This window comes from Leptolyngbya sp. FACHB-261, from assembly GCF_014696065.1.
In the GTDB taxonomy this organism is placed as follows: domain Bacteria; phylum Cyanobacteriota; class Cyanobacteriia; order FACHB-261; family FACHB-261; genus FACHB-261.
Window position 1 is genome coordinate 403,701 of the sequence record NZ_JACJPL010000026.1, and the last position, 115,343, is coordinate 519,043.

94 protein-coding genes, 1 tRNA gene and 1 pseudogene (1 of these 96 only partly in view) are annotated in these 115,343 nt (G+C 51.8%); 45 read left to right on the top strand and 51 right to left on the bottom strand.

Annotated features, from left to right (window positions below; all coding sequences use genetic code 11):
• Positions 1–638, top strand: the end of a protein-coding gene (locus H6F94_RS17875; RefSeq protein WP_190803590.1) for a ferredoxin:protochlorophyllide reductase (ATP-dependent) subunit N. The gene continues 769 nt to the left of window position 1, outside the view; the window shows 638 of its 1,407 coding nt (coding positions 770–1,407); its start codon lies off the left edge, out of view; the stop codon is at positions 636–638.
• 158 nt (positions 639–796) lie between these two features.
• Here the strand turns inward: H6F94_RS17875 and H6F94_RS33605 are convergent, their stop codons facing one another.
• From H6F94_RS33605 to H6F94_RS17895, 4 genes are all read right to left on the bottom strand, one after another.
• Positions 797–1,069 (bottom strand): sensor histidine kinase, encoded by a 273-nt coding sequence (locus H6F94_RS33605; protein WP_190803942.1) that lies wholly within the window; start codon positions 1,067–1,069, stop codon positions 797–799.
• On the bottom strand, positions 982–2,202 hold the full coding sequence (locus tag H6F94_RS17885) for a GAF domain-containing sensor histidine kinase (protein WP_190803591.1): 1,221 nt from the start codon (positions 2,200–2,202) through the stop codon (positions 982–984). The genes H6F94_RS33605 and H6F94_RS17885 overlap by 88 nt, the downstream gene beginning before the upstream one ends.
• A gap of 245 nt (positions 2,203–2,447) precedes the next feature.
• Positions 2,448–3,884: a hypothetical protein gene (locus H6F94_RS17890; protein WP_190803592.1), complete on the bottom strand. Its 1,437-nt coding sequence runs from the start codon at positions 3,882–3,884 to the stop codon at positions 2,448–2,450.
• A gap of 80 nt (positions 3,885–3,964) precedes the next feature.
• Positions 3,965–5,431 carry a folate/biopterin family MFS transporter gene (locus H6F94_RS17895; protein WP_190803593.1) on the bottom strand — a complete coding sequence of 489 codons (1,467 nt, stop codon included), beginning with the start codon at positions 5,429–5,431 and terminating at the stop codon, positions 3,965–3,967.
• 249 nt (positions 5,432–5,680) lie between these two features.
• Between H6F94_RS17895 and H6F94_RS17900 the strand changes: the two genes are divergently transcribed.
• The 5 genes and pseudogenes from H6F94_RS17900 to H6F94_RS17920 all read left to right on the top strand — a co-directional run bounded on the left by H6F94_RS17900 (position 5,681) and on the right by H6F94_RS17920 (position 9,600).
• Positions 5,681–5,935, top strand: a complete 255-nt coding sequence (locus H6F94_RS17900) for a hypothetical protein (protein WP_190803594.1) — start codon at positions 5,681–5,683, stop codon at positions 5,933–5,935.
• A gap of 236 nt (positions 5,936–6,171) precedes the next feature.
• Positions 6,172–6,468, top strand: coding sequence for a DUF421 domain-containing protein (locus tag H6F94_RS17905; protein WP_190803595.1), 297 nt, complete (start codon positions 6,172–6,174; stop codon positions 6,466–6,468).
• 12 nt (positions 6,469–6,480) lie between these two features.
• Positions 6,481–6,753, top strand: a pseudogene (locus tag H6F94_RS17910) (YetF domain-containing protein); the annotation flags it as partial.
• Positions 6,754–6,849: 96 nt separating this feature from the next.
• A complete protein-coding gene (gene typA / locus H6F94_RS17915; protein ID WP_190803596.1) occupies positions 6,850–8,640 on the top strand; it encodes a translational GTPase TypA in 1,791 nt (596 codons plus the stop codon).
• A 225-nt stretch (positions 8,641–8,865) separates the two neighbouring features.
• On the top strand, positions 8,866–9,600 hold the full coding sequence (locus H6F94_RS17920) for a DUF8692 domain-containing protein (protein ID WP_190803597.1): 735 nt from the start codon (positions 8,866–8,868) through the stop codon (positions 9,598–9,600).
• 7 nt (positions 9,601–9,607) lie between these two features.
• On the opposite strand, the gene H6F94_RS17925 is transcribed toward H6F94_RS17920, so the two are convergent.
• On the bottom strand, positions 9,608–10,231 hold the full coding sequence (locus H6F94_RS17925) for a glutathione S-transferase N-terminal domain-containing protein (RefSeq protein WP_313949323.1): 624 nt from the start codon (positions 10,229–10,231) through the stop codon (positions 9,608–9,610).
• A 157-nt stretch (positions 10,232–10,388) separates the two neighbouring features.
• Here H6F94_RS17925 and H6F94_RS17930 point away from each other — a divergent pair, with 157 nt between their 5' ends.
• Positions 10,389–11,444: a tetratricopeptide repeat protein gene (locus tag H6F94_RS17930; RefSeq protein WP_190803598.1), complete on the top strand. Its 1,056-nt coding sequence runs from the start codon at positions 10,389–10,391 to the stop codon at positions 11,442–11,444.
• Positions 11,445–11,491: 47 nt separating this feature from the next.
• On the opposite strand, the gene panB is transcribed toward H6F94_RS17930, so the two are convergent.
• Both panB and H6F94_RS17940 read right to left on the bottom strand, forming a co-directional pair.
• The gene (gene panB / locus H6F94_RS17935) at positions 11,492–12,271 is read right to left on the bottom strand and encodes a 3-methyl-2-oxobutanoate hydroxymethyltransferase (RefSeq protein WP_190803599.1); all 780 of its coding nucleotides are present in this window, start codon (positions 12,269–12,271) and stop codon (positions 11,492–11,494) included.
• A 114-nt stretch (positions 12,272–12,385) separates the two neighbouring features.
• Positions 12,386–12,694 (bottom strand): hypothetical protein, encoded by a 309-nt coding sequence (locus H6F94_RS17940; protein ID WP_190803600.1) that lies wholly within the window; start codon positions 12,692–12,694, stop codon positions 12,386–12,388.
• Positions 12,695–12,789: 95 nt separating this feature from the next.
• On the opposite strand from H6F94_RS17940, the gene H6F94_RS33020 reads away from it, so the two are divergent.
• A complete protein-coding gene (locus H6F94_RS33020; protein ID WP_277878117.1) occupies positions 12,790–12,912 on the top strand; it encodes a hypothetical protein in 123 nt (40 codons plus the stop codon).
• Positions 12,913–13,716: 804 nt separating this feature from the next.
• On the opposite strand, the gene H6F94_RS17945 is transcribed toward H6F94_RS33020, so the two are convergent.
• Positions 13,717–14,076, bottom strand: coding sequence for a hypothetical protein (locus H6F94_RS17945; protein WP_190803601.1), 360 nt, complete (start codon positions 14,074–14,076; stop codon positions 13,717–13,719).
• 99 nt (positions 14,077–14,175) lie between these two features.
• Between H6F94_RS17945 and H6F94_RS17950 the strand changes: the two genes are divergently transcribed.
• Both H6F94_RS17950 and H6F94_RS17955 read left to right on the top strand, forming a co-directional pair.
• Positions 14,176–14,496, top strand: a complete 321-nt coding sequence (locus tag H6F94_RS17950; protein WP_190803602.1) for an HU family DNA-binding protein — start codon at positions 14,176–14,178, stop codon at positions 14,494–14,496.
• Positions 14,493–15,590, top strand: coding sequence for a Get3/ArsA fold putative tail anchor-mediating ATPase NosAFP (locus tag H6F94_RS17955; protein ID WP_190803603.1), 1,098 nt, complete (start codon positions 14,493–14,495; stop codon positions 15,588–15,590). The genes H6F94_RS17950 and H6F94_RS17955 overlap by 4 nt, the downstream gene beginning before the upstream one ends.
• Positions 15,591–15,615: 25 nt before the next feature.
• Here the strand turns inward: H6F94_RS17955 and H6F94_RS17960 are convergent.
• From H6F94_RS17960 to H6F94_RS17970, 3 genes are all read right to left on the bottom strand, one after another.
• Positions 15,616–15,687, bottom strand: a tRNA-Lys gene (locus H6F94_RS17960).
• Between the two features lie 63 nt (positions 15,688–15,750).
• Positions 15,751–16,605 (bottom strand): ChaN family lipoprotein, encoded by an 855-nt coding sequence (locus H6F94_RS17965; protein ID WP_190803604.1) that lies wholly within the window; start codon positions 16,603–16,605, stop codon positions 15,751–15,753.
• The gene (locus H6F94_RS17970) at positions 16,605–17,645 is read right to left on the bottom strand and encodes an ADP-ribosylglycohydrolase family protein (protein WP_190803605.1); all 1,041 of its coding nucleotides are present in this window, start codon (positions 17,643–17,645) and stop codon (positions 16,605–16,607) included. Before H6F94_RS17970 ends, H6F94_RS17965 begins: the two co-directional genes overlap by 1 nt.
• A 237-nt stretch (positions 17,646–17,882) precedes the next feature.
• On the opposite strand from H6F94_RS17970, the gene H6F94_RS17975 reads away from it, so the two are divergent.
• Positions 17,883–18,074: a hypothetical protein gene (locus H6F94_RS17975; protein WP_190803606.1), complete on the top strand. Its 192-nt coding sequence runs from the start codon at positions 17,883–17,885 to the stop codon at positions 18,072–18,074.
• A 119-nt stretch (positions 18,075–18,193) separates the two neighbouring features.
• On the opposite strand, the gene H6F94_RS17980 is transcribed toward H6F94_RS17975, so the two are convergent.
• Positions 18,194–19,369: a homocysteine biosynthesis protein gene (locus H6F94_RS17980; protein WP_190803607.1), complete on the bottom strand. Its 1,176-nt coding sequence runs from the start codon at positions 19,367–19,369 to the stop codon at positions 18,194–18,196.
• Positions 19,370–19,556: 187 nt separating this feature from the next.
• Between H6F94_RS17980 and H6F94_RS17985 the strand changes: the two genes are divergently transcribed.
• Positions 19,557–19,955, top strand: a complete 399-nt coding sequence (locus H6F94_RS17985) for a hypothetical protein (RefSeq protein WP_190803608.1) — start codon at positions 19,557–19,559, stop codon at positions 19,953–19,955.
• Between the two features lie 107 nt (positions 19,956–20,062).
• Here H6F94_RS17985 and H6F94_RS17990 read toward each other — a convergent pair whose 3' ends face one another.
• From H6F94_RS17990 to H6F94_RS18005, 4 genes are all read right to left on the bottom strand, one after another.
• The gene (locus H6F94_RS17990; RefSeq protein ID WP_190803609.1) at positions 20,063–21,268 is read right to left on the bottom strand and encodes a site-2 protease family protein; all 1,206 of its coding nucleotides are present in this window, start codon (positions 21,266–21,268) and stop codon (positions 20,063–20,065) included.
• Between the two features lie 16 nt (positions 21,269–21,284).
• Entirely contained in the window at positions 21,285–21,467 is a 183-nt protein-coding gene (locus H6F94_RS17995) for a hypothetical protein (RefSeq protein ID WP_190803610.1), read from the bottom strand.
• A gap of 151 nt (positions 21,468–21,618) precedes the next feature.
• Positions 21,619–23,430 carry an ABC transporter ATP-binding protein gene (locus tag H6F94_RS18000; protein ID WP_190803611.1) on the bottom strand — a complete coding sequence of 604 codons (1,812 nt, stop codon included), beginning with the start codon at positions 23,428–23,430 and terminating at the stop codon, positions 21,619–21,621.
• An 11-nt stretch (positions 23,431–23,441) separates the two neighbouring features.
• Positions 23,442–25,184 carry an ABC transporter ATP-binding protein gene (locus tag H6F94_RS18005; protein WP_190803612.1) on the bottom strand — a complete coding sequence of 581 codons (1,743 nt, stop codon included), beginning with the start codon at positions 25,182–25,184 and terminating at the stop codon, positions 23,442–23,444.
• 633 nt (positions 25,185–25,817) lie between these two features.
• On the opposite strand from H6F94_RS18005, the gene H6F94_RS18010 reads away from it, so the two are divergent.
• From H6F94_RS18010 to H6F94_RS18040, 6 genes are all read left to right on the top strand, one after another.
• A complete protein-coding gene (locus H6F94_RS18010) occupies positions 25,818–27,752 on the top strand; it encodes a sensor histidine kinase (RefSeq protein ID WP_242041287.1) in 1,935 nt (644 codons plus the stop codon).
• 12 nt (positions 27,753–27,764) lie between these two features.
• Positions 27,765–28,397: a response regulator transcription factor gene (locus H6F94_RS18015; RefSeq protein WP_190803614.1), complete on the top strand. Its 633-nt coding sequence runs from the start codon at positions 27,765–27,767 to the stop codon at positions 28,395–28,397.
• 375 nt (positions 28,398–28,772) lie between these two features.
• Positions 28,773–29,288 (top strand): CDP-diacylglycerol--glycerol-3-phosphate 3-phosphatidyltransferase, encoded by a 516-nt coding sequence (gene pgsA / locus H6F94_RS18020; protein WP_190803615.1) that lies wholly within the window; start codon positions 28,773–28,775, stop codon positions 29,286–29,288.
• A 329-nt stretch (positions 29,289–29,617) separates the two neighbouring features.
• The gene (locus H6F94_RS18025) at positions 29,618–29,872 is read left to right on the top strand and encodes a hypothetical protein (protein WP_190803616.1); all 255 of its coding nucleotides are present in this window, start codon (positions 29,618–29,620) and stop codon (positions 29,870–29,872) included.
• Positions 29,873–30,348: 476 nt separating this feature from the next.
• The gene (locus tag H6F94_RS18035; protein ID WP_242041253.1) at positions 30,349–31,566 is read left to right on the top strand and encodes an alpha/beta fold hydrolase; all 1,218 of its coding nucleotides are present in this window, start codon (positions 30,349–30,351) and stop codon (positions 31,564–31,566) included.
• 81 nt (positions 31,567–31,647) lie between these two features.
• Positions 31,648–32,331, top strand: a complete 684-nt coding sequence (locus tag H6F94_RS18040; RefSeq protein WP_190803617.1) for an HAD family hydrolase — start codon at positions 31,648–31,650, stop codon at positions 32,329–32,331.
• On the opposite strand, the gene H6F94_RS33300 is transcribed toward H6F94_RS18040, so the two are convergent.
• Complete coding sequence (locus H6F94_RS33300; RefSeq protein ID WP_190803618.1) at positions 32,306–33,145, bottom strand: GNAT family N-acetyltransferase; 840 nt, start codon at positions 33,143–33,145, stop codon at positions 32,306–32,308. The genes H6F94_RS18040 and H6F94_RS33300 overlap by 26 nt on opposite strands.
• 130 nt (positions 33,146–33,275) lie before the next feature.
• Between H6F94_RS33300 and H6F94_RS18050 the strand changes: the two genes are divergently transcribed.
• Positions 33,276–34,508 carry an acyltransferase family protein gene (locus H6F94_RS18050; protein ID WP_190803619.1) on the top strand — a complete coding sequence of 411 codons (1,233 nt, stop codon included), beginning with the start codon at positions 33,276–33,278 and terminating at the stop codon, positions 34,506–34,508.
• Here the strand turns inward: H6F94_RS18050 and H6F94_RS18055 are convergent.
• Entirely contained in the window at positions 34,489–34,854 is a 366-nt protein-coding gene (locus H6F94_RS18055; protein WP_190803620.1) for an STAS domain-containing protein, read from the bottom strand. The genes H6F94_RS18050 and H6F94_RS18055 overlap by 20 nt on opposite strands.
• A gap of 408 nt (positions 34,855–35,262) precedes the next feature.
• On the opposite strand from H6F94_RS18055, the gene H6F94_RS18060 reads away from it, so the two are divergent.
• The 11 genes from H6F94_RS18060 (at position 35,263) to H6F94_RS18110 (ending at position 52,173) form a co-directional block, all read left to right on the top strand.
• Positions 35,263–37,350 (top strand): recombinase family protein, encoded by a 2,088-nt coding sequence (locus H6F94_RS18060; RefSeq protein WP_190803621.1) that lies wholly within the window; start codon positions 35,263–35,265, stop codon positions 37,348–37,350.
• 524 nt (positions 37,351–37,874) lie between these two features.
• Complete coding sequence (locus H6F94_RS18065; RefSeq protein WP_242041254.1) at positions 37,875–39,671, top strand: fatty acyl-AMP ligase; 1,797 nt, start codon at positions 37,875–37,877, stop codon at positions 39,669–39,671.
• A gap of 84 nt (positions 39,672–39,755) precedes the next feature.
• A complete protein-coding gene (locus tag H6F94_RS18070; protein WP_190803622.1) occupies positions 39,756–41,561 on the top strand; it encodes an acyl-CoA dehydrogenase family protein in 1,806 nt (601 codons plus the stop codon).
• Complete coding sequence (locus H6F94_RS18075; protein WP_190803623.1) at positions 41,530–41,943, top strand: acyl carrier protein; 414 nt, start codon at positions 41,530–41,532, stop codon at positions 41,941–41,943. Before H6F94_RS18070 ends, H6F94_RS18075 begins: the two co-directional genes overlap by 32 nt.
• A 151-nt stretch (positions 41,944–42,094) precedes the next feature.
• A complete protein-coding gene (locus tag H6F94_RS18080) occupies positions 42,095–43,558 on the top strand; it encodes an MBOAT family O-acyltransferase (protein ID WP_190803624.1) in 1,464 nt (487 codons plus the stop codon).
• Complete coding sequence (locus tag H6F94_RS18085) at positions 43,558–44,577, top strand: hypothetical protein (protein WP_199320496.1); 1,020 nt, start codon at positions 43,558–43,560, stop codon at positions 44,575–44,577. Before H6F94_RS18080 ends, H6F94_RS18085 begins: the two co-directional genes overlap by 1 nt.
• A 65-nt stretch (positions 44,578–44,642) precedes the next feature.
• Positions 44,643–45,998 (top strand): NAD(P)/FAD-dependent oxidoreductase, encoded by a 1,356-nt coding sequence (locus H6F94_RS18090; RefSeq protein ID WP_190803625.1) that lies wholly within the window; start codon positions 44,643–44,645, stop codon positions 45,996–45,998.
• A gap of 34 nt (positions 45,999–46,032) precedes the next feature.
• Positions 46,033–47,871, top strand: coding sequence for a DCC1-like thiol-disulfide oxidoreductase family protein (locus H6F94_RS18095; protein ID WP_242041255.1), 1,839 nt, complete (start codon positions 46,033–46,035; stop codon positions 47,869–47,871).
• Positions 47,872–47,919: 48 nt separating this feature from the next.
• On the top strand, positions 47,920–49,491 hold the full coding sequence (locus H6F94_RS18100) for a glycosyltransferase family 39 protein (RefSeq protein ID WP_199320497.1): 1,572 nt from the start codon (positions 47,920–47,922) through the stop codon (positions 49,489–49,491).
• A 73-nt stretch (positions 49,492–49,564) separates the two neighbouring features.
• Complete coding sequence (locus tag H6F94_RS18105) at positions 49,565–51,301, top strand: LA_3751/LA_3752 family putative glycosyltransferase (protein ID WP_396426443.1); 1,737 nt, start codon at positions 49,565–49,567, stop codon at positions 51,299–51,301.
• Between the two features lie 497 nt (positions 51,302–51,798).
• Positions 51,799–52,173: a hypothetical protein gene (locus H6F94_RS18110; protein ID WP_190803627.1), complete on the top strand. Its 375-nt coding sequence runs from the start codon at positions 51,799–51,801 to the stop codon at positions 52,171–52,173.
• 141 nt (positions 52,174–52,314) lie between these two features.
• On the opposite strand, the gene H6F94_RS18115 is transcribed toward H6F94_RS18110, so the two are convergent.
• Both H6F94_RS18115 and H6F94_RS18120 read right to left on the bottom strand, forming a co-directional pair.
• Complete coding sequence (locus H6F94_RS18115; protein WP_313949324.1) at positions 52,315–52,608, bottom strand: YggT family protein; 294 nt, start codon at positions 52,606–52,608, stop codon at positions 52,315–52,317.
• A 92-nt stretch (positions 52,609–52,700) separates the two neighbouring features.
• Positions 52,701–53,660 carry an endonuclease/exonuclease/phosphatase family protein gene (locus tag H6F94_RS18120; RefSeq protein WP_190803629.1) on the bottom strand — a complete coding sequence of 320 codons (960 nt, stop codon included), beginning with the start codon at positions 53,658–53,660 and terminating at the stop codon, positions 52,701–52,703.
• A gap of 207 nt (positions 53,661–53,867) precedes the next feature.
• On the opposite strand from H6F94_RS18120, the gene H6F94_RS18125 reads away from it, so the two are divergent.
• The 5 genes from H6F94_RS18125 (at position 53,868) to pdxR (ending at position 58,730) form a co-directional block, all read left to right on the top strand.
• Positions 53,868–55,208, top strand: coding sequence for a D-alanyl-D-alanine carboxypeptidase (locus H6F94_RS18125; RefSeq protein ID WP_190803630.1), 1,341 nt, complete (start codon positions 53,868–53,870; stop codon positions 55,206–55,208).
• Positions 55,209–55,457: 249 nt separating this feature from the next.
• The gene (locus H6F94_RS18130; protein WP_313949325.1) at positions 55,458–55,964 is read left to right on the top strand and encodes a DUF3291 domain-containing protein; all 507 of its coding nucleotides are present in this window, start codon (positions 55,458–55,460) and stop codon (positions 55,962–55,964) included.
• Positions 55,948–56,577, top strand: a complete 630-nt coding sequence (locus H6F94_RS18135) for a LysE family transporter (protein WP_190803632.1) — start codon at positions 55,948–55,950, stop codon at positions 56,575–56,577. Before H6F94_RS18130 ends, H6F94_RS18135 begins: the two co-directional genes overlap by 17 nt.
• A gap of 50 nt (positions 56,578–56,627) precedes the next feature.
• Positions 56,628–57,257: a LysE family translocator gene (locus H6F94_RS18140; RefSeq protein WP_190803633.1), complete on the top strand. Its 630-nt coding sequence runs from the start codon at positions 56,628–56,630 to the stop codon at positions 57,255–57,257.
• 36 nt (positions 57,258–57,293) lie between these two features.
• A complete protein-coding gene (gene pdxR, locus H6F94_RS18145; RefSeq protein WP_190803634.1) occupies positions 57,294–58,730 on the top strand; it encodes a MocR-like pyridoxine biosynthesis transcription factor PdxR in 1,437 nt (478 codons plus the stop codon).
• Here pdxR and H6F94_RS18150 read toward each other — a convergent pair.
• From H6F94_RS18150 to H6F94_RS18165, 4 genes are all read right to left on the bottom strand, one after another.
• Positions 58,725–60,005, bottom strand: a complete 1,281-nt coding sequence (locus H6F94_RS18150) for an AmpG family muropeptide MFS transporter (RefSeq protein WP_242041256.1) — start codon at positions 60,003–60,005, stop codon at positions 58,725–58,727. The two genes, pdxR and H6F94_RS18150, sit on opposite strands and share 6 nt — an antisense overlap.
• A 140-nt stretch (positions 60,006–60,145) precedes the next feature.
• Complete coding sequence (locus tag H6F94_RS18155) at positions 60,146–60,757, bottom strand: hypothetical protein (protein WP_190803635.1); 612 nt, start codon at positions 60,755–60,757, stop codon at positions 60,146–60,148.
• A gap of 152 nt (positions 60,758–60,909) precedes the next feature.
• Positions 60,910–61,884, bottom strand: coding sequence for a cysteine synthase A (locus tag H6F94_RS18160; protein ID WP_190803636.1), 975 nt, complete (start codon positions 61,882–61,884; stop codon positions 60,910–60,912).
• Positions 61,885–62,031: 147 nt separating this feature from the next.
• Positions 62,032–62,670: a peroxiredoxin gene (locus tag H6F94_RS18165; RefSeq protein WP_190803637.1), complete on the bottom strand. Its 639-nt coding sequence runs from the start codon at positions 62,668–62,670 to the stop codon at positions 62,032–62,034.
• Between the two features lie 215 nt (positions 62,671–62,885).
• Between H6F94_RS18165 and H6F94_RS32475 the strand changes: the two genes are divergently transcribed.
• Both H6F94_RS32475 and ftsH read left to right on the top strand, forming a co-directional pair.
• The gene (locus tag H6F94_RS32475) at positions 62,886–63,314 is read left to right on the top strand and encodes a hypothetical protein (RefSeq protein ID WP_242041257.1); all 429 of its coding nucleotides are present in this window, start codon (positions 62,886–62,888) and stop codon (positions 63,312–63,314) included.
• Between the two features lie 111 nt (positions 63,315–63,425).
• Entirely contained in the window at positions 63,426–65,333 is a 1,908-nt protein-coding gene (gene ftsH / locus H6F94_RS18175; RefSeq protein ID WP_190803638.1) for an ATP-dependent zinc metalloprotease FtsH, read from the top strand.
• Positions 65,334–65,418: 85 nt separating this feature from the next.
• Here ftsH and H6F94_RS18180 read toward each other — a convergent pair whose 3' ends face one another.
• Entirely contained in the window at positions 65,419–65,766 is a 348-nt protein-coding gene (locus tag H6F94_RS18180) for a DUF760 domain-containing protein (RefSeq protein WP_190803639.1), read from the bottom strand.
• A 189-nt stretch (positions 65,767–65,955) separates the two neighbouring features.
• On the opposite strand from H6F94_RS18180, the gene H6F94_RS18185 reads away from it, so the two are divergent.
• The gene (locus H6F94_RS18185) at positions 65,956–66,744 is read left to right on the top strand and encodes an alpha/beta fold hydrolase (RefSeq protein ID WP_190803640.1); all 789 of its coding nucleotides are present in this window, start codon (positions 65,956–65,958) and stop codon (positions 66,742–66,744) included.
• Positions 66,745–66,778: 34 nt separating this feature from the next.
• On the opposite strand, the gene H6F94_RS32480 is transcribed toward H6F94_RS18185, so the two are convergent.
• The gene (locus tag H6F94_RS32480) at positions 66,779–70,099 is read right to left on the bottom strand and encodes a PAS domain S-box protein (protein ID WP_242041258.1); all 3,321 of its coding nucleotides are present in this window, start codon (positions 70,097–70,099) and stop codon (positions 66,779–66,781) included.
• Positions 70,100–70,680: 581 nt separating this feature from the next.
• On the opposite strand from H6F94_RS32480, the gene H6F94_RS18195 reads away from it, so the two are divergent.
• The gene (locus tag H6F94_RS18195) at positions 70,681–71,862 is read left to right on the top strand and encodes an endo-1,4-beta-xylanase (protein WP_190803641.1); all 1,182 of its coding nucleotides are present in this window, start codon (positions 70,681–70,683) and stop codon (positions 71,860–71,862) included.
• 125 nt (positions 71,863–71,987) lie between these two features.
• On the opposite strand, the gene H6F94_RS18200 is transcribed toward H6F94_RS18195, so the two are convergent.
• The 3 genes from H6F94_RS18200 to H6F94_RS18210 all read right to left on the bottom strand — a co-directional run bounded on the left by H6F94_RS18200 (position 71,988) and on the right by H6F94_RS18210 (position 76,501).
• The gene (locus H6F94_RS18200; RefSeq protein WP_190803642.1) at positions 71,988–73,313 is read right to left on the bottom strand and encodes a four-carbon acid sugar kinase family protein; all 1,326 of its coding nucleotides are present in this window, start codon (positions 73,311–73,313) and stop codon (positions 71,988–71,990) included.
• A 150-nt stretch (positions 73,314–73,463) separates the two neighbouring features.
• Entirely contained in the window at positions 73,464–73,922 is a 459-nt protein-coding gene (locus H6F94_RS18205; protein ID WP_190803643.1) for a hypothetical protein, read from the bottom strand.
• A gap of 365 nt (positions 73,923–74,287) precedes the next feature.
• Positions 74,288–76,501, bottom strand: coding sequence for a phosphoketolase family protein (locus H6F94_RS18210; RefSeq protein WP_190803644.1), 2,214 nt, complete (start codon positions 76,499–76,501; stop codon positions 74,288–74,290).
• Between the two features lie 175 nt (positions 76,502–76,676).
• Between H6F94_RS18210 and H6F94_RS18215 the strand changes: the two genes are divergently transcribed.
• A complete protein-coding gene (locus H6F94_RS18215; protein ID WP_190803645.1) occupies positions 76,677–78,041 on the top strand; it encodes a cytochrome P450 in 1,365 nt (454 codons plus the stop codon).
• A gap of 22 nt (positions 78,042–78,063) precedes the next feature.
• On the opposite strand, the gene H6F94_RS18220 is transcribed toward H6F94_RS18215, so the two are convergent.
• The 6 genes from H6F94_RS18220 to tpiA form a co-directional block, all read right to left on the bottom strand.
• Positions 78,064–79,173: a WG repeat-containing protein gene (locus tag H6F94_RS18220; protein ID WP_190803646.1), complete on the bottom strand. Its 1,110-nt coding sequence runs from the start codon at positions 79,171–79,173 to the stop codon at positions 78,064–78,066.
• A 78-nt stretch (positions 79,174–79,251) separates the two neighbouring features.
• Complete coding sequence (locus H6F94_RS18225) at positions 79,252–80,610, bottom strand: (Fe-S)-binding protein (RefSeq protein WP_190803647.1); 1,359 nt, start codon at positions 80,608–80,610, stop codon at positions 79,252–79,254.
• A gap of 4 nt (positions 80,611–80,614) precedes the next feature.
• Complete coding sequence (locus tag H6F94_RS18230; protein WP_190803648.1) at positions 80,615–81,910, bottom strand: FAD-binding oxidoreductase; 1,296 nt, start codon at positions 81,908–81,910, stop codon at positions 80,615–80,617.
• 143 nt (positions 81,911–82,053) lie between these two features.
• Complete coding sequence (glcD, locus tag H6F94_RS18235; RefSeq protein WP_190803649.1) at positions 82,054–83,520, bottom strand: glycolate oxidase subunit GlcD; 1,467 nt, start codon at positions 83,518–83,520, stop codon at positions 82,054–82,056.
• Positions 83,521–83,570: 50 nt separating this feature from the next.
• Positions 83,571–84,977: a serine/threonine protein kinase gene (locus tag H6F94_RS18240; RefSeq protein ID WP_190803650.1), complete on the bottom strand. Its 1,407-nt coding sequence runs from the start codon at positions 84,975–84,977 to the stop codon at positions 83,571–83,573.
• 97 nt (positions 84,978–85,074) lie between these two features.
• Positions 85,075–85,800: a triose-phosphate isomerase gene (gene tpiA, locus H6F94_RS18245; RefSeq protein ID WP_190803651.1), complete on the bottom strand. Its 726-nt coding sequence runs from the start codon at positions 85,798–85,800 to the stop codon at positions 85,075–85,077.
• A gap of 180 nt (positions 85,801–85,980) precedes the next feature.
• Between tpiA and H6F94_RS18250 the strand changes: the two genes are divergently transcribed.
• Entirely contained in the window at positions 85,981–88,137 is a 2,157-nt protein-coding gene (locus H6F94_RS18250; RefSeq protein WP_190803652.1) for a polyribonucleotide nucleotidyltransferase, read from the top strand.
• 146 nt (positions 88,138–88,283) lie between these two features.
• On the opposite strand, the gene H6F94_RS18255 is transcribed toward H6F94_RS18250, so the two are convergent.
• Positions 88,284–89,369, bottom strand: a complete 1,086-nt coding sequence (locus H6F94_RS18255) for a glycosyltransferase family 4 protein (protein WP_190803653.1) — start codon at positions 89,367–89,369, stop codon at positions 88,284–88,286.
• A 420-nt stretch (positions 89,370–89,789) separates the two neighbouring features.
• Between H6F94_RS18255 and H6F94_RS18260 the strand changes: the two genes are divergently transcribed.
• Positions 89,790–92,066, top strand: coding sequence for an amylo-alpha-1,6-glucosidase (locus H6F94_RS18260; RefSeq protein ID WP_190803654.1), 2,277 nt, complete (start codon positions 89,790–89,792; stop codon positions 92,064–92,066).
• A gap of 33 nt (positions 92,067–92,099) precedes the next feature.
• On the opposite strand, the gene H6F94_RS18265 is transcribed toward H6F94_RS18260, so the two are convergent.
• Positions 92,100–92,375 (bottom strand): hypothetical protein, encoded by a 276-nt coding sequence (locus H6F94_RS18265; protein ID WP_190803655.1) that lies wholly within the window; start codon positions 92,373–92,375, stop codon positions 92,100–92,102.
• A 204-nt stretch (positions 92,376–92,579) separates the two neighbouring features.
• Here H6F94_RS18265 and H6F94_RS18270 point away from each other — a divergent pair, with 204 nt between their 5' ends.
• Entirely contained in the window at positions 92,580–95,648 is a 3,069-nt protein-coding gene (locus H6F94_RS18270; protein ID WP_190803656.1) for an MFS transporter, read from the top strand.
• Here H6F94_RS18270 and H6F94_RS18275 read toward each other — a convergent pair.
• From H6F94_RS18275 to H6F94_RS18305, 7 genes are all read right to left on the bottom strand, one after another.
• A complete protein-coding gene (locus tag H6F94_RS18275) occupies positions 95,632–97,431 on the bottom strand; it encodes a S9 family peptidase (RefSeq protein ID WP_190803657.1) in 1,800 nt (599 codons plus the stop codon). The genes H6F94_RS18270 and H6F94_RS18275 overlap by 17 nt on opposite strands.
• 68 nt (positions 97,432–97,499) lie before the next feature.
• Entirely contained in the window at positions 97,500–98,426 is a 927-nt protein-coding gene (locus tag H6F94_RS18280; protein ID WP_190803658.1) for a peptidoglycan-binding domain-containing protein, read from the bottom strand.
• A gap of 157 nt (positions 98,427–98,583) precedes the next feature.
• Positions 98,584–99,336, bottom strand: coding sequence for a mechanosensitive ion channel family protein (locus H6F94_RS18285; protein WP_190803659.1), 753 nt, complete (start codon positions 99,334–99,336; stop codon positions 98,584–98,586).
• Positions 99,333–100,865 (bottom strand): bifunctional aminoglycoside phosphotransferase/ATP-binding protein, encoded by a 1,533-nt coding sequence (locus tag H6F94_RS18290; RefSeq protein WP_190803660.1) that lies wholly within the window; start codon positions 100,863–100,865, stop codon positions 99,333–99,335. The genes H6F94_RS18285 and H6F94_RS18290 overlap by 4 nt, the downstream gene beginning before the upstream one ends.
• 29 nt (positions 100,866–100,894) lie before the next feature.
• Entirely contained in the window at positions 100,895–101,185 is a 291-nt protein-coding gene (gene rplY, locus H6F94_RS18295; protein WP_190803661.1) for a 50S ribosomal protein L25, read from the bottom strand.
• Positions 101,186–101,275: 90 nt separating this feature from the next.
• A complete protein-coding gene (locus H6F94_RS18300) occupies positions 101,276–102,619 on the bottom strand; it encodes an adenylosuccinate synthase (protein WP_190803662.1) in 1,344 nt (447 codons plus the stop codon).
• Between the two features lie 176 nt (positions 102,620–102,795).
• The gene (locus H6F94_RS18305) at positions 102,796–103,932 is read right to left on the bottom strand and encodes an ABC transporter ATP-binding protein (RefSeq protein ID WP_190803663.1); all 1,137 of its coding nucleotides are present in this window, start codon (positions 103,930–103,932) and stop codon (positions 102,796–102,798) included.
• Between the two features lie 315 nt (positions 103,933–104,247).
• On the opposite strand from H6F94_RS18305, the gene H6F94_RS18310 reads away from it, so the two are divergent.
• Together H6F94_RS18310 and H6F94_RS18315 are read left to right on the top strand one after the other, a co-directional pair.
• Entirely contained in the window at positions 104,248–105,555 is a 1,308-nt protein-coding gene (locus tag H6F94_RS18310; protein ID WP_190803664.1) for an S-layer homology domain-containing protein, read from the top strand.
• 80 nt (positions 105,556–105,635) lie between these two features.
• Positions 105,636–106,244, top strand: coding sequence for a histidine phosphatase family protein (locus H6F94_RS18315; protein ID WP_190803665.1), 609 nt, complete (start codon positions 105,636–105,638; stop codon positions 106,242–106,244).
• Between the two features lie 17 nt (positions 106,245–106,261).
• Here the strand turns inward: H6F94_RS18315 and H6F94_RS18320 are convergent, their stop codons facing one another.
• The 7 genes from H6F94_RS18320 to H6F94_RS18350 all read right to left on the bottom strand — a co-directional run bounded on the left by H6F94_RS18320 (position 106,262) and on the right by H6F94_RS18350 (position 115,306).
• A complete protein-coding gene (locus tag H6F94_RS18320; protein ID WP_190803666.1) occupies positions 106,262–106,702 on the bottom strand; it encodes an HHL1-like protein in 441 nt (146 codons plus the stop codon).
• Positions 106,703–106,738: 36 nt separating this feature from the next.
• Positions 106,739–108,028 (bottom strand): GTP-binding protein, encoded by a 1,290-nt coding sequence (locus H6F94_RS18325; RefSeq protein ID WP_190803667.1) that lies wholly within the window; start codon positions 108,026–108,028, stop codon positions 106,739–106,741.
• A 125-nt stretch (positions 108,029–108,153) separates the two neighbouring features.
• Complete coding sequence (locus H6F94_RS18330) at positions 108,154–109,191, bottom strand: NADP(H)-dependent aldo-keto reductase (protein ID WP_190803668.1); 1,038 nt, start codon at positions 109,189–109,191, stop codon at positions 108,154–108,156.
• A 38-nt stretch (positions 109,192–109,229) separates the two neighbouring features.
• Complete coding sequence (locus H6F94_RS18335; protein WP_190803669.1) at positions 109,230–110,054, bottom strand: NADPH-dependent oxidoreductase; 825 nt, start codon at positions 110,052–110,054, stop codon at positions 109,230–109,232.
• Between the two features lie 183 nt (positions 110,055–110,237).
• The gene (locus H6F94_RS18340; protein WP_190803670.1) at positions 110,238–111,800 is read right to left on the bottom strand and encodes an FAD-dependent oxidoreductase; all 1,563 of its coding nucleotides are present in this window, start codon (positions 111,798–111,800) and stop codon (positions 110,238–110,240) included.
• Positions 111,801–111,825: 25 nt separating this feature from the next.
• A complete protein-coding gene (locus H6F94_RS18345; RefSeq protein WP_190803671.1) occupies positions 111,826–112,644 on the bottom strand; it encodes an MIP/aquaporin family protein in 819 nt (272 codons plus the stop codon).
• Positions 112,631–115,306 carry an MGH1-like glycoside hydrolase domain-containing protein gene (locus tag H6F94_RS18350; protein WP_190803672.1) on the bottom strand — a complete coding sequence of 892 codons (2,676 nt, stop codon included), beginning with the start codon at positions 115,304–115,306 and terminating at the stop codon, positions 112,631–112,633. Before H6F94_RS18350 ends, H6F94_RS18345 begins: the two co-directional genes overlap by 14 nt.
• Positions 115,307–115,343: the final 37 nt, after the last annotated feature.

Here is a 115,343-nt window from a genome sequence, read left to right on the forward strand (position 1 = left end):
GCACGGCTGCGGCCCTGATGCGTCGCCGAAAGTGCAAGCTGATCGGTGCCCCATTCCCAATTGGGCCCGATGGCACCCGAGCCTGGGTTGAAAAGATTTGCTCGGTAATGGGCGTGACACCTAAGGGCCTAGACGAGCGTGAAGCCCAGATTTGGCAATCGATGGAAGACTACCTTAAGCTGATTCGGGGCAAGTCAGTCTTCTTTATGGGAGACAACCTGCTTGAGGTCTCGCTGGCTCGTTTCTTAGTCCGCTGCGGTATGCGCGTCCATGAAATCGGCATTCCCTATATGGACAAGCGTTACCAAGCGGCTGAACTGGCTCTGTTGGAGAAGACCTGTCAGGAAATGGGAGTTCCCCTGCCCACGATTGTGGAGAAGCCTGACAACTACAACCAGATTCAGCGGATTAATAACCTGAAGCCGGATCTGGTGATTACTGGCATGGCCCATGCTAACCCCTTGGAAGCGCGGGGCATCAACACTAAGTGGTCTGTGGAATTCACCTTTGCTCAAATTCACGGTTTCACCAACGCCCGTGACATTTTGGAATTGGTGACTCGCCCACTGCGTCGCAATAACAGCCTCAAAGATTTGGGTTGGGACAAGCTAGTCCGCGAGGAAGCAGCCAAGGTCTAAGCAGATCTGATCTTCTGATTTGATGTTGTTCAATTAATATGAACCCTACCCCAACTGTCAATGGACAAGTGGGGTAGGGTTTTTTATAGAAGTATGCCAAGTGAGTTTTGAAGCTTTAAATCAGCGCAACTGATTAAGAAGACTGATTTCACCAAAGCCTACTGCTTGAGTCCCTCATTAGGTAGCCAAATTTCGAAGTGAGTCTCGCCATCGTTGCTGCTGGCTGTAATCTGACCGCCCATCAGGTTTAGCAGTTGTTGAACCAGAGCTAGCCCCAGGCCAGTGCCCTGAATTCCTTGGTGGACTGCCTGCTTGGAACGGTAGAACTTATCGAAAATTGCGTCTATCTCATGGGCTCCAATTCCAGGACCACATTGATAAACTGTACCCGGGTTGCTAATCGCTCCTGTATCACTTGAATACGAATCCAGCCGTTAGCCGGCGTGTATTTATAGGCGTTATTGAGCAACTCGCTGAGGATTCGTGTCAGACTCATACGATCCCCCTGAATCAGTAACAGCGGGGGCTCAAAGTGAAGGGTTAGCTCAAGGCTCTTCTGCTCCAAACCTGGCCGCCAAAGCTCTGCCCGTGACAGGATCAGTTGCTGTAGGTCAACAGGTTCTTGCTCAAGAATCTGCATCTCAGACTCTAGTCGTTGAATGTCTAGCAAATCGTTGACCAGTTCAATTTCCTGGTGACATTGCTGCTCCAAAATATCGAGATAAGCTCTGATTTTAGAACTGGTGGCAAGCTGATCTGATAGCAGCGGTTCAAGTGTGACTTTCAGCATTCGGACTGCTAAGTCAATGCTGGCTAGAGGAGTCCGCAATTCGTGGCTGACCGTACTGATAAAGGCGTCTTTGAGTAAACTAGCCTCATGCAGTTCTTCATTTTGCTGCCGCAGCTGTTGGGTATGTTCTGCAACTTGGCTCTCCAGATATCTTTGGCGCTCACAGCCCTGTTCATAGAGTTCAGCCTGCCGCAGCGCAACCGCTAGTTGGTCAGCAATAACTTGAGCGAACTCCACCTCCTCCTCAAGCCAAATACGGGAGCCCGTACACTGATGAAAGATCAGCAATCCCCACAGATGGTCTTGTTGCAGGATCGGCACGATCAGCTTCGCTTGGACGGAGAGCGTCCGCAAAAACAGAATATGGCACTCACTCAACAGAGCTGCATCAACGGAGGGAGTTATGCTGATCCGCCCCTGAGCATAGAGTTGCCGGTAGTGCTCAGGGATATGCTCTGCTCCAAGATGCAGCCCGCGCAGCGCCTTGAATGACGACACCACAGCCTCAGCTACACACAGCCCACTGCCGTCCGGTAAAAACTGATACACCAAAACCCGGTCACTACTCATTGAGCGCTGCAGCTCACCCACAGCGGTATCCAGGGTTTCCTGCACATTTAGGCTGGCACGGATGCGACGAACAATGTGGTACATCAGACTTTGCCGCTGAGCTTGAAGCTTGAGCTGCTGCTCAATTTGCTTGCGCTCTATCAAGGCTTGAACGGCGTCAGCTGGACTGGTCCAGCTGGCCGCCTCGGGCTTCAGTCTCATCATCGCCATCAACCTGTTGGGAGGGAACTGCGTTAGTTAAAGGGTGAACTCTCGGCTGGGTAATCCTTCTAGCCAAAGAGATCACAGCTCACAGCCGTGCAAGACTTTGAGGACTTAAACACTCGCGGCCTACACAGAGCTATGTAACATATGCTACATTCGCCGCAAGGATATTCACCTTTTCTTAACCATTGTTCATGGCGGGCTATATTTGACCCCTAAACAACGGAGAGGCTTTGGCTAGGAGCTTAACCTGGCCGTAGTTGCCTTTGTTCGCGTAGGTGGTCCCGCAATTCTTCAATCTGCTCTAGGTTAGAGCTGGGATTGTCATCAGGAGAGCGCTCAAAATAGCTAAGTTTGACTTCTTCAAGTAGGTCTGTGAGCAGAGACTCAATCTGTCGTAGCGTACGACTTCCCTGTAGTTCTGAGCGCAAAACACTAGCTGTTCGCTGTCCCAGTTGGTTTAAGAGCTCTGCACCGGTGGAGTCTTTTAAGGCAGAGGCCAAGGTAGCTTGGGTTGTCTGGGATAGGCTAGCCACAATTTGTCCTGCAACCTGTGCCGGGACTTCGCGGAAACCAGGTAAGTTTTGTAGGCCTTGATAAAGTGGCAATTGCTGCAAGACAGCTTCAAGGTTATAGCGTAGTAAAGCTTCTAACTCAGGTTGAATTTTAGGCAGTACCTGATTTACTAGAGTCTCGACTATATGAGTAGTAATGACTGCGAGATTATCAACTCCGTCGATGTCGATGTATTGATGCTCACTGGGTTGCAGTAACCAACGAGAAACCTCCCCTCGCTTAATTGCAGTTTGGGTCTGGCTGATGATTTGTACGACCACCAACTCGGTGATCTCTGTAGCCATGCCAGTCGCTAAGCTATGACTGATTTGCATCCAAACTGGATCTAGATTGAGAAGTCTAGCCTGGTGCAACCGAATTGTCACCGGAAGCACGCGCAGCCAGCGAAATACAGGTAACAACAAAGGCAGGTCATACCAACGCCAAAGCACGGCCTGAAACCAGGATAAATGGCGGTGGCGACGGCTGAGATAGAAGGTTCGAACCAAAAACTCCAGACCGAAGATGCCAATAAAAATTAAATCAATGCGCCAAAACTGGTCTACAGGCTCACCGTTCTCGCCTGTAGCACGCCAATAATTAGTCTGAACTAAGGGCCGAATCCGATCGTTAAAGAAGGCTATTTCTTGCGGCCAGCGATCGCGAGTTAGGTGTTCTTGGCTCCAGAAGATATTGAACGATTGAGTCGAGGAGTCATTGCCGATATGCTCCCGAACTCGCCGCTTAATCTTTTCGAGAGTACCTGTTTTGTTGGCCACTTCAAACGGATTTTCTTGGATCATGGTCGCACTTTGCTCACGCAGATTAGCAAGCAAACTCTCAACTTGGGGAGCCTGTGGACCTGCTTGTGCTAACTCACGCTCTAGCTGAGCTACCGTTGCCAGATATCTCTGCGTGTCTCGATGCGGTTCGATGCCCTTTAGGGGGTCATAGCGCTGCGTCAGAGCAGGTAGATTGTGTAGATAGACATCTCGCCAGGGAATATAACTCAGGTCAAATGCGACCCAGCCCAGATCGATTAGAGCAATCAGAGCCATACACTTTTCAAACCACTTGCCCCCGCGCGATGCTTTGCGGACAGTAGTTGTTTGGGCTGGAACGTTCATACTCTTGAGGGGCAATATCCCTCAAGAGTATGGAAGACCCTTACCCAATGCGCAATCTCCATGCAGCTAGACTTAACGGCCTAGGCTTTGCCAGAACCCGATCGACGCTCGACTGTTGGCTCTGGTGCTTCGGGGAATAAAGGCTCCAGCATGAGATCGCCCAAACTGCTCTGCTCCAAGTGAGCCGCTGGTGGCAGTCCAGCTTCTGCTGCTGCGGCTAGAGCTGGAACCTCGGCTTGGCTTTGAGCTTCATCCTTGGGTAACCAAGTCAGAAAGGGTAAGGGCAACAACGTGCTGAGATTGGTAATCACAACCAGCAGCCAGAGCCGATCAAAGTTGCTCTCACTGATCCCTAACCAGTTCATCAGTAGGGCACCGGACTCGTAGGAGAGCAGTCCTGCCAAATTGGTCACCGACATCAGCAGCGCGAAGAGTGTTGCCTCAATGCCCGGTGGGCACAGCCGAGCGGCTAGAACCATGACCGGCATGTAAGCGACCTGTCCCATGACGGTCAGAACCAAGCTGTCGCCGATGCTGAACCAATGATCGTCGATGCCCAACATTCGGTTGGTATGGGTGACCAGCAGAAGCATGGTCATGCCCAGAACCGCAGACAGCAGCGTTGACCAGAAAAAGATCACCCGAACCGGTACAGGTCTTAGGAATCGCTGAAAGATCCAAACTCCGGTCAGGGAAGCCACGCTGGTAACCAAGCGCACCCGCCCCAGAAACTCGGGCTGGAATCCCAAGTCGTTGGTTGTGAAAAAGAAAAACGCTGAATCAGCAGTTGGCGTTGCTAGCCACAGAAATACGAAGGCTGTCGGTAGCCAAATCGCTTTCTGGGTCATGGCCTGACGCAACTGCTTCACCTGAGTAAAGGCTGCTGCCCAGCTAGGCGCCTCTGTGACTCGTGATTCGGAAATCAAGCCAGCCACTGCTGAGACAATCAGCGGAAACGCCGCCGTAATCGCAAACACGGTATGGGTGCTGAAGTGCTGCAACAGCGAGCCACTGAAGTAAGCCGTGAGAATTCCACCCACGGCGGAAGCGCCCCAGCACAAGGACTGAAGTGCGCCTGCCTCTCGGCTCGACTCAATCCGAGCTCGTTCTACTACCAGTGAGTCCACGATCACATCGGCCATAGCGATCGAAAACGAACTGAGACCAATGACCAGTGTTGCTGCCCAAGCAGTGTGCACGACGGTTGCTAGGCATAGCCAAGCCAGGGCTCCCAGCACACCGGATAACACCAGATAGGGACGCCGCCGATAGCCCAGCACTGGCAAGCCATCGGAAAGAAAGCCGAATACTGGCTTGATCACCCAGGGCAGAGCAGCGATTCCCATTAGGGCAGAAACCTGAGCTGGACCTAAGCCCAGTTCATCTTTGAGAAAGAAGCTAACGGCCAGACGAGCCAAGCCCAGAACACCCTGTACAAAGTAGACCAGCAGAATGGCAACCAGTTCAGGTGTGGGTTCATGACCCAAGAAAACTTTTTGAGTCAGGAACGATTTGAACTTAGCGGGACTGGAAGGGAAAACGAGCATTGATAATTCTTAACAAATATCAACCCTCCTATGATACCCCCTAGCCTCTTGCTACCATCATGCGAAAATTCAGGCATCAGTGACCTTGCATATTAAGCCTTGCCGATTCATCAGCCCCAGCTAATCAAAATCAGTTAAGCAGCTCCGTTAGTCGGACCCAATCGACTTTCCACCCCCAGACAGAGTGGTAAGAAGCAAGCTTATTACTAGGATTGCGATCGATCCGAATTGCAATTTTTGGTTGAGTTTATGGCAGCTTCATCACCTCTCCACGGCACAGACCTAGTTGATTGTGCGAGGGCAAATGCGCGAGAGGGAATCGAGGTTGCTGCTAATCTTTGCGGTTACGGTCAGGACCTGACAACATTCAGCCAGGAGCTGAAGCAAGCTTGCCAGGACATGGGGATACAGATTGACGAACTCAGTGATTTGATGGCCGATCAGCAGCAATCAGGGCTCAGCCAAGGCATTGATGCTGGCTTAGATTTGCCACTTAATCCTTAATTTTTCGCTAGCTCGCTGAGCAGGTTTACAAGGGCTCAGGCTATTAAAAATCTGGGTCTATTTTTGGCTTCTCAAGCTTTAGATTCTCAAGTGGATTTTTAAGTTTTGTCAGTCTTGTTGCCAAAAGCTCGGAAATGCTTTGGCTACTGCTTTGACTATTGACGGGGTTGAGTGCATACAGTTGTGCAGTGAGTGTGGTAAAGCAGACCACACTCACTTATCCCTCAATAGCTGTCATGGAGCTTCTCACCGACCTTCTGATTCCTGGCGTCTCCCTGCTAGAAAAGATAGGACGAACTATCTTGGTTTACTTTTTTCTGCTGGTTGCTCTGCGCTTAGCTGGCAAACGAGAACTAGGACAAATCACAGGGTTTGACCTGGTCGTGCTGCTGATGCTTTCAAACACAGTGCAGAACGCCATCATCGGTGACGACAACTCTGTATCAGGAGGCGCAATTGGTGCCGCAACCCTTCTGGTCTGCAATTATTTAGTGGTACAGATTGCCTACCGTTATCCGGTGGTGAGCCGATAGGTAGAAGGTACTCTCACGACCTTAGTCAGCAATGGTCAGGTCATCCTAGAGCACTTGACAGCCGAGGTGATTACACAAGCCGAACTCAGAGCAAGCCTACGACGTCAGGGTTTCGAAGATTTGTCGGAGATTAAAGTTGCTATTTTGGAGACCAGCGGCAGTCTTACGGTAGAGCCTCAGCGTCCCAGCCAAGATGAACTACGGACTCAAGCCATTGTTGAGCAGCTGGCCCGTATTGAAACTGGTCTGAGTGCAATATCTCAGCAGCTCCGAGGAGGACAATAACCCTTGGCTAGCTTGAGCAAGCGTGAGATAGAATTGTTAAAGCTTCGTTACCAGGCTTGACACTGGTAGCCCTATTTTTTCCTATCCCTGGCTTCTATGACCCTCCCGATTCGCAACGTCGCGATCATTGCTCACGTTGACCACGGCAAGACCACCCTGGTCGATGCCCTACTCAGGCAGTCTGGCACGTTTCGGGAAGGCGAAGAAGTCCCAGACTGTGTCATGGACTCCAACGATATCGAGCGGGAACGCGGCATCACAATCTTGTCTAAGAACACTGCCGTTCGCTACAAAGAGACCCTGATCAATATCGTCGACACGCCAGGACACGCTGACTTCGGTGGTGAAGTCGAACGAGTTCTGGGGATGGTTGAAGGTTGTCTCCTGATCGTTGATGCCAACGAAGGTCCTATGCCCCAAACTCGCTTCGTGCTTAAGAAGGCACTGGAGAAGGGGCTGCGACCCATTGTTCTCGTCAACAAGATTGATCGTCCTCAAGCTGACCCCCACCGTGCGATTGACAAGGTGCTGGATCTGTTCCTGGAATTGGGTGCAGATGACGATCAGTGCGAGTTCCCCTACCTATTTGCCTCTGGCCTCCAGGGTTACGCCAAGGAAACCCTCGAAGAAGAAGGCGCAGACATGAAGCCGCTCTTCGATGCTTTCCTGCGGCATGTACCACCGCCAGTTGGCGATCCAGAGAAGCCTCTGCAACTGCAAGTCACTACCCTGGACTACTCCGAATACTTAGGTCGGATTGTGATCGGTAAAATTCACAATGGACGGATTAAGGCAGGTCAGCAAGCAGCCCTAGTCAAAGATGATGGCAACATCATCAAGGCCAAAGTTGCTAAGCTTCAGGGTTTTGATGGCCTCAAGCGGATCGATTTGGAAGAGGCCACTGCAGGCAACATTGTGGCAGTCGCCGGTTTTGCAGATGCCAACATCGGCGAAACCATTACTTCCCCCGACAATCCCCAGGCTCTGCCCCTGATCCACGTTGATGAGCCGACCCTGCAGATGACCTTCTCGGTCAATGACTCCCCCTTCGCCGGCCAAGAGGGCACCTACGTCACCTCACGTCAGTTGCGTGACCGCCTATTCCGCGAACTGGAGACTAACGTTGCTTTGCGTGTGGATGAAACCGATTCGCCCGACCGCTTCGCAGTGGCTGGACGGGGTGAACTGCACTTGGGCATCCTGATCGAAACCATGCGACGTGAAGGCTACGAGTTCCAGGTATCACAGCCGCAGGTAATCTACCGGGAAGTGAATGGACAGCCTTGTGAGCCTTACGAGTGCCTGGTGATGGACGTGCCAACTGATACGGCGGGAGCTTGTATCGAGAAGCTGGGCCAGCGCAAATCTGAGATGCAAGACATGATGCCAGGTGGCAACAACCGCACTCAGTTGGAGTTCGTAATTCCAGCTCGGGGTCTAGTGGGTTTCCGAGGGGAGTTCATGCGCCTAACCCGTGGGGAAGGCATCATGAACCACAGCTTCCTGGACTACCGGCCCCTGGCAGGTGAAGTCGAGACTCGCCGGAATGGTGTGTTGATCTCCTTCGAAGAGGGCACTTCTACCTTCTACGCCATGAAGAACGCTGAGGACCGGGGGGCCTTCTTCATTAGCCCTGGGACTCGCGTCTACAAGGGCATGATTTTAGGCGAGCACAACCGGCCCCAGGATCTGGAACTCAACGTCTGCAAGACCAAGCAATTGACCAACCACCGTGCTTCTGGTGGCGAAGAACTAGTGCAATTGCAGACTCCGATCGATATGAACCTGGAGCGAGCCCTAGAGTACATCAGCGCTGACGAACTGGTAGAAGTGACGCCGAAGTCAGTCCGTCTCCGCAAGCTGTCGAAGAAGTTGGTGAAGCGCTAGTACGTGTCGGTGCGCTAGATCCAACCCACTTTTAATTAATAAACGGGTACCGACTGGTACCCGTTTGTTTTTTGATCGTGCTCTACGTTGGTCCTAAAGACTAATTTTACCTAATCTTAATCTGGCCTTATCCTATCTTAATTTGAACTTAATCAAGTGCGTCTTAACCTATTTTTAAATCGAGCGCCGGATAGCCGTCTTTAACAAGGGTTCGTTGTTATCTCCATGATCTCTGTTTCCCCTAGAAAAATCACTCAATTTCTAGTCTATGTAGTGGCAGGTTTAACCTTCGCCAATATCGCTGCACAATTTTGCAAATACTTTTTGGGCCGTCCCTATTTGTTTGGTCTGGTGCCATTGTTTGATACTGATATTGAAGCCAGTATTCCTACCTGGTATTCTTCCGTGGCATTGCTGTTTTGTGCCCTTCTTTTGGCCCTCATTACCCTGATCAGAAAACAGATAAATGACCGCTTTGTGTTGCACTGGGGAATTCTGTCCTTTATCTTTTTGTATTTGTCTTGCGATGAGGCTTTGAGCATTCACGAAAAGGCGATCAGACCCCTACGTTCTGCGCTCAATACCAGTGGTTTGCTTTACCAGGCGTGGGTTATTCCTGGTATCGCTTTTGTGCTGCTGGTGTTGTTGGTGTATCTGAAATTTCTTGCCGCTTTGCCCCCCAAGACTTTGCGCTTGTTCTTGATCTCAGGGGCGATCTATTTGGCTGGCGCGCTTGGTATGGAGTTGGTGGGGGGCTACTACTCAGAACTCCACGGCGAAGAGAATATCGCTTATGCCATGATCACGACCCTCGAAGAGTGCTTGGAGATGCTAGGCATTGTTGCATTCATCTATACGCTGCTCTCTTACATTAGCGTTCAGGTTGAAGGCTTTCAGCTTGACAATAGCCTCACCGTCCAAGACCAGGCTCAAAACCAGAATCCTAGCTTGCTGAACTAGAGGTTCTTCAGGGAACTGCCATTCCCTTTTGCACGGCTGGCCGTTGTTGCACAGCCTCGACCCAGCGTTTGAGATTGGGATGCTCGTCGAGGGTCAAACCCTGAGACTCATAGATTGCTACCCAGGGGTAAGTTGCAACATCGGCGATTGAATAATCGCCACAGATGAATTCGTGGTCTTTGAGCTGGCGGTCGAGCACTCCGTAAAGACGTAGGGTTTCTTTGGTATAGCGCTCAATCGCGTAGGGAATTTGCTCTGGCGCAAAGCGCTTAAAGTGATTGAGTTGGCCAAACATAGGTCCTACGCCGCCCATCTGAAACATCAGCCATTGCACAACGGTGTAGCGGGCCTTAGGTTCGGTCGGTAATAACTGCCCGGTTGTCTCTGCGAGATAGATCAGAATTGCACCGGACTCAAATACGGTGATGTCTGTGTCTCGGTCCACGATGGCTGGAATCTTGCTATTGGGATTAATGGCAACAAACTCAGGCTTAGATTGATCACCCTTAGTGATGTCAATGCGGTGGGCGGTATAAGGCAACCCCACCTCTTCCAACATGATTGAGGCTTTGCGTCCGTTTGGCGTGGTGAAGGTATAAAGATCGATCATGCGCTGCCCTCTAGAGTTCACTAGGAGTTCACTTCCAGGTTACTGAATTTAGGCAAAAGCGCTGATTTCACTACTGGTCTCAACGGGGATAACCGGAACAATGCTAGGATAAATCAGCTTTTCTGATGCGCAACAGGGGCGGCACTGGGCAGAGTGTCACTCCGAATCCAGAGCACTTATGACGAACCGAGGCAAACTAACCGAAGCGATTGCAACCTACAAAAAGGTTGCTCAGTCCAATCCCAATTCTGTTGAAGCTTATTTGCGCTTAGGCAATTCCCTGGAAATTCAGGGCAATCTGGGCGAAGCGATCCGAGCGTACAATCGAGCCCTGCAACTCAATCCGAAGCTAGGCGAAGCTCACATAAAGCTAGGCAATGTTCTAGAAGAGCAGGGCAACCTGGCGGATGCAGTTAAGGCTTACAAGAGAGCCATTAAGTGCAAACCCAATGATGTGATTGCCCTGACTGTTTTAGGTCACGCACTGCGCAAGCAAGGCAACTTGACTGCTGCGGTGGAAGCCTATAAACGAGCGACCAAAATCGATGCCAAGCAGGTTGATGCCTTTGTGGGTATGGGAACCGCACTCATCGAACTGGGTAGCATGGCCAAGGCAGTGAAAGCCTTTAAAGCAGCAGTTCAGCTCAACCCCAACGATGCCGAATCCTATCTGAATCTGGGCGTTGCCTTAGAAGATCAGGGTGAATTAGTTGAGGCGATTGCGGTGTACGAACGGGCGATTCAACTCGACCCCAACAACATCGATGCTTACAACAATTTAGGCATTGCTTTAGAGACTCAGGGCAACTTTTCTAGAGCAATTACCACCTTTAATAAGGCGCTCCAACTCAGCCCAGATGATGCTGAGGTGTACTACAACCTGGCATTAGCATTCTATAACCAGGGCAATCTGACTCAGGCGATTGCCACCCTCAACAAAGTGGTTCAACTGAACCCGTTGGATGCAGAAGCTTATGCTCAGTTGGGCGTGGCTCTGAACAAGCAGGGCAATCCGACTGAGGCCACGGCTGCGCTTAACCGAGCGGTTCATATTAAGCCGGATAGCGCGGAGATCTACTGGAAGCTCGGCACGGTCTTGAACCAGCAGGGCCAAAAGCCTGAAGCCTTGGCTGCTCTTAAGAAGGCCAGAGAACTTTACCGCGCCGAGGGTGAACTAGACACAGTCGATGAACTCGACCAGCTGATGCAACGGCTGCCGGCTAGTTGGGGCTGAGCCAAACGGTCTGAGCCGGGAAAACTGTCTTGCCCAGGAAAACTGTCCTAGCCAGGAAAGCGGCGTTCGCGAACATCATCGCTAAAGCGCTTAACGGCGTCGGTCATGGTTTCGCGCAGGTTGGCGTAAGCCCTGGCGAAGGGGGGACGCCACTCCGATAGGCCCAGCAGGTCGTGGGTGACTAATACCTGGCCATCGCAGTGAGGACCGGCACCGATGCCGATGGTGGGAATGGCGAGGGTCCGCGAGATCTGCTGGGCCAGTTCTGGGGGCATGTGTTCCAGGACAATAGAAAAGGCACCAGCTTCCTCTAGGGCTTTGGCTTCATTGAGCAGGCGCGATTGCGACTCGGCATCGGTGCCCTGTTTGCGATAGCCGCCGACCTGATTTACGGACTGAGGTGTAAGCCCGATGTGGCCCATGACCGGGACGCCCATTTGCACCAAGTAGCGAACGGTTTGCACGATCTCGGTGTGTCCGCCTTCTAGCTTGACGGCTTGTGCTTCGGCTTCTTTGAGAGCACGTCCGGCGGAGTGCATGGCCTGTTGGGGGCTTTCCTGGTAACTGAGGAAGGGGAGATCGACGACCAGGAAGGCTTGAGTTACGGCCCGACGTACGGCTTTGGCATGGTGGAGGATCTCATCCAAGGTGATCGGCAGGGTTGAGGTGTAGCCGAGGGCGACCATTGCCAGACTGTCGCCAACCAGCAGCAAATCGACGCCACACTGGTCGAGCACTTGAGCAGAGGAGAACTCCCAAGCGGTGAGGGCAACGATCGGTTTCCCTTGCTGCTTGCAGCGCTCGAAATGGTGGATGTTGATAGGCATAGCGAGCTCCTACTGCACTCCTTTCATCCTCCCACGGGTCTGTGGTCCTGGAATGTTCTCAATGGTTCTAGCTGAGGGGGCTAGGGCTGAGGGCGGGTCTGGTATGGCCTCTGGCTAGGGATTGCGCAGGGCGTCTCGGACTAGTCGTTCGCGTAGGTCATAGAGAGGGATGGGCAGGGAGTTGGTGACCGGGGGTTGGCTGCGCCGGACGTATTCGCTGGCGGCCAGGATGTCGAGCAGATGGGTGGCTTCAGGTTCGCGCAGGCCGGTTCTGAGGATGAGCAGGGACAGGGGGGCGTGGGCTTTGAGGCTGCGGGCATCGGTGTAGTTGGCGATCACCAGCAGGAGCAGTTTGGTTTGGGACGAGAGATTTAGCTCACGGGTGATGTGGTCCCAGAGCTGGACACGGATGCGGGAAGACATGGGTTTGTTTTGGATAGTGGTTTGATGGGGCTTGGGGCAGGTTGCGCAGTTATGCGCCCTTACGGTGTGGGTTGAGTCTCTTGGCGCAGTTGCCAATGGCACAGCTGCCAATGGCAACTGCGCCAGAGGTGTCGCCAGTGGTTGAGGATAGGTTCGGGATAGATGAAGCGTTGGAGTTCCGCTTTGAGGACTTGGGCGAACCAGGGCAAGACGCGTAGGTCGGCGCAGGCTTGGATGGTTTGGCTGATGCGCTCGCTCTATTGGGCGAAGGCGCGATAGCTGATGGATTGGCCACCGCGATCTTTGCGGTGGATGAAGAGTTAGTGGGGCCAGTGTTCGATGCGGCAGATCTGGTATTCGGGAATGTTTAGAAAGCGGACAATTTGCGCAAGCGAAATGTTGAGCTGCGGCTGAAGAACATGCGTCAGGTGCATGGCGAACTCTGCTAAAAGATGGCAAGTTTTTTTGAAGAGGGCAGCTTAGAAAACCGCCCCCGACTCTTTAGAATCCGCGCCTTTTCAGCTGCCCGAGCCATCAGAGATGGAGAGGCGTTGCAGTGTAAACTACCGTGAGCCTCTGGGCTGGTTCGTTCAGCTTAGGGGTTAGCCGCCTGGGAGTTGTCCAGTAGCTCCCAAGCGGTGCTTCATCGACCGAGCTGATTCAAGACATTGCACCTACTTAAAGTTTTGCGCAAGCGGTTTTCGTTGGTTTGGTAACTAGGGTTGCTTAGGGTCTGTTGAATCGAGCTTGAATCTGGAAATCTACGCTGCGGTTTCAAATAACTTCTGCCCCTGTTCCACTGCTTCTAAAAGGCTTTCGTTCTGGGTTGTTTGGTAGAGGTGGGTGAGCTTTTGAAGCGTAATTCTTACCCTGTATTCGTTATCAAATACAGCAAAGAGTGCCAATGCCTTCAGCAAATACAATTCGATCTGCCCGGTAGGGGTGCGGTCTTTGCACCCGAGAAACCTCAACTGCCCGCCATTGTTGATGTGACCCTCACTCAGGGCACGGAGACCGTGCCCCTACAGCCCGATTTGTCTGGTAGGGGTGCGATCTCCGCACCCGAGAAGCCTCAACTGCTCGTCATTAAGCCTAAATTCCTCATTAATGAGCCTCCGAGCTTCATTCAGGAACCTTAGAACCTCAGTAAAGAGCCTCCGAGCTTCATTCACGAACCTTAAAACCTTATTAATGAACCTCTGAGCTTCATTCACGAGGATCAGAACCTCATTAAAGAGACTTGAAGCTTCATTAATGAGCCTCAGAACCTCTCTAGTGAACCTCAAAGCCTCATTCACGAGGATCAAAGCCTCATTAATGAGTGTCAGGACCTCATTTACAAGGGTTGAAGCCTCTCGCACGAGGATCCCCGGTGATTTCAATCGCCCGGCTCATCTCATCAACCTGTCACTAGAACCACCCTGGTAGACTATGAAGCGGCCAAAGGCCACCCAACCCTAACCCCGCAACATGGCACAGGTATGGCAGACCTCAACCGCCAAGATCTGGTTCGTAACATGGTTGATCAGGTTGATGGGCTGAGCCACTCCCTTGCCTCAGCTAGCCTCGATGCCCTGATCACCACTCTGACAGATGCCCTCAGCCAGCACAAAAGCGTAACCTTAAGCGGCTTTGGCACTTTTAGGGTGCGCTACCGACGGCCCCGTTCCGGCATTCATCCTCGGACCCGTGAGCCCCTGACCATTCCAGGTGCTTACGTCCCTGCGTTTGTCCCCGGACCCACGCTCTGTCAACGACTCCAATCCTCCAATCCTCAACCCCTGCCTTCTGATCCCCTATGAGCCTGATACTGACCTTTTTGGGAAAAGGCGGCGTTGGCCGCACCACCATCGCGATTGCTGCTGCTAAAGCGCTCAGTGCGCAGGGCAAACGCGTACTACTGGCCCATCAACAAGCCGGTCCAGGGCTCAGCTTGCTTTTAGGGCAGCCAGTCAGCGCTCAAATCCAAGAAATCAGCCCCAACTTCAAAGCGATCCAGCTCCAGGGCACCGTCCTGTTAGAGCAGAGCTGGGAAGAAGTCAAAAAACTCGAAGCCCAGTACCTGCGCACGCCTTTCTTCAAAGAAGTCTACGGGCAGGAACTGGGCATCCTGCCTGGCATGGACAGCGCCCTGGCGCTCAATGCTCTGCGCGAATACGACGCCACCGGCCAGTACGATGTCATTCTCTATGACGGCCCTGGTGACAACGTCAGCCTGCGCATGCTGGGAACTCCAGAGATTCTGAGCTGGTATATCCGTCGCTTCCGCAAGCTATTCACCGACTCCGACTTTGGCCGCAACCTGATGCCGGTGATCCAACTCGCCAGCACCACCGTGCTCAACGTCAACTGGCCCGGCGACGGCATCGACAAGCAGACCAACCAAGTCAACAACATGCTGGAGAACGGACGACAGGCCGTTTCAGACCCCAGTCGCATGGCCGCTTACTTGGTCACCAGCACCGACGCCGCCAGCATCGCCACCGCCCAGTACCTCTGGGGCAGCGCTCAACAAATCGGCCTAACCGTGGGTGGTACCCTACTCAATCGATCTGAGGACAGCGGCAGCCTGGGCGATGCCTTCAATCCGCTCACGGCTTACGCCCTGCCCAACATCGAACCCGGCAACTGGCAACCCCTGGTTGATGCCCTGCCCGACCTGACCCAAACCGCCAGTGCCCCCAAGCCGGTCACAATCAACCTGGCCCAAAAAACCGTTAGCCTCTTTCTGCCAGGCTTCGACAAAAAGCAAGTCAAGCTCACCCAGTCTGGGCCAGAAGTCACGATTGATGCAGGCGATCAGCGCCGCAACCTGTTTCTGCCTCCCGAACTGAGTGGTAGAAAGGCTACAGGCGCCAAATTCCACGAAGGACACCTGATCGTCTCCTTCGGCTAACGCCTGCTGTATTGATGCTTTTAGATGGGTCGCCCGGGATTCGAACCCGGAACAAATCGGTTAAAAGCCGAGTACTCTACCGTTGAGTTAGCGACCCTCGTTTGCCAGAGAGCAAAGCTCTCAAGCCTTAATCAGGTTAACACGTTGCCTTGCACATCGTTCAAGGTCGCCAGAGATAATCAGCCACCGATTGAGACACAGGCTGGGGCAAATCCGGTACCGCCCCAACACTGAGCAAAACGCTACGCTGCCGCACATCAGGCAGACGCCGAGCCACCCGTGAGGGAATGCCAAACCCATAGGCAATGTGGCTGCTACCAGCCAGCACCACTACCAGACCTTGGGGCTGTGCCCGCACGGTGTCTGCAACTGTCTCAGCCATCGTCTCATCCCACAAAATTTGAGCTGTGAGAAAGTTGGTGAACGCTGCACTCCGACGGGTATTGGGTGCGTGCGCCTCAAAGCTCCTTTGCAGCCAGGCTCGATAGGGGCCATCCCTGTCCACCTGGATTTCACGCGGTAGCTGACCCCGCAACTCGGGAGAAACTGCTGCCAAGCCCTGTCGAGCTACCATCCGGGTCAGTTCTATAGGCGCGTTGAGCGCAATCAGGGGCAGGTTATGCTGACGTGCAAACTCCAGAATCGGCACAATCAGCTGCCAATCGAAGCCCCAGCGCTGGTCGTATTCGCTCAGCTGCCGCAGTTGCTCTAGCGTGATTTCTCCCCGTCGGTAGCGATCAAGCTGCGGCTGAAACGGACGCTGAAACATCTCTAGGCCAATCGCCAACCGAGGCTGACGCTGGTACAGTTGCTCCAGAATTTCTAGCTGCGCCCGGTGGTCTTCGACGCTGTCATGGGTTTCACCCAGATAAACCACTTGGGCCTTAGCCAGATCTGTGATCACTTGCTCAGCACTCTGGCCCTGTCGCTCGGGCAACCTCAAAGGCTCAGCCATCGCTACCAAGCTGGGGAGCCACAAGCCACTGCAAAGCAGAAGAGTCAACAGCCAGCGCATCAGGTCGCCTTGAAACGGGGACGCAGGATACCCGGAGCTGCTACGGGAGCCATCGGCAAGGGCACAGCCTCCTGCACAGGGAGAACGGTATAAGCGCCTGCCCAAGTCGCTAGTAACTGGTCCGCCAAGGCCACCGGCTCAGTAGCGTAGCGCAGCCGCCAAGACACAGGCACATCGGTCCAACCGTTATAGGCACCAGAAAGGCCACCGCACAGGCTAGCCAGAATTGACGCCGGATTGCCGCAGCGCACAGCTCGTCGGATTGATAGAGAGAAATCGTCTGGCGTGCTCAAGAAGCAGTAGAAGGCCAGGGCAATGATCGCTGCCGGATCCTGATGCAGGGGAAGCCGCAAACGAGCCGTTTCTAGATCTGCGCCCGCTTCCAGTAGAGCTTGAGCATCTTGTAAGCGTGCACTCAGTGGGGCCGCCTCGTCTTGCAGATACTCCAGCGTCCGAGGCAGCAACCGTTCGGGTTCTAGCTCGTTGCGAAGCGCAATCGCAATTGCGTGGGCAATGGCCAAAGCGCCATACCAAGCATCCAGCGTGTTGTGAGTCAGCACAACTGTCTGGTAGACCTTCTCGCGCAGCACAGCCAGGTTTTCGTGAAAAAACAGGGCGACCGGCACGATCCGCGCCAGCCCTGGTAGGGCGCGAGCCGTGGTACCTGTCCCACTAGCCTGATGCCAGGGAATCCCCGCCCTCAAACGGCTAATCGCTGCTGTGGTCGCTTCATCCAGCAAGGTCTCGGCAATCGCTGGTTCCCCAGGGCGGGGTACATTTCCACTCAGACTCGGCGCACTTTGACGCCAATGCACCAGTTGCTCACCTAAATCTTGTGGATCTACGTCGCCCTTGCGGATCAAACTCGCAGCGTAAATCTGCGCCAGTTGCTGACTTTGCAGCACGATCTCCCGCTGCGAGCTAGAGACAGTACGTCTCGGGCTCAAAGGTTGCTGATATTCGGCCAGAACCCCATAGGCTTCGCCAACCAAAGCTCCGCAAAAGGCGCCACGGAAGCGGTTGCGCAGGGAAGATTTCATGATGACCAGGCTGACGTTATAGAAGCTTAGCCGAAATCCCTAGGTCTGGCGGCTGTGCCTGTGGGTGGAATCGGCCCTCTGAGACAGCAGGGATCAGCTACACCGCTTAGGAGTCTAAGCGCGATGGCCTGTGATCGAGATGACAACTTCGCCGTGACAGCTGTCACCAGGCCAACGCCGTTCGCCCTGCATACTGACTAGAAGAAACAGGTTTTAACGACGTTATTAGGAGGCTCCATGAGTATTCAGCAGCTTGTCATGCAGGCCCTATCCGCTCGCCAGCTCTCTAGCTTGGCTGAATGGCGGATTAGCCAATTACTGAGCAATCGTCAGCACACACCCGCTGATCTCAATGCTCTGAACCGTCTGATGGACGCTCTTGAATGCGGCGAAGTGACAGTGACCTACTCCGAGCAAATCGCCAGCTAAAGCTAGTCTAGAGCAGCCCCGTTCGGCTCAAATCTGAGCAACGGATTTGGCTAAAGCTTTGACCGAGACCTTAACTAGAAGCGCTGACTGAAGTATTGGTATCCAATGACTTCAATCCACTACTCCAAACGCAGATCAGCTCCCCGTGAGTCTTGTGGAATGAAGACTCGATCTGTGGGTAAGGGTGCGATGGGTTCGCTCAGTAGAAATTCCCCAGCTTCGATCCAGCTTTTGAGCGTTTCAGCTACAGCTCGGGAGAGTGGGATGCTAGCCAGGGGAGCGGTGCGTACGGCGCGACCATCAATCGTAATTCTTCCAGACTTGAGTTGAGCATAGCTAACCAGGCCGAAGGTAGGCCGAACTCGTCTGGGAATTGAGAAGTCCATTACGGGAGCAACCAGGTCTTGATCCTGGACCGCTGCTTGAGCAACGACCGTTTCATCGAGCACGGGCAACGGTAGTCCTACGCCTAGCATCAGCGAAGGGCCATAGCCTCGAAAATAGCAACCCCGAACCCACTCGCTACTCATTTGGCGCGCGTCACCAATTAGCGCCACAGTTGCAGCAGGCCCGATTGGTGTGCGGTTAGGCAACCGCTTCTGGAGCGGGAAATGTTGAGTTCCTTCCCAGGCGATGTAGCCGATGCCACCTCCTAAAAAGATGCGACTGCCTACACCCACTGCACGCAGATCTGGATCATTGAGCAGCGGCGACAAAGCACCAGGATTGGCGTAGACAGCATTGCCTAAACGAGGTTGCAGTGGCCCCAGATAGGTGTAGAGCGGGCGATCACCTCCATTCACGCCCACAATAAAGTTTTGGTACAGATTGCGTGGGTTAAACAGATAAAACTGGTTGATCGTGTCGCGGTTGATGGTGGTCTCAAAACTGCCACGGGGATAGCAATCTGTGGGCTGAGCAATGGCGCGTAGGTTAACCGATTTACCTGCAATCAAGTCCGCAATGACATGTCCACCGCCGCGACGGGGGCTGCCTTCCTCCGCCTCGGCTTCCTGAGCGGCCCCTAAGTACAAATCCACTGCCCCGAAGCCTGTGTAGGCTAAAACGCCATCCAGCCAACAACTACGGATTTTGATCGGGGGGTCCGTTTGGCCGAGGTTCAGAATAGCGCCGGAGGACTCCATCGGCTCGAAGGTGCCTGTGGTGATTACATCGACTTCACGCGCGGTCTGCGCAGTTCCCACCTCCGCCACCCGTGCTTTCAGTTCTTCGACCGTCAGCACTCGGGCCTTGCGCTGTTGAATTTTTTCGTTAATTTCTGCAATTGTTGCCATGAGAAACAGCGTAGCGCCTGATTCGCCAAACCCTAGCCAGAGCGTTATTTAAGAGCTTAAGAAACCCTGAACTCTATCCCGCGGTGCTTACCGCCGGGTTAGCCTTCTTTGACAATTTAAACAGAGGGACATTAACCAGACCTCTAGATTAGTTCTAGATTGGTTATATAAGATACAGATTCCATCCATGTATTGCATTATTGAGACTCCTGAAGACCGTAAGGTCTATCTCTGTGAACGGGATTCTGAGGGACTCCTGAGAATTTGGGATAGTGAAGGCAAAGAAATCTCTATTAACCATGCTCCAAGTCCCCTAGCCGTAGCGAGTGAACTCATGCGGCGGCATCAGGTCGTCACTGCTGTCCGGCGGCGTTACTACGAGCAACAACAGTATCGGGAGCGATTGGAAACCCCACCGGGGGTTGCCGTGGGGATGTTTAAGCTAGTTGTGGTTGGGCTAGTTGCGCTGGCGGTTGCTTGGCAAGCTCAAGTGCAGATGAACGCAGTGACACCAGAGCGGCAGGTGACTGATTCAGCCGCTACTCAACTCCATAAGTCTCCTGATAGTCCAGCTAGAAAATATTGAGCTGAACATATCCTCTAGCACAAATGCAGCCCTGAACTTCATCAGTTCAGGGCTGCATTCGTAAGAGTGAATTTAGCAAGCCAATTTTGTCTGTTTCCAGAAGCGTCTTAGAGGCCCTTACTCAGCTCTTGGAGCCTCAGATTTGCAGGAAAGCTACCCTCTTCTTTAATGCGGTGAATATCAGCTTCAGAGAAAGACCAATTAAGCTTCTGCGACAGAATTCTAACAACATCGCCCCGATCGATCAGCCCCTCAACGGCCCCGGTGGGGGCAAGCACAACCAGATAGGGTAAGCCTTGGGTTTCAAGTGTGTCGATCACTGCACAGAGTGGTGCTATAGGAGCAATCGTTATCAGCTCGCTCATCGGGTGCAGAATGTACCTTAAGGTTTCGCTGTCCCACAGACTCCGCTCAACCGGTTGCAGATCATTGGCAGTCACAAAGCCTTTGTAGCGCCCGTCTGCAGTGATGAAATAGATAGGCATTGGCCGATTGCCGAGCAGATACTCGTCAGCAAAGCGGCGCAGACTCAGATTTGCGTCGAGAACGCGAAACTCGCGGCTCATGCTCTCTGAAGCTGTGATTTGGCTCAGACTCTGCTGAACTTCACTGAGCCGACTATAGGCACTGGCGTTGTTGAAGATAAACCAGCCAATGAAGGCAATCCACAGCCCACCACTGAGAGAACCAAATAAGCTGCCAGCAACACCTAGAGCAATGGCAGCTAGGCCTAATAATTTGCCAGTTCGAGCTGCCCAACGAATGCCAGTGAAGCGATTGCCTGTGAGTTGCCAAACAGCAGCTTTGAGAATCTGCCCCCCATCTAAGGGCAAACCTGGAATCAGATTAAACAGAGCTAAGACTAGATTGATATGCCAGAGATTATCAATAACTTCCCAGGCCGGAGTGCCCGTTGGCAGTTGTTGACCGAGAACCCAACCGAACAAGCCTAAGCCAATACTCACGCAAGGACCTGCTGCCGCTACCCAAAAAGCAGCTGCGGGATTGGGCGATTCTTTGTCAATTGAAGCGATGCCGCCAAACAAAAACAGGGTGATCGAGTCGACGCCTAATCCCTGAGAGCGGGCGACCAAACTATGGCCCAGCTCGTGCAGTAGCACCGAGGCAAACAGCATCAAAGCAGCAACCAAACCAGTGCCCCAAGCCAGGGCAGGACCCCAGCCTGGGTAGCGACCGGAAAATTCGATGCCATAGGAGAATGTCAGCAAGCCCAGGATGGCAAACCAGGAGTAGTCAACCCTAAGGGGAATGCCAAGGAGGGAGCCAACCTGAAAAGAACTTGCAGACGCCATGTTAAATGAAGAACCTTTAGAAGCCTTTTGCCATAAACTGGGCAGCTCTGCCACGCAACGGTGCTGATGCACGCTGAGGCAGGTTGCAAGCGGGATAGTGAGAAATGGACTGCTGCGAATTGTGTTGCGTTTGAGTGCGAAGTTTTAACGCAGAGCCCACAACAACAAAAGCCAATGCCGACAGCGAAATTACTTCCATGGTACCGTCTCCTTTCTATATGCCTCGTCTATAAAAATTGAATCTGAGTTTGAAGCTGAACCAAGACCTCAAAGTCGGAATGACTATGAGTTAATACTATCCTCAGTCTAGGCAGGTTAGCTAGTCCCCATCCCCTGTCGCGAGGGTGAGATTACCCCCTACTCGGGTTCGGCTCAGCAACGGCCACAGGGCCTGCGTTAAGTTGCAAGGCGTAGAGGTTAGCGTAGATGCCCTGCTGGACAATTAACTCGGCGTGAGTTCCTCGCTCGACAATCTGGCCCTGTTGAATCACCAGTACCTGGTCAGCCTGAGTAACGGTGCTCAAGCGATGGGCAATTACGAAGCTGGTCCGACCAGCTAGCAAGCGGCTAAGGGCAGCCTGAACCAAGGCTTCGGTTCGAGTATCGATGCTGCTGGTCGCCTCATCCAGGATGAGAATGCGTGGATCAACCAGCACGGCACGGGCGATGCTAATCAGTTGGCGTTGGCCCTGGCTGAGGTTTGCACCTCGCTCTCCCAAGCGTGTGGCATAGCCTTGAGGTAACTGCGTGATGAACTCGTGGACGTTGGCGACTTGAGCCGCAGCTTCAATTTCAGCCTGGCTGATTTCAGGACGGCCAAAGGCAATATTCTCAGCCACACTGCCGCTGAACAGCAGATTGTCTTGGAGCACCAGTCCCATTTGACGGCGCAGACTGGTTTGAGTCACCTTGCGCACGTCAACCCCGTCGATGGTGAGCGAACCAGCCGACACATCGTAGAAGCGCAGAATTAAGTTAATCAGGGTGCTTTTGCCTGCGCCTGTAGGACCGACTAAGGCGATCATCTGACCCGGCTTGGCATGCAGGTTGATATCTTGAAGCACGAACTGCTCTGAACTGTAGCTGAAATCAACTTGGTTAAAGCGAACCTCTCCTTGAATCGGTGGCATCTCAAAAGCGTCCGCTGCATCTCTTAATTGAGATGGTTCATCCAGTAGTTTGAAAATGCGCTCAGCGCCTGCCAAAGCTGATTGGGCTTGGGTATAGAACTGACTCAAAATCTGGATTGGGCGAAAAAACTGCTGAACGTAGAGTAGAAAAGCCGTGACGGTGCCAACAGTTGCATCGCCGCTCACCGTTAGATAGCCGCCATAGGCTAGTACAGCAGCTGTTGCCAGGGTATTGAGAAAGTCAATCGAAGGTAAGAAAGCTGCGGTAATCGCGACCGCTTGCACATTGGCATCGCGATTAGCCGCATTGAGGGTACTGAATTCCTGAATATTGAGTTGTACCCGGTTAAAGGCTTGAGCTTCGCGCACGCTGCCAATGTCTTCTTCCAGCTTGGTAGACAGATTGCCAATGGTCTTACGAGTGACCCGAAATCTAGCTCTCGCCCAACGGGCAAATAGACCGGTCGTGCCAATCATCAAGGGAACGATCAAGTTGCTGACCAAACCCAAACGTAAGTTGATCAACAGCATTGCCAGGACAATACCAATCAGACTGAAGAAGTTACCCAGCATTTGAGCAATAGTTTGACCAAAGGCTTGGTTAATGACGCTCACGTCATTGATCAAGCGGCTCATTAAATCACCCGCTTCGCTGCGGTCAAAGAAGCTGAGGGGTAAACTCTGGACTTTGGCAAAAATATCCTGACGCAATTGGGCTAGCATATGCTGCACAATCCAGCCCACTCGATAAATCTGTGCCCGGATTGCGACAACTCCCCCAACGTAAATTGCGGTCAGTAGCACCAACATAGCCAGCAGCCCTGGCAAGTTACCGGCGCTGATCAGATTATCTACAGACCAACCCACTAGAAATGGTCCAATTGCTTGAGTAGAGGCACCGGTCGCAACCAGAAGCAGTGCTGTCACGACCTGTGAGCGATAGGGACGGAGGTATTGCAACAGGCGTAGTAAGGTTGAAATTTGCTGTGTAGCCTTTTGATCCGCGGCAAGAATAGGTCCGGGGCTCCTCATGGCAATGCTCCTCAAGCAGTGGCTGGTTGCTTGACCTGGGATTCCAGAATCAAGCCGTAGAGTGGGCTAGTTCGCATCAATTCATCATGGGTTCCTTGCGCTACTAACCGACCTTGGTCCATCAGCAAAATTCGATCGGCATGCCGCACCGTGCTAATGCGTTGAGCAATCACAAGGGCAGTACAGGTTTTGTGACGCATCAAATTGTCAAGGGCTGTTTGAATCTGAGCGGCAGTTTGGGCATCAACTGCAGAAGTACTATCGTCCAAAATTAAGATGCGGTAGTCAGTCAGCAACGTGCGGGCGATAGCAATGCGCTGCTTTTGTCCACCGGAAAGACCGACTCCTCGCTCACCTACCAGTGTCTCGTAGCCTTCTGGCAAACTGGTAATGAATTCATGAATTTGCGCAGTTTTAGCAGCTTCAATAACCTCTTCCAGACTAGCCTGTGATTTAGCATAGGCAATGTTGTCGCGCAGGCTACCAGAGAAGAGAGTCGTCTCTTGAAACACAATGCCGATGTGAGCGCGCAGGCTTTCCAAAGTCAAATCACGTACATCCCGACCGTCAATACGTACGGCTCCCGCTGTGACATCGTAGAAGCGGGGAATCAGGTTCATGATCGTACTTTTGCCTGAGCCTGTCATGCCCAGGATGGCAATCAGCTCTTTGGATTTGGTCTCAAATGAGATGCCTTTGAGTGCTTCAGTAGTTGAACCGGGATAGCGAAAATGCACATTCTCGAAGGTAATACGACCTGCACAATGTTCGAAAGGAACTGCATCGGGTCGATTACCAATCTCAATTGTGGCATCAACAACTTCGTAGACACGATCGGCAGAAGCGGCTGCTTGAGCAATTACAGGAGCGGCAAATCCTACTAATAGAATTGGCTGTAAAATCAGTAATAAATAGGAATTGAAGGCAACTAGCTCGCCAATTGTAAATCGGCCCCTAATTACCTCGGCTCCCCCATAGCCTACGACTGCCAGGGTAATGAGATTGCTAAGCAGAAAAATCAGTGGAAACGTGTTGCGAATCGCGCTAATGGCCTGCATGTTTACCCTGATCAACTCATTATTGAGTTGGCTGTAGCGTACCGTTTCAGTCGCTTCGCGAGCAAATGCCTTAACAACGCGCACACCGACCAAGTTTTCTTGCAAGACTGCGTTGAGATCACCCAAGCGCTCTTGAGCGAGTCCGAAAATGGTTTGATTCTGACTGAGAAATCGAACTAGAATGACCGCTGCTAGGGGTACCATCACCAACGTGATTAGGGCCAACTGCCAGTTCATCACCAGCAGAATAACCGCAGTGCTCACCAAAGTAACCACAGAGCCGACAACTTGAATCAAGCTGGTGCCAATGAAGGTGCGAATCAGCTCAACGTCACTGGTAATTCGGGTGAGAAGTTGTGAGGTTTGAGCCTGATCGTGATAACTGAAGCTGAGATTTTGAATTTTTTTGAAAATGCCGTTGCGCAGATCGTAAGCAACACTCTGGGACGCTTGCTCTGCCCAAAAACTTTGGCCAAAATTGAATAGTCCTCTTCCTAGAGCGACCAGAACCATCGCGGCGGAGCAGTAGAGAACGATTTGTAGATCCTGCCGAGCAATACCTTGGTCAATCCCCCAACGAAAAAGCTGGGGCGTAATCGCGTTCGCTGCTGTCAACAGCAGCAAACTTAGAGCTGCACCGAACACAATTAGCCAGTAAGCCTTCAGGCTACTCAGAACGCGTTGGAGTGAATGCATAAACCTGAATCTCCTCCACTCAAGAAAACGTGAAGCTGATCATTTGGCAGGGCTGAGTCAGTCTAGAACTTCTCGACTCAAAGTTTGCATGGCCTCTGGACTAACACTAGATCTGGCGCCTAACACAGGTGTCAGTGCGCATCACCCTATCACGCCTACCTGCTGTGATGGTTCTCTACCCCTCAATGTCTTAACCAATCCCTAATTGGAAAGACAAAGAAAGTAAATTTTAGGTGCAGTGGCTGTTTAGATTTCAACAAAAAAGTCAACAAAAAACGAGATTGAAACAGCACGATGCAAGAAATATGGTGATTATTCGCGGCTGTCTTTGCCTGACCCCACTTAAAAACTTGACCCCTTAAACTATTTCTATAGTAAGAGAATTCCGTAATTTTACAGATCTTTGCTCTACAGAGTTTTTTTCTTTTAGAGAATTACTCGGTTGCCATGTTCTTGGTATGAATAAGCACATAAAAATGAGCAAAAAATGAACATGCATTAACCTGTTGATTTGAGCTTGAAACGGCCCATCCTAGAAAAGACAGGTCCCATGAGCCAACCCCCTAAGCTCCTCGATCCAATTTTCAAGAACTAAGCGCTTAGCCGATTGCACGAACAGTATATTTTTTGAAAATGCTACACATTCTTCTTCTCGCTGCTAACATCTTCATTGCGACTTCTTATTTTATAATCGCATTTCTGATTTTTCGAGGCCTCATTCGCGGGCACCAACATCTCTTGAATAATCCACTGGTGCTAGCGACATCAGCGATCTTCTTGACCTGTGGTTTTGGTCACACCGGTCATGTCTTGATGAGTGCAGAAGCTGGTCATCAAGCCCCATCAACTCTGCTTAAACTACAAGTTGGTATTGATATTGTAACTGCAATGGTTGGCATTACTTATCTCACCCTACGTCGGCATTATTCTCTTTTGATCGATGGGCCATTAATATTAGCGCAAACCCGGAGTCAATTAGCTGAGGCAAATTTAAAATTAGGTAAAGTCAATACGAATTTAGAGACTTTAGTTGCTGAGCGTACTGCTGAATTGTTGCAAATCAATGGGAGATTGGAAGGCGAGATTCTAGAACGGCAGCAAGTTGAGAGGGCTTTGAGAGAAAAGCAAGAACTTCTACGTTTAGTGCTAGACAACATTCCTCAGCAGATCTTTTGGAAAGATACTAACTCAGTCTATTTAGGTTGCAATAAAACCTGGGCACAGGCGGTAGGAATCGGTAGTGTAGAAGAGGTAATCGGCAAAACAGACTTTGAACTATCTCACGTATTAAAACCAAATGAATCTAGTTACAAGCAAGATTGGCGTGTCATTGATACAGATACAGCTGAATTGCATGTAATTGAGCAAAAAACCAAGGCTGACGGAAAGCAGGACTGGCATGACGTTAGCAGAGTTCCTATTCATGATTCTTCTGGTGCAGTGGTCGGTATATTATGCACCATGGAGGATATTACGGAACGCAAACAAGCTGAAGAAGCATTGCGCAAAAGCATGGCAACTAATCGAGCCTTGCTTGATGCTATGCCAGACTCTATGTTCCGCATCAGTAAAGACGGTGTGTTTGTAAATTTTAAGGCTGCTAAGGATAGTGAATTTCCGTTACCTCCTTGCGAGTTTTTAGGTAAGCACATCTGTGAGGTTTTTCCTGTAGCTGTTGGGAAGCCAGCGATGCAGTGTATCGAACAGGCCTTACTGACTCAGGAAATTCAAATCTTTGAGTACAGGCTTGTAAATAAGGGGCTACGTGAGTACGAAGCTCGAATTGTGGTTAGTGCAGAGGATGAAGTCATCGCCATTGTGCGAGATATCACCGAACGCAAGCGTGCGGAGAATAAACTCGTTAAAACCTTGGAAAAGGAGAGGGAGCTTAGCAAACTTAAATCTGATTTTGTGACAATGACCTCTCATGAGTTTCGTACTCCACTGAGCATCATTTTGTGCTCAGCCGAGTTGCTAGAGCACTACAGCCACAAATGGACTGAGCAGAGAAAATTAGAGCATTTTCATCGTATTCAAGCAGTTGTTAAGTATATCACTCAGCTTCTAGACGGTGTACTGGTTATCGGTCAGGCGGAGGCGGGCAAGCTGGAGTTTAAGCCGGTTTCAATAGATCTAGTGAAGTTCTGTCGTAGCCTAGTTGAGGAAGTTCAGCTAAGTATCGCCATCAAGCATAAGCTCACCTTTACAAGCCAGATTCAAACGATGAAGGCCTTGGTCGATGAAAAATTGCTGAGGCATATCCTCAGCAATCTACTCTCCAATTCAGTTAAATATTCTGCTGAAGGTAGTGAAGTTAAACTTGAACTGACTTATGACAATAGCAGCGCAGTTTTCGAGATTCGAGACTCCGGTATTGGCATTCCTTTGGTGGATCAAAAACGTCTGTTTGAATCCTTCCATCGAGCATCCAATGTCGGCACCATTTCTGGTACCGGCCTGGGGCTCGCAATTGTCAAGCGGTCCGTAGACTTGCATGGAGGACAAATAACATTCAACAGCAAGGTTGGAGTTGGCACTAAGTTCACTGTCATGATCCCATTGAAATAATAGGAGCAGAAAATGCAAAGAATTCTTGTCATTGAAGACGAGCCCCTAGTTCGATTAAGTATTCTAGAACTTTTGGAAGCTGAAGACTACGAGGCAATTGGTGCAGAAGATGGTTCCATTGGTGTGGAACGAGCTCGACAATACAACCCGGATCTCATCCTTTGTGATGTGATGATGCCTGAGCTGGATGGCTACGGCGTACTAAGTACATTGCAGCAAGATCAAAAAACTGCCACAATCCCTTTCATTTTTCTGACAGCTAAAGCAGCCAAAACGGACATTCGTGAAGGCATCGAATTGGGAGCTGACAACTACCTAACGAAGCCATTTACTAGAGCTGAGCTGTTAAGTGCAATTACAGCACGTTTGGCTAGCCTAGATCAGCATCCCTATCCTGTAGAATTGATTCCTCAATTTCTAGGTCAGCCCTCAGTTGATTGGATCTATAAGAATCTGATTAGCCCTCAAATTGAGAAAGATTATAGGGGCTGGCATGTGGCTATTGAACCTGAGAGCGGCAAATGCTTCCTAGGGCCTACGCTTGAGTCAGCCCATCAAGCAGCTCGTGTAGCTTTCCCAACTGCAGTATTCTACTATTGCCAAGTCAAAAATACAGCTGTAGAAAGCCTGCAAGAAAAGCGTTGACAGAGCGTGAAAACCACAGGTTAGTTGGTGTTTCTAAGTCCATTGTGTTCATGCATCTCTCTCAGTTGTAGGGAGATGCTTAGCTTTGAAGTAGAAACACCAACTTGAATGCGAAACTTAAATGTGAGTATTATCAAGATTGTCTGCCCTAATCTATTGAGCAAGAAAGCTCACTCTAGGCTCTGGAAGTATCTTCGTATTTGTCTGGATTGGTCATTTGTTTTAGCAATTGGATAGCAATTGAGCTCGGCTATTTGAATCTGGGCGATCTTCAAAGACTGAGGACAAGAGCATCCCGTCCCGCCCTAACCTTACAATTGGGAAGTTCAGTTTTCTAGCTTACCGGTGCTCAGCCTGCCGGTGCCTGCTCGACTTATGACTCTGCCAACCTGGATCACCCTATCGCGACTACTGGGGGTACCCGTCATTCTTTGGGCTTTGAGCCTAGGTACTGAGGAAGGCCGTTGGCTTAGCACTGCTGTTTTTTTGGTGGCAGCTGGCACAGACTGGCTTGATGGTTACCTTGCCCGTCGCCTCAACCAGGTCACTGAGCTAGGGAAGTTTTTAGACCCTTTAGTAGACAAGCTGTTAGTTTTTGCCCCGTTGTTGGTGTTGATCGAACTGGGACAGATCCCTGCTTGGGCCGTATTCTTGATTCTGGCCCGGGAACTCACAGTAGCGGGTTGGCGTGTCTCTGGTAGCAAAGCCATTTCTGGGGCAAACTTGTGGGGCAAACTTAAGACTGTCACTCAAATCCTGGCAATTGCATTGTTGATTGTGCAATCGCCAGGGGGGTTAGAGGCGTTCTGGTTAGCAGTCATCTTGACCCTCGTCTCTGGTGCCATTTACCTCTGGCCCCAACCTGCCTCGGAGCCAGTGGTTGAACCCTAAGCAGCCGTCAAATCGTACTAAAACCTGTTGAGGAACTTTTCTTTTTAGCAACATTCCTTAATAGCTACTAAGATTTTTTGGGAATATGAGTAATAACGCTTAATAAGCGTTGTTTGTTTTTGTTAATACAGGTTAATTGAGACAGTTCTATCCCTTTAGGTTGATGACTTTGAGCCTAAGCCAAAACCCAGGGCAGATATAACGAGGCTTTAATTTGTTTATAACCGTAATTACATTCCTATTAAAGCTGTGCTGAGGGGGCATCGCAAGCATTGCACTTCTAGACTCACATTTTCAAACAAACTTTGAGTAACCCAAGGGAGTTTTCTATGGCTGGTCAAATGTGCTGGCTACCTGTAATGGGGCGAGATGGTGAGAAGATTTTGCATTTGCGAACTAATCCATCTGAGCCTTGGAAACCCTATAGAAGCTGTCCGCAATTCGCTGTACCCGACTATAGTACGCCTAACGGGTCTAAAGGTTGGGCAACCTATCAAAAGCTCATGCGAGCGCAATGGACCTTGCTATCTAGTCCTGCTGAACAACAGGGCCAGAAGACCTTAGAGGCAGCGTTCTCTCGCTAAACTAGTCGTAGTCCGTTCTTCAATTGCTCGAGCAAAAACACCCATATTGAGTGGCTATCTAGTTTAATGTGATAATGATAGCGGCTCCCTTTTTTAAATCGTTTAGCTAGTTAGCCTAACTTAAGTGGCCTTTAGTTAGTCAGACTATTGTTAAACGCCTTGCAATACTTCGAAAACAAGATAGAGGCACCTATGCATGGCACTCTAACTGTAACTCAAATGAGCGCGGTCCTTAAACCTTTATCAAAAGGGTCTTGGCAAATAACAGATAGTATTGAGAAACCGCCTAAATTTAGACAAGCACAAACGGTATGCTTTCTTGGTGGAAGTGGTACAGTTAGGGCCTGCCAACCAGAATCTGGTAGTTGGAGCTATCTGGTTGAGATGGATTTGGGACCGGAGCCTGAAATTGGCAGAATCGGCGATGAAACCACGGTTCTGCTACAGGAAGTGGATATTGAAGGAGTGCTGAGCTAATGACTACGCTCGACTCATCATTCCTCATCCCGCAGCTCGATTTAGCAATTGAACGAGTAGTTAAGGGCAATCATGAGATAGGAGAAAGTGATCCTAAAGCTAGGATTTATTCTTGCTTTGCCCTGTTGCTAGCGACGCTGCCGTTCGCCATGATTCAGATCAATGTTGCGTTAGATCAGAAGGACATCTACAGCTTTTACCTCTGGATTTTCATTGCCTGTATAGTTGCTAGTTTGCCATTACTGGCTGTGGGCTGGGCAGAGAGCCTTGTACCTCCAACTCTGCCGGTACCTGAAAGATTGGCTGATTTAGCAAAAATTGGTTTGGCAAAGCGCTGTGGTCATCAGGGAGACTGGCACTGGCGCGGCTGGAAAATACGCTATACATTCATTCATAATCCTCATAGCCAAGTACCTGTTATTTTGTTGCATGGTTTTGGTGGCTCCATTGGTCACTGGCGACAAAACATTGTGGCTCTATCTAAACATCACAGTGTTTATGCTTTAGACCTACTGGGCTTTGGTGCTTCGGATAAGCCCGACACTCCCTATAGTGTGCAACTTTGGGTTGAACAAGTTCACGCCTTCTGGCAAACCTTCGTACAAGTACCGGCCGTTCTGGTTGGCAACTCTATTGGTTCGCTGGTTAGCTTGAGCGAAGCTGCCGTCCATCCAGAGACTGCCTGTGGTGTAGCCATGATTAGTTTGCCAGACACAACCAGTCACAGAGAGACAGTGCCAGCTATTCTGCGTCCGTTGCTGCAGGGTCTTCAGTTCTGCTTACTGTCACCGCTCCTGCTACAACCATTGTTTCACTTGCTGCGACAACCCTGGATGGTTCGTCGATGGGCTGGGCTAGCCTATGCCTGCCAAGAAGCAGTCACCGACGAACTGCTAGAAATTCTTACTGCTCCCGCTCGGGAGAAGGGCGCCGCTAGAGCTTTCTGCGCCATCCTCAAAGCTATGGTGAGTCCCCAATTCGGACCCTGTATTCAATCCATTTTGAGCAAGCTTCGGGTTCCATCTCTATTGCTATGGGGCCAACAGGATCGCATGATTCCCAAGGCGCTAGCTCAACGATTTGTAGTCTACAACCCAGCCTTGCAGCTAGTTGAGCTAGAAAATGCTGGTCACTGTGCGCACGACGAGTGCCCAGAGCGGGTTAACCAGGAACTCTTGGGCTGGATCCAAACGAGCGTATTACAAGCCACTGCCTAAAATAGTTCCGGTTGTAGAGTAGTTAAGGGGATTTGGGTGCGCAAGTGCTCAAATCCTTGGTAGTAACAACCGGAAAGCCCCTTGCTAACAGCCCTCCTTTTCGATTTAGATGGAACCCTAGCCAACACAGACCCCTTACACCTTAGGACCTGGCAGGAAATTCTGGGACAATACGGCATCACAGTCGATGCTGTATTTTACAAAAAACATATCAGCGGGCGCTTGAATCCGGATATTGTGCGGGATCTGTTGCCCCAACTTTCGTTAGAAGAAGGTTTGCGCTTGGCCGATCGGAAAGAAGCTCGCTTCCGTGAGTTGGGAACTGAATTACAGCCGCTGCCTGGTCTCCTGGAACTGCTGGACTGGGCGAGCCAGCACCAACTATCTCGTGCTCTAGTTACTAATGCTCCGCGTGAGAATGCTCATTTCATGCTTGGGGTTTTAGGCTTGGAGTATGCCTTCACAACTGTTGTTTTGGCAGAGGAGGCAACAGCTGGCAAACCAGACCCTGCGCCCTATCAGCTTGCCCTTAGTCGCTTGGGTATAATGCCAGGGCAGGCTTTGGCTTTTGAAGATTCTCAAGCTGGGATTCGTGCAGCAGTGGCTGCTGATATTGCAACTGTTGGCATTGCCTCAACTCATGAGCCTCAGGTCTTGCAAAAGGCTGGAGCAATGCAGGTCATTCCAGATTTCACAGACCCAAAGCTCGTTGAAATCTTTGCTGCGCTTGGCCTTGAAATCACCGCTGGAACCAATAGTCTATAACATCACAAACGGGTTGATAGCCAATAGTTTGATAGATGTGATTCGAAGTTGGATTTGCTAAATCAGCAAATAAGAAACAGTGACGCCGACCTGAATCTAGTAAGAATTGACTTAGAGCAGCAACACAGGAGCTCGCGTAACCTTGGCGTCGGTGCTCAGGTGGAGTGTAGACCAAATTAATTGTTGCTCCATTAGGGGTTGTGAAACCCTTGCTCGCCATTGAAACGGGCACTTCATTCTGCCAGAGCCAAATTGATTGGTTCTTCAAGCCTCTATCGACAAGCTGTTTAATTTGTGGCGAAATCGGCTCATTTAGCACCTCAAAAAGGGTTTTGCACCAATTGAGCAATAGATCCCGATCAGCTTCGGTCGCGCAACGCAAATAGCCTGGAACTTTGGTGATTGGCTGGACTTGATCTAGTTGATAAATGCGCAATCGCTCGCCTTGTTCAGGGATCTGTCCTGTAAGGCTTTGCCAGGCAGAAGCAAAGGTCTGTGCTTCCTGATTGGGACCATGGACTGCAGGAAGTTGTACGAATCGCTTGAGCAAATCTTGAGCAATCAGTGACAAGGCTTCAGCGTTAAGTGCTCGCGAAACCACTAGCTTGTTGGGCGGTGTACGTAACGCAACAGCTAAAATTTGCCCTTGGGCTTCAACCAGGGCTAAATAGGGTAATTCTGTAAAACGTTCAGGCTGCTGTATCAGGAGGCCTGTAAGACCAAGAATCAGGTTGTGATGTGCTTCGTCTTGCAGTAAATAGTCCTTCGTCACTGCACAAAATTGACTGACGTCATCAAAATGCACAACTTGCACTGGGTCACTCCTACCGCACTCTCCACTCCAGCCGCTGCAAGGCAGCTTCAACTTTGTAAGTCGACTAAAAATCGGCCATGTTAGTCATCGTATTCGTCATCGTACTCAATGGGGAAAGTGCTACAGGATTATGACAGCCGCTCCTCGAATCCTAAAATCCGTCCGCTTAGCTTGGCTAGAAGGCATTCGCGGCTTCGCGGTCATCTTGATCCTGCTGTATCACTCTCAACTGCTGTTCACAGACTATGCCTTCACGCCCAAACCGACAGGTCTATCTGACAACCTAGAGCAGCTGCGCATGGCCTCAGATTATTTAGGAGCAGGTTTCCACGCTTGGCTGAGTATTCCAGGCTGGTTCGGTTTTCAGTTTGTTGATGTTTTTGTGTTGATCAGTGGTTTCAGCCTCGCGCTTTCGCTCCAGACGAAGCCCCTGCCGCCCATTGCCTTTCTCAAGCAACGCCTTATGCGTTTGCTCCGGCCGTTCTGGACCGTGGCTTGGCTTGCCTATCCAATTCTGTGGCTGATTGGCACTCTCACCAATAGCTATAGCCCAGATGCCTGGCACAGCTTTGCAGGCATTACTTTTCCATTGAGCACAGATTATCGGGGTAGCTTGCTGCTGCCAACTAGTGGCTCTTGGTGGTTTATGCCTCTAATCTTTAGCTTTACCCTCTTGTTTCCCTGGCTCTGGAAGTTGCTACACCGTTGGGGACTCTATAACTTGCTACTGGCCAGCACACTACTCACTCTGGCCTATCGGTTGCTAGCAGTTTACTGCTTGGGTGGGCACCCTACTTACGTACTCATAGACACGCCTGCTGCTGAACAACCTTTTCAACTCTTTCTCGCTAAACTCAGCACCTTTGTCTTGAGCATGACAGTTGCCCATCGCTACTGCCAGGGTAAGGGACCACTCTTCTGGAGCCAACCTCAGGCTTTTGTCGTCGGGTTGGTGCTATATAGTTTGGGCTTTGTCGGTCAGTTTTCTCGGCTAGGTTGGGTCGTTGCCGAGTTATTACTACCCCTCGGTCTAACTTTGTTGTGTATGGTGGTCACCCGCCTGTTATGTAAATGGTCCCCTCTACAACACTTCATGCGTTGGCTAGGGGGACACAGCTATAGTTATTTCTTAATCCACAACTTTGTAGTAGACCGTACGCTGAACCTAGTTGTCCGTGGTGAACTGGAACTGTACTACCAACTGCTACCTGTAATGGTGCTGGTAACCCTTGCTCTTGCAGTTCTAGCTGATAGGCTGAAGCCGCTGCTGAAGCGCTCCTCAGTCACCCTGATTCGTCACATTGACAACTATTTTAGTCGTTCCGAAAGCAGCCACTTAGCTTCTAAAACCAGCGACTTTTAAGATTTGCGATAGCAGTCTGCTGATCAGTGAAATGAGGAATTACCTCGCTGAGTCCATCTAGATGAAGCGCTAACTGCACCTCAGTACTAGCTCCAAATAGAGTTAAGCTCCCAGCTTGGAGACAGTATTTTTGAAACACAGAGGCAAGTGCCCTCAGGACAGAACCGTCAACTGAATGAACCCGGCTACAGTCTAGAAGTAGGTGGCTGTAGCCCCAGTCAATTCTACGCAGCAATGTTTGGCAAATCTCTAAACCAGTAGAGCCATCTATACAAGTAGGCAACGGAACAACCACAACATCAATACTGCCGATGTGCTCTACTTGAATTACAGTTGCTGAAGACATAACACTGAGTGCTCATTCATCTGCTGCTATATTGGGCGCTTTAGGAGCTAGAATCTTCAGTGTTTTCAACCAAACAACGACAAGCGACACTCTGTAAGTACGGATAATAAGGATCAACTCTCGATGCCACCATACGTATAAAATTACAAACTTAAAACAAATAGAAATTTGTATCTTCATCCGGATTTTAAAAACATGATTTTCTCAAATCTATTTGAGAGGCAGATATTCTGCTGCCGTTCCAGTGTCATCTGATGCGGTGGGCTTGCAGAGATGGCTGACCTTGGCTCCCGCCTGCCATTTTCGTACTCTCCCTGAAAAGGCTCTTTAGTGAGCGGCAAGGTATCGACCGAGGTGAGGTATGGCTCACCTCGTCCTTTTTGCGGCCAGTTTTTCTAAACTAGAGATATGCAACGCCCTCTGTGGATCACTGGCCCCAGCCGCAGCGGCAAGACAGACCGATTGGTTCAGTTTTTTCAGGACCAGCGGCTCTCGTTAACCGCGCGCCAGAGCATCTTGGCCCTCGCGGCTCATCGAGAAAGTCGGCTCAACCTAGCAGAACGGTTGACAACTGCTACTGACGGACAAGTCACGGTTGCCGACCATACGCCTGTTGGTTTCTTTCAGGCTGAGGTGGTTCTGTTTTGGCCTCTGCTGGTGCAAAAGCTAGATCTCAAGGCCCAGTTTCCGCTCCCCCTGCATCCTGAAAATGAGCAAGAGCTGGCAACTAGAGTTTGGGCCAAAGGCTTGGTAGCGCAAGGACCCTTGCGTTTGCCAAACCTGAGTGTAGAGCGTTGTGTTGAACGCCTATTAAGCCTGCTGCAACTGTCGGCCTTTGCGGCAGTGCCCTTGGCCGACAGCGCGTCGATTCTGGCAACTGGCACCGCAGGGCAAGCGGACTTGTCACCAGAACTATGGGAGCGGGTAGCTCGGGCGCTCGGTCAGTGGCGGGACTGGTGCTTAGCTCGTGGCCTGCTCACCAACGGCATTGCCACTGAATTGTATTGGCAATATTTGTTGCCTGACGCTAGTTACCAGCAGCAACTGCTTCGCCGCTACCCTGTGGTTCTAGCCGACGACGTCGACAACTACCCGGCTGTGGCTCGCCAGCTATTTGAGATCATGCTGGAGGGGCGGAGCCGTGCGGCCTTCAGCTTTAATGTCCATGGTGCAGTGCGCTTGGGCTTAGGCGCAGATCCAGAGTATTTGAGTGACCTGGCAAGCCGTTGTAATGTTGAGCGTTTAGGCGCCTCGCCAGACCTCTCTCTGTCGGTGGACTTCGGGCCAACCGTCGATTTGATGGTGAGTGATCCCACTGCACCTCTGTCTTTATTACCGGCCCAGTTTCAAACTATTCAAACCCTCTCACGCTCGACGATGCTGCGCCAGACAGCGGAATGTATCGTGCAAGCTGTACAAGCAGGTGTAGTGCAGCCGCGAGAGATCGCCATTCTCGGCCCCGGTATTGATGCCATTGGCCGATACGTTCTCACTGAAATTTTGACCCGGGCGGGTATTTCAGTAGAAGTTCTGCATGACCACCGACCGCTCAGCCACTTTGCTCCTGTGCGGGCACTATTAACGCTGTGTGCTTTGGTTTACCCTGGCCTGGCTCATCTGGTTGATCGCGATGATGTCGCTCAGATGTTAGTGGCCTTAAGCCAACAGCCCAAACAGCCGCATCTGCTCTCGCTCGAACCTGTGATTGATCCGGTGCGTGCTGGTTTACTGGCCGATCACTGTTTTGATCCGCAGCCAGCGCAGCCTCATCTACTGCTCAGCCAAGCTTACGAACGCTGGGATCGTTTGGGCTACCAGGTTTGCGACTTCTACGATCCCCTCGTGCAGTGGTTAGACAGCCAGCGGCAACAACAACAGGAGCATTTGTTAGGTAATCCGCCGGTTCTGCTGGACCGGGCGATTCAACGCTTTCTAGAGCCAACTCGTTTGCCCCTAGAATATAGAACGCTGCTGCGCAAATTTATGGAAACGTCAAGCCACTATTGGCAAGTCGAAGCGCGTTTGAGCCAGGTGGAACCAGAAGCTCAAGCTACTCATAAGCCCCTGGAAGACTTTATTCAACTCATCCGCAGTGGAGCCATTACTGCAACTCCCTTTCCGGTGCAGCCTTTACAAGCTCAGGCTGAGGGAGCCGTTACTCTAGCCGCAGTCTTTCAGTATCGAGCAGCTCAACCCTTACATCGCTGGCAGTTCTGGCTAGATTGCGGCTCGCAGTATTGGGGTGATGGCGGGGCTGCTGTGCTATTTGGCTACGGTTTATTTCAAAAGCATTGGGACGGGCAACCTTGGACTCCAGCCGATACGGAACAGGCTGAGCAGGCTCGGTTGCAACGCACCCTTCAGGATTTACTCGGTCGTACGACCGAGCGAGTTTATCTATGCCACAGTGATTTATCCACTAGTGGCCAAGAACAATTTGGGCCTCTGACCCCACTTGTTGATGCAGTAGCTCCTGTAGAGATGAGTGTTTTATAATACAAGTAGGTGTATTTTTAATTACTCTGTCTTGTCGTGTAGATAGGTTCTATTGCTGCTTATAAAAAAGCAAGCGATAAAGAATTAAATCACAAGCTCTTGTAGCTTTAATCACACGGCAGACTAGTTTTGTTGTGGTTGCCTTTTCTAGACCTTCACCACAACTTCATAAAGCTCCGACAAAGGCTGTAGAAGCTGGTAGCAATCAAAGCTTTACTGACTAACCTTTCTCAAGATTTAGAGCAAAAACCAGAAAGTATATTGTTTTGGTAAAGAGCGTTAAAAGAACTAGAGCAGGCAGATATAAACAAAGGCAACTCGATACAAACAAGAATCACTCCCAGAAGTGATTTAAACGTTCTAAAACTAGCTACCCCAGTGATGACTCAAGCTATTTACCCCTAAGGCTATGAGAAGGGGAAGGAGATAATCTGAAGTCATGGTTTGCCTCTAGCTACCTCATTTTTTCTTCTCAGCGCTATCGCCAAAATTCGACGACGCTGTTCAGGTTATTACAACGAAGCATGATGAGAACTACCGATTCTGTAGCTCCGGAGTCTTTTGCTGTGCAAAATTCTTCGACTCTGGTTGAGCTACTACGCTGGCGAGCTATCCAACAACCCAATCAACGCGCTTATACCTTCCTGGTTGATGGCAAGACAGAAGGCCCAACCTTGACTTATGCCGAGTTGGACCAGCGAGCTAGGGCGATTGCGGCACTACTTCAAGCGCATCAGGCTCAGGGGGAACGAGCGCTACTGTTGTACCCCCAAGGCTTAGACGTTATTGCTGCTTTTTGTGGCTGTTTGTACGCAGGCGTTATTGCGATTCCGGTCCCTCCTCCTGATGCAGGGCGTCTAAAGCGGACTTTGCCCCGCTTGCGAGCGATCGTGAAGGATGCGCAAGCTTCATTGGTGCTAACTACCGCTCAAATTTTGGAGGTCCTCCAAGATTCACGGCTTGAGATCCCCGAATTTCAAGCCATGCACTGGTTAGATACGGGTGCTACTGATTTGCAACAAGCGGAGCAGTGGCAAGAGCCAGTGGTTGACAGCGATACGTTGGCTTATTTGCAGTACACTTCCGGCTCTACTTCAACACCGAAGGGGGTCATGCTTAGCCATGCCAATCTGATGGGGCATTCGGCTAATCTTCAACGAGCTTGTAGCTACACAGCAGACAGCCTTACAGTTACCTGGATGCCCTACTTCCATGACTACGGTTTGGTTGAGGGGCTGATCCAACCCCTGTATTCTGGTATCCCTTGCGTTGTGATGTCCCCGTTTGCTTTTGTCAAACGGCCGTTTCACTGGTTGCAAGCCATTTCCCGTTATCGGGCTACCCATAGCCAAGGGCCTAATTTTGCTTACGATTTATGTGTTCGCCGCATTACACCAGAGCAGCGTTCTACTTTGGATTTAAGTAGCTGGCGGGCGGCGGGCAATGCCGCAGAACCGATCAATCCAGAAGTGATGCAAGGTTTTTTTGAAACTTTTGCGTCCTCTGGCTTTCGCTGGCAAAGCTTTTGTCCTGCGTATGGACTGGCAGAAGCAACTTTATTAGTTTCCTCAAGTCCAGTTACGGCAGAGCCGGTGGTCTGTACGGTTCAAGCTCACGCCCTGGAACAGGGTCAGGTTCTTGAACTTTCTGAATCACAAAGAGGACGTGCGATTGCCGGTTGCGGTCGTCTAGTTTGTGAAACCCAAGTTGTGATTGCACATCCAGAGCACTTAACCCGTTGCAAAAATGATCAAGTAGGCGAGATTTGGGTTGCAGATCGCAGTGTCGCTCAGGGATATTGGCAGCGCTCAGAAGAAACAGAACGCACCTTTCGAGCCTATCTCGCTGATACAGGTGAAGGCCCCTTTCTCCGAACTGGCGATTTAGGCTTCTTGAAGGATGGTGAATTATTTGTCACGGGACGCATTAAAGATCTAATTATCATTCGAGGAGCGAATCACTATCCTCAAGATATCGAATGGAGTGTGCAGCAACTACATCCAGCTTTGCGCCCTGATTATGGTGCAGCTTTCTCGATTGAGGCTGCTGGTGAAGAACGGTTAGTTGTGGTTCAAGAAGTTGAACGACAACAGCAGAATCTAGACATTGATCAAGTCATTGCTGCAATTCGACAAACAATCGCTGAACAGCACGAGATTCAAGTTTATGCAGTCATTCTTGCTAAACCTGGTACCATCTTGAAAACGTCAAGCGGCAAAATTCAACGCCGTGCTTGTCGAGATAATTTCTTAGCTGGAAGCCTGAATGCGATAGGTGAATGGAGCGAAGACTCCAAATACGCCACGGCAATTTTGGCTTGAGATTATTTAGGGTGCTCTCAGGTTGCTGGTTGAATATGACGGGCGATGGGGTTTAACCCCTTAAGAAGGGAGTGGAGAATGTAGATGCATCAGCTAGCGCAGTATCAATCGGCTGAAGCGCTTGAGCAATATCTGGGCGATCCCTGTGACACTCGCAATCTTCTATCATTTCAGCATTTGATTGAGCTGGATGAGCGGGAAGAATTTCCAGCCGCTGAGGTAGCATCACTCTACCGTTGGCAATTGCAGGACTACCACGTGCCAGTGGAGCTGGGAGGCAAATTTCAATCCTATGAGGAATTTGTTGCCCAAGTTCGAGTGCTTTCTCGGCGGGATCTAACCACGTCGATTACCTTTACCACTCTGTTCTGGTCGGGCTTAGTCTGGATGGCCGGAACAGATGCCCAGAAGCAAAGCCTATCTCAGTTCATCCGAGATCAGGATGGAGCTATGTGCTTGGCTTACTCAGAAAAGGCTCATGGCAGCGACTTGTTGGCCAGTGAAGTTCGAGCCGTCAAAGTGCTAGGGGGCTATCTACTTTCCGGTGAGAAGTGGCCGATCAACCGGGCAACAATTTCGGGCATCACATTTGTTCTGGCGCAAACGGATGAGGCTGCAGGGGCTCGTAGTCTGTCTCTGTTTATGGTGCGGAAAAGTGAGCTGAATCCTGATAATTATTCAAACCTGCCTAAGATCAAAACCCACGGTATCCGTGGCTCGGACATGAGTGGCATTCGCTTTGATCATTGTTTTGTCAGTGAAGAAAGCCGCTTAGGGCCAGAAGGCGCTGGTTTAGAACTTGGGCTCAAAGGCTTTCAGGTCACTCGTACTCTATGTTCTGCCTTCTCTCTAGGCGCAGCCGATACTGCCCTGCGAACTACACTGAAGTTTGCTCTAAATCGTCAACTTTATGGCAAGACTGTTTTCGATCTGCCTCAGCCTCAAAGAACGCTAACTGATGCTTTTTTGGATCTCTTGATCTGCGACTGTGTCACGATTGCTGCAGCTCGGGGTTTCCATGTTGTGCCGGAGCAATTCAGCGTTTGGTCAGCTGTTGTCAAATATTTTGTGCCCACGACGGCTGAAACGCTGGTTCAGAACTTGTCAGTCGTGATGGGCGCACGCTTCTATTTACGAGAAGCTCACGATTGGGGCATCTTTCAAAAGGTCGTCAGGGATAATGCAATCATCAGCGTCTTTGATGGCAGCACAGTCGTCAATTTGCACGCCCTGATTCTGCAATTGCGTCAACTTGCTAAGTCACGGGCCAGAAGACGGGAGCAGCAGATGATGGCCTTAAACTCACGGCTGTCGGTTATCTGTTCTCTAACTCAGCCCCTACCCAAATTCCAGCCCGACAAGCTTGAGCTATTCAGCCGTGGCAACGACGATATTCTGCAAGGTTTGGAACTCGCTCTGGCCCACCTCCACGGCTTACAGGATGATGCGAGTATCAATTTAGTTGTTGGCCAAATCACGGCTCTGGCTGAAACCCTGCTAGCGTTGCTCAATGCCCAGGATGAGGCGCTGCTTCAGTCGTCTTTTGAGCATGGGCATGAGCAATCGCCTGAACTATTTGATCTTGCTAAGCGCTACTGCACTCTCCATGCAGCCGCAGCCTGTATTCAACTTTGGCTTCACAACCGAACTGAACTGGGAGAGTTTTTTGCCAGGGGCGAGTGGTTAGTCTTAAGCCTCCATCGGCTTCTGAAAACCATTCATCCAGTTCAGCAATCAGTGCCACAAGCCTACTATGAGCCAGTTACTCAGCAATTGCTCAAGTTGTATACGGCAGATCAGCTCTTCTCAATCGCTCCATTTCAACTTGCTCAGTCTCGACCCGTAGAGGATGAAATTCATGCAACTACAGAACTCCAGCTCCAAGCCTAATCCTGAATTGCAGCCAGCTGATACTGCTACATCCGTCAAAGCGATTGAGGCCTGGCTGGCCACTAAGCTTGCGAAACAGCTGAGATTGGATGTGAAAACCTTAAGTGTCCATGAGCCATTGACGCGTTATGGTCTCGACTCCATCGATGCAGTAACCTTGGTCGGGGATTTAGAAGACTGGCTTGGCCTTGAGTTACCGTCGACTCTGCTATGGGATTATCCAACCATTGAGAAAGCATCTCAGTATCTAGTCAAGGACTTTGATATCTCTGCTGCTTTGGCGCCGGGTTCGGAGTCAAATTCTGAGCAAAGCGATGCGCCAGATGCGCCTGCTAAAACTCAAGGATGGGGCAATCTCTGGCGTCAAATTAGCGGCAGCTAGTTGAGACGCGCGAGGGCTAGCAGGTTGTCCAGGCTAGCATCACTGTCTGTTCGGATTAACGAGTTTAGTTCTGTCCTTTACCCAATTCGAGAAGTTTCTTTGATTGGGTAAAGCTAATCGCCAATCTCAAGACTGGTGAGGGGAATAAGCATTGAATTTCTCTGACTTTTCTTTCTGGTGGGTACTGCTGCTGTTCAGCATTCCATTTTTCACGATTCGCTCCCTGGGCAAGTCGATGAATTTGTGGTGGCCCATTTTAGATGGCATTGGCCTAATGGCAATGTCGCTAATTCTATTCGTCAACGCTTCTCGCTCTAGCTTCGCGATTTTTATTTTCGAGCTCATTTTCAATTACGCGATGGTGGAGCTGATGCTCCGCCGTAAGGGGCAGGCAGCTGTGGCAATTGCCACAGCGGTCATCGCGGTTGACATTGCCATTCTTGCTTACTTCAAGTATTTAAATTTCTTTGTTGAAGATGTGTTGAGTCTAATGCTGGGTAGCCTCGGTTATGCAGCCCCAACCAAGCTCAATTTGCCTGGGATGTACTCAATTCCTCCGGGCCTTTCTTTCTACAGCTTTCAAATGGTCGCCTTCGTCGTAGATTCCTTTAGGTCTAGAGATAAAAAAGCGATCGGCTTTGTCGATTACGTCAACTTTGTGTCGTTTTTTCCTCAAGTTGTTGCTGGGCCTATTGAGCGCCGATCGGATTTCTTTCCACAGATTGAGGCCTTTCGATTTAAATTCTCATGGTCCAATCTGGAAGCAGGTTTTTGCTGGCTATCACTGGGCCTGTTCATGAAACTCGTGCTAGCGGACAATTTGGCCCCTTACATTCAGTTGGAGGAAAGCGCTAATGCCTGGCTCCTTTGGTTCTTCGCCTACTTGTTCACCTTGCGCATCTATTTTGATTTTGCTGGCTACAGTTTCATTGCCCTTGGCTTAGCTCAAATTCTTGGCATTCGTCTAACTGTCAACTTTCTGGCTCCCTATACGGCACAGAGCATTCAGGAGTTTTGGCGGCGCTGGCACGTAACCTTGAGCACCTGGTTCCGCGACTATGTTTTTCTGCCCTTGATGGGTTCCAAAAAGCAATGGGCCCCCTTCTTCCTCTTGGTCACCTTTACGCTCTCTGGTTTCTGGCATGGGGCAGCCTGGAATTTTGTGTTGTGGGGTGCTTACCACGGCTTGCTACTCCTGGTTTTGCGTTATGCAGGTCGTCCCTTTCACCGCTTTGTTGGTCAGCATTTGTTCATGCCTCAATTCCTATCTTGGGCATTAACCTTTGGATCTGTAATTTTAGGCTGTCTGTTCTTCATGGAGAGCGATATTGGGCGTTTGGGTCTCAAGATGCAGACCTTGCTCAATCCCTTGGCTTACTCTCTTTCCAATGTTTCTCAAGCTTTGAGTTCTTTCAGTGCTAATGAGTTGTTTGCTCTAGCGCTGACCTTAACTCTGGCAACAACCGTGCTTCTGCTCGAGCATATGGCTGTTTGGCAGAAACGGGATTGTGAATATGCGATCTTGCGCTCTCCATTAATGGCTCGGGCCCTATTTGGCTTGACCATTCTGTTCGCCGCCAATATTCCCTCCAAATTCATCTATTTTCAGTTCTAATGTCCAGTCTAATCTCCGGCCCTATAAAGCTTGCTAGTTGGTTTGCCGTTGCAGGTATTGCCTGGTCTGCTGGTTACATCTACAACGTGTACTACGGTGGAGAACTGAGTTGGGTGCGTTCGATGTATCAGCAAAAAGTTGAGTTGGTTCGCCAGATTCAAGCACCAAGACGATTATTAATCTTGGGTGGTTCTGGCGCACACTTCACCGTCGATGCAAAATTGATGGAGCAAAAACTTAGCTTCCCAGTTTTTAATTTAGGTCTGGATGGCCCTGTGGGTTTAGATGTTATTTTGGCGACGACTTTAGCCGAAATTCGTCCTGGTGACATTGTGCTTCTAATCCCGGAATATCTGATTCTGATGGATGAGGATGGCTTACGCGAACGTTCGGCTTCTTTTGGTGTGGCGATTGGTCGTCCTGGGCTAGGTGATATCCCAACGAAGCAGCTTGCCCAAGAAACTATGTTGCTAGGGGTACCCAGTTTAAGGGCGCTAAGCAAATCCACACTAGATGTTTTAGAAAAAGGCAAACTCACTGGTTACTATTCTGACCCTATTGATACTCATGGTGGTCCAACTGTGCTCAAGCAAAGGGGCGACGCTGACTGGTGGCAGATGCGCATCCAAAAACCAATCTCTAAGCATGCCGTGCAGCGGATTGCTAGCTTTCAAAATGAGGTAAAAGGTAAGGAAGCAAGTTTAGTTTTAGGTTTGCCGTGGGTGTATGCCAGTCCAGACGAGGAAACTCTGGATAACATTCGCAAAACAGCAGATGCTCTGGCTGAAATTGCCCCTCTCCTTTACGATCCAGTTTCGTTGAACCTTAAGGCTGATTCCAGCCTGTTTGGTGATACTCACTACCATCTCAATGCTCAAGCGAGACAGCAGCGCTCACAGGAATTAGTACAGCAACTGAAGCCCTTGCTGGAGAATCAACTGAAGTCTGCAAAAGTTGCTGGTTGTCAGTCTCAAAGCTCTCTCAATTCCTTCTTGGCTGGCTGTACCCGCAGTCTCTAGCGAATGATGTGCAATGACCTGTTATAAGCCATTTCGGACATCGCTAACCTTTCAACAATGAAAAGATGTACAACAAGCTAAGCGATGAAAAGCTCCAAGGATTGAGTAACTTTGGTCTAGGTTTTCCTGAGACTGATCCTTCTGCTACCAGGATTTGTATTCTTGGTGGTGGTTTTGCTGGTTTGTTTACAGCTCTTGATTTTTATAAACGGTATCGCTCCAGCCATCAGGTTAAAAATTCAAAGCTTCAGTCTTGCCAGATTATTCTGATTGAGCAGCGCGATCATTTTCTGTTCACTCCTCTACTTTATGAGCTGGTCACAAACGAATTGCAAACCTGGGAAATCGCACCCTCCTATCAGCAACTGTTGGCTCAAACTAGCATTCAGTTTTGTCGCGCAACTGTGGAGGCAGTCAATCTTAAACAACGTCAGATCCAGCTGCTAAGTGGGGCCTTTCTCTCTTATGACTATTTAGTATTAGCCGGGGGTGGTCAAACCAATCTAGTTGGCTGTCCAGGCGTAGACGACCATGCTTATCCCTTCCGAACACTTGCCGATGTAGACCGGTTAAAAGAACGCTTACATCACCTAGAACAGTCTGACCGCCGCTTGATCCAAATTGCCATTGTGGGCGGTGGGCCTAGTGGGGTTGAACTGGCTGGAAAACTGGCTGATCGCCTGAAAGCCCGTGGCCGGATCGATCTGGTTGAGCAGGGGGAGCAAATTCTCAACGGCTTTACCCCTGCCAGCCGTGCCATGGCTCGCCGCGCTTTAAGCAGTCGGCAGGTGCAGATTTTGACCAAGGCCCGAGTTCTGGCCCTGGATGCTGACCAGATCTCGTTAGAACTTCAGGGACAGGTGGAATGGCGACCGGTAGATTTAGTGCTGTGGACTGTGGGGAACCGGCTCCCCGCTTGGGTGGATCAATTGGATTGCCAACATAGCCCGAGGGGCCAGTTGCTCACCACGCCAACCTTGCAATTGTGGGACTATCCCGAGGTCTTGGCGCTTGGAGACTTGGCCGAGATCCGGGATGAAGGTAAGCCAGTTCCCTCAACGGCTCAAGCTGCCGTTCAACAGGCTAAGTGTGCAGCTCGTAATTTACAGGCTATGCTCAACGGCAAACGTCAGCGCCGCTTTCAATATCTACATCTGGGTGAAATGCTAACCCTGGGAACTGACGCAGCGGTTGTTTCCAGCTTTGGCTTGACTGTGGGGGGGGATCTAGCTTGCCTGACTCGGCGCTCCGTCTATCTTCAGCGGCTGCCTACATTCCGCCATCGTCGCCAAGTGCTGTGGCAGTGGCTCATTCGTTGGTGGCTCAAGTTAATCAGTGGTTGGCGCTGTCAGTTAAAACGAACCACATCTAAACGACAGCAGTATTCATTATCAGATACGCCATTGCGAACTAAGCTCTAATCGCAATTGTCTGTTCCTCTGGAGATTATTAATAATGAGTATGACGGTTCATTCACCTAAGAAAAATCTTTTTGCTTCGAAGCTCGGAGAAATATTTAGTTTAGATTTGCGTTCGCTAGCTCTGTTTCGGATGGGCTTAGCCCTAGTTATTCTTGCTGATTTAGGGTTTCGGGCTAGAAGTTTGACGGCCCACTATTCTGATGTGGGAGTGTTGCCACGGACAGCCCTAATTGGGGAGGTGCTAAAACCCTGGTACTGGTCTATTCATCTAATCAGTGGTCAACCCCTGGTTCAGGCCCTATTGTTCGGGGTAGCGGGCTTAATTGCCCTGGCTTTGTTGGTGGGTTATCAAACCCGGCTGGCCACTATTGCCTCCTGGGCTCTCGTCGTATCATTACACAACCGCAACCCAGCCCTGATCTTTGCAGCTGATGATGTGCTGCGAGCTCTGCTGTTTTGGGCGATGTTTCTGCCATTAGGGGCACGTTATTCGATTGACAGTGCGCTCAATACCGCAAATCAGAGACAGCTCAATCGTTGGTTATCGGGTGCCACTGTAGCGCTGATCTTTCAGCAGTGTTTTATTTACTGGTTCTCGGCAGCTTTCAAATCTGAGAGCCCCGTTTGGTTGGATGGCAGCGCTGTTTATTACGCGCTCAGTTACGACCAGTATGTGACCGGGCTAGGTCAGATCCTCTTGGGTTTTCCACTGCTGCTGAGTTTCTCTACCCTAACTACGTTTGCTTTGGAATGGGTGGGGCCGTTTCTCTTATTCATGCCCGTGCGCACGGACTTCTTTCGCAGTTGCGCTGTCGTCACGTTTATTCTCTTGCACATTGGCTTTGGCCTAACTCTAAACCTGGGCATTTTTCCGATGCTTAGCGTGTTTAGCTGGCTCGCCTTTATTCCGAGCAGCGTTTGGGATCGCCTCTCTAAGAGACTCTATACGCCAGAGCGTATAGGGCTGAAGATTTACTATGACGGTGATTGTGGATTCTGCAAGAAAGTAGTTCACCTGCTACGCACGTTCCTGATCTTGCCTGAAACCCCACTCGAAATTGCTCAGTCAGACCCCAGTATTGAGGCGGATATGCAAGCCTACAACTCCTGGGTGGTGGTGGATTGGCAAAATCACAGGCACTTCAAATTCGAAGCTATTGCTTATATTTGTTCTCTGTCGCCTCTGTTCGCTCCTCTCGCTCACCTATTGCGCTGGAAGCCTGCGATGGCTGCCGGTACCAGGTTTTACGAAACGATTGCTGTGAATCGCAAAGCAGCCGGTAGATTCACAGCACCCCTCCAATTTCGCTCACTTGAAGTTCGTCCTTCAAAGCCGGCTAATCTAGCTGCCTTGTTGCTGCTGGCCTATCTGTTTGTTTGGAATCTCCGCAGCCTTTCCCCCTCAACTTTCAACCGCAAAGCTCTCAACTCTGTGGATTGGATTGGTCGTCTCCTGAGATTGGATCAAAATTGGAGCATTTTTGCTCCTAGCCCACCCAAAGATGACGGCTGGTATGTGATGCCTGCAAAACTGAAGGATGGAACTGAGGTTGATTTGCTGACTAAGAATTCTGCGAGTTGGGACAAACCAAATTCTCAACTTCGCAGCGAAATCTACCAGAACATGCAATGGCGCACTTACTTGATCAATCTCAATCGGTCAATCGGTGAGAAACTTTATCCTTACTATGCTCAATATCTCTGTCGCAATTGGAACAGCCAGCATCGAGGCAAGCAGGAAGTTGCAAACCTGGAAATATACTTTATGAGCGAGCGTACTGTTGCACCAGGACAAACACAGAACGTTGAGAGAAAGCGCACCTGGCAGCAATCTTGTACCAGTGATTCGATGCCCGATGCTCCTGAGAATTAAATCAGTTCGCTAATAATCTGGGTTCACGCTGTTCATTATTCTTTGACCATGAATAACTTGAAACCTCGAATGGAGGCTTATCCGAAAAGCTTTCTGGAATCGATCAAGCTGTCTGAGGTCAGCACCTATCTCAAGGTATTTATATTTTTCTGGTCGTTGTTTGCCCTAACCAATAGTGGCTTCGACAATTCGGAGGGTGGTTTTCACTATCAAGTTGCAGAACACATTATTGAAACTGGACAGCTAGGCTTCGAAACTTCGCAGCCCGGTATTTTTACGGTTGCTCCTAACGGGAGAACTTACGCCTCCCATGAAATTGGCAATACGCTTTTCTTTCTGCCAATCGCCTGGCTGAACCTCACGCTGCAAAAGCTGTGGTTTGGCTCTCTAAGCTCGGAGCAACTGGAAATTGCCAAAGAGTTTGTCCGTTCGTTTCAGCCTAGTTTTTACTCGGCAATCACCCTGGCTGCTTTCTTTGGGATCTTGCGGCTTGGCTTTGCTCAAAAACGAATTCCTGCTCTGCTGGCAACTTCAGGTCTAGCACTCACAACCTTTTTCTGGACCCACACTCGAGAGTCATTCGATGGCGTTTTATGCTCAACCTTGTTGACAATATCTTTTCTATTTCTGTTGCGATTCAAGCAACAAAAAAGTCGGCTTGACCTGATTATCGCTTTTGCAAGCTTGGGATTTGGTTTTATTACCAGAATCTCGATGGTGCTGGCGATCGTAGTTTCTATCGGCTACTTAGTGAGCATCAGTAGGCCTTATGCCCAAACTCTAGTTAGAAACCTCGGGCTGGCACTGTTGACGCTTGTACCCTTCGTCGTCTGGCAATCTTGGTATAACCAACTGAGAACTGGCATTTTTTATCTTTCGCCTGTGCAAACAGATGCCAAGTATCGATTTGCCAATGCCCTGGATGGCAATCTTCTAGTGGGACTTCAAGGTATCCTGGCCAGCCCTGGCAAAAGTATTTTCATCTACGCGCCTTTGCTGATTCTCTCTGTACTTCTGTTCCGGAAGTTTTGGAAGAATCATCCTAAGGAAGCCCTTTACATTCTGGTACTCAGTTTGGCCTGGTTGCTCCTGCATGCGAGGCTCAGAAGCTGGTACGGTTCCTGGGGCTGGGGGCCTCGTCACTTCATCACTATCTTGCCCATTCTGTTTATTCCGTTTGCAGCCAACATTGAATTAGTATTACGAAAAGCCTACTTAAAAGTGTTAGCGCTACTTCTAGGCAGCCTTGGCTTTGTGCTTGCTCTCGCTTCGATGATTTCCGATTGGCACTTCAGAATGGTGCTTGCTGATGGCAAGACCTTAAGCGATGAGTTTTTCGTCTGGAGTCTGCGTCATAGCCAACCTGTGGATATGCTGACTGGCGTGCTCAAGAATTTGATCACTGTTTTTAAGTTAGTCATGCACTCGCCCTCAGTTCAGAATCAAAATCTTTGGTTCTTAAACTCTGGTCTCAAGGAATACGGTAGTTTTACGGTCAACTTTTGGCCTAACAATCTGATTTTTGCGGGGGTTGCCTGGTATTGGATTGTTCCTCCCGTTGTACTTTTGATTGTTTTGATGTTCTCCTCGCTGCGAAGCGTTTTAGCTTCTAAAGCCTAAGCCGAAGGCATCAGTTTCTGGTGCCTTGCGAATTGAGAGACTTTTATTAAAATCATCAAAAATGGAGGGAGACATGAAGGTAGACAATGTCAAATTTTTGCCTTTGCCTGATGAGACAAAGTTAAAAATAGATAGTTTTAAGCTTCTCCCATTTGTCGTTATCTTCGGCGGGATTTTATTTTCTCTCTACTTGTTTTCTTTAATTCAAGAGGAAATCTATTTCAGTGGCGACGGTGGTTTAAAAGCTCTACTGGCTAAACAACTCAGCTCCGGTAATTTACGACTCGACCTGATTTTGCCAGCGGAGACCTGGGTGCAGCAGCTTTGGTCTAAGGGTTTATACCCCTTCAAACCGCCATTTGTCTACCACGAAGCTAACCACTACTACATTACTTTTCCGTTTACGTTCCCCCTGTTAACTGCACCCTTTCATGCTCTCTTTGGCTTTAGGGGTCTTTACATTGTGCCTCTGGTTTCTCTGTGGTCGATCTGGCTTAGCTTTTATTGGACCTGCCAGCGCCTAAGACTCGGCAATATTAGTAGCTCAATCGCAGTCCTCGTCCTAATTTTTGCATCGCCTTTATCTCTCTACGGCGCGACTTACTGGGAGCATACTTTGGCTGTGGCTCTAGCTTTTCATGGGCTCTCGCTGCTCCTCGTGCCTACCAACCAAGGATTGTCGAAGTGCTCAGCTCTGCTCAGTGGCATCCTAATCGGCTTATCCGCTTGGTTTCGGCCAGAGCTTTTATGTGTGGCTGGTGTTCTACTAGCTCTAGCGCTTGCCTGCTCAAGATTTAGCTTTTTACTAAATCTCAGCTATCTGGTGGGAGGGGGTCTACTCGGCTTATCGATTTGGCTAAAAGATGGGGCAATTGGTTTTGCTGGTTTATCTTGTTTGCTATTTCAAGCTCTCCCCAAAACTGAATTCTCCTTGCCTAGAAAAAAGTTTTTAGTTGCTAGTTTAGTCATAACTATCGCTGTCTTTTTTGGCCTAAATACTCTTATCTATCACCATCCGCTTGGAATTCATGCCATTCAGGTGGTGGAAGGCTTCTCAGTGCGCACTCGTTTGCTTGAGGCCTACAGGTTCTTCGGCAGCATGAATTCTGAGTTAATGGCTTACTTTCCCGTAATCTTCTTTCCACTCATTTGTGTTCTACTGTCTTTATTTGAGCGGGAAGTTAGACTTGCGCCAAACGTTAAGTTAATCGCTTTATTCTGTATATTGACAGCTTGCCTGATTCCGATGCTGCTTCCTAGCGATGGGGGCAAGCAGTGGGGGCCTAGGTTTTTGCTGATCCTCGTGCCAATCTCTACGTTGGTCTCTGTCTCAATTTTGCAGTCGATTCTGCAATGGCGTCCTAGCAGCCTGCGCTATTTTAGTATCGGCCTTTTCTCGATGCTGGTGGCCGTTGGCATTCAAACCAATACCATCCAAGGTGCAGCTTATTTCGCTCAAAACTTTAAGACAGCACCACTCACTCAGTCCCTGCGTCAGGACTCCAGCCCGGTAATCGCAGTCACACACCAGTATTTGAACCAGATGCTCATGCCAGTTCTAATCTCAAATGCCTTTTTCCTAACCGAAGATGAGGCAGCGCTGGCCGAATTAGGTAAGGCTCTAGTTCAACAGAAGCAACAACAGTTCACTTATATTTGCTATCGAGAAACCACTTGCCAGGCTTCAACGGGGCTCTCAGGTTTTAACCTGAATGGACAGCAGTTCAGCTTCCAATTTGCGGGTGTCAAGAAGTTTGAAGGTCACTCTGTATACAAGGCGTCCATCGTTCAGGCTGGGGCCAGCAGTTGAAGACCAGTTCAGCCCAATCTTCAACTGCTGGTGGCTGCAAAGAGCACGGCCAACGAGGGGTAGCCATCATTGTGACTAGAATATCTCTCCTTTTACAGCGCTGACCCAACGTTATTAATTTAGGCTCTGTATCCATTCACTTAGAGCCAAGCCCCCATTGCTCAAGGGCGGTTCCTGGTTACCGGGCAGATGTCCCACCTGAGCATGAAGCGGTTCTTAGTTACAAGGCTGATGTCCTCACAGAACCAGAGGCTGTTGCTTGAAGCGACAAGACAGATACTGCTAGCCAAGGCCCCATTCTTTGTTGCTTGGATGCTCTCCTTTGCAGCAAAGAAGCCAAGTCTAAGACTAATCAAGGCAATGATTTCAGCAGATCTACGGGTAATTATTGAGTAGTTTGCCTCAGCAGGGATAATTATTCGTGGATTACCCTGGGGTCTGTGGCTCCATGCATTGTTTAGGCTGGCCTTACCAACTTAAGCATGGAGAAATGCAGCATGGCTCGCGTAAAACGTGGTTCTGAAATCCTCAAAAAAGCCGAACTTCGAGCCGTCGGTTTAAAGGTTATTAGTCCAAACCTCGACCTAGGATACTCTTTAACCCTTGAGGCGTTCACAACCGCCATCGCCGAACTACGCGCTAAGCTAAACACCTACAATATGCTGCTTTCAACCGTGGATGGTGCTCAGTGCGAAGTGGTTGCCCTAGAGAAAGCGCTGCAAGAGTTAAACAGCCGAATGCTGCTCGGTGTGGCTTCAAAGTACGGCAAAGACAGCTATGAATACCAGCAAGCCGGCGGTGTGCGCAAGAGCGAGCGTAAGCGGCCTGTGCGCAAAACTGCAACGAGAACGAAACAAGCAGGGACAAAATAGCCCCAATCAGCGAGAAGAGAAAGCTTAAATCGCGGCTATACCAAACTCTAACCAAGCCTGGGCAAGCTTTGCTCCAATGAACTTTGGTTTGCGTAGCGGTTTGTGTAGCCGCGGTTTAATGCCTAGACTTTCTGTCTATGCCTACGACATTTGCGACCACAAAGTCAGCAATCCTTGCTGACCTAAGAGAATTTCGCGCAACAGACTAATAATTCCGACCCAGATGATTGGGGTGATATCCACACCACCAATGGGCGCCACCAGCTTGCGTGTCACCCTTAAGAAGGGCTCAGTGGGCCAGCTAACCAGGCTAACTGGAAACTTGTTGAGGTCAAACTGGGGATACCAGCTCAGCACGATGCGGAAGATAAACAGCAGAATGAACAGTCCCAGAAGCGGGCTGAGAATCCAGGAGGCGAGCAAGGTAGTATCCACGGGCGTCAATCTAGCGCAAACTTACTTTAAATTGTAAGAAATTTTAAGCCCTAGATTAGAAACCCTAGATTGAAACTCTAGATCGAAACCAATTAAGGCCGCCAGGCAAGCTCCAGCAGAATCGGCAAGTGATCAGAGCCAACATCTGGCCCTACCTGGCGCTTGATCACCTCTAGCTCCGGAGCAACTAGGGCATGATCGATGGGGATGCGCAACAGGGCTGGCAATGAGCTCGGCCAACTGGTCTGTAGCCCGAATCCCTGACGACTGTCGTGCAATTTGGTCTGACGTAACAAGGCTCGGAAGTAGGGAGACCAAGCTGTAATGTTCAGGTCGCCCAGCATCAGCACTGGATTGGCTTGTTGGGCTAGATAGGTTCCAGTCGCCTTTAACTGGTCATTGCGTCGAGCCGAGGCGGCGGCGCTGGTAGGAGCTTTGGGATGGCTCCCCAACAGCAATAGATCACGCTCACCCAGGGGCAAGCGGGCTTTGAGAGAAGGTGTACTCTGGTCGCCCAAGCTCAGAATCTCGGGCTCGAGCAGAGGCAGGCGGCTGTAGAGACCGATGCCAGTGGCATCTCGGCGCGGCAGGCTGAGTTGGTAGGGATACGCTTCCAGAACTGGCTGCAGATCTTCGGTCCACTTAGGCGTCAGTTCCACCAGGAGCAAGACATCCGGCTGAACCTTTTGCAGGAACTGGGCAACAGGCTGGTGGTTGCGGTTGGTAAATAGCAGATTCAAAGACACCGCTCGTAACGGTGGCTGGCTGATTTCTTGGCTAATTTCTTGGCTAATTTCCGGGTTCATGATCAAGCTGACTGGCCACAGCCAGTAGGTCTGCAAGACCAAAATCAAGTTGATGACCACAAACGGTAGTAGTCCTACAGCCAAGCGCCGTCGTTGCTGGAGGGTTAGCAGCAGCGAACAGGCCACCAACCAAAACAGATATTGCAGCCGGAAATGGCTAGCGAGATCGAGCAGCCAATGGGCCTGACCCCAGAAGCCCATCAGAGTCAGCACACAGCCCAGGAGCGATAGGAGAGTTAGCAGCATACTGCTCCGTTTATGTGTGAGGTTAGGGGTAAGGGATGGGTGAGGATACGAGCCGCGAGCAGTCTGTACTCAATCAGAGGTAAATCAATCAGGAGTAAGAATACCCACTTCTGCAATTTGTCCTGACGCTGACCTCTGGTAATGCCTGTTTATACTAGAGCGGTCTATCTTGCGATAGATTAAATCGAAACTGGTGAGGGTCACCTTGTGCTGGAACTGCTGGGCGCTGGTTTTTTATCGCTGTGGTTGAAGTCTGCTGGTGTAGACGTACCAACTCTATTCAATCCCCTAACCTTGTTGGCCTCAATGGACTCCTCGCTTCAGGTGTCTGATGCGGGAGCCAACAGTGCCGTAGAACGCTACCTGAGCAGTATTACCAGCCGGGGTTTTTCTCGCCAGATGCAGGGCGTTTGGATCCAGGCGGGTCCTCTAGTTTTGTCGAGTCAGCAGGGAACGACGCCCTTGAGTGCTGCCTCTCTAACCAAAGTGGCAACCAGCCTAGTTGCGCTGGATACTTGGGGCGCGGACCATTCGTTTGTGACCCTGCTGAGCGCTAGAGGTCGGATTCAAAACGGCGTGCTCCAGGGTGATCTCTGGGTTCAAGGCAGCGGTGACCCCTTCTTTGTTTGGGAAGAGGCCATTGCGGTGGGCAATGCCCTCAAGCGTGCGGGCATCAACCGGGTGAACGGCAACCTGGTTGTCACAGGCCCTTTCTACATGAATTTCGAATCTGACCCGCTTAGAGCCGGAGCATTGCTCAAACAAGCGTTCAATAGCTCTACCTGGAATCGGGAGGCGCAACAGCAGTACCAAACCTTGCCTCCTGGTACACCGCGTCCCGATGTCGTAATCGCCGGAACAGTCAGAACAGCAGGCGTTGCTGCCTCTACGTCCAGTGACCTGCCTTTAATCCGCCATCGCTCGGTGCCCCTATGGCACCTGCTCAAGCGCATGAATATCTACAGCAACAACGCGATGTCTGAGATTTTAGCGGCGAATCTAGGCGGTGGCCCTGCACTGGCACGGCGGGCAGCTCAAATCACACAACTACCACGGCGAGAGTTCCAGTTGTCGAATGGCTCTGGGCTAGGGCAAGAGAACCGTCTGTCGCCCCGTGCGGTTGCTGCCATGTTCATGGCGATTCAACAGCGGGCTCAGCCGAGCGGCATGAGTGTCTCCGATCTGTTCCCTGTGGCGGGCTATGACCTGCAAGGAACGGTTCGATATCGTCGCCTGCCGATGGCCACCGTGATCAAAACTGGAACCCTATCGGATGTGAGTGCCTTGGCGGGCGTGTTGCCAACCCAACGCTGGGGTCCTGTTTGGTTCACCTTTATCAATCGGGGAACTCAGTTAGACGGCCTGCGCGGTCTACAAGACCAGTTGCTACAAAGCTTAGCGGTCCAGTGGGGGGCAGTTCCCGTGGCTCCGGAGGGCTTTGCCCCAGCTTCCTGGAAAGATGTGCAAGACCGTAATGAACTGCTGCTTGCCCCTACCTCTCAGACACAAAGCAACATCGGTCCCCAAGCTCAGAATTCATTGCCCTGAGCCCTAAGCTCAACTCGCCAAGCTCAACCTGTAGGGGTGCGGTCGCCGCACCCTTAATTTGTGCTTCTGAGGTGCTTCTCAACTCATGGGCTTTTAACCTCCGCTGACCTCTTTTAAAAAGGTGTTTCTAGCTGAATTGGTCAGTCGGCAGAATTGGCTCTATGAGAACGAACTAGAAGTGGTACTACCGAAAACCACTTGAGTTCGATAACTTGTGGTTGCACCTTTCAAATTGCATCAATGCAACCCGTGACCTGTTCTCCTCCTGAGCTTGAGCAATACGATTTAGCACAAGCCAATATTGCCTACACACGAGCAGCCTTGAGTGAGCCTGTGATGGCTGGTTTTGTTGCCCAATTGGAAGCAATTAATGCTTTAGCAGATAGCAGCCCAGGCTTTGTGTGGCGCTTACAAACAGAAGCAGGCGATGCCACCGAGATTCGTGCTTATGATGACGAGCGTATTATCTTCAATCTTTCGGTTTGGTGTTCGCTAGAAGCTCTCACCCAATACGTTTACCGCAGCCAACATGCAGCAGTGATGCGTGACCGTCGCCATTGGTTTGAAAAGTCTCAGGAGCCAATTCTCGTGCTGTGGTGGTTGCCTAGGGGGCAGATTCCAACAGTGAGTGAAGCCAAAGCGCGTTTGGATCATTTACGCGTTCACGGTCCCACACCTTACGCGTTCTCCTTCAAAAAACCATTTTCTCAACCGAATACTCAACTCAGTGAGGCCTCTCATGCAGTTTCTTACTGATTGGCTTGTTGTCTTCAGTGTTGGCTGTCTCGCGGTCACTAGCCCCGGTCCCAATCTCGCCATTACGCTTCGCAATAGCTTGGCCTACTCCCGACAATCTGGCATTTATACCGCGCTAGGTTTAGCCGCCGGTAATCTCGTCCATACCACTTACTGTCTGTTAGGTATCGGGCTGGTGATTTCTCAATCTATTTTGTTGTTTAGCGCTTTGAAGTGGGCGGGGGCTGCTTACCTCATTTATGTTGGCTGCCAGGCCCTGCGCTCTCAAAAATCAGCGGCTATCACTTCTGCTAGGAGTACACAGGCTATTAGTCGAATAACAGCTGTTCAGATGGGCTTCTTGACCAATCTGCTCAATCCCAAAGTGACCTTATTTTTTCTGGCTCTGTTTACCCAAATCATTCAGCCTGAAACTCCTTTATGGGTTCAAGTAATCTACGGTCTGACGATTGTGGCTCTTGAATTCACCTGGTTTGCTTTGGTCTCGCTGTTGGTTTCACAGAAAGCCGTCAAGCAGCAATTTCAAGCAGTTAGCCATCGGCTTGAGCGAGGGATGGGCATTATGCTGATCGCTTTAGGGCTACGGCTGGCATTGGCACAAAACAGCAATTAGACTCTGCAGCTAATCCAAACCGACACTCAGTACAACGCTGAGTAAAAGTAATGCCCCATTTTTCAAATCTGCTCCTGTTTGTTGCCGCTGCAATTGTGCTGATAATGACCCCTGGTCCCGATACGCTCTATGTTCTGGCTCGCACTTTAGGCCAGGGAAAAATGGCTGGTCTTGTTTCTGCTCTGGGGATTTGTACAGGGCTTCTAGTACATATTTCAGCGGCAGTTATTGGGCTCTCATCCCTGTTGATGACCTCAGCACTTGCCTACAATCTCGTGAAGTATGTAGGCGCTACGTACCTGGTTTATCTAGGACTATGCACAATTTTGAACCGTGAGCATCGAACAGCCCTTCGTCCGTCTCAAGGGGTCAGTTTAGCCAAGAATTTTTCTCAGGGTGTGCTCTCCAGCACACTCAATCCGAAGCTGGCGCTATTCTTTTTGGCCTTTCTACCTCAATTCGTTGACCCGGATCAAGGTAGCGTTAGTTGGCAGATTTTTACGCTGGGGGTTCTGTTCGTGAGCATGGCGGTTGTTTGGTTTCTACTCATCGTTCTCTTGATCAGCTCATTCAGCGATTGGCTACCCAAACATTCAAATTTCGCCAAGGTTCAGAAGTGGCTAACGGGCAGTATCTTGATCAGTTTAGGAATCCGTTTGGCCTTGCCAGAACGGAGTTAGCTCAGGAGCTTAAAGCGCAGGCATTAAAGTGTAGGCATGTTTTGGATTCCTCTCGAAAAATCCTCGCCTACTCCCTTAACTCGACAAGTTTATGAGTATCTGCGCGAGCAGATTTTGCGCGGAGAATTGGCTTCAGGGCAGCAGCTACCCGCTACCCGCGAGTTGGCCTTAAACTTGGGAGTCTCACGTAACATCATTCTGCTCGCCTATGAACAACTTCTGGCTGAGGGCTGTTTAGAAGGGCGTCCGGGATCAGGAACCTATGTTGCTGAAGGAGCCTATTTGGCGTCGCTGGCTGGGAGGCTTCCTGTGGCCAATTCTGTAGCTAGCCCTCGAAATTCAGGTGTAGACCCAGTTAGCCCAGCGCTGACTGAAAAGTTAACTGACTGGATTGACTTCCGGTCTGGTATACCGGCGCTGGATCAGTTTCCTCGTAAGCTGTGGGGCCAACTCAGCAGGCAAGTTTGTGTAGAGGCGCCCCCCTCCCAATTAGGCTACGGAATTGCTGAGGGATGTGCTGAATTAAGAACAGTTTTGGCGCAATATCTTTCAAGAACGAGAGGAGTTCACTGCCACCCTGACCATCTCGTGATTACCTCCGGCGCGGCTCAGGCTTTTGCCTTAGTCACCAAGCTATTGCTGAGGGCAGGGGAGGTGGCTATTGTGGAAGATCCAGTTACCTCCGAACTGCATGAAATATTCACAACTACGGGTGCTACTTTGTACCCAGTTGCCGTTGATCAACAGGGTCTACGCACAGACTTGTTGCCAGAGAATATAAATCCTAAGTTTGTATTTCTGACTCCCTCACATCAGTTTCCTTTGGGAGGCATTTTGCCGATCCAACGGCGCATCGAACTTATTCAGTTTGCCAGAACAACTAACTGCTTCTTGCTGGAAGATGACTATGACAGTGAGTTTCGTTACGAAGGAGCTCCCTTAAGCTCACTGCAAGGATTAGCACCCGAACAGGTTCTCTACGTTGGCACCTTCAGCAAAATTTTATCGCCAGCCCTGCGGCTGGGCTATTTAATCGTGCCACCCAGCTTAGTTGAGCCCTGCCGTAAGCTCAAACGCTTGGCAGATTTACACACCTCTGTTTTGGAGCAGCTTACGCTTGCCCGCTTGATCGAATCAGGGCATTTGGAGCGACACATTGCCAAGATGAAAAAGCTCTACCGCCAACACCGAAATCTGCTCGTCGCCAGCTTGTTTAAACATTTTTCAACTGACGTGAAAATCTTGGGTGGTTCTACGGGTCTGCACCTAGTTGCTGAATTTCAGCATGTTGAATTTTCAGAGACAGTCCTGCAAAAGATAGCCCAGCATCAAGTGCGGGTTTATCCAGTAGAAGTACATGCCATTCGCAAAGGACAGCATTGCAATCGCATCATCTTGGGCTATGGCAATCTGACTGACATCATGATTGAAACTGGCATTCAACGTTTGCAGGCCGCGTTGATGAGTTTATAAGTTCTCAAACGCATTTGGACCTGGAGGCTTCGTAGGACGAATCAACAGCAGAATGGCCAGACCGGGCAAAGCTCCCGCAGCCGTCAAGGCAAAAAAAGGCGCCCATGCCATTTGCTCTGCTAGGTAACCCGAGAACGAACCAGCCACCGTTCCACCCACCGCGAACAGACTGGAGAGAAGCGCGTATTGGGTGGCAGTAAACTGTCGGTCACACAAGCTCATCAGGAAGGCGAGAAAGGCTGAGGTGCCCATACCCCCACAGAAGTTTTCGATGGTGATAACGCCGACCATACCTGGGTAGTTTTGACCCAGTAAGGCCAGCCCAGTAAAGCTTAGATTGCTGATGCCTTGAAGGATGCCCGAGAACCAGAGCGCGCGCAAAATCCCACTCCGGTTTACAAGGGCACCCCCAATAAAAGCACCAGCCAAGGTAGCTATCAGGCCGACCACACTGCGGATCAGACCCAGGTCAGTTTTGCTGAAGCCAGTTTCTAACAGAAAGGTAGTGGCCATCTGTCCTGCCAACCCATCGGCCAACTTGTAGAGCACGATGAACAGCAGAATCAAGCCAGCCTGCGAATGTTGCTGCCAGAAAGCCCGAAAGGGCTCAAAGACTGCTGCCTGAAGCGACTGAGGGGCCTGACTGCTGCCCTCTGGTTCTGGTGCGAAGTAAGAGACAATCAGGCCCACCAGCATCAGGGCAGCCATGAGAGCGTAAACCTGGGACCAAGGCAAAAAATCGGCCAGGTAAACAGCAAAGCCACCACTGACCAGCAAGGCAATTCGATAGCCCGTAACGAAAATTGCTGCCCCTGCGCCCATCTCAGGTTCAGTGAGCACATCGGTTCGGTAAGCATCGACGGCAATATCTTGAGTGGCGCTGAAGAAAGCCACTGCCATGGCCACAGTAAAAAAGATCTGAAACTGAGCAGGGTTCTGGAAACCCAAAAGCCCGATGCTGAGAATCAGCAGTATCTGTGTGAGGGCCATCCAACCACGTCGTCGGCTGCCCCGCAATCGTGCGGCCAAAGGGGGTATGAACCGATCTAGTAGGGGTGACCAGACAAATTTAAAGGAGTAGGGAATTCCTAGCAGGGCTGATAAACCGATGGTAGTTTTGCTCAAGCCTGCTTCGGTGAGCCACGCTTGTAGAGGCGTGCCGCCAGTAAGCAGCAACGGCAGTCCTGACGAAAACCCCAGCAGGAGCAAGACGCCCATGCTGAGGCTGCCATAGACACCGAGCGAGGCTTGAAGAGACTTGAGCGGGGAATTCATGACGAACAGCGCAAATAATAGCCGCCATCTTACGAGATAACGGGCGAAATCACAGGCGGGATCACGAGAGCCCAGGGGATGTTATTCCAAAACCCCGCCCAAGCCTCTCAACCTACCTAGAGGTCTGACTAGGAGCTTGCTTAGGGACTACTGATCCTGAGATCTCCAGAGTTGAGATCGCTTGGTCCAGCCAGTAGCCTCACAATTTCGACTTTGCGTCTACGCTTGGTTGTGGACTTGGTTGTAGATTGGGCTTTTGACGTGGTTGCGCTTAGGTTGGCCACTGCTACGCTTTGAGCTGCTTTCAACTCTTGTTTGGCTGGCTTTTCTGGAATAGATTGCTCCAGCTTTTGCCGGGTGACTTGCTCCAAATACAGGCGCAGTGCATCGAGAAATGCGTAATCTTCCGGGTTGAAGTGAGCTCGTTTTTGCTTCAACAGCCTCACAAACAGCCAGTAACAATGCAGCATGAGCTCTTGACCGTCGCGGAAGTTGGCCAGATTTGCCAAACCGCTATCAGCAAGCTTCTGCTCAACGACCCGGTTCCGCTGTTTTAACCAAGCCTTGATCGCACAGATCTGGCGGGTTAAGACCTGGATCTCCAGTCCCTTTTGCAAGCTCCAAGTTCTGGGCTTACTGGGTTTGTGGCGAGCAAGTTCATCTTGCAGATGACACAGGTCAGCCCTGAGATCTTGAAGACGTTGCTGGGCTTCTGTCTCTGTTGTCGGTAGCTCAAATTCAAATTCAGGCATGAGACGCAGCCCTTTTTCAGCACTTGAGCACGACACATTACCAGACCTGCAAGCGCCTGGGAAGCCCTAAATGTTAATTTATATTAAGGGCTGCCATAACAGAACTCCCGTCCGGCTACCGGATGGGGTTCTGACTGAGGAAAAATTTAGCTCTAGGCAGGGACTAGACCTTTAGAGGCTAGCCACTCCTTGCTGAACAGCCGTGACTGATAACGAGCGCCACTGTCACACAAAATAGTCACAATCGTATGACCTGGTCCCAATTGCCGAGCTAACCAGACGGCTGCACCGACATTAATACCCGAGGAGCCTCCCAAGAACAGCCCTTCTTTCTCTAGCAGTTGATAGACAATTGGCACACACTCTTCGTCAGAAATAACCACGGCATCATCAATAGGAACCCCCTCCATATTGGCGGTCACCCGACTGTTGCCAATACCCTCAGTAATTGAACTCCCTTCAGTTTTGAGTTCACCGGTTTTGGCGTAGCTGTAGAGGGCGCTGCCTTTGGGATCAGCCAGGACTGCTTTAACAGCCGGGTTCTTTTCTTTGAGGTACAAGGAGACACCTGCGTAGGTACCGCCGGTCCCCGTGGCACAAGTCCAACCGTCAATTTTGCCCCCGGTTTGTTGCCAAATCTCAGGGCCTGTTGTCTCGTAGTGGGCACGGCGATTGGCAAGGTTATCAAATTGATTGGCCCAGATTGCATTTTCAGTTTCCTGTGCAATACGGCCCGACAGTTTGACATAGTTATTAGGGTCTTTGTAAGGAACTGCAGGCACGGTTCGCACCTCGGCTCCCAACATGCGTAGGGCATCAATTTTTTCCTGTGATTGTGTTTCAGGAATGACAATAATGCACTTGTAACCTCGAGCATTACAAATATGGGCAAGGCCAATACCTGTATTGCCTGCAGTGCCCTCTACGACCGTACCGCCAGGTTTGAGCAACCCTTTTTCTTCAGCGTCTTTAATCATGTAGAGCGCCGCTCGATCCTTGACAGAACCACCAGGATTGAGGAACTCTGCTTTGCCTAAAATTTCACAGCCTGTCTCTTCACTAAAACTCTTTAGGCGAATCAGTGGTGTGTTGCCTACTGTACCGACAAAACCATCCTTAATATCCATAACCGGGTGCTATCTGCTGAGGGGGGCAAGGGGGGACGTTAATCACCAATCTCTCACAAATCTCTTAGGCCATGTGAACGGCAACGTAAACAATAGCCAGCAAAAGCGGAAGCTCTCGCTGGCTATTGAAGATTGAGCGTTCAGGCTCTAACGATTAGGTTGGGGAGTTAAGCGCAGGTAGGGCTTCACTTCGCGGTAACCTTTGGGGAACTTCTCCTTGAGGACCTCAGGATCCTTAAGAGAAGGTACAATCACGCAGTCGTCGCCATCTTTCCAGTTAGCTGGTGTGGCAACGCTGTAGTTATCGGTCAGCTGTAGGGAGTCAATTACCCGCAGCAATTCATCAAAATTGCGTCCGGTGCTGGCTGGGTAGGTCAGAGTTAGGCGCAGCTTTCTGTTGGGATCAATCACGAACACTGAACGCACCGTTAAGGTGTCGTTAGCGTTGGGGTGAATCATGTCGTAGAGGTCAGAAACCTTGCGATCGGGGTCAGCCAGGATCGGGTAGTTGAGGGCGCTGCCTTGCGTTTCTTCAATGTCACCAACCCAGCCTTTGTGGGAGTCAACGTCATCCACGCTTAGTGCTAGGGCTTTGACATTGCGCTTGTCAAACTCGGGCTTGAGCCTTGCCACTTCCCCTAGTTCTGTAGTGCAAACCGGGGTAAAGTCCTTGGGGTGAGAGAAAAGGATCACCCAATTATCACCAGCCCAGTCGAAAAAGTGGATTTCCCCGTGGGTAGAATCCTGGGTAAAGTCGGGAACAACATCGCCTAATCGGAGAGCCATAGCTAATTCCTGTGATCTCGAAACAATCGCACAGTTTTCAGTTGTATCATGCCACAAACCCCGGTTAGCCGGTCGGGATTCTGTTCTTATTATCATTTTTTAACATTGTGTTCTTAAAGCTAAAACATATAGATTTGGCCTAGACAAAATTCTTCTGTTCTGGACCGTCCCTTCTTCTCGCAGAATAAGTGGATGAAGCGAGAGTCAAACCGAACGTGAAGTACTTTTTTTTAGCCCAAGGCTGGCACGTGGGTCGGATTTGGGCAGCAGGCGGTCTCTGGAGCGAAACCGCCTGGCGACGCAAGCCCCGGATTGAACTGATGGGGCTTTACCCCGTTGACCAAGGCGAAAGCATGTGGCTTTACCGGGTTGAAGACGCTGTCCTCATGGTTGAAGTCACGCCAGAGTCAGGGCATCCCGATGCCAATATTGGTCAGGTCGTGCTCAAACGTCTGATTACAGCTGATCAAGCCCTGGAGCGAATCACTGCCCTGTCGCCGACAGAGGCAAGCTCAGCCGCTCGCCCTGAGGCAGCCAATTCTGGAATAGCTAATCCTGGGGCAGTCAATCCTGGGGCAGCCAATACCGATGGCAATGAAACCACCGAGGCGAAGCCGCCACTCAACAACTCAATCATGAGGTGATCTCCTCAGAGCGAGCTCCTAAAGCAAGCCTCCTGGGCACGCACGCAATCAATGCCCAGCCAGAGCAGGTTTGCTACCCTAAAGGGACTGCTTGCCCTAAGAATCGGTCTCATGAAGTCGTCCCGTAAAGTTGGCTTTCTCTGGCAACTCCAGACCTCTCTGCTTAGCCTGATGATTGCGCAGGGAACCCTGCTAGGTCTTCCAGCCAGCGCCCAATTGCGTACCGATTCAAACTCGGCCACCCCGAATGGGTCCTCGCTCAGCTACAGCCAGTTTCTCAGATATATCGACGAGGGCCGTGTGCTCAAGGTTGACCTTTACGAGAGCACGCAAACGGCTGAAGTGGAATTAGAGAGCGAAGACGGCAAGGGCGGCCCTCGCACCGTGCGGTTAAATCTGCCGGTCAACGACCCGGATTTGATTCGCAAGCTGAGATCGAGCGAGGTGGATCTAGCCGTTTGGCCCAATCCTCCTGGTCGGCTCGCTTGGGGGCTCCTTGGTAACTTATTGCTGGTCGGATTACTTCTGGGCAGCCTGGTACTGCTGTTCCGACGCTCTGGCAGCATGGGCGGCCCTGGACAAGCCATGAACTTTGGCAAGTCCCGCGCTCGCTTCGCTATGGAGGCCAAGACCGGCGTCCTCTTCGATGATGTCGCTGGCATTGAAGAAGCCAAAGAAGAACTCCAAGAAGTCGTCACCTTCCTCAAGAAGCCCGAGCGCTTCACCGCAGTGGGTGCCAAGATTCCCAAAGGCGTGCTACTAATCGGCCCTCCTGGGACGGGCAAAACTCTGTTGGCTAAAGCAATTGCTGGCGAAGCTGGTGTGCCCTTCTTCAGCATCTCGGGCTCTGAGTTCGTCGAGATGTTTGTCGGGGTCGGTGCTTCTCGGGTGAGAGACCTATTCAAGAAAGCTAAGGAGAATGCGCCCTGCATCATCTTCATCGATGAGATCGATGCGGTGGGACGGCAGCGAGGAGCGGGGATTGGCGGTGGCAACGACGAGCGAGAGCAGACGCTCAACCAGTTGCTGACGGAGATGGATGGGTTTGAGGGGAACACAGGGATTATCATCATCGCGGCGACCAACCGGCCCGATGTGTTGGACTCTGCCTTGCTGCGCCCCGGTCGTTTTGACCGGCAGGTGATGGTGGACCTGCCCACCTACAAGGGCCGTTTAGGCATCCTGCAAGTCCACGCCCGCGATAAGAAGCTAGCTGATGATGTTTCGCTGGAGGTACTAGCCCGTCGCACTCCCGGTTTCTCGGGTGCGGGGCTAGCCAACTTGCTCAACGAGGCTGCCATCCTGACCGCTCGCCGGCGCAAAGACATGATCACGATGCTGGAGGTGGATGACGCTATTGACCGCGTCACCATTGGCCTCACCCTCAATCCCTTACTAGATTCCAAAGGCAAGCGCATTCTGGCCTATCACGAAATCGGTCATGCTCTCTTGGGCACCCTCCTACCTCACACCGATCCCTTAAGCAAGGTAACGGTGATTCCTCGATCGGGTGGTGTAGGCGGTTTTGCCCAGTTTGAACCAGCTGAAGAGATGGGTCTAGAGAGCCGAGCCAAAATTCTCGATGAGATCACCATGACCCTGGGAGGCAGAACCGCCGAGGAGCTGATCTTTGGTGATGCGGAAGTTACCACCGGTGCTTCCAATGATCTGCAACATATCACCAGCCTCGCGCGGCAGATGGTGACCCGGTTTGGAATGTCAGATTTGGGTCCTGTTGCGCTTGAAAGCCAGCAGAGCGAGGTCTTCTTGGGCCGCGATTGGATGTCTCGCTCAGAATACTCTGAGTCGATTGCGTCTCGAATTGACCAGCAAGTCAGGCAGATTGTCACCCACTGTCATAGCGAGGCTCGGCGCATCTTGAGCGCTCACCGAGTGCTGATTGACCGGCTAGTGGACTTGTTGATCGATCAAGAAACTATTGATGGCGAGGAGTTCCGCCAAATCGTTGCGGAGTATACCCCTGTTCCTGAAAAAGCTTTAAGCGTGCCCCACTTCTAGAGCAACGCTAAGGGTTGAAACTGATAGTGCTCAGCAGCGAATAGGCAAGCTTAGGAGGGTCAGTCCCTGTCCCTCCCAGCCAGTTTTATTCAGGCTTGTCTAAGCCAGACAGGCCCGCGAGCTGGTGATCAAGCTGCATGCGCTGTTCCATTTGGCGCAGAAAGTAACCGGTCATCATGGCTGAGGCCAACATGCCAGCTAAATTTTCCCGATCAGTCGTGACTTGAACGTTAAAGGCTTCAGACGGCAGCATCCCCACCAGCCCTTGAATATTCTGGGAGATAATCTGCCGAACCTCGGGGCTCACCGAGCGGGCAACGTTTGCTAGAACCTCCGGGGACTGGTGCTGCAGGTACTTCAGCAATGGGTTACCAGCAGCTACATCTGCCGAATCCACGCTGAAAAAGCTGGCATCATTCGGGTTAAAGGCCATGGGTACTCTGAATAAAGCTTCAGGACTGTTTCTTTATTGTGGCACTGTGTTCAAATATGACTAGCTCCCAGGAGAGCCAAATAACCGAACCGGATGGGGACGGCGTTCTCACCTCGGGGAAGGTCTTGGGTGGGACAGTTGCCGAGTGCAGTAGGATTTCTAGCCCACATCCCAATAGGCAGAGTTGAGATGACGGCAGATATTTTGTGCCAAAGCGAAACTATTGGCGACATCCCGGTTTTACAGGTTGCGGCAGCCGAGCAGTTTTACCAAGCCCTGCCTACGGTCTTCATCCAGCATGATCTTCTGGGCAGCAAGGACTGGGAACTGCGCTATGGTTACCCACTCGCGCAGGCCGGTTTTCGTGCTGTCCTGATCGACGCGCCCGGTCACGGTGAGCGGCGCCTCCCTGCCGTTTCATTCGACCAAATGATGCTCCATGCCTTTTGGGAAATGGTGCAGCAAACCGTTACTGATCTAGATACGGTGCGCTTTGAACTGCTACAGCGAGGATTGCTGCAAGCTGACCGTCTAGGTATTTTGGGCATTTCCCTGGGTGGGATGATCGGCTTTGGTGCTTTAGCTCAGCTTCCTTGGGTCCGGACCCTGGTTTCGCTGATGGGTACACCGGACTGGATCGGATTCATTGAGTGGACGCGGCAACAATGGGCGTTGCAAGGCGAAGATTTCCCTCTGTCTGAGGCCCAAGTTCAGGAGCAGATTCAGAGCTTGCACGCTACCAACCCAATCGATCAATTTGCGCAGTTTGCGGGTAAGCCAATTCTGATGTGGCACGGGCTAGCTGACGGGGTGGTGCCAATTGAAGGCAATCGCAATTTGTGGCGCAAACTGCAACCTGCTTATACAGAGCAACCAGATGCGCTCCAGTTAGTCGAGATGCCGGGGCAAGGACACAGTACGACTAGTGCTTGTCTGGATCTGAGCTTAAGTTGGTTTGGCCGTTACCTGTTAGGTTAGGCAACCCATTTCATTGGTCCTTCCATTCCATCCATCAGATGCCAGCCTCACTGGTATGCAGAACGCCCCGGAGCGCTCTCAGCAATTCTTGGGTGGAATAGGGTTTCGCCAGAAAAGCAGCAATGCCCATTGCCGAAGCTTCCGTAACCTTCTCATTGGCGGCTAGACCACTAGTTGCCAAGATTTTGACCTTGGGATTGAGCTTCTGTAAGGTGCGAGCCGTCGTGGTGCCATCCATGACTGGCATCATCATGTCGAGCAGCACGGCGCCGATCTCAGCTTGATGCTGAACATACAGTGCAACTGCTTCGATCCCATCTTGGGCCAGTAAAACCCGGTAGTTGTACAGCTCTAAAAAGGCCTGAGTAATCTCGCGGACGGGCGCTTCATCATCGACCACGAGAATCAGCTCACCATTGCCCGGCGGTAGTTCAACTTCCTCAACGGGTTGGGCTACAGCTTGCTCAATCGCTGGCAAATACACCTGAAACTGGGTGCCTCTGCCCACCTTGCTGTCAACTTCGACAAAGCCACCATGACTTCTGATGATGCCCATCACGGTCGATAGACCTAGCCCTGTACCCTTGCCGACTTCTTTGGTTGTGAAAAAGGGCTCGAAGATGCGATCTACAACCTCTGGTCGCATGCCAGTGCCCGTATCGCTGACTGTAAGTACCACGTAGGGTCCAACTTGGGCCCCAAGGTGCCTTCTAAGATCCTGGCGAGTGAGCAGCAGGTTAGCAGCGGTCATACTCAAGGTGCCACCATTAGGCATGGCATCACGAGCATTGACACAGAGGTTCATTAGCACCTGATGCAACTGAGTCGCGTCGCCAGAGAGCATCCAGAGATCAGGAGCGAGTTGACTCTTGATCGTGATCGACCTAGGAAACGTCTCACGGGCAACGGTCTCAATTTCTGAAATCAGGTGTTTGATCTGCAAAAACGTGCGCTCACCATCAGCTCCCCGCGCAAATGACAGAACTTGCTTGACCAGGTTAGCGCCCCGTTTGCCGTTGTTTTCTAGAGTTGTTAGCAGCTGCTGAGCCCGTTCATTGGTTACACTGCGCTTGAGCAGCTGAACGGAGAGCAAAATCGGCGTCAGGATATTGTTGAGATCATGTGCAATACCACCTGCCAGAGTGCCCAAGCTTTCCATGCGCTGGGCCCGCAAGAATTGTGCTTCTAACTGCTTTTTCTCGGTGATATCTGTACTGACTACCAGCGCTGACTTGGGTTTGCCATCGCTATCCCGGACCAAGGTCCAACGGCTGGAGACGATGATTTCTCGACCTGTTTTTGTGACTTGATGGAGTTCACCCTGCCACTCGCCTGTTTCCAGTAGAGTGCGCTGAATTTGGGTCAGCAGTGTCTTTTCTTCGTGGAGCAACTGATCGACCGGCTGACCCAGCACTTCCTCGATCTGCCAGCCATACAGCCGCTCGGCCCCCTTGCTCCAAAACAACAGGTGTTGCTCAAGATCGCAAACCGTAATGGCATCAGTCGTGATATCTAAGAGGGCTGCTTGTTCGCGGATTTTCTGCTCTGCCCGTTTGCGCTCGGTAATGTCGGTTTGGATGCCGACGAAATAGAGGCAGTGGCCTGCTTCAGAGAATACCGGCGAGATTCTCAACTCACTCCAGAACGATTCCCCATCTTTGCGGTAGTTCAGCAAGACAGCTCTGATTTCCCGTTGCTCGGCGATAGCCCGACCGATTTGAGCCACGACCTCTGGGTCAGTGTCTGTGCCTTGCAAGAAACGACAATTGCGGCCCAGAATTTCCTCTGGCTCGTACCCTGTGGTGCGTAGAAAGGCGGAGTTAGCGTAAATAACCGGGTTGTCTGGCTGGTTAGGGTCGGTAATCAAAACACCATCTGACACTGAGGCTAGGGCTTGAGCCAGCTTCAAGTTCTCAGTCGCCGCCTGCCGCAGAGCTCGTTCGTGCCGTTGCCGCTCTGCTAACTCTGCTAAGCGCTCGGCTTGGCTCTGACGCTCGTAGCGGATCTGCTCTTGGTAGTCGCGGAAGAAGTTAGCCAGCGCAGGTTCTTCTAGTAACAAAGCAGGAAGGTTCTTCTGGACGCGCTGGTCCGCTTCGTAGGCTACCTCTGGATGGGCTTCCATCCACACATGGCAGGTTTTGACGTAGGCGATGAATGTGACTAGGTGCTGATACTGAACAGGTCCTAGTAAGCGGCGCAACTCCTGACGGCAGAACTCGCTATGCTCTCGCTCCAGCGCCATGAAAATGGCACAAGCGAGTAGGCTGGATTCGAGGCTGGAGTGAGCTGCTGGCCAGTGGGTTAGGAGACTGGCGTGGGTTGCTAGGTGTTGAAGATGCTGGTTGACATCGTCCACTGAGGGTGAAGGAGCTTGCAACAGCGCCAACACTTCCCGAGCCTGAAGACCCAGAGGACGGAGGGTGCAACTGTGGCACACCATGCAATAGGGGACTGCGCAATAGCGTGAGAGATACGTAGATAGCTTCTCCTTGAACAGGGCAGGCAGGGGATTGTTGACGTAGGCCGCCAGCGTTTGCTGCCACAAATTTTCTAAAACCTCTGGCGTCTCTTCCGCTGGGCCAAAGAAAGGCGGCACAAAACCAAATTTGGCCTGGATTTCTGCTCTAATCTGCTCGCTGGTTCGAGATGAAGCAGGCTTCCCAGATTTCAAGGCATTAGGGGTCAAGGCATCTCTCAAAGCATCGTTTTTGGCATTGACCCAGCGCTGTTTACAGGTTGGTTTCAAGGGGGCAGGGGGCAGAGTAATGACGCTTTGCCGCAGTTTCTCTGTAATGCTGCTTAGGGCCATCAAGCTACGCCTGAGTTTGAGCTGGCTGACCACCTGGCGACCGAGTGCTCGTAGAGCTTCTATCTGGTTAGCGCTTAGACTATGGGGCTCTGGACTGGCAACGCACAATACAGCCAGTGGCACCTCTCCCGCAGCGCTCTCCAGCTCTGGAGCCTGAACCGTTGGGGTATGCAGCAGCGGTATGAGTACACAAAAGCGCAATTCGGAGAATGGGCTAACCAGTGAGCTGACGCTCGTTTTGCCAAACTGCTTGTCTAGCGTTGTATTGGTCACGAACGTAATGTCAGCTGAGCCCTGGCACAGAAGCCGCAAGTCAAGCGCTTGACTTGCCTCCTGAATAGCATCCGTCATGCCAAAGCCAAGGTTGGCTGGAACCTCGTAGCATTCGCTATCAGCAAGCTGAAGCAAAGCCATGGGCGAGTTACAAGCCTGAGCAGCTAATTGGACAAGGTCACGTAATGCTGTCTCAAGGTTTGTTCCAAGGTCTTGAGTTTGGCAAAGCGCTTCAAGTTTTGCCAACTCGCTAATGTGCAGTCCAGCCACCATTGTGCTTTCCCTAAATTTTGGGTGTGGGGCAATTCCCTAAGCGATAACTTGCTCTCCCCAGCCTCAGCCTTGCTTGTGAGGTCTGGAAATAGTTCGTCCTTGGTAGAAGCCAACTCTTAAACTTGCTTCCGGTTCTCTCCTGACTCCTGTCTCTATCCTAAGAGGGGTCTTGAAGATAACATCTGTGTCTTTGTAAAGATTATCCTTCGTATAGATACATGTTTCGTTGTACTACCTAGTGTGAGCAATTACTTACGACCGGTAGAAATACTTGAAAACTATTAGAAAATATTAGTTGAATCGTGGGAAGCAACAGCAAAACGGTTTGTGTTGCTTATCGCCCTTGACATTTTCAGGATTATTTCGATGGCGTTTGAAGATAGCACTTGAAGGTATGGCATTTGAGAAAATAAGGTTTTAAAGTCAGTCTCAGATCTCACTTCGAACGCCATCAGGTTAAAGTTCAATGTCTCAGGCGTTGATAGACCTCATCCGGTGTAAAGAGACTGCCAAACAGTGGTGGAGGCCAAACCATTAGCGTTAAATTGTGCTGAGCAAGCTCTTAGAACGCAAATTTAGCCTTGACTAAACACTTCGCAAACAGCCGACGGCAGGTTTTATTGGGGTTACAGGCTCTAGCAGGGCTAACAACCTTGACAGCGCTGGGGCAATTTCGCTTGGGATGGGGCACCACGATGGCTCAAGCAACCAGGAACCTGCCCAAGACTAGGGAGACGTCCTTGGGCATCCGCGCCGACGCCAAAGGCTTGCTATACGGGGCTGCGGGACGTTACCGCCATCTGAGCAGCGATGCTGCGTATGCTGCTGCCTTTGTCCAGCAGTGCTCAATTCTAGTACCTGAGAATGAACTGAAATGGCAAGCCTTACGCCCTGCCCCTGACCAGTTTGATTTCCAGCAGGCAGATTGGCTCGCTAACTTTGCTCGCGCTCACGATCTGAAATTTCGGGGGCACACATTGCTCTGGCATATTGGTATGCCTAAGTGGTTTAAGACCACGGTGAACCGTCAGAATGCTGAGCAATTTTTGCGCGAGCACATCACCACAGTGGTCAGCCGCTATGCGGGGACTATGCACTCCTGGGATGTGGTCAACGAAGCGATCAACCCGGGTGATGGACGAGCTGATGGCCTGCGCAATACAGCTTGGCTGAAATTTTTGGGACCAGACTATATTGACCTTGCCTTTCGCTTGGCGGCGGCAGCCGATCCGCAGGCCTTGCTGGTCTACAACGACTTTGGGCTTGATTACGATACAGCTGAAGAAGAAGCCAGGCGAGTCGCAACCCTCAAACTTCTAGAACGATTGAAATCTCAAGGGACGCCCATTCATGCCTTAGGCATTCAGGCGCACTTACTGTTTGGCGGAGATGCGACTAGTTTCAATGTCAGCAAACTGCGCAGTTTCTTAAAAGCCGTCGCCGATTTGGGCTTGAAGATTCTGATCACCGAACTGGACGTTAAAGACCAACAATTGCCCTCGGACATCTCGGAACGCGATGACTTGGTAGCTAAGGCTTACGAAGATTATTTAACTACTGTGTTGTCTGAACCAGCAGTGAGTGCTGTTCTTACCTGGGGGTTGAGCGACTGCTATACCTGGCTCACCAGTTATCGCCCCCGTCAAGACGGAGCTCCAGCTCGTCCCCTGCCTTTAGATGCCCAATTGCAGCGTAAACCCGCTTGGTACGCCATGGCCCAAGCCTTCGACCAGGCTCCTCAACGTCCCACACCGCGAATCTAAATGACTTGGCCCAGAGACTCTGGCTTGAGCCATTTAGGAGCGTTTTCTGCTCCCACCGCCTCACGATTCGTTGGGATGTCAATCACACTGGATAGCACAACATTAGCGGTGATATCGGTACCCTTTTATTGGCTGTTACTTAACCGACGATAGACGGTGGCCAAGGCATCAGCATCACCAACATTACCGGGGAATAAAACGACCGGCAAATCAGGAAATTGGGGATGGTCAACAGGTGTGCGCACCATTGAACAACCGGCTAGAATCTGGCCCAGTAAACGAGCTGAGCGAAGGGCCAAACCGGTGCTCAGCACGTCATTGGAGGTGATCCCTCCCTTACTGATCAAAAAGCCAATGTCGCTGGGCAGACCCTGCACAATATCCATTAATAACCGGGATACGGCTTCCCCAAACTGTAGTCGGGTCTGGCTATCTTCAAAGCTGAGTTCCTGGCGACTGGTGAACACAACCGGGGTTTTGCCCTGTTGGTGAGCTTTTTGCACCTGTTCTAGAGCTTGTTGCAGCAGGATAGGGCGAGGATCAGTTGTGCGCTCCAGGAGCCGAGCTACCTCGACTTCTACGGGTACTGTGCCCGGCTCTTGTAACAACCTTTCCAGCTGCTCAGTGGTCTTTTTGACGTGAGAACCAACCACTACCGCACCTGGCTTTTCCCCGCGCACATATTGCGCCATATCTGTTGCAGCAATCGGCTGGGGTGGCAACGCGGCTAAAGCGGTCAACCAACTGGCCGCACTGCGAAACAAAAAGCGCTTGCCCTGTTGGGCAGCCGCTAAAACGTCCGCAGCAAAGCGGTTGAGATCTGCTTGCGTTTCGCCGTCAACAACGCCACATTGGTTGTGCTCAAGTTTGAGCAGCCGTTGCAAACTTCCCTTGCGAATGTCAGCGAGCAAAAAGCGCTCGACCTCGGCAGCTTTAATTCGGCCCTGCGTTTTTTCGGCTACATAATCGGGCAAGTAACTGTGGTGATAGCCGAAGACAGAGTCCCGAGCGAACTCGGTCTCGTGAACGGGAGTATCTACACCATTAATTTTCAGATAATGCACACTGTCCCGTGTGACTCGTCCGCCTTCGAAAAAAGCAAGCACGAGAAAATGCGCGTCGAAAGGCCCCAATTCCTCAGCAATCACATCTGTTTCTACTGGATAATGACCACGCAGAGTGGAGTCAGAGCGGCTAACTACTAGAAAATCCTCGACTGCCTCCGCAGCAAGCGCCTGCTTAAGGTTGTGGCAAGCCTCGCGTGTGACCACAGCAGCCTGCTCTGGCGGTAGGGCTCGCGTGTTAGTCAGTACAAAGAAAATTGGTGAGTCATCCGCCAGTCCCAAGCGCAGGGTATCTACATCCCAACGCATGAGCAGCAGGCAACTGTGAACGGTTTGGGAACCGGTTGGGTCATCATCCAAGACGATTACTTTCGGCTGTTTATCCATCGGGTGAGCCCCCAACCTACTGGCTTGATCGTGACTGAGCACAGTTTACAGCCGCAGCAACCCGTGGCTTCGTGCCTGCGGTTCCTGCGGCTTGGAGTGGTTCCTTAAAAAGGCTCTAGGGAATGTAGCCGAGATTTTTGCTCGACAAACTTAATCGAGATACCCCATCAGTTCAGCGTCAGGCAGCAGGTTGGGAGCAACTGGACGATTATTGGGCAGTGGCTCTGCCTCACTGGAAACTTGCAAATTGCTGGCGACAACCGGACGGTTTCCTAAGGTTTTAACAATCTCAATGCCGCTGACGGCAATCGGACGGTTTCCCAGCAGAGTGCCTGCGACTTGAATACCCGCTACAGCAATCGGACGACCTTCAGGCAAGTCGCTAGTCTCTAGAATCTCTAGGGTTGTGGGGAAAACTGGACGGTTGTTGGGGAGGGGGCGGGGTTCGTAAACCCGGATGGCTTGAGCTCCGGAGGTTCGTTGCAGGGCACCTGGAGCGGCTGAAGTGGCGATCTGGACGTTATCTTTGCCCTCGTTGAGCGATTCTTCAACAGGCTGACTGCTGCTCTTGCGCTGAGTCGTCCGAGTTTTAGGGGTACTAGCGGTCATGGGCTATCCCTCCAGATGTTCTATTTCACATTGGTTTACCTAGCTCAGCCCAGTAGCAACTGTGAGTAAGAACAAACATCTACTCTGTTGCTTATCTTGAGCTTGACTTGCATTGTAAGTGTGAATTTTGGTATCCATAATCCCAAGAATTATTAATAGAATTTATCTTTCTGAGAAGATTCATTAGTCTCGATTTATTAGTGCCATTCGCCGTTTATTCAAAAAGGTCAGTTGGGCTGGACCTGTTTAGCCCAACTGACCTAACTGTCATCAGCAATCCAACAGCAACTTAGTCTTGGGGTTGAGCAACCCAACCCCCTTCTCAAGCTGAAGGATCAGAACCTCGGTTATTGCACGGATGTAATCTATTGCACCAATGCAATCGCTCGCTCTGCCAGGGCTTTAGCACTTAAGCCGTTGAAGTCCATCAATTGAGTCGCCGTTGCTGTCGTTTCGCCCCGCTTCCAGGCGAAGGTATCTCGCTTCGCCGTGCTGCGCAGCAGAATGGGCTCCAGGATGCCGCTGGCACCTCCAGTAATGCCTAGCAGCGCATCGCCACCGAATAGAGCCTCGAAGCCAGCATCGCCCAGGAAGTCACCATCTGGTTCCGAGCAAGTTGACCAAGCCACATCGTGAAGACGATAGAGACGGCGTGGATTGACCACGGAGACAATGCGCGTGCCAATGCCCTGGGTTGCCAACTGCGCCGCGGCTTCGAATGCGGGCAGTAAGGTCATGTCACCTACTACGGCCAGGACCACTGTTTTGCTGCCCGGCGTCTCCTGGAGCACGATTGCCCCATCTTGAAGCGCCTGACGCGCTTGAGCAAAGCTAGTGCGAATCGGCAACGGCGATTTGCTGGCCGTGATCACGATGCCCTTATTGCGCGTGGTCAGCGCCCAATCGTAAGCCACCTGAATGCTGTTGGCGTCGGTGGGGAAGATCGGGAAGATGTTGCCGTTGCGCATCATGGCGGCAAAGTAGGCTTCAATTTCGGGCCGTTGATGGGTCCAGCCATTGCGTCCCTGCTCTAGGGCACCTGCGGTAAACAGAGTGACCGTGGAGGGGGTGGGACGGCGCAACTCAGCCATCGCTTGAGTCACAGTCTGCCAAATCGGTAGGCCGTTGATGGCAAAGGATTCGTAAGAGCACCACAAGCTGCGGCTGCCCATCAAAGCCAGACCCACGGCTAAACCCGCACAGGCATCTTCACTCAGCGGCTCATAGACCTGACCCTTGGGCTGTTGGTTATAGAGCGGATCGGGAGTTGGGTGAATGATCTGAAGCGCTTGGTTGATGTTGGCGATACCCGAGGCTTCGTTGCCGTCAGCGTTGGAAACCAGATAGGCTGGATCCTGCTGGCCAACGTAGCCCACCAGACGGCCCATGGCTGTCGTGGCAATTTTGGCTTCACCGCCCACCGGGTATTCTTCCAGTGGCAGTTTGCCTAGGTCGGGCAAGGGCCGCACTGACTCAGTAACCGCCGTTTTCGCGGCTGGGCCACCCCCTGCCCGCTCCAGATTGGCGCGCACCAATGCCCAGGCCGCTGGAGACAAAGCCCGTGACTTGAGGCCATTGACCACATCCGCATTGTCTAGCGTGTGGTGGGCATAGAGGTTGTGAGATTTAGCACCTTTGGCATGGACGCCTGCGCCCTTGAGCTGCTTGAGGATCAAGACTGTGAGCTTGCCGCCTAGGGCAGACCGAGCTGCTTGGTCTGCGGCCACCAACACGGCTTCGGTGAAGGCCAAGCGCTGCTTTAGCGAGAAGCTGGTGCTGTCCACATAGGCACCGGGCTGATTTTGGTCATCGAAATCCTTGGCGTCGATCAGGATTACTTCTTCAAAGCCGTTACCGCGCCAGTAGGCCAACATCTCCTGATTGGACTTGGTCGAGACCATGCTGTGGTGCTCCTGGCTGAAGCCATTCCAAATCAGCACCGGCAGGAAGTTGGTTGCGCTGGGATAGGCGGTATGGAAGTGAGCCATAGAACTCATCACATAGGGCTCGCCCAAACCACCATCACCGACTGTAAAGGGGAAGAGCTTATCGCGATGCAGCAGTGCAGCAGCCATAGCAAAGTGCTGGCCCTGGCCCAGAGGCCCAGCGGGAGCCAGAATTCCCGGAATATAGCCAGAGAGGTGGCCTAGCAGACCGTGCGTTTCGCGGAAGCGGTCACGCAACTGCGCCACGCTACTGATGCCCATGTCTTCCAATGAGCGGTCCAGGAACATGGCGCTGTAGAAGCCAGGGGCGTGGTGGCCAACTTCGGTGAGGATGTTCTTGTGGCCCAGCATCACTAGAGCCGCATAAGCTTCAACTGAACTAGCAAAACCGCCTGGGTGCCCAGAGGCCTTGCTGGCTGTAACTTGCAGAGTCAGGTAGCGCAGAGCGTCGGCAGCGAGCAGTGTTTGAAAGACAGCGGCGGGGTCGGTAGGGTTGGCAATCGCCAAGTTTCCTTCAGCAATAACGGGCGCTTTGCCATGCGTTTCAAAACCGGGCAAAGCCTCACCGAAGTATTGAATTCCTTCACAAAAAGCTGGAGTGGCTAACATTACCTCTTGGGGCGATGCTGTCATGCTGAGATCCCTACTTCCATCGAAATGACTGTTACTGCGTTGCTGCATTCATGATGTTACAGCTTTTGTGTTATAAGAAAGTAATTTATATTATCAACTATCCCTTTGGTTATGATGAGGGATTCTGCTCAAAGTTACTAAGGACCCAACAAGTCTTTGTGAGAGTAAAGCTGCTATGCCATTACCTGCTGGTCCACAGATTCCGCCCTTACTGCAACTCATTCAATGGATCGCTCAGCCGCTTGCTTTTTTAGAGTCTAATGCTCAGCGTTATGGTGACGTTTTTACAGCGCGATTTGGTGCTTTAGAACCGATTGTATTTCTCAGCCATCCACAAGCAATTCAAGAAATTTTTAATCGTCCTGAGCAATTTGATTCAGGTATTGCCAATGACATTCTAAAACCTCTTTTAGGGAATCACTCGTTGATGTTAATGGATGGTGAACGCCATCAAAAACAACGTCGCTTGGTTACTCCACCGTTCCATGGGGAGCGGATGCGCACCTACGGTCAAATTATTTATGACATCACACAGCAGGTAAGCGACCGCTGGATTTTGGGTGAGCCGTTTTCAGTTCGCTCTGCCATGCAAGAAATCGCGATGAGCGTGATTATGCAGGCGGTATTTGGCTTGCGCGAGGGCTCTCGTTGCCAGCAACTGAAGCAACTGCTGGCAGAGATGCTCGATGTTACCAGCTCGCCGTTAAGTTCTAGTCTGTTGTTCTTTCCCTGGCTACAGCGCGATTTAGGTGACTGGAGTCCCTGGAGTCGTTTTCTGCGCCGTCAGGAGCAAATCGATGAGCTGATTTACGCTGAAATTCAAGAGCGCCGCCAGGAGGTAAATACTGCTCGGTCTGACATTCTCAGTTTGATGATGGCAGCTCGGGACGAGTCAGGACAGCCCTTAACGGATGCTGAGTTGCGCTCTGAATTAATCACGCTTTTGGTCGCAGGTCATGAGACAACCGCATCAGCTTTAACTTGGGCACTGTATTGGGTTCATGCTTTGCCCAACGTGCATGAAAAGTTGCTTCAAGAGTTGAATTCGCTAGAAGATAAAACAGATTTCAACGCTATTTTTAAGCTGCCTTACTTAACGGCGGTTTACCAGGAAACGTTGCGCATTTATCCGATTGCCTTGATTACTTTCTTGCGAGTTCTAAAGTCGCCAATGCAGTTGATGGGACAGTCCTTCGAGGCTGGAACTGTGCTAGGGCCCTGCATCTATCTCACCCATCAAAGGCCAGATTTGTACCCGGAGCCTAAGCAGTTTAGACCCGAGCGTTTCTTAGAGCGGCAGTTTGCGCCCCATGAATATTTGCCCTTCGGCGGTGGCAGCCGTCGTTGTATCGGCATGGCCTTTGCCCAGTACGAAATGAAGCTAGTTTTGGCGGCTGTCTTGTCGCGGTTTGACCTGGCAATGGTCAAGAATCAGAAGGTTCAGCCAGTCCGTCGAGGCTTAACCCTGGCCCCTTCGGCGGGTAAGTGGCTAGTGCCAACAGGTCTGCGGCAGGCTGATAAGGTGCCAGCCCGGGTTTGATCTGGCCTATTTCACACGGGGCCTATTTTGTAGGGGTCCATGCCGCTTTCCCTGTACGGTCAATGTAGCTCCATTGACCGCCGGTTTTTACTCGTGCCAGCCCTTCGGCAAAGGAACCGGCTTCATCAAATTGTGGACTAACGATGAGGTTGCCAGTTTTGTCGATGTAGCCATATTTACCACTGATTTGCACCATCGCTAAGCCTTCTGAAAAGTCAGATGCGGCATCGAATTGGGGCTGAATTACAAGGTTACCAGTCTTGTCGATGTAACCCCATTTTCTAGCGATGGAGACTAAGGCGAGCCCTTCGGAAAAGTCAGAGGTGAAGTCAAACTCCGCATTAATCACCGAGCGACCAGTGCGATCAATGTAGGACCAAACATCGCCAGTCCGAACCCGCGCCAGTCCTTCTGAAAAGTGAAAGGCCCCGTCAAATTTTGGTTCAACGACCAACTTGCCGGTCCGGTCAATATAGCCCGCTCTGTGATTGAGCCGGGCAACGGCTAAGCCTTCAGTAAAGTTCCAGGCATCCTCAAATTGAGGCTGAATCACAACTTTGCCGGTGGGGTCGATGTAACCATAGCGACTATTCAATTTGATCGCAGCAAGTCCCTCGGCAAAATCTGAGGCCAATTCAAATTGGGGTTCGATCACATATTGCCCTTCTGGGTTGATGTAGCCATAGCGGTTTCCCACTTTCACTGCCGCTCGTTTTTCGGCAAAAGTAGCAGCGCCATCGAACCTGGGCTCAATCACGTACTCGCCCTGCTTGTCGATGTAACCGTACTGCTCACCCACACGGCTCAGTGCTAGGCCATCAGCGAAAGAAGAACTTCCCGCAAAATTAGGCTCGATCACATAACGACCCGTCTTGTCGATGTATCCATATTTGTCCTCCACACGAACCAAGGCCAGCCCTTCAGCAAAATCCCAAGCGCCATCAAATCGCGCTTTAGAAGTTGCTTGGGTAGGTGGCTCAGGCGCTACTGAGGGGCTGGGGCGAAGGGACGGTAAAGGTTGGCTCCAAGCCTGGTCTTGGCTCTGCTGCCCACAGGCGCCAAGCGTCAAGGCGACCAGGGTTAGAACAAGTGAACCGAGTCTAGTGAAATTGGGGCGACCGAGCCGATCCATCTCCACAACCTCACTCCTAGGCGTTGGTAAAACCTGTGATTGGCTGCCTCTAGATCGTCGTTTCTAGCTCTAGATTTCTCAAGCCACTGCATCAAGTTTGACGCCTCGAATCGAGTAATCCAATAGCTCGATTGGATGAAGAATCGGTACCTGTTTCCCCTGGATCCGCAAATGCTTACTGATTTGTAGAGAACAACCAGGGTTGGAGGAAGCGATCAGAGTTGCGCCCGTACTCAGCAGGTTTTCAACTTTCTGCTGGCCCAAGTCATCCGCAATCTCAGGTTGCAGCAGATTGTAAACGCCTGCACTACCGCAGCACAGAGCCGCATCCAACGGTTCGCGTAATTGCACACCAGGAATTTGTTTGAGCAAGCGACGCGGTTGCACACTAATTTTCTGCCCGTGCAGAAGGTGACAGGCGTCTTGATAGACCAGAGTCAAAGGCTGCTCTTGGAGCGGTGCGAGGGGTGTGCTCAGCCCAATGGCCTCCAAAAATTCCTGCACATCTTTGACTTTGGCGGCAAATTGAGCCGCTTTCTCGCGATAAGCAGGGTCATCTTGCAGAATGTGACCGTACTCCTTGAGCGTGTGGCCACAGCCCGCGGCGTTAATGATCACGGCATCAACGCCTGTGCCCTCGAAGCTGTCGATCATCTGGCGGGCTAGGGCCTGAGCTTGCTCTGTTTGCCCCTGGTGCTGGGGCAAGGCTGCGCAGCAACCCTGGCTTGAAGGCACAACCACCTCACAGCCGTTGGCGCTCAATACCCGAACCGTCGCTGCATTAACACCCGAGAAGAACAAGCGCTGCACACAGCCTGAGATCATACCGACGCGATAGCGCTGCTGGCCTTGGGCTGGGATGACCGTGGGCAGGTTGTCGGTAAAGGCGCTGAGCTTCACCTCCGGTAAGATCGACTCCATTGCAGCGAGCTGGGGCGAGACTCGCCGCAGTAGCCCGGTCGAGCGTACCAGCTTCTGAAGGCCCAGTTTTTGATAGAGCAGCAGTGGGGCCAGCAGCAGGCGCAGACGCCCAGGATAGGGAAACATCGAGAAAATCAACTGCCGCAGCAACCGGTCCTGCCAGGAGCGTGGGTAGTTGCGCTCGACCTGAGGTCGGGTCGCTGCAATGAGTTGGTCATACTGCACGCCTGAAGGACAGGTGGTGACGCAGGCTAGACACCCTAGGCAAGAATCAAAGTGCTGCGCCACCGCAGGCGAAAGTGGGATATCGCCCTCATTGAGGGCATCCATCAAGTAGATGCGGCCGCGTGGGGAGTCAGTCTCTTTGCCCAACACGCGATAGCTGGGACAGGTAGACAGGCAGAAGCCGCAGTGCACACAGGCATCGATCAGTTTTGGATCGGGCGGCTGCTGGGTGTCAAAGCTGGGCAAAGGCTTCGCACCAGCAGGGGTAGCTGAATTTTCTGAAACTTGCATGGCTTTAGATACCACCCACAAAACGCTGGGGACTTAAAAGATTTTCAGGATCAAACTGTTGCTTGATTCGCCGCATTAACTCCAGCGTATTACCAGCGTAACCCCAGACTTCTAGCTGCTGCTTAAGCGCTACGGGTGCTGCCAGGATGGTCAGGAAGCCGCTCCGCTCCTGGCACCAAGCGCGCAGGGCCAAGAGTGCTTCGGCAGTGACTGGTTGGTTGAGGCACAACATCCCCAGCCCACTGCCGACATGGATTAAGGCTGTGCTCTCAGCAGGCAACAGCGCCTTAATTTGCGCCAATGTCGCTACGGCCTCGGCAGAAACAACTCCAAACTTGCAAACGATTTGCTCTGGTCTAGGAGATTTCAAGAGCTGCAAGTTCTGCCATAGCTCGGTGTCCCCCGACTGGGTGTAAACCTTTCCCTGTAATCCCAAGGTCTGCCCCACCTCTAGAAGCCTTGTAGCCTGCTGATTGACACTGGCTTCAATGTTCTGAAAGCGGACTACCAGGCCCATGTCCCGCCCCAAATCGAGCTGCTGTACCAGAGATGCCGTGAGCAGATCGACCCCGGTAGGGGTTAGGGCAGAAGCCAGCAGCGTTTTGGTAGCAGTCGTCAGTGCTGCAGCATCGCCTGTAAGCACAACCGTTGCTGCTGCTTCTGGCAGCGGATAAACGCGAAATGTTGCCTGCGTGATCATGCCCAGGGTGCCGAAGGAGCCAGTGAACAGCTTCATCAAGTCGTACCCCGCCACGTTCTTCACGACACGCCCCCCTGCCTTGGCAACCTGGCCGTCGCTGCGCACAAAGTTAATGCCCAGCAGCATATCGCGCAGGCTACCGTAGCGATGCCGCCAGGAGCCCGTATCTGCTGTGGCAATTATGCCGCCTAAAGTTGCCGTCTCTGGGTAGGACGGATCGAGCGCCAGAAATTGACCCGTGGGCTGGAGGGCCGCTTGTAACTGTGAAAAGGGTAGGCCCGCCTCGACCGTGACCGTCAGGTCTCCAACCGCATGTTCTACCAGCTGAGATAGACGCTCGGTGCTGAGAATAATCTGAACAGGTGGCACCAAGCCGCCCCAACTCAGTTTTGTGCCTCGACCACAGGGCAAGACCCGCCAACGCTGGCGATAGGCATAGGCCATCACCGTTGCCAGTTCTGCTTGGCTGCGCGGATAGACCAAACAATCAGCAGTAATGCCAGCAAGTGCTTGGGGTTGAGTGCCAGGGTCAACCTTTTCCCAAGCACAAACCCCATCTGGTCCAACAATTTGCTCTAGCTCTCGGGCAATCGCGTTCATTCAGTGCACGGTTTCACCATGCAGATAACGATATGAGGAGGCCAACCCCTTGACAAGCGAAGGTACTCATCTCAAGTAAGCCAGATCCGTAAATTGGCAATTGAGTGGGCTGTGCAGCTCTCTATATGGCTATTGGTCATGGCCTAGAAGAGTTCAACGGCTGGAAACTGTTTGACATCAGCTCTAGCTGATTCGCCGCAGGTACGAGGCGTTGGGAAGATTTTGCCAGGATTAGCTAAGCCTTGCGGATTGAAAACTTGGCGCACCCACTGCATGGTTTCGAGATCGCTTTTGCTAAACATCTCGCTCATGTAGCAGCGCTTATCGGCACCGATGCCATGTTCTCCAGAGATACTGCCCCCGACTCGAACACAAAGCTTGAGAATTTCGCCCCCTAAAGCTTCAACTTGCTCCAAAGCCCCCGGCACCGAGTTGTCGTAGAGAATCAAAGGATGTAAGTTACCATCACCAGCGTGAAAGACATTGGCGACGTAGTAGCCATATTGTTCGCCTAGAGAGGCAATTTCCTTGAGCACCAATTGCAATTGGGTGCGAGGAATGACCCCATCTTGCACATAGTAATCTGGGCTTAACTTACCCATTGCAGCAAAGGCAGCTTTGCGACCTTTCCACAGCAGTAATCGCTCCTGCGGATCAGTTGCCACGCGCACATTGCGCGCGCCATTTTGCTTGCACAACTCGGTAATCCGCTGGCTATTCGCCTCAACCTCAACCTCTAGGCCATCCACTTCGACGAGCAGAATTGCCTCGGCATCGCGAGGATAACAACCTGTGCAAACGACATCTTCCACAGCATTGATGCTGAGGTTATCCATCATCTCCATACCACCGGGAATGATGCCAGCGCTGATGATGTCCGAGACTGTAGCTCCAGCAGCCTCGACACTAGTGAAATCGGCCAGCAGAACGCGAATTGCTTCGGGCGTTTTGAGCAACTTCAAGGTAATTTCAGTGGCAATACCCAGTGTGCCCTCAGAACCGACAAATAGGCCGGTCAAATCGTAGCCGGGCATCTCAGGCACCTTACTGCCCACATCAACAATTGAGCCATCCGGCAGAACCAGCTTGAGCCCCAGAACATGGTTCGTGGTGACCCCATATTTGAGGCAATGCACACCGCCCGAGTTCTCCGCCACATTGCCCCCAATCGAGCAAATGATTTGGCTGGATGGGTCTGGCGCATAGTAGAAACCAGCCCCGCTCACCGCTTGCGTGACCCAGTTGTTGATCACACCTGGCTGTACAACAACCCGTTGATTTTCCAGATCAATCTCTAGAATTTTGCGCATCAATGAGGTGACAATCAACACGCAATCTTCCACGGGCAAAGCTCCACCCGACAGCCCGGTTCCTGCCCCCCGCGCCACAAAGGGAGCCTGCTCACGGCTACAGATCTTGACGACTGCGGCCACTTCTTCAGTCGTTCGCGGTAAGACCACCACAGCCGGTTTCTGGCGATAACTGGTCAAGCCATCGCATTCATAGACCAGCAATTCCTCACGGCGGCGCACGACTCGCTCAGCCCCGACCACCGCTTCGAATTGCTTAATAACCGGCTGCCAATTGCGGCATTGTTCCTGCGTGATCATGGGCGCTTGTGGTAGATGCTAAGAAGTCAAAGAGAGGCCAAAAGCTGCGATTAAACGGCTTGCAAACCCAACCAGTCATAGATTTCCTGGCTGAGCCAATCACGCTCCACTGCCGTCAGTCCTGCCCCAAAAGAGTAGCGCTTGATGCCAGCCTCAAGGGTAACCACTTCATGATCCAGAAAGGGAATTTTGCTATCGCTGGGAACCCGTTGATTTCTGATTCTGGGGTTTATGAACCCTAATGGCATCAGGGTTTCTTGAGAGACTTTATTGACATCCGTAGTTTGTCCTCGTTGCCGATACCAAATGCCAAACAACCGCCACTCGATCTCAAAACGGTCGCTGTCGAAATAGACGTGGGTACGGCCAAAGGCAGGCAATAGAACCGCTGCCATCATTCTAGGCCCGATCAACCAGTAAGGAATGAATAGCAAGCTCAAGGGCCAAGCTCCAGTCAGCAGTATCCCGGTCAGATGAACGAAGGTAGGAACCAGGCCTAGCCACACTGCCGAAAATAGAACCGGAAAGGTATCGGACAGGTGCAAGCCCTGCCGGGGAATGCTGATGCGCAATTGGCTCGAAGACTTGCGGAACCAAACGCGGCTGCCCGCAGGCTGGCGCACTTTTTCCGTTGGCTTACTGAGGTCCCCTCCTGAGTTGAGTGCCTCACGCGCCTGCAAAGCCGTATTGAAGCGCCGCTCAAGGGCTGGCTCCGTCAAGCCTCGAATCCAGCGCACCAGCGCCGGACTAGCACTGGCCTGCTCAGCAAACTGGATGCGCAAGTTGTGCTGAGGCAGGTCAGCCGGAGCTGTGCCAGTTAGCAAGTGGATTAAGGTCGCCCCCAATGCATACAGATCGGAAGCCGGAACAGCCCGTCCGCCAAACTGCTCTGGTGGCACATAACCGTAGGTGCCAACCACCGTAAAAGTTGCACCCTCCGCTGCTGCCCGGTCTTGCACGGCGCCAAAGTCCACCAGATAGAGCTGCCCATCCTGACCCAAAATGAGATTGCTAGGCTTGATATCCCGGTGGATCACGGGAGGATTCAGCTCGTGCAGGTAGATCAAAACGTTCAGCACCAGCTTGGCCAGGTTCCGCACCTGAACCTCGCTGAGCCGTTGGCCCTGCTCAAGCAATTGCTTGAGGGATTGGCCTGGAATGTGCTCCTGCACTAAGCCAAACCAGAGAGCGTCGCCGGGTTGCTCTCCTAGTGAGAAGTAATCTCGGTATTTGGGAATCTGAGGATGGTTCAGCCGACGCAGTACCTGAGCCTCACGCTCAAACAGCTTGAGATTGTCCCACTGCATCTGAGCACCGAAGGCCAGCAGTTTGACCACTACCTGAGCGACTGGCTGTGCCAGTTGATCTTCGGCCAGCCAGGTTTGGCGACCCGCATTTTGTCCTAGCAGGGCTTTAAGCCGATAACGTCCGCGTAGGACCTGCCCTGATTCCAGCATCTGCCCTTGACTCCACTCCCAGTGGTGATCAAGCCTAATTTACCCGTCCCCTGTTAGGAATCAGTACAGATAGCGGCTCTGATTACAGGAGTTAATGCTAGCGATGGTTGACAATGCGAGCAAAGCTGTCTGGGTCGAGGCTTGCCCCACCCACCAGAACACCGTCGATCTCAGGCTGAGCCATGATGTCATCAATGTTGTTGGCTTTGACGGAGCCCCCGTACTGGATGCTGACCTCAGGATTGGTGAGTTGGGACCGGATCAGGCCGATCACCCGATTCGCTTCCTCACAATCACAAGTCTCGCCTGTACCAATCGCCCAGATCGGTTCGTAGGCAATGATCAAGTTGGACTGATCCACGCCAGCCAAGTCTTTGTCGAGCTGAGCAAAGATCCGCGCTTCCGTTTCTCCGGCTTCCCGCTCCTGCTTCGTCTCACCGACGCACAGAATCGGAATCAGGCCGTGGTGCTGAGCAGCCTTCAGCCGGAGATTGACTGTCTCGTCAGTTTCGCCAAAAAACTCTCGCCGTTCGCTATGGCCGATGATCACGTAGCCCACGCCCAGCTCGGTCAACATTGGAGCCGCAATCTCACCGGTGAAGGCACCGCTGTCTTCCCAGTGGACATTCTGCGCTCCCAAGGCTGCGCGGCTGCCATCAAGTTGAATGGCCACAGTTGCCAAATCGGTAAACGGCACACACAGCACCACGGCCCGATTTTGAGGCACGTCTTGCAGCTTAGGTAGAAAGGCGGTCAGAAACTCCCTGGCTTGCACCTGGGTTTTGAACATCTTCCAATTCCCAGCAATGACGACCTTGCGCACAGTTGCCCTAGCCTCTCAATCAGCGTGTGTACAGCTACAACAGTGTATTGGAGAAAGGTCACCAACTGTGAAGAAATCCTCTAATCCTTTGCAGACCTGCAGGGGGATGGCACAGGCAAATTAGTCGCCAGTGCTAGGATTGCAGGCAGAAAAGAAGAAAAAAAGGACAAGCAAGGTTCTATGACAGAACACGTAAAGTCGATCTCCTTCGACGGACGGGAGATTCGGCTCAAGATTGGCGTTCTCGCGCCACAGGCTGGCGGGGCAGTCTTGATCGAGTCAGGCGATACCTCGGTGCTAGTGACGGCAACCCGAGCCAAGGGCCGTGAAGGAATTGACTTCTTACCGCTAACGGTTGACTACGAAGAGCGTCTATACGCAGCCGGTCGTATTCCCGGCAGCTTTATGCGGCGAGAAGGCCGTCCGCCGGAGAAGGCGATTCTCACCGGTCGCTTGGTGGACCGTCCCTTGCGTCCTCTGTTTCCGGATTGGCTCCGGGACGATTTGCAGGTGATCGCTACCACCATGTCGATGGATGAGGATTTCCCCCCCGACGTGTTGGCAGTGACGGGGGCGTCGATTGCTGTGCAACTGGCTCAGATTCCCTTCAATGGCCCGATGGCAGCTGTGCGTGTTGGTTTGGTCGGTGACGATTTTATTTTGAATCCGACCTACAGCGAAATCGAAGCGGGCGACTTAGATCTAGTAGTTGCCGGAACTTCTGAAGGCGTGATCATGGTTGAGGCAGGCGCGAACGAGCTGCCAGAAACCGACATGCTAGAGGCTATCGATTTCGGTTACGAAGCTTGCCTGGAGCTAATCCGCTTCCAAAACGAACTGATGGCGGAATTGGGCATTACGCGGGTCGAAGCAGTCAAGCCTGAAACCGACCCAGCGCTGGGCAATTTCATCGCTGAGCAGGGACAGGCAGCAGTCCAAGAAATTCTGGGCCGCTATGAGAAGGACAAGCCTGTTCGCGACGCTGCCCTAGATGAAGTGAAGGCCAAGATCGTTGAAGCGATTGCGGCGCTGGAAGACGAGCATCCAGTGAAGGTTTCGGCGGCAGCAGATGGCAAAGCTGTTGGGAACACGTTTAAAGGGCTGACCAAAAAGCTGATGCGCCAAATGGTGATCACGGACAGCGTACGCATTGATGGGCGCAAGCTTGACGAGGTGCGGCCTGTGAGCGCCCAAGTACAGATTCTGCCCCGGCGGGTCCATGGCACGGGTCTGTTCAATCGCGGTCTAACCCAGGTGCTCTCCTGCGTTACCTTAGGCACCCCTGGTGATGCCCAGGAGCTCGACGACCTGCACCCAGATGAGCAGAAGCGTTATCTGCACCACTACAACTTCCCGCCTTTCTCGGTCGGCGAAACTCGTCCCATGCGCTCACCGGGGCGGCGCGAAATTGGGCATGGTGCGCTGGCGGAACGGGCGATTACGCCGGTCTTGCCTCCCAAGGAAGACTTTCCCTATGTGATTCGGGTGGTGTCAGAAGTTCTCTCTTCTAACGGCTCGACCTCAATGGGTTCGGTGTGCGCTTCAACTTTGGCCTTGATGGATGCGGGTGTACCGATCAAAAAGCCAGTTAGCGGTGTCGCTATGGGTTTGATCAAGGAAGGCGAAGAAGTCCGCGTCCTCACCGACATTCAGGGCATCGAAGACTTCCTAGGCGACATGGACTTCAAGGTGGCGGGTACCGAAACTGGTATTACGGCGCTCCAGATGGACATGAAGATCACTGGCATCACCATGCAAACCATTCGGGATGCGGTTGAGCAAGCCAAGTCCGGGCGGGCGCATATTCTCAGCAAGATGCTGGAGGCAATCGACAATCCGCGTAACGAAACCTCGCAGTTCGCCCCACGCCTGTTGACGATCAAGGTTGACCCTGATCTAATCGGTCTGATCATCGGTCCCGGCGGTAAGACGATTAAGGGCATCACCGAGGAGACAGGGGCCAAGATCGACATTGAGGACGATGGCACCGTTACTATTTCCTCGCTCAAGGCTGAACAGGCCCAGAAAGCACGGGCAATTATCCAGGGCATGACCCGCAAGATTAGCCAAGGTGATGTCTACGTGGGTCGTGTCACCCGCATCATCCCCATTGGTGCTTTTGTCGAGTTTCTGCCCGGCAAGGAAGGCATGGTCCACATCTCACAATTGGCAGATCGCCGGGTTGGCAAGGTAGAAGATGAGGTTGCCGTGGGCGATGAGGTCATCGTCAAGGTACGTGAGATCGACAACCGGGGCCGCGTTAACCTAACCCGTTTGGGCATTCATCCTGATGAGGCTGCGGCTGCCCGTGGCGCTGCGGCCACTGCTCCTGCCTAGACTCGGTTAGAGCGCTGCAGCCAGCGAGTCAGTAAAACCAAAGACAAAACCTGTCCCCAGGTGTTTGCCTCTTGTAGGAGGTAACACCTGGGGACAAGCTTTTCAACCCTTAGGTCTGGAAGCACCTGAGGTCTGGAAGTAGAGGTTTAGACTGGTCGAGTCACAAGAGGAGTGCTTGAACGGCGATGTCCGTTCTGGGCAAAGCGCTCTGCCACAATCTTCTGGTAAATAGCCTCATAGCCATCGGTCATGCGCTGCACACTAAATTTTGCTAAAACATGCTCCCGGCAGGCGCGGCGGTCCAGTTCTGGCACTCTATCGATAGCGGCAATCGCCTCCTCCAAGCTGTTGCACAGGAATCCAGTTTTGCCATGCACCACCACCTCGGCAGTAGAACCCAGGTTCATCGCGATCACAGGGGTGCCCGTTACCATCGACTCAATCATGACCAAACCAAACGGTTCGCGCCAGGTAATTGGGAATAGGGTTGCCACTGCGGCTCCCATCAGGTCGCTCTTCTGCTCGTGATTGGCCTCACCCAAGTATTCGATTTGCTTGCCGTCAATGTGGGGTTTAATCTCTTGCTCAAAATACTCCACATCGACCACATCGACCTTACCCGCCATCTTCAAATGCCAGCCTGACCGCTTGGCAATTTCGATGGCGAGATGGGTACCTTTTTCCGGAGATATGCGCCCTAAAAAAGCCAGGTAGGGAGGATCCTCTGGCTTCTCTTGGAACTTGTAGGTGCTGGTATCAATGCCGTTGTAGACAGTACCAACACAGTTGAGATTTAATCGGGGTTCTCGCTGCGCCTCAGAAATACTCACATAGGGTTGCTGGCGAGCATGAACGTACATCTTTTCATTGTCAGGAGTAAAAATGCCATGCAGCGTATGGACGCTGGGCGTTTTTACCAAATTGGCATAAGCCAAAGCGGCACATCCCATGTGCGAGTGAATGATGTCAAACTCGCTGGCCTGCTCGTACACTCGACTCAACTGCAACATCTCATAGATTGCAGTCTCTTTAACAGCGGCATCAAGACGTAAGGCGCGAGGGTGAACCGCTTCTAGCTTGGCAAGACTGATCGAATCACCGGAGGCAAATAGGGTAACTTCGTGGCCGCGTCGAACTAATTCATCACAGAGCAAACCAACAACTAGTTCAATGCCACCGTAGGCTGGGGGGGGTACACGCTCCCATAAGGGTGCAACCTGTGCAATCCGCATCCTAAACCTCCTAGGTCACAACGCAAGAAATAACTAAAATAGGGAACATCCTGATTAGCTGTAGACGTCGGGAACACTAGATAGATAGACGGTGTTTAGTCAAACATTGATTTCGCCTCAAACTCAGAAACAGGACAGAAGTTAAGCAAATCCTATAGTTTGGGAAAATGGACTCATGTACGGCAATCTCCAGACTGATCAGTAGAGATTTCCGTACTCTCATAACCGCATAAGTTGTATTCAAGTATCGTTAGCGGTAAGTATTAAGAAATAAATTTGTAGCTACAGGCTGTCAAGTCGAGCTTCTGATAGAAGCTCTTGATAGAGGCTTTTGATGGGCTGAGCCTCTCCTGTTAGAGCGCAGGAGCCAAGTCCATAATCAAGTAGACCTGATTGCCTTGAGGGATCGAACGCCTTATCATGAGCCCGAAGCCAAACGCCAAGCCTAGCGCTACCGACCACCACAACAGCCCTGATCAGCCTATATCTGAGGTTGCCACTACAACCAGGGTTCGTCCGCGTTATGTACCTCAGGACGGCTTACCGCTAAATAGTTGGCCCTGTATTCTCACTCAAGTTGACCAGCCAACGCTGACCCTCAAAGACCAGGATATCTTCCTGGTCACCGACCTCATGGGCAACATTGCCAGATGCGGTGAAGAGACCTCATTAGGACTGTTTTGCCAGGATACGCGCTACCTCAGCCGCCTAGAGTTACAGGTTGACGGGCGCGCCCCAATTTTGCTTGATAGTGACGCAGGTGACGGTTCTTTTCTCAGCGCCCTGTGCACTAACCCTCGGATCTCGCGGGGGGAAGATCGTGAAGATTTGTTGCCGGAGCGAGTTGGCATTCAACGAGAGATCGCTCTTTGTGGTGGCATGTTGGAGCAGATCACGGTCACTAACTACCATCGTGAGCCGGTGACGCTCACCTTTAGCCTGACCTTTGAGGCCGATTTTGCCGACCTGTTTGAGGTGCGAGGTATGACGCGCCTGCAGCGAGGTCAATCGATGCGGCCTGAAACCGAGCTAGACCACCACATTCTTTTGGCTTATGAAGGGCTTGACCAGCGCCTGCTGCTGAGTGAAGTGACTTTCAGTGATCACTTGCCGGACCGGATTGAAGGCAACACAGCAGTCTGGACCTTGGACCTGGACTCTCATGACCAAAAGATTTTGAGCTATCGCGTCGAAATGCTGATCGACGACAAGCCAGCTTCGGTTGTCAAAGCTCCACCGACCCTAGCGCAGGCACAAGCAACGACCAAGGCTGAACGTGAAGGCTGGCGCTCTCAAATCACCCATGTCCGCTCTGATAGCCAGGGTTTTAACCGGGTGATCGAACGGGCGGAGGCCGATTTGTATCTGCTGCGTCAGCCCGTTAGTCAGCACACCGTATTTGCGGCAGGCGTGCCTTGGTTCTCAACCCTGTTCGGACGTGACTCGCTGATCACTGCTAATCAAGCCTTGGTTTTAGACCCCACCGTTGCCCGAGATACCCTGCTGGTCCTGGCTGAGTTCCAGGGCACCAAGGATGACGAGTGGCGCGATGAGCAACCGGGCAAGATCTTGCATGAAATTCGTACCGGCGAGATGGCTCGCTGCAACGAAATCCCACATACGCCCTACTACGGCACCATCGACGCAACGCCCCTGTGGCTGATGCTGCTGGGTGACTACTATGCCTGGACCGGCGATCGGGTAACGGTTGAGAAGCTTTGGCCCAATGCCCTGGCGGCGATGGGCTGGATCGACCGCAACTGCCCCAGAAATGGCTATCTTGCCTATCAACGTCGCTCGGCGCGGGGCCTGGTAAACCAGGGCTGGAAAGATTCGGGCGATTGCATTGTCGACCGCACCGGCCAATTTGCTGAAGCGCCCATTGCCCTGTGTGAAGTGCAGGGCTATGTCTACAGCTCTAAAGTTCGAGCAGCAGACCTAGCGCATATGCTGGGTTATCCTGGCCTGGCCCGCCAATGGAAAGAAGATGCTCAGGCGCTCAAGGTTCGATTCAATCGGGACTTCTGGGTCAGTGAGCTCGACTACTGTGCCCTGGCTCTAGATGGTGATGGCAAACCCGTTGACAGCATCACCTCTAACCCAGCTCATGCCCTATTTACTGGCATTTTTAGCGATGAACACGCCCGCAGTGTGGCCGAACGGGTGCTAGCCCCTGATCTCAACTCAGGCTGGGGTATCCGAACTCTGAGCAGTGACTCGCCTGCCTACAACCCAATGGGCTATCACACCGGCTCAGTTTGGCCCCACGACAACGGCATGATTATTCAGAGCCTGCGAGCGGTTGGCATGATTAAGCCAGCTCTGGACCTAACCACCCATCTGTTTGAAGCGGCTCGAACCCAGCCTTACTCGCGCTTACCAGAACTGTTCTGTGGCTATCCCCACACCGAGCGCAATCAGGTCATTCCCTATCCGGTGGCCTGTTCGCCCCAGGCTTGGGCAGCAGGCAGCGTCTTTCAACTGTTGCAGGCAGTGGTGAACTTGGTACCGGATGCACCCAATAACTATCTGCGCGTGATCGACCCTATGCTGCCAGAGGCTATTGAAACCCTCAGCTTCCGCAACTTACGCGTTGGATCCACGGTGTTGGATCTGGAATTTGAGCGCAGTAACGGCACCACCAGTTGCCGGGCTGTGAACAAGCGGGGCCACTTGCGCGTATTGATTGAAGCCTAATCACGTGGCGGTTTGATTTAAATCTTCAAGCAGTTAAGCCCATGTTGTATAGCAGCATGGGTTGACTGCTTTTGAGGATGATTGAACATCTGCTTGCTCATTAGTCTCACCGGTCTGACAGCGTGAAACCTCGCCTCGCTCTAGAGCGTCCATGAGGCGATTCAGCGCATCCAGATCCGTGGAGGTGAAGTCTTGTTTACTCAGCAGATCACTGATCCGCCACTCAGCCCAAGCAGAAAGTTGGTGCGCGGCCAGAGCTTTTGTTGCGAGATAGCAGATGCTGAGCCGGGAATGCGAGGCAGAATTCATCGCGTTAATCTACTCAACTGGCTCTGCACCCTACGCGACCCTTAGGCTCGGCTCAGGGCAGATTGTTTAAACTTTTTCTGTCTTTAACTCAGGTCTTAATTCCAGGTTCTATCTAGAGAGCAGTGTTTTTCTCTCACAAGCGAGATGCTTCAGGCTCAGCTTTAGCGCAGCATAAAAGACTATGCCTCCCGTAGGATTTGTCTTATGCTTCTCCAGCTTCCGGTTCTGGAACCCTCAGAAGCAGCCCTTACCTTCTCAGGCTCCCAGTTTTTGGTGAGTTTGATTGCAGGGCTGATTATGGCTTTTGCCTTTCAGTTATTGCTGACCAATTTTGGGGTTGCTGCAGGGATTACAGCTCTGGGTTTTCTGTCCCCGTCTAAAGCCTCCTCTACAACAGAAACCGCAGAGATTGTGGAAGATTTAGAAGATGCAGATAGCAGCCTACCTAATATTGGTTTCTGGTTAGGATTTAGCACGCTACTGACGGTCAACACTGTACTATTTTTCGCCTGTTTTCTGGCGGTGAAATTGAGTTTGGTGAGTAGTGCCAGCGTGGGAGCAATTCTAGCGATTGTGATCTGGTCCTCGTATTTCCTGATTCTAATTTGGGTGAGTTCTACAGTCATTGGCTCCTTTATTGGTGCAGTTGTGAACACGGCGATTTCAGGGTTTCAAGGACTGGTCAATACAGCTTCCAATGCCTTTGCTAAGCCAGTTGAACCCAAAGCTACGGAGCAGCTCCCACTGAGTCAAGTTGAAACTGTGGCTGCACTTAGTCAGGGTTTCAGCGATGCTTTGAGTAACAGTGGCCTGCAAGAAACGCTGCAAACCTATCTGCAACGCTTGCAGCCACCTCAACTCGATTTGCCTGCAATGCGCAACGAAATCAAGGAGCTATTGCAAGCAGAGCTAGAGCCTGTACGCGAAAGTCGATTAGCGAGCAAATTCGCCAGCAATTTGGAGCGTCAGGCTTTATTGGACTTAATCAAGAGCCGTCCTGATTTTTCCCAACAGGAGGCCGATCAGTTGGCTGACGAGCTAAAAGCTGCTTGGCAACAGGTTAGCCAAGACCCGCCTGATCCCCAAACTGAATTGCTCGATCTTCTACAATCAGCGGATCCAAAGTCTCTAGACGCCCAATCTCTTCAACAGCGGTTGCATGCCGCTGGCAAACAGCTCAGCTCCTTCGCATCTCAGAACCTCACTCAAAATCTTGATTTCAAGGCGCTGCTCAGAACTGTACTGCAACGAGTTGACCTCTCCGACTTAGATGTGGAGAAAATTCTGCCACAGGTGCAAGCCTTTTTGGGTTCTAACCCTAACGAAGTTGCTGAAAAATCGGCACAGCCTTTTAGTACAATTCGGGCTGATATTGAAAATTACTTACTCAACGCTTACCCCTGGGCACTGAGGCGCAAAACCGTTAAAACCGAGTTCAAAGATGTTCTCTATGATCCAGAGGCGGCGCCAGAAGCAATCCAAAAACAATTGGAAAAGCTTGATCGCAGTTACTTTGTTCAGGTGCTTCAGCAACGCCAAGATCTAACTCCTGACAAGCTAGAGAAAGTCGCTAACCGGCTAGAAGAAGTGCGGCTCGATGTCCTAGATAAAGTCCAAGTGGCTCAGACCCAAGAACAAGCACAGGATCTGCAAAACCGCTTGGGTCACTATCTCAGGTCACTCAAAAAATCCAAGTTTGGAACTAAAAGTTTTCAACGAGAGCTGAAAAGCCTATTAAGCTCAGAGGCAAATTTCAGTGGTCTGCGCCAACGCCTGAGCCCTTTAGATCGCCATAGCCTACGACACCTACTGAAGGAGCGAACTGACCTTAGCCAGGCCGAATTGACCAAATTGCTCAATCAGCTTGAAAGCCTGCGAGATCAGGTTTTGGCCGAGGCCTCAGACCAACAAGAACGTGCTCAAACTGAAGCCGAAGCTCAGTGGCAAAAGTTAGAGTCCTACTTGCGTGATACCAGCAAAAAGCTGAGTGTGAAGGGCCTTAAGCGTGAGCTGCAGGCGTTGTTCAAAGGGGCACAGTCAAACTTGCATGATGCTACTGTGCACTTCGATCGTGAGGGGCTGGCCCAGCTATTAAATGAGCGCAAGGACTTAACGACAGATCAGATTGATGCAGCCCTGCACCAAATCGAAGCAGTGTGGCACAGTCGTTTCAAGTCCCCTCGCAAAGCAGTTGCTAAAGCCAAGGCTCGTCAAGAGCAAGTCTCTAAGGCCCTGAGCCAATATCTGCAAACCACGAGTCCTGACGCATTCGATCCCGATGCTTTGCAGCAGAATTTAGCCCAGTTAGTAGAAGATCCTAAGATAGGGGCTTTGGCCCTGCGACAAGGGCTGGCTCAGCTCGATTGGGCGAATCTGCTTCAAGTCCTACGTGGACGTCAAGACCTGAGTGAAGCGCAGATCGAGCAGTTGATTGAAGGCACAAAAGCTGTCATTCCTCGCCTAAGCAAAACACCCCGTCGTTTCGCTCTACGGGCTCAGACTCAACTGCAAGATTGGCAAACTCAATTCGAAGACTACTTACGGCACACCGAAAAAGAAGAACTCAATCCTGAGGCGATCAAACACGACTTGCAATTGTTATTAGATGAACCGCAGGCTGGACTAGAACAAATTAGCCAGCGTCTCTCCAAATTTGACCGTTCTACTCTGGTCGCGCTGCTGAGCCAACGTGAAGATTTGACCGAAGCGGAAGCGCAACAAATCATTGAGCAACTGGAGACAGTTCGCGATCAATGGCTTGACCGAGTACAAGCAGTTCAAACGAAGATTCAGTCTGTGACTGAGAGCAGTCTGTCTAGAATTCAGGACTATCTGAAGTCGCTAAATCGGCCTGAATTGGACTACGACCAGATTCAGCAGGAGGTGCGTCAGCTCCTCGGGGATCCGCAAGCAGGTTGGGATGCTTTGAAGCTGCGCCTGAGCCAATTTGACCGGGGCACATTAGCAGCGTTTTTGAGTTCTCGCCAAGATATTTCTGAAGCTGCCATCACTAAAGTCCTAGACCAGGTGGAGACTGTGCGAGGCGGCCTGCTGCAACAGGCAGACGCTCTACAACAGGCAGCTCAAGCGCAATTGGCCAGGTTACAACGTCAAGCTCAGCGTCAGGCAGAAGCCACTCGTAAAGCAGCCGCAACCGCTGCCTGGTGGCTGTTCGGTACGGCGCTCACTTCCCTGGCAACCTCAGCGATTGCTGGCATCTCTGGCGTTCTTGGCTTATCCGTTTGGTGGCAGTGGCTTAGCCGTTGGGTTTAAGATAACGGTCCAGGAACGCCACAACCTTGGGGTAGGCATCCAGTCGGTTCTCTAGCTTGGCCAGCCCGTGACCTTCATCGACATAGCAGAGATACTCAACTGGCACCTGTCGCGTCTTCAGGGCTGCCACGATCTGCTCCGCTTCTCCCACTGGCACCCGTGGATCATTAGCTCCGTGGATCACCATCAAGGGAGCTGTGATCCGCTCCACATGGGTCAAGGGCGAAATGCTGTGCAAGAAGTCGCGGTCACGCTCCAGGTCGCCATACTCGGCTTCCCGTAGTTTGCGTCGATAAGCGCTGGTATTTTCGAGGAAAGTGACAAAGCTGGCAATGCCCACGACATCAACCCCAGCTGCCCAAAGTTCAGGATAGGTGGTCAGAGCGCTCAGGACCATGAAGCCGCCGTAGCTACCACCATAGACGGCAATCCGTTTGGGGTCAGCATTGCCCGCTTGCACCAGCCAGTCATAGGCCGCTTTGAGATCGGCCACACTGTCCATGCGTTTGTAGACATCATCCAGATGACTGTAGGCTTTGCCATAGCCAGTAGAGCCGCGCACATTGGGCAACAGAACCGCATAACCTTGGCTGACCAGGTATTGGCTAAAGGCTCTAAACAGCGGACGGCTCTGGCCCTCCGGTCCCCCATGAATATCGATCACTACTGGTAATGGACCACTCACGCCTGCGGGCTTGAGGTAAAAGGCGGGAATCGAGAGCCCATCAAAACTGGGATAGTGAACCAACTCAGTTTCTACTAAGGCTTGGGGCGGCACCGTGCCCAGACTGCTGGCAGTCCATTGGGTCACTTGCTTGGTTTCTGGCTCTATGGCCCAGACATTCGCTGCGGTTTTGGGACTGGTGGCGGTAATTAGGAAGGTCTGCCCATCGCGTCCTAGGCTGGGGCTGCCCAGCACTCCCTTGGGCAAGCCTCCGATGCGGGTTTGGCTCTGCTGCAGGCGGTCGTGGATTTCCAGCACGCCATAGCCGTCTTCGTTAGAAGCCACCGCTAACCAGCGGCCATCATCGGTCAGGGCTAAGCCTTCCTGGTCCCAGGCCTGCTCGCCCAGAAACTCTAGACTATCTCGGCTGAAATCGTAGAAGGCCAGGTTAGTGAAGTCGCGACCGGCATCGCTTAACAACAGCAAACCGGAACCATCGGGCAAGGGGCGAACTGAGCCATAAAGAATGTCCCCCTCATGCGGCGTGAGGTGACGGCTTTGTCCAGTGGCCAACTCTAGGTAAAACAAATCGCTGTTGGCGTTGCTGCCATAGCGGTTGATGATCACCGCTTGGTCATCTGGCAGCCAAGCAGCAACCGTGTTGTAACCAGGCAACTGAGCAATACAGCGAATCTCCCCGCTCTCTAGATCCAGGGTGTAAGGATAAAACTCGGCGGCGTGATCACGGGTGCCGGTAAAGGCAATCTGACGGCCCGAGTGACTCCAGCCCCCCCAAAGGTGTTTAGCGCTCTCTAATTGGGTGAGTGGCCGAACCTGGAGGCCTTCGTCATCCATCAAGAAGAACTGGTCCTGTTCGTTGCCGCCTTCATCCATACCAAAGATCAGCTGATTGCTGACCGGGCTGTAGGACACGAAGGTGATGCGGTTGGAGTAGAAGGTCCGCTGCTCCGGCCACAGGCTAGGACCATCCACTGTCCAGATCTGGGCTGTGCCTGTCGTGTTGTTGAGGAAGGCGAGGCGACACCCGTCGTGGCGGAGGCTACCGCCAGTCGAGGAACGGATGTTGAGGTAGCGAAGGAAATCGGAAGGGAGAGTCATGAAGATACTGTAACTTGACTCTCCTTAGCGGTTAACGCCGCAAGTCTATGACACGAATTTGAGCCGCTTTAGAGCACAGAAATCGTTTCTGTACCCGCCACACCATCGACGTGCAGGCCATAGAAGCGCTGTGCCTCCAGAACTGCCCTTAGCGTCCCCGGTCCAAAGATGCCATCGACATCGCCACGGTAGAAGTCTTGACGGCTGAGGCGCAACTGTAAGTTAGCCACTTCGGCCCCCTGGTCGTTCAGCGCCAACCTAGATGTGATCGTGGCCGCAGGTGCAACCAACTGGCGTTGTCCCGCCTGAACGACTGAGGTTTGAGTGGCAACGGGCTGCAAGACTACGGGCTGGACAACTGGGTTTACGACCACAGGCACCGGAGTAGCAGTCTGCGCGTTGAGGCGGGCAACAGCGTTGGCAATTTGGGCCTGAGTGGTTGGTCCCGCCGTACCACTGGCAGCAAGATTGTTATCACGTTGAAAAGCAAACACAGCAGCCTCAGTGGCTGAGCCGTAGAGGCCGTCGATCGGGGCTAAGTAATAGCCCAATCGCCTGAGGTTGGTTTGCAGAGCGACAACCTCCGCTCTCGATTGCGCCGTCTGGTTTCCCGCTTGGGTAGGGACATCACGGGGAACCGCTCGGGCTGTACTGGTACTATTGCCCGTTCCCCGGCCACTGAGGAAACCCTGACAATTGCTCAAGAAGCTGAAGGGCGAACTAGGGCCACCGCCACCACTGCCACCACCACTATCAGTTCCCGACCCCGTCGAACGGTTAGCTTGAAGCGCCTGTGCGGCTCGACAGCTAGCGTCACTGGCACAGCGAGGGGCTGCGGTTTGAGCCTGAGCCGGTCCTGCCAACACCAGGCTTAAAGGCACCAAACTCAAGGCACGCCAAAGGCCAGAGCAATTGGCTGCTGCCTCAGCCACATCCGGGTTGGTCAGGCTGTTTTGATAGCTTTCTTCTGCGTGCAAATAACCCAGAATTTCCATGCCGCCTCACGCTCTTGTGCACAATGACGAAGGATTTCCTCTATATTGGCTGATTTTGAGTCGTTTGCAGTGTTCTTCTGTCACCTAAAGAACACATAGACCCTGAGACAGAGAGACCGGGTTGGGAAACCGAGGTTGAAGACCTCAGGCTCGGGCATCAAGTCTGGGGCTGTTTGCTCAAGGTCTGCTGAATCTGCTGCTGAATCTCTGAGCGCACCCGGTTGTAGTGTTCGGTTTTACACCAAGGTCGCACACAAAGCGTTGTAGCTCCGACTGCCAGCGATGAAACATGACACTCGGGGGCAGGCTGCTCAAGAACTAGTGGGTGAGCTGCCATCAAGTGTTGCAGGCACTCGATCGTCGCCTCAATGCTGCGCTGCTCGATATTGAGTTCTAGATCTACCCGCCGGGTGCCGAGGGCTGAGGTGTTTTTTAGTACCCCCCCAAACAGATTGTTATTGGGCACGATGATCTTGACATGGTCAGGGGTGATCAAGACGGTGCTAAAAATGCCAATGGCATCAACCATGCCACTCACGCCCGCGGCTTCGATGAAGTCTCCGACCTCGAAGGGGCGCAACAGAATCAACATCACGCCAGCCGCGAAGTGAGACAATGTGTTCTGCAAGGCCAGACCGATGGCTAGGCCGACTGTCCCCAAAACCGCTACTAGCGAGGTTGACTGCACCCCCAGTTGAGGTAACAGGGTTAGGATGCCAACTGCTAGAGTCAGCACCTCAGAGGCTTGGATCAGGAACTTTTTAAGCGTGGGCTCGACCCCAGCTCGGGTCAGGGCTCGTTCACAGATCGAATGGACAAAGCGAATGCTGACGCGGGTAGCAATCAAAATGCCCAGAGCAAGCAGCGATCTGCGGGCTAGCTCCCAGAGCACTTCTGCGTTCAAGGTCATAAGCTATGGGCGAGGGTCTCATAATCTATTGGCACTTCGGTATTGAGGCTACGCACCCAAACTCGTTCGGCTGCCGTGAAGGGTTCAGCGGCAGCCTGCTGCTGGCCTAGCAAATCAGCCGTTGCGTCAGCAATATCGCCCTGACGCTGGTGTAGGCGTCGCTCTAATTCTGGTCGTGAAGCAGTGCAGTGCAGGATAGTGACTGGCAAGGAGCCAACTTTATCCAGGACAGCCTGCCGTAGCGCTTGACGGTCGTACTTGGCATCCAAAATTACGGTGTAGCCCTGGTTAGCTAGTAGCAAACCCAAATCTCGCAACCGTTCATAGGTCTTCTGGGTCATCTCTGGCGTGTAGAGTTCGGGCCCACCCCGTTGCGTCAGGGCAATGCCGCCGAGATGTTTGCGCACTGCATCTGAACGGATGTGGATGGCTCCCAACTGGCGAGCAAGCTGGCGAGCGGTGGTGCTTTTGCCAGATCCAGACAGGCCAGACATCAAAATCAAGCGGCCCTGTTTCGCTTGGGTATATTGCCAAGCTAAGCGATAGTAGGCGGTGGCAGTCTGTTCTGCTTCCGCTTTGACCGTGGCTGGGATGGCAGGGTCATCCAGTAGAAATGAGGCCACTTTTGCCCGCACGTAAGCTTGCCGGTTTAGGTAAATGGGCAGCACTTGCAGCCCTTCCCAATCGCCCGTTTGCTCGAGATACGTGTTTAGGTAAGCATTGCCTAAATCCAAGCGCTGGCGAGCGTCACAATCCATGACGGCATAGGCAAGGTCAAACATGACATCAACGAAGCGGAAATCCTCGTTGAATTCAATGCAATCGAACAGCAGGATTTCGTCCTGCCACAGACAAATGTTGCGCAAGTGCAAGTCGCCGTGACACTCACGAAGGCGGTCGTTTTGCACCCGTTGCACAAATAAATCTTGTTGTTCGGCAAAAAAGCGGTCTGTATAAGCTTTAGTTTGGTCGAACTGGTCTTGCGTTTGTGGACCGCCGATATATTTCTCAGACTGCTGATAATTCTCATCGAAGGCTTTGCGGATCTGCTCGACCTTGCCAAAGCTACGAATGTAATCGTTGGTCTGGGTTTGAGCATGAAACTTGGCAACAACTTCTGCCAAATTCATAAAATGTTGCTCGGTCAGCTCACCCCGTTCGAATAAGTGACTTAACAGGCTTTCTTGAGGAAACCGGCGCATTTTGAGTGCGTATTCCACCGGTTGGCCAGGCCCGTCCAGATGAAATTGCTCACCGGTTTGCGTGAGCGGTAAAACCTTGAGATAAAGATTGGGAGCTGCTCGCCGGTTCAGCCGCAGCTCTTCTTCGCAAAAGTGCCGTCGCTGTTCGAGAGTCGTGAAGTCTAGAAAGCCAAAGTTCATTGGCTTTTTGACTTTATAGGCGTAGGGGCCAACCAGAAGAATATAGGAGATATGGGTCTGAATCAGTTCGACCGGCTCTGTCACTTCGTGGTCATAGAACCCCGTCGCAAGCATCTGCCGAATCAACGGTGGCAACGCTTGATTCATAGTCAACCCCTACGTCTATTATTTGAGGTTTACTTTTGAGCGAAGAAGCTGAGGTGGTAGATCAGACCACGCCAGGGGTGGGTTTGCACCTCTTGCAGCACTACGGTACCGCTCCAACCGCCTTCAACTTTGACTTCGACTGGCGTTTTCTGAACTCTGGCCTCACGGACCAGACGCTCGGCGGTTTTGAGAGGCAGGGTCAGCAGAATTGATTCAGTGCCCTGGTGTCCGTACAGGTTAGCTGGAACCAGCCCTTCGCGACGGAGAGCCCGAGGCTTGCTGCCTTCAGGGCGGGGTTGGCATTCAATGGTGATGGTCATAGTACTTCTCGCAGTTCGTTCGCTTGCGGTGATTGGGTGAACACAGAATTGACCTGGGCAGACTTGACCTAAGTGCTGCGCCCGAGCCTGCTAGGATGCAGACCGGATCGCCTCAGTCAGGTCAGCGTGCAGCAGGCCACGCTTGGGGCCGTGGATGGGATCTTCCACGATAATCGTTTGCCCCCGGCTAGCGCCTAAGGAGACGATCGCGATCGGCACTTCCATCAGCTCGGCTAGGAACTGAAGGTAGTTGAGTGCCGCCTGAGGCAAGTCTTGCAAACTGCGGCAGTCGCCCGTGGGTTGCTTCCAGCCCGGCAGGGTTTTGTAGATGGGCTGACAGCGGGCAAAGGCACGGCCATTGCTGGGGAAGTCACGGACCTGAACCCCATCAATATCGTAGGCCACACAGACCTGGATCTCTTCTAGCTCGTCTAGCACGTCCATCTTAGTGATTGCCAGACAATCTAAGCCATTAATGCGCACGGCATAACGTCCGATCACCGAGTCGAACCAGCCACAACGCCGTCGCCGTCCAGTGGTGGTGCCAAACTCAGCACCTCGCTGACACAGCACCTCCCCCATCTCTCCCTGCAACTCAGTGGGGAAAGGCCCTTCACCTACCCGAGTGGTATAAGCTTTGGCGACGCCAATGACCCGGTCAATGATCGTAGGACCGACGCCAGCACCAACACAGGCTCCCCCCGCCACCGGGTTCGAGGACGTGACATAGGGATAGGTGCCGTGGTCGAGATCCAGCAGCGTGCCCTGGGCCCCCTCAAATAAGATGTTGCGACGGCGCTTAACCGCATCGTGAATCTTGAGGGAGCAGTCGATCACGTGGGGCCGTAAACGGTCAGCGTAGGCCAAATATTGCGTGATCACCTCTTCAGCATCGAGCGGTGGCAGCCCGTAGAGGCGCTCCAGGATCGTGTTTTTCTGCGGCACAATCCGGTGCATCAGGTCGCGGAAGCCCTCTGCATCCATTAAATCCAGCACGCGCACGCCGATCCGTTCAGACTTGTCAGCGTAGGTTGGGCCAATGCCCCGTCCGGTCGTGCCAATTTTGTGGCTGCCCCGTTGATCCTCAGAGGCCCGGTCGATCAGCCGGTGGTAAGGCATGGTGACATGGGCAGTCTCAGAGATGTATAGATTGGCTGCGCTGATTCCCAGCTTTTCTAGCTGGTCTAACTCACCGATCAACACCTGAGGGTCAATGACGGTGCCGCTGCCAATTAAACACTCGGTCTCAGGATAAAGAATGCCAGAGGGAATGAGATGCAGCTTAAAAGTGCGATCATTCACCACAACCGTGTGACCGGCGTTGACCCCCCCCTGATAGCGCACCACCACGTCGGCGGAGCGGCTGAGCAGGTCGGTAATTTTGCCTTTCCCCTCGTCGCCCCATTGGGCTCCGATCACAATAACGTTTGCCAAGACCCTGCCCAGTGCTCCAGATTTACACGATCCATCATTATTACAAACAATGTGCCTCAGTCGTCAAACGAGCCATTAAATGAGTTGTCGAGTGAGCTATCAAATGCGCAGCAGCATTCTCGGAGTCCCTTGACTACTGGTTGACATCAAGTGGCATCAAGTTGCATAAAGTTGCATCAAGCAGTGGCCGTAGCCGTTGGCAAACGGTCACCAGTAGCTGCATCAAACAGCATGATTTCTGAGGGGTCTGGTCGGATGGTCAGCTGTTCGCCGACTTGCTGACGCTGCGTGGGGGGCACTCTGAGGTTCAAGGTTTGGCCACTGCTGAGAGCCAGCCGCAGCAGGGTCTCGCTGCCGAGAGGTTCTACTAGCCGCACGGTTGCCTGTAGGGTGTCCGAACTCCCCTCACTGGCACCAGAGACTAGGTGCAGGTGTTCTGGACGAATCCCTAACTCTAGTTTGCGGCCTTGGGCTGATTGGAGCGCTAAGCGCAGGTGCTCTGGGCAATCCAGGCTTTGCCCATCCTCAAACTGAAACTGTTCCCCGTCATACACGGCCTGCAGCAAGTTCATAGAGGGGCTGCCCAAAAAAGTGGCGATCATCCGATTAGCAGGACGAGCATAGACTTCCTGGGGTGGGCCAATTTGTTGCACGCGGCCCCGATTAAGCACCACGAGCTGATCCGCTAAGGTCATGGCTTCGACCTGGTCGTGGGTCACATAAATCATGGTGATGCCCAAGTCGGCATGTAGCTGCTTAAGTTCAGCCCGAGTTTCTTCGCGCAGTTGGGCGTCCAAGTTAGATAGAGGCTCATCCAACAGAAAAGCCTGGGGCTGCCGCACAATCGCTCGGCCCAGGGCAACCCGCTGCTGCTGCCCACCTGAGAGCTGTGATGGTTTGCGCTCTAGCAGAGGTAACAGACTGAGGGACTTGGCCGCTGTGTGCACGCGCTCAGCAATGGTTTCGCTAGCGACCCGGCGCATCTTCAAGCCAAAAGCCAGGTTCTCCGCTACGGTCATGTGGGGATAGAGCGCATAGTTTTGGAAGACCATAGCTACGTCCCGTTGACGGGCCGGAACCTGATTGACGCACTGGTTGCCAATGTAGATTTGGCCCTCGGTGGGTTGCTCTAGGCCTGCAATCATGCGTAGCACCGTTGATTTGCCGCAGCCTGAAGGCCCTACCAAGACCCAGAACTCGCCATCTGGAATTTCAAAATGGAGCCCCTCTACTGCCGCCACTGTGCGGTTAGAAGAACTGGCTGCTTTAGCCTCAAAACGCTTGGCGACCTGCTCTAGTGCCACTCTTGCCATACTGCACAGTTCAACCCTTAAACCAGTTCAGCGTAGACTCCATACGAAGTCCAAGTTCCCTCTGACTGTAAGACGCTGACAGAGTTGACGGCAAGCCCTTAAGCTTCATCTCACTGAAGTTGGATCTGGATTAGCGCTTACCTACTACTAAAGATAGGTTTATTGGCTTATCTCCGGACTAGTGACTATAGTGGTGCAGAAAGAGAGAAATACACAGCAGAGAGGGCAGAAAGTTTTAATTTTCTGGAACCCTGGGTCGATGCTTGCGTCTTTGAAAGTTATGAAGATTGGTTCATAAATTCTGAGGAGAAATACATGCGTAAACCGAATTCCGGTTTGGCGTGGTTAACCACTTTGGGTCTTACCAGCAGTCTATTTGCGACTACCGTAATTTCACCTGTTTTGTTGAGTCCAACCCCTGCGGTTGCTCAACAAGCTTCTAGCTTTTCTGATATTCAGGGACACTGGGCTCAGAGTTATATTCAGACCTTAGCGTCTCGGGGCATTATTAGTGGCTTCCCCAATGGCACCTTTGGCCCTTCCCAACCTGTAACGCGGGCGCAGTTTGCCGCAATTGTCACTAAAGCCTTCAATACGCCTTCGCAGCGCGCTGCATCGGGCTTTGGCGATGTTCCAGGCAGCTATTGGGCACGGACTGCAATCCAGCAAGCTTACTCAACTGGCTTTATGTCTGGTTATCCTAACGGCAGTTTCCAGCCTGAGCAAAACATTCCCCGTGTGCAGGTTTTAGTGTCGCTGGCTAATGGTTTGAATCTCACCCGTAATGCCAGCAGCACTAACCTATCGTCAGTTTATCAAGATGCTGGTCAAATTCCCGATTACGCGCGGGATGCCGTATCGGCTGCCACGCAAAATCGCATTGTGGTGAATTATCCCAATGTAAATACGTTAAACCCTAACCAGTTTGCAACCCGTGCTGATGTGGCGGCTTTTGTTTATCAAGCCCTAGTCAGTAATGGTCAACTACAGCCCATTGCCTCGGCTTATGTTGTCAATGGCAATGCTCAAGCTTCTGGTAATACGGGCACCAATACAGGTAGCAATACGGGCAATAACCAAGGCAATAACCAGGGCAACGGTCAGTTTAACCTGGAAGCCTCTACGGTACAGTCTGGGGCTAAACTGCCTGTACGCTACACAGCGGCTCAGCGTATTTTGATCGCTCCCAACGAAACCGCACCCCTGACCTTAACGATTGCCGAAGACATTCGCGGGTTGGGCGGTCAAGTGTCAATTCCCCGTGGCTCTGAGGTCAGAGGTCAACTGCGTCCAGCCGAAGGTGGGTCTCAGTTTGTGGCAAGCGAGTTAGTGCTCCCCACCGGCCAGCGCTTCAGCCTCAATGCCCGTTCTGCAGTAGTTCAGGATGTCAAAGACCCTCGCGATACTTCCATTGGTGCCATCCTGGGCGATGCGGCCATTGGTAGTGCGGCGGCAGCGATTATTTCGGGAACCGTGGGCGACCGGCAGATCCGCGCTGAGCGAGTTCTGGGTGGTGCTGTGGCTGGTACGGTGATCGGCAATGTCACAGCTGATCGCGTTGTGGTCATCAACCCCGAACAGGATCTAGACCTGACCCTGCAATCGGATCTCGTCCTGCGCTAGTTGCATAACGGCTCGAACAAGTCTGACAATTCACCCGGCTGCTCAATATGAGCAGCCGGGTTCCTATTAGGCTATGAAGTGTGACGATCTATCTCCTGCGCCACGGCCAGACGCTTGAAACTGAGCTGGACTACGACCTGCCGGTATCTCTAGATGAGTTCAACCGGTTGCTACGCGAAACCCGTGATATTCCTCTGCTAGAAGCAGGCAAAGCCCGAATCCGAGAGCAGGCTCGCTACCTACGCCAGTGCAAGATCCAGCGTATCTACGCCAGCCCATTCCGTCGCACCCGTGAGACTGCGGAGTTAGTTGCGGCAGAGCTGGGCTTGGAGGTCAGCCTGAACGATGATCTGCGCGAGATTGTGCCGGACTCGCTAAGCTCTCGCGAGGGACGCACTTACACCTACCGCAACCTATTTATTCGCTCGTTTTTGACGCTCGTGCTGGCTCAACCGGGTGGCACCGAAACCATAGCCCGGTCGATGCAGCGCGTCGCTCGCCTGTGGGATAGCGTGAGTGCAATTGGACCAGATGAGAACATTCTGCTGGTGACTCATCAAGGCATCTCGCGCTTGTTGCTGCTCTACCTCACACCCCAGTTTCGTTGGGGCATCCAAAAAGTTGATTTGTCACCTGCCGGACTCACGGTAATCCAGCCGCGACAATTGAACTTTATGGGAAGGAGATAGGGTTGCAGCTCAGAGGCTCAAGCTTTCTTTTGAAATAGACTTCGCACTTTCTGAGCCACCTTCTGAAAGATGCCGGGCACGCCGGGTATCGGGCGAACTGCGACTTGAATGGGCTCGTCAGGGAACTGTTTTAGGCGGTAGCCATACTCCAGGCTGTCCTGCTTTTTGCGCAGCGCGGGGAATAACCGGAAAGCTCCTTTGCGCAGTTCTTCTTCGTTCTCAAAAATGGCTTGGTCGATGGCACTCGATCGGCTCACTGCCATCGAACCTGCTGGGAACCAATTTTCGCCCTGGTCCTGAATTCGCATGTAGATGTTGAACTCGGGCAGACCATCAGTTTTGAGCTTGTCGTACTGTGTAGCAGCAGCTTTGCGACGCTCTTGATTTTTAGGGGCGCTGGGCTTGCGAGGTGGATTGACGGGCTTACCGAAGCCCGAGCTGCGAGGTTGGGTCGTCACAGGGCATCCTCAGGAAATTCACAAAACTTTGTCGAACTATGCTTCAGTATCGCCTACTTTGGCCAGTGGCGGCTTAGGCAGTGGTGTGCTGTCTAGCAGATAAGTTTGAGTAGCGCGACCGGTCAGATAAGCGGTGTAGCCTGCCACTGCGCCTTGAACCACAGCCGCGCTCAACCAGGCTCCCACTCCCGCACCACCATCCCCATTGCTGCCTAGACCTAGCAGCAGTCCACCGCCCAACTCACTGAGGGTTAGGCCACCAGCACTGAGGGCTAGGGTCTTGAGTAATTTTTGTGCCCCCTGAGGAGTAGGCGAAATTGTGTAGGTGCGCGACAGTAGCAAAACCAGGGCTAAATCTACCCCTAAGCCTGCTAGCAAATCTAAGCCTGGAACGGGGTTAAGCGCGACCAGCGCAGACTTGAGACTCGCCAGTCGCCAAAGCAGTTGCTCAGCTTGTTCTTGGCGCAATTGCAGTTTTTTACGGTTAAGGCGGTGGTAGAGATCTTGGGCCGTGGCGAGGGCGTTACGCGCTAGCAAGCTTGGGCCTTGACGATTGAGCAACGCGAGAATTTTCTGCTTTAACTCACTTACCTGCGGCGGTGGGGCTTCCCACTCCCAGGTCACGCGTCCATCCGGCCATTGCACTCGCACTCTGAGCGGTGCAGGCTCAGCTGCGGCCATAACGATATCGTCGGGTGAGAGCAAGTGTTGCAGCCGTTGCTCGGTTAAGTGAGCGTAGAGCGACTGGCGGTCGGTGTTGGGATAGAGATCGATTTTGTTAAATACCAGCAGTATGGGTTTACGCGCTGCATGTAGCTCCCGGAGGGCCTGCAATTCAACCCGAGTAAAGTCGCCTGCGATCACAAACAGGATCAGATCCGCCTGTCGGGCAACCTCACGGGCAATCGTGGCGCGGGTTTCTCCATCGATTTCATCGAGCCCTGGAGTGTCAATTAGTTCAATCTGTACCTTGGCACTAGGATTGCTGGCATTAGCACGGCTCACACCCTGCTCATCCGGGGGAGACCAAGCCACGGTCTGAGCAGTCTGAGTCACGCCATGCAAAGGCCCTGTCTTGAGGAGTCGGCGCCCAAGCAAGGCATTGAGAACGGCAGACTTGCCCCGACTGACCAAGCCAAAAGCAGCGATGCGAATCACTCGTCGCTCTAACTTGTCAAGCAGGGCTTCTAGTTCTACTAATTCGGGACGAAGCTGCGCCCGTTCAGAGTCCGACAGAAGACGTTCGCCCTGCCGTAACGCGCTGAGTGACTGACGCAGGCTGGTACGAGCTTGAACGAGCGGGTGATCAGCAGCAGGAGGCGACAAGGGTTAGTGCAAATCAACGAAAGGTGTTCTTATTTTCGCTCACCACTCCTCTGGTTGCCTCTTCCCTGCGTTAAGAGGGCGATTAGGAGTTGCGAGAAAGCTATGAGGCACGCGGGCTGTAGACGCTAGGGTGCTGGATTCGGATAGCGCCTGTGGACGGCATCGAGTTCTGCCAGAATCTTTGTGTCCAGGACAATCCCCAGGCTGTCCAAGTTTTCCTGTAGCTGGTCCAAGCTGGTCGCGCCGATGATTGTGCTGGTCACGAACCAACGGCTGCGCACAAAGGCTAGAGCTAGTGCTGAGGGCTTAAGGTTGTGCGCCTTGGCGATTTCAGCGTAGGTAGCGACAGCTTCCATCACATTGGGCTTGCGATAGCGACTACCAAATTCCTTAAACAGAGTCAGACGGGCGTTGTCTGGCCAAGACTGCCCATATTTGCCTGACAACAAACCGAAGCCCAAAGGACTGTAGGCTAGTAAACCAACATTCTCCAACCAACAAGTTTCTGCTAACCCAGTCTCGAATACGCGGTTGATCAGGTTGTAGGCGTTCTGAATACTAACGACCCTGGGTAAACCTAACTGCTTAGCAGCATGGCTGAATTCAGACACTCCCCAAGGCGTTTCGTTGCTCAAACCTAGATAGCGAATCTTACCGGCTTGGAGCAAATCAGCAAAAGCCGCTAATTGTTCTGCAATTGGCACAGTTTCGCGCTGCAAAGCCGGATCATAAACTGTTTGTCCAAACAGCGGCACATAGCGGTCGGGCCAGTGAATTTGGTATAGATCAATGTAATCGGTTTGTAACCGTTTCAAGCTGGCATCTACTGCCCGCTGAATATTGCTGTGATTGATTGCTCTAGGGCCTTCGCGTAGCCACTTCAGACCCCGACCAGGACCAGCAATTTTAGTCGCAATGATCAGTTGCTCTCGGCGTTGTTTTGCCAGCCATTCACCAATGTAAGTTTCGTTTAGCCCCTGGGTCTCGACCCGAGCTGGCACCGGATACATTTCAGCGGCATCAATGAAATTAACGCCTTGAGCGACAGCATAATCAAGTTGCGTATGGGCTTCTGCTTGGGTGTTTTGCTGTCCATAGGTCATCGTTCCTAAGCAGATTTCAGAAACGTGGAGGTCACTGGTACCAAGTTGCTTATACTGCATAAGAATTAGATTAGATAGACATAATCAGTGAGCTAGCTTTAGCGAAGTTCAAAACCAAGGTTTTTTAGGACCTGATGCAAGCGATCCCGTCCGGAGAGAGAATCAGGTCCTGCAACCCGTTTTGCTGAATGCTGCGCCCAATTGCCTGGAACCTCCATCTGCTGTTGCTGATAAAAGTCGGTCATCACTTGGTTGTACTGGTTGAGTGCCTGATCTTGAGCCTCCAGAGGTGCATAGCGCTCACGATGCAACACTGCCGCTTGAGGCAAACGAGGTTTGACTGCTGCAGGCCGTTCTGGATTGGGATAGCCAATGCATAGGCCGAAGGTGGCAAAGACACCTAGCGGCAATCCTAACTCGGTGGCAACGGCTTCTGGCTGGTTGCGCATGCCGCCAATGTAAACCGTTCCCAGTCCCAGTGATTCAGCTGCAACCACAGCGTTCTGAGCAGCTAGGGCCGCATCAACCACAGCTGTTACAAACATCTCTAGGTAATTCAGGCCGTCGTGAGTCAAGCCACGGCTTTGGGCGACATGCCTGATGCGGGCAAGATCTGCCAGCCAGACCAAGAAGAGCGGACACTGGCGGATGTGAGCCTGCCCGCCTGCAAACTGCGATAGCCGTTCCTTGCGTCCAGCATCTTCGACAGCCACCACGCTCCAGGTTTGTAGGTTAGACGATGTCGCAGCAGACTGGGCTGCCGCAATCAGGGTTTCTAGGGTGCCTTTAGGTAGGGGCTGTGGTAGATAAGCCCGAATTGAACGGTGAGATAGCAATGTTTCCAAGCAGCTATTTAACTCACCATCAATTTGGAAGTTAGGGATTCCATAGCGAGCCTGCAATAGCTCAGGTTTATGAGTCATCTTTATAGAAATTCCAAGGAAACTGACAAGTTTAGAGCAGTCAATCTCCTGCAAGGCTAACCCACTTCACCTCTGTGGAACCGCAAGTTCAGACTCGACTAAGCTCTAATAGAGCTGCATATTCCGACTCAGGATTATGTGAAGTCCAATACTGCTATAGAAGTTAGACTTAAGCTAGATAAACTATTTCAACTGATCTAGTAAATGGTCTCCTACTCGCAATGCGTTCGCAATGATCGTTAAGGTGGGATTCACTGCTGCACTGGATGGGAAAAAGCTGCCATCCACAACATAAAGATTATCAACTTCATGAGCGCGGCAGTTCAGATCTAGAACCGACATTTTGGGATCTTCGCCAAAGCGACAAGTCCCGCACTGATGGCCCACAGACTGAATGGGCATCATATTGCGGGGATAAATGCTAAAGGGAATCGTATGCTCTGCTCGGTCAACTTGCTTAAGGACACTTGTCCAGCGTTTAATCAAACGGCTACTGGCCTCAGTATTGTTAGGCTTATAGTCCAGGTATAGATGCTCGCCCTCTACGCGCACACGATTATCAGCATCGGGTAGATCCTCAGTCTGTAACCACCAACCCACTGTATGGTCTGCAACTGTTTTCAGCTCAGCACCCGGTCGAAGTTTGAGCAATGGAGCTAGCAATGCGGGGGCTTCAGCAGGCAACATATCGGCCAGCACATTACCTGTGTTCTGCACTAATCCCATTGGGTAGGGAAAACCAGGTTCACCCCAATAGAAGTCGCTAACACAAATCGTTTTTTGATAGACAGCAGGATTGAATTTGAGGCTCAATTGCACCATTGCCGTGCAGTTGTGCTTCATCAGGTTACGCCCAACCTGATCGGAACCATTGGCTAGTCCATTAGGATGTTGGTCATTTTGCGATCGCAGCAATAGGACAGCTGAATTAATCGCACCACAAGCAACGATGACAAGATCGCCTTTAAAAAGTTGAAGTTTGTCAGCAACCTCTGCTTCTACGCCTGTGATTTCCCGGCCGGAATTACTGGTCTGTAAGCGAGTGACTTTGGCTTCTGTCAGCAGAGTTACATTGGCGTTTTTGCGAAGCCGTTGAATGCAGTTCACTTCTGCATCGGCCTTGCCATGGGTTAAGCAAGGAAAGCCATCACAAGTATTGCAGCGAATACAACTTCCCAGGCTTTTGTCGACCTCATTCAACTTCAACCCTAGGGGAAGGTTGAATGGATGCAAGCCGATCTGGGTAAGCTCATTGGCCAGTTCCTGCATTCGCGGTTCGTGGTGAACCGCAGGATAAGGATAGGGTAGACTCCTTGAGGGTTCTGTTGGATCAGTGCCAGACTGTCCATGAACGTCGTACAGCTTTTCTGCTTGTGTGTAGTAGGCTTCAAAGTCACGATATTGCAGTGGCCAGGCTGGCGAGATGCCATCTTTGTGTTGGACCTGTTCGAAATCTCGCTCTCGCAAGCGCAGCAGAGCTGCCCCGTAAACTTTGGTGTTTCCCCCGACCCAATAATTAACTGCCGGACGGAAGGGTTTGTTGTTAACGTCGTACCAATGCTCTTGAGTGTGATATCGCTCTTGCTGATAAACCTCCCGAGCACTCCAGTTCTCTTTTTCTTGAGGTAGAAATTTGCCTCGCTCTAGAATCAAAATTCTTTTGCCACTTGAGGCAAGATGGTAGGCCAAAGTGCCACCCCCTGCTCCCGTGCCGATGATAATCACGTCGTAGTGCTGTGCGCTCATGCAGAATTCCTTTAGAGATCAAATATCAGGACTTCAACAGGCGATCGCTCAAATTAAGTTTCCTGCCCCGGTCGTAATCGCAGTGAAAGATGCAGCGTTTGTGATTGTCGTGATGCAGCTTTGCGCACTTAACAGCTCGATGTCCAAATATGTATCGATACACGACTGATGCTAAGCCCATACTGGCTGGCGGCACGATTACATAGAGCCAGAATGCGGTCCAAATTTGAGCGGGTAGCGCGGAGGCAAAGCTGCGAGCCGGGTTCATGCCAAAACCAGAAAGGGGTGCCTCTAAAAAGACGTAGAGCATCACTAAACCTCCTGCAAAGAGGCCTGTAAAGCGACTGAATTTTGGGTTATTGCTCGTCAGTAAAACCGTCGTCATCATCACGAACGCAATCACCAACTCACCTAATAGTGCCGGAATCCAACCCAGCGTTCCTGGCACTGTGACTATATAGCTGATGGGAGTTTGAGTAAATGCCTTACCCAGCAATAGCACCGCGAGATAGACACCGGCCAATCCACCCAAGCACTGAAACACAATGTAGAAGATGGCATCCTGCCGCTTGACCTTACCCAAGCGGTAAAACGTTAGGGTAATGGCCGGGTTCATATGGGCACCCGACTGTTTGCCCCAGGGAGAATAGACAAGGGCGATCGAGGTTGTTCCCATTGCAATCCCGATCAATAGCCGACGGATATTGCTATCTGAAATCGCCTGGTGGATTGGAGAATTAGGATGCTCAAATAGAACTGTAAACAGACCCGCAGAGATCATGAATATGCCAAGCTCTGCGGCTTCCATCAAGTATTCGGGCAGATGCTTCCTAAATGTCTCCATGCTGATCTTCCTTTGCCCGATGTTCGACGTTTTGTAGGATCAGGGCAGCTATCAGCCCCGTCCATCCGGTTTGATGGCTGGCGCCTAAACCAGCTCCGTTATCGCCGTGAAAATATTCGTGAAACAGAATCCAGTTACGCCAGTTTGGATTGGACTGAAAAACCTCCAAGTTGCCGTATACGGGCCGCCTTCCTGACTCACCCTGCGAGAAGATGGCAACCAGGCGATGAGAGAGCATGATTGCCACTTCTCGCAGGGTCATGTTTTGGCCAGAACCCGTCGGGCACTCTACCTTAAAGCTGTCGCCCAAATATTCATGGAATCTCCAGAGTGCTTCGATGATCAGATAGTTCACCGGGAACCAGATCGGACCCCGCCAGTTAGAGTTACCTCCAAATAAGCCGGTGGTAGACTCTGCTGGTTCATAACGCACGCAGTAGTCATGCTCACCCTGATGCAATATGTAGGGATGCTCCTGGTGAACCTTAGACAAAGCTCGAATGCCGTGGGGGCTGAGGAATTCGCTTTCATCTAGCATTCTTTGCAAAAGTTGTCTCAACTTTGTCCCATAGACAATTGCCAGTAAGCGTCTAGCTCCAACCCCTGGAGTTTCCATACAGGCAACATTGTTTTTCAATTCCGGCCGATTGCAAATGAACCAGGCCATCCGCTTTTTGAAGCCGGGAAATCGTTCCAGGGTTGCTGGCTCGATGACTGTGACCGCAAATAAAGGGATCAGACCTACCATCGAACGCAGTTTGAGTGGAAACTGATGGCCATCCGGCATTCTCAGGGCGTCGTAATAGAAGCCGTCCTCTTGGTTCCACAAGGCAATCTCGGCATCGCCAATACCATCGATCGCGTCTGCAATGTAGAGAAAGTGCTCAAAGAACTTACTGGCAATGTCCTCGTAAGTATCGTCTTTTTCGGCGAGTTCCAGGGCGATTGCCAACATATTTAGGCAATACATTCCCATCCAGCTGGTGCCATCGGCCTGGTTGAGATAGCCGCCGGTCGGAAGCTCTTTGCTACGGTCAAATACACCAATATTATCTAACCCTAGAAAACCACCCTGGAAGACATTTTTGCCTCCTATATCTTTGCGATTTACCCACCAGGTAAAGTTAAGCAGTAGCTTGTGAAAGACCCGTTCTAGAAATTTGCGATCGGTTCGTCCGTAAAACTTCTGCTCTATCTGATAAATGCGTAAGGCTGCCCACGCCTGCACCGGTGGATTGACATCACCAAAAGCCCATTCATAAGCAGGTAATTGACCATTGGGTTGCATGTACCATTCGCGGGTGAGACGATCGAGTTGCAGCTTGGCGAAATCTGGATCAATCACTGCAAGGGGGATCAAATGAAAGGCTAGATCCCAGGCGGCAAACCAGGGATACTCCCATTTATCGGGCATCGAGAGGATATCTTCGCTGAATAGATTCGTCCACTCGTGGTTCCGTCCTTCCTTGCGCCCTGATGGTGGTGGCGGCTGCGCCGGATCGCCATTCAGCCAATCATGCACGACATAGTTGTAATACTGCTTGCTCCACAGCAGTCCAGCAAATGCCTGCCGCTGGATGTTGCGCTCATCTTCGGACATGGGGTGGGGGCAGATGCGCTGATAAAATTCTTCGGCTTCGGAAGTCCGGGTTTGAAAAATCTGGTCAAAGTTAGGACCTAACGGTTCTACAAGGGTCTGTTGATCGCTCAGGCGCAAGCGGATAGTCTTTGTTTCTCCAGATGCCAAAGACAGTTGGTAACGAGCCGCAAGCTTGGTGCCTATGCGATCGGGATTAACCGCATCCTGTTGCCCATTCACCACATAATTGTTGATACCATCTTTGACATAAGTCGATTCGTTTCTGACGCCAAACAGTCGCTGGTAGTTGGTTTCGTTGTCGGTAAAAAGTAGTTCTGGGTTGCCTTCACAGTACAACCAGCGCGTCTGTAATGTAGGATGATCTGCCTCGACCACGCTCAACTGCTTGTCAGACTGTGCAACTTTAATAAAAGGTTTTTCAATCTCAAGATTCCAATCCCAGATGTTGCGGAACCAGAGAGTTGGTAATAGATGAAGGCTATGAGCTTCTGGCCCTCGGTTGGTAATCGTTACTTGAATCAAAATGTCTTCAGGTTCTGCTTTGGCATACTCCACAAAAACATCGAAATACTTATTTTCAGCAAAGACACCTGTGTCGAGTAACTCAAACTCTGGGTCAAGTCTACTTCTGTGCCGATTTTCTTCGACCAATCGAGTGTAAGGAAATGCCTGCTGCGGGTATTTGTACAGGCATTTCATATAGGCATGGGTCGGAGTATTGTCTAAATAAAAGTAATATTCCTTGACGTCCTCGCCGTGATTGCCCTCAGTTCCCGTCACTCCAAATAATCGCTCTTTCAAAATCGGATCATTGCCGTTCCAAAGCGCGATCGCGAAGCACAATCGCTGGCGGCTATCTGAAATGCCAGCGATACCATCCTCGCCCCAACGGTAAGCCCGCGATCTTGCCTGGTCATGGGGGAAGTAATCCCAAGCTGAACCATCAGGGCTGTAATCTTCACGTACCGTGCCCCACTGTCGCTCACTCAAATACGGCCCCCAGCGTTTCCAGTAGGCGGTGCGTTCCTGATCCTGTTGCAATCTCACTTCTTCTGGAGTCATAGCAATTCTGGATCCGGATTAAATTAATGTTTACCAA

Coding starts and splice junctions, on each gene's coding strand:
- H6F94_RS17885 (WP_190803591.1), bottom strand. CDS start 2,202: ATGATGAGACTGAAGCCCGAGGCGGCCAGCTGGACCAGTCCAGCTGAC.
- H6F94_RS17890 (WP_190803592.1), bottom strand. CDS start 3,884: ATGAACGTTCCAGCCCAAACAACTACTGTCCGCAAAGCATCGCGCGGG.
- H6F94_RS17895 (WP_190803593.1), bottom strand. CDS start 5,431: ATGCTCGTTTTCCCTTCCAGTCCCGCTAAGTTCAAATCGTTCCTGACT.
- H6F94_RS17900 (WP_190803594.1), top strand. CDS start 5,681: ATGGCAGCTTCATCACCTCTCCACGGCACAGACCTAGTTGATTGTGCG.
- H6F94_RS17905 (WP_190803595.1), top strand. CDS start 6,172: ATGGAGCTTCTCACCGACCTTCTGATTCCTGGCGTCTCCCTGCTAGAA.
- typA (WP_190803596.1), top strand. CDS start 6,850: ATGACCCTCCCGATTCGCAACGTCGCGATCATTGCTCACGTTGACCAC.
- H6F94_RS17920 (WP_190803597.1), top strand. CDS start 8,866: ATGATCTCTGTTTCCCCTAGAAAAATCACTCAATTTCTAGTCTATGTA.
- H6F94_RS17930 (WP_190803598.1), top strand. CDS start 10,389: ATGACGAACCGAGGCAAACTAACCGAAGCGATTGCAACCTACAAAAAG.
- panB (WP_190803599.1), bottom strand. CDS start 12,271: ATGCCTATCAACATCCACCATTTCGAGCGCTGCAAGCAGCAAGGGAAA.
- H6F94_RS17940 (WP_190803600.1), bottom strand. CDS start 12,694: ATGTCTTCCCGCATCCGTGTCCAGCTCTGGGACCACATCACCCGTGAG.
- H6F94_RS33020 (WP_277878117.1), top strand. CDS start 12,790: ATGGCACAGCTGCCAATGGCAACTGCGCCAGAGGTGTCGCCAGTGGTT.
- H6F94_RS17950 (WP_190803602.1), top strand. CDS start 14,176: ATGGCAGACCTCAACCGCCAAGATCTGGTTCGTAACATGGTTGATCAG.
- H6F94_RS17955 (WP_190803603.1), top strand. CDS start 14,493: ATGAGCCTGATACTGACCTTTTTGGGAAAAGGCGGCGTTGGCCGCACC.
- H6F94_RS17965 (WP_190803604.1), bottom strand. CDS start 16,605: ATGCGCTGGCTGTTGACTCTTCTGCTTTGCAGTGGCTTGTGGCTCCCC.
- H6F94_RS17970 (WP_190803605.1), bottom strand. CDS start 17,645: ATGAAATCTTCCCTGCGCAACCGCTTCCGTGGCGCCTTTTGCGGAGCT.
- H6F94_RS17975 (WP_190803606.1), top strand. CDS start 17,883: ATGAGTATTCAGCAGCTTGTCATGCAGGCCCTATCCGCTCGCCAGCTC.
- H6F94_RS17980 (WP_190803607.1), bottom strand. CDS start 19,369: ATGGCAACAATTGCAGAAATTAACGAAAAAATTCAACAGCGCAAGGCC.
- H6F94_RS17985 (WP_190803608.1), top strand. CDS start 19,557: ATGTATTGCATTATTGAGACTCCTGAAGACCGTAAGGTCTATCTCTGT.
- H6F94_RS17990 (WP_190803609.1), bottom strand. CDS start 21,268: ATGGCGTCTGCAAGTTCTTTTCAGGTTGGCTCCCTCCTTGGCATTCCC.
- H6F94_RS17995 (WP_190803610.1), bottom strand. CDS start 21,467: ATGGAAGTAATTTCGCTGTCGGCATTGGCTTTTGTTGTTGTGGGCTCT.
- H6F94_RS18000 (WP_190803611.1), bottom strand. CDS start 23,430: ATGAGGAGCCCCGGACCTATTCTTGCCGCGGATCAAAAGGCTACACAG.
- H6F94_RS18005 (WP_190803612.1), bottom strand. CDS start 25,184: ATGCATTCACTCCAACGCGTTCTGAGTAGCCTGAAGGCTTACTGGCTA.
- H6F94_RS18010 (WP_242041287.1), top strand. CDS start 25,818: ATGCTACACATTCTTCTTCTCGCTGCTAACATCTTCATTGCGACTTCT.
- H6F94_RS18015 (WP_190803614.1), top strand. CDS start 27,765: ATGCAAAGAATTCTTGTCATTGAAGACGAGCCCCTAGTTCGATTAAGT.
- pgsA (WP_190803615.1), top strand. CDS start 28,773: ATGACTCTGCCAACCTGGATCACCCTATCGCGACTACTGGGGGTACCC.
- H6F94_RS18025 (WP_190803616.1), top strand. CDS start 29,618: ATGGCTGGTCAAATGTGCTGGCTACCTGTAATGGGGCGAGATGGTGAG.
- H6F94_RS18035 (WP_242041253.1), top strand. CDS start 30,349: ATGACTACGCTCGACTCATCATTCCTCATCCCGCAGCTCGATTTAGCA.
- H6F94_RS18050 (WP_190803619.1), top strand. CDS start 33,276: ATGACAGCCGCTCCTCGAATCCTAAAATCCGTCCGCTTAGCTTGGCTA.
- H6F94_RS18055 (WP_190803620.1), bottom strand. CDS start 34,854: ATGTCTTCAGCAACTGTAATTCAAGTAGAGCACATCGGCAGTATTGAT.
- H6F94_RS18060 (WP_190803621.1), top strand. CDS start 35,263: ATGCAACGCCCTCTGTGGATCACTGGCCCCAGCCGCAGCGGCAAGACA.
- H6F94_RS18065 (WP_242041254.1), top strand. CDS start 37,875: ATGATGAGAACTACCGATTCTGTAGCTCCGGAGTCTTTTGCTGTGCAA.
- H6F94_RS18070 (WP_190803622.1), top strand. CDS start 39,756: ATGCATCAGCTAGCGCAGTATCAATCGGCTGAAGCGCTTGAGCAATAT.
- H6F94_RS18075 (WP_190803623.1), top strand. CDS start 41,530: ATGCAACTACAGAACTCCAGCTCCAAGCCTAATCCTGAATTGCAGCCA.
- H6F94_RS18085 (WP_199320496.1), top strand. CDS start 43,558: ATGTCCAGTCTAATCTCCGGCCCTATAAAGCTTGCTAGTTGGTTTGCC.
- H6F94_RS18090 (WP_190803625.1), top strand. CDS start 44,643: ATGTACAACAAGCTAAGCGATGAAAAGCTCCAAGGATTGAGTAACTTT.
- H6F94_RS18095 (WP_242041255.1), top strand. CDS start 46,033: ATGAGTATGACGGTTCATTCACCTAAGAAAAATCTTTTTGCTTCGAAG.
- H6F94_RS18100 (WP_199320497.1), top strand. CDS start 47,920: ATGAATAACTTGAAACCTCGAATGGAGGCTTATCCGAAAAGCTTTCTG.
- H6F94_RS18105 (WP_396426443.1), top strand. CDS start 49,565: ATGAAGGTAGACAATGTCAAATTTTTGCCTTTGCCTGATGAGACAAAG.
- H6F94_RS18110 (WP_190803627.1), top strand. CDS start 51,799: ATGGCTCGCGTAAAACGTGGTTCTGAAATCCTCAAAAAAGCCGAACTT.
- H6F94_RS18120 (WP_190803629.1), bottom strand. CDS start 53,660: ATGCTGCTAACTCTCCTATCGCTCCTGGGCTGTGTGCTGACTCTGATG.
- H6F94_RS18135 (WP_190803632.1), top strand. CDS start 55,948: ATGCAGTTTCTTACTGATTGGCTTGTTGTCTTCAGTGTTGGCTGTCTC.
- H6F94_RS18140 (WP_190803633.1), top strand. CDS start 56,628: ATGCCCCATTTTTCAAATCTGCTCCTGTTTGTTGCCGCTGCAATTGTG.
- pdxR (WP_190803634.1), top strand. CDS start 57,294: ATGTTTTGGATTCCTCTCGAAAAATCCTCGCCTACTCCCTTAACTCGA.
- H6F94_RS18150 (WP_242041256.1), bottom strand. CDS start 60,005: ATGAATTCCCCGCTCAAGTCTCTTCAAGCCTCGCTCGGTGTCTATGGC.
- H6F94_RS18155 (WP_190803635.1), bottom strand. CDS start 60,757: ATGCCTGAATTTGAATTTGAGCTACCGACAACAGAGACAGAAGCCCAG.
- H6F94_RS18160 (WP_190803636.1), bottom strand. CDS start 61,884: ATGGATATTAAGGATGGTTTTGTCGGTACAGTAGGCAACACACCACTG.
- H6F94_RS18165 (WP_190803637.1), bottom strand. CDS start 62,670: ATGGCTCTCCGATTAGGCGATGTTGTTCCCGACTTTACCCAGGATTCT.
- ftsH (WP_190803638.1), top strand. CDS start 63,426: ATGAAGTCGTCCCGTAAAGTTGGCTTTCTCTGGCAACTCCAGACCTCT.
- H6F94_RS18180 (WP_190803639.1), bottom strand. CDS start 65,766: ATGGCCTTTAACCCGAATGATGCCAGCTTTTTCAGCGTGGATTCGGCA.
- H6F94_RS18185 (WP_190803640.1), top strand. CDS start 65,956: ATGACGGCAGATATTTTGTGCCAAAGCGAAACTATTGGCGACATCCCG.
- H6F94_RS32480 (WP_242041258.1), bottom strand. CDS start 70,099: ATGGTGGCTGGACTGCACATTAGCGAGTTGGCAAAACTTGAAGCGCTT.
- H6F94_RS18200 (WP_190803642.1), bottom strand. CDS start 73,313: ATGGATAAACAGCCGAAAGTAATCGTCTTGGATGATGACCCAACCGGT.
- H6F94_RS18205 (WP_190803643.1), bottom strand. CDS start 73,922: ATGACCGCTAGTACCCCTAAAACTCGGACGACTCAGCGCAAGAGCAGC.
- H6F94_RS18210 (WP_190803644.1), bottom strand. CDS start 76,501: ATGACAGCATCGCCCCAAGAGGTAATGTTAGCCACTCCAGCTTTTTGT.
- H6F94_RS18215 (WP_190803645.1), top strand. CDS start 76,677: ATGCCATTACCTGCTGGTCCACAGATTCCGCCCTTACTGCAACTCATT.
- H6F94_RS18220 (WP_190803646.1), bottom strand. CDS start 79,173: ATGGATCGGCTCGGTCGCCCCAATTTCACTAGACTCGGTTCACTTGTT.
- H6F94_RS18225 (WP_190803647.1), bottom strand. CDS start 80,610: ATGCAAGTTTCAGAAAATTCAGCTACCCCTGCTGGTGCGAAGCCTTTG.
- H6F94_RS18230 (WP_190803648.1), bottom strand. CDS start 81,910: ATGAACGCGATTGCCCGAGAGCTAGAGCAAATTGTTGGACCAGATGGG.
- glcD (WP_190803649.1), bottom strand. CDS start 83,520: ATGATCACGCAGGAACAATGCCGCAATTGGCAGCCGGTTATTAAGCAA.
- H6F94_RS18240 (WP_190803650.1), bottom strand. CDS start 84,977: ATGCTGGAATCAGGGCAGGTCCTACGCGGACGTTATCGGCTTAAAGCC.
- H6F94_RS18250 (WP_190803652.1), top strand. CDS start 85,981: ATGACAGAACACGTAAAGTCGATCTCCTTCGACGGACGGGAGATTCGG.
- H6F94_RS18255 (WP_190803653.1), bottom strand. CDS start 89,369: ATGCGGATTGCACAGGTTGCACCCTTATGGGAGCGTGTACCCCCCCCA.
- H6F94_RS18260 (WP_190803654.1), top strand. CDS start 89,790: ATGAGCCCGAAGCCAAACGCCAAGCCTAGCGCTACCGACCACCACAAC.
- H6F94_RS18265 (WP_190803655.1), bottom strand. CDS start 92,375: ATGAATTCTGCCTCGCATTCCCGGCTCAGCATCTGCTATCTCGCAACA.
- H6F94_RS18270 (WP_190803656.1), top strand. CDS start 92,580: ATGCTTCTCCAGCTTCCGGTTCTGGAACCCTCAGAAGCAGCCCTTACC.
- H6F94_RS18275 (WP_190803657.1), bottom strand. CDS start 97,431: ATGACTCTCCCTTCCGATTTCCTTCGCTACCTCAACATCCGTTCCTCG.
- H6F94_RS18280 (WP_190803658.1), bottom strand. CDS start 98,426: ATGGAAATTCTGGGTTATTTGCACGCAGAAGAAAGCTATCAAAACAGC.
- H6F94_RS18285 (WP_190803659.1), bottom strand. CDS start 99,336: ATGACCTTGAACGCAGAAGTGCTCTGGGAGCTAGCCCGCAGATCGCTG.
- H6F94_RS18290 (WP_190803660.1), bottom strand. CDS start 100,865: ATGAATCAAGCGTTGCCACCGTTGATTCGGCAGATGCTTGCGACGGGG.
- rplY (WP_190803661.1), bottom strand. CDS start 101,185: ATGACCATCACCATTGAATGCCAACCCCGCCCTGAAGGCAGCAAGCCT.
- H6F94_RS18305 (WP_190803663.1), bottom strand. CDS start 103,932: ATGGCAAGAGTGGCACTAGAGCAGGTCGCCAAGCGTTTTGAGGCTAAA.
- H6F94_RS18310 (WP_190803664.1), top strand. CDS start 104,248: ATGCGTAAACCGAATTCCGGTTTGGCGTGGTTAACCACTTTGGGTCTT.
- H6F94_RS18330 (WP_190803668.1), bottom strand. CDS start 109,191: ATGCAGTATAAGCAACTTGGTACCAGTGACCTCCACGTTTCTGAAATC.
- H6F94_RS18335 (WP_190803669.1), bottom strand. CDS start 110,054: ATGACTCATAAACCTGAGCTATTGCAGGCTCGCTATGGAATCCCTAAC.
- H6F94_RS18340 (WP_190803670.1), bottom strand. CDS start 111,800: ATGAGCGCACAGCACTACGACGTGATTATCATCGGCACGGGAGCAGGG.
- H6F94_RS18345 (WP_190803671.1), bottom strand. CDS start 112,644: ATGGAGACATTTAGGAAGCATCTGCCCGAATACTTGATGGAAGCCGCA.
- H6F94_RS18350 (WP_190803672.1), bottom strand. CDS start 115,306: ATGACTCCAGAAGAAGTGAGATTGCAACAGGATCAGGAACGCACCGCC.